We start from the raw sequence: 85,315 nt of genomic DNA, 5'->3' as shown, positions 1-85,315 counted from the left end.
AGGGAGCCGAGGATGCCCCCCGCGCCGCTGATGACCTGGGACGTGCGTCAGCTCGTCACCGAGTTCGAGACCCCGACCGGTGTGCCCTGGTCCGAGCAGATCGGCGATCTGTGGCGGGACCGGTCCAGCCGTAAGCGGGTCGGGGCGCTGGTCAACGACATCGCGCACCGCGGCCACCTGGTCATCCCCGTCCATGCCCGCTGGGAGGACGGGGGCCGCGTATGGCGGATCACCGACGGGGTGCACCGCATCGCAGCGGCGTGGGCGCTCATGCAGTTCGTGCCGGTCAAGTTCATCGAAGGAGAGTCGTGAGCAATTCTGTCGTGTCGGCCATCAACTGGAACCGGGTGCCCGATCCGGTCGACGACACCGTGTGGCAGCGGGTGACCAGCAATTTCTGGTTGCCGGAGAAGGTGCCGTTGTCGAACGATCTGCCGTCGTGGGCGACGTTGACCGATGACGAGCAGCGGTTGACGATGCGGGTGTTCACCGGCCTGACCCTGCTCGACACCATCCAGGGCACCGTCGGCATCCCGGAGATGCTGGCCGATGCGGTGACCCCGCACGAGGAGGCAGTGCTGACGAACTTCGCGTTCATGGAGTCGGTGCACGCCAAGTCGTACTCCTCGATCTTCTCGACGCTGTGCTCGACGCGGGAGATCGACGAGGCGTTCCGCTGGTCGGAGGAGAACGAGAACCTGCAGCGCAAGGCGCGGATCATCCGGGACTACTACCGGGCCACGCTGACCGTCGCCGACGGCGTGGTGCTCCCGTCGTCGGACAACGCGCTGGTGCGGGCGCTCAAGCGCAAGGGCGCGTCGGGGCTGCTCGAGGCGTTCATGTTCTACAGCGGTTTCTACCTGCCGATGCACTGGTCGTCGAAGGGCAAGCTGACCAACACCGCCGACATCATCCGGTTGATCATCCGGGACGAGGCGGTGCACGCCTACTACATCGGCTACAAGTTCCAGCGTCGGTTCGAGACGGCCCCGGCCGAGGTGCAGGCCGAGGTCAAGGACTGGCTGTTCGAGCTGTTGTACGAGCTGTACGACAACGAGTGCCAGTACGCGGCGGACCTCTACGACCCGGTCGGGCTGACCGAGGATGTGAAGGTCTACATGCGGTACAACGCGAACAAGGCGCTGTCGAATCTGGGGTTCGAGCCGCTGTTCCCGACCGATGAGCAGGTCAATCCGGCGATCATGGCGCAGCTGTCGCCGGATGCGAACGAAACGCACGACTTCTTCTCCGGCTCCGGGTCGTCGTATGTGATCGGTAAGGCGGAGAACACTGCCGATGAGGACTGGGACTTCTGATGGAAGTGCTGCGGGATTCCGTGGTGCTCGCGGGCGCGTCGGCGGCTTCGGCTGTCGGCGCGTTCGCCGTTCTGCCGCCGACGGTGGCCAGTGTGGCTGCGGCGACGTCGGTGGCGCTGGCCGGGTCGTGTGTCGGGATGCGGCAGAACGCGCGTCGGCGGGCACGGGCCGAGCGGTCGGCCGAGCACGCGCTGTTGGCGGCACGGGCTGAGACCGAGCATCACTGGTGGCTGCGGGATGGGGATGCTCCGCGTCGGCACGAGTTCATCACGAGCCTGATCGACGCGCTGTATGCGGCGAAGGACCCGGATCCGCGGTTGGTGGATCGGGTGATGGAGGAGCTGGCCCTCGACGAGCCGTCGATCTGGGAGATGAAGAAGCTGCGGCGAGAGCTGCTCGCCGAACTCGAGCCGGAGGTGTCCGAGGAGCCGACCGAGCCGGTGTCCGAGCCTGTCCAGGAGGTGCCCGAGACCGTTACGGAGGTCGAGACATGGGGTCGGCTCGAGCCGGTGCGCACCGTCCCGGTCGCTCCGCCGATGCGCGTGCCGGGTCTCGCGGCGTGGGCGGCGAAGATCGAGCGGTTGCGGGCCGAGGCGATCCGGGCGACCGGGTTCGAGGGTGATCCGTGGGCGGTGGTGATGGAGCTGTCGCGGTACGCCAAGGACGAGGGGCGTCGTCCGGTGGTGCCGTGGGAGGTGGTGGTGAACCTGCCGGTGGCCCCGGAGTCGTGGGGTGATCGGAGTGTGTGCTGGTGGCTGCCCGGCAATGTCATCGCCGGTCGGCCGCCCGGATCGGGGCTGGTGATGCGGGCGGTGGGTGGGCGTGCGTCTCGGGAGGGGGTGTGGGCCGGTGAGACGTTGTGGGCGCTGACCGAGATCGTGCGGTCGGCGTCGGAGGATGGGTCGGTGCCGTCGGCGCATGAGCAGTTGGCCGAGCTGCGGGGTGAGCTGATCCGTCGGCCGCCGCGAGGTGCGGTGCCGCTGTGAGACCGGCCGTGTGTAGACGCCCCTACCTGCGGTGTCTAATCTCTGTTTAGACATCGGACGTTTCCAGGGAGTACCCGTGACCACCTTCTTCGTCCCCGGACGCCCCACCGCCCAGGGCAGCAAACGGCACGTAGGCGGCGGCCGGATGATCGAAGCCTCCATCTACCTCAAGCCGTGGCGCAAGACGATCGCCGAGGTCGCCACCCACCACCGCGCCCGCGACGCCGCCCTGTTCCCCGACCAGGCCCTCGCCGTCGACCTCGAGTTCGTCGTCAATCGCCCGAAGTACGCCATCGGCAAGCTGCTTCCCGCGATCAAACGCTCCACCGGCGACATCGACAAGCTCACCCGCGCCGTCCTCGACGGCCTGACCGGCATCTGTTACCGCGACGACTCGCAGGTCACCGCCCTGACCGCCCGCAAACGACTCGCCGCCCCCGGCGAGGAAACCGGCGTGTGGATCACCTACCGCCGCGACAACACCCACCTCGAACAGGACACCCCATGCGTGACTCCCCCGAGCGCCGCAACCGCATCGCCGCCACCGTCGCCAACTACTACGCCGGTTCCGTGACCTTGATGGTCTCCGACGCCGGTCGCCGCGGCCTGGCGCATCTGACCATGGACGCCGAATCGGTGCAACGGATCCTCGGCTACCTCATCGCCGCGCTCGGCGGCGAAACAGACCTCTCCACGATCGGCCTTCCGGCCGATTCCACACCCGCCCTTCAAGTCGCCGTCCTCACCCAGGAGTAACCGTGCCCGACAAACCCCTGTTCGGAACCCCGATCCCCGCGAACGCCATGCCCACCACCGGCTCGTACGCCGACATGCTCGACGCCAACCATGCCGTCCTGACCGGCATCGGCGTGCAGCTGGCCAACATCTCCCGGTCTCTCGAGCGCATCGCCGAGACCGTCTCCGGGGACTTCACCATCGTCTCCGAAAAGCGCGTCTGCGACTGCGACTGCGACTGCAGCAGCGCCGACACCCCGACCGAGAGCCCGGACCTGCTCAACCGCATCACCGAGACCGTCCTGACCGGCATCGTCGAGATGATGACCCCCTACCTCATGGGAAAGGGCCGGTCATGAGCCTGTCCGTCGGGGAGATCGCGCACGTGTGCCACGAGGCCAACCGTGCGCTGCAGAAGATCGTCGGCGACGCCTCCCCGTCGCCGCACTGGGAGTACGCGCCGGCCGATCAGCGCCGCTCGTCGCGGCACGGGGTGTCCACGGCCCTGTCCGGGGCCACGCCCGAGCAGCTGCACGCCGAGTGGTGCCGGGTCAAGCACGAGGACGGCTGGACATGGGGACCCGAGAAGAACCCCCTGGACAAGACCCATCCGTGCCTGGTGCCGTACGCCGATCTGCCGCCCGAGCAGCGCCTCAAGGACGCGCTGTTCCACGCGATCGTCGCGACCCTGTCCGAGCGCCCTGCTGCGGACACCGGCGACACTGCCGCCGAGGTAGCCGGGCTGACCGGATTGCTCGAGCAGGCCGCCGATGCCCTCACCGCCGCGCTCGGCGGCGCGCTGGACACCCCGTGGCCGGGACGACCACTCACCGGGCACCTGTCCGCACCGTTGCGCACGGGCCTGGTCGCGGCGATCCAGAAGCTCGCCACCCAGCGCGATCAGGCACGCGAGGAAGCGTCGGTCGCCGACGCCCGCATCGAGCGGCTCACCGAACAGCTCAACGCCGCCCACCGGCGCATCACCGAACTCGAGATCGAACTACAGGAGGCCCGCTCGTGAGTGTTCCCGTCATCATCGCCCGTTCCCGTGAGGACGCGGAGTTCTACGCCGCGCTGATCGACGTCAAGCAATTCCACGCGGTGTCCACCGTCGAACAGCTCGACGGGCTCGACCCGTCCGGCGGGGTGTACTTCACCTCGAAGTTCGAGGAGACCGCCCGCGAGGACACCTCTGCGAAGGTGATGCGCCTGGCCGTCGAACGCTGGCAGGCGCGGACCAAGACCACCCAGGCGCAGATCCCCACCGTCAGCCGCATGGTGCACTACCAGTCGTACGGCACCCCGGGCGGCGAGTACCTGCCCGAACCGCGCGCAGCGATCATCACCGAAGTCCAGGTGGTGGGCGATGTGCAGGCGATCCTCGACCGCGGCTGGGTCCTCGCTGGCACCCACGGCGACGGCGTCCACCTCGCGATGACCCCGGACGGCAAGTACATCCCCCGCGAGGAGACCCCGACGACCTTCCGGGTGTACCTCGCGGTGATCAACCCGACCGGCATCCACTTCAACCAGGGTCCGAAGGGCGAGGGCGTCCCCTACGCCGATGTCCCGACCCCCGGGCACTGGAACTGGCCGCCGCGAGCATGACCACCCTGGGCGCCGGCAATCAGTGGCGGGCTGCCGGCGCCCCTCCCCTATCTTCCCGTTTCCCCTGAACAGACCCCTTTTCGCTCGAACGCAAGGAACGACTCTTGCCCATGGCCGCCACACCGCCATTCGCGACCGACAACGACCATCTGCACGCCGCCTGGCAGCTGTTCGACGCTGCCGTGACCCGCCTGATCGGACCCCGACACGACATCGTCGTCGACGATCTCGGCAACCGGGTCGTCACCACCGCCCCCTCGATGTACGAGGAGATGCGCGCCGAACTCGCCGGACGGCAGGGCACCTCCTTCGGTGGGGTGGCCCGCTCCATGCCCGCCTGCTGGATCGACGGCGTCGACTGGTTTCGCCTCGTCGACGGCACCGTCGCCATCTGGGCGCCCGGCGGGACGGGTGAGACCCCCGAACGCCTCGAGTACCTGCTCGAGTGGGCGTGGCAGCCCGCCGACTATCTGTGGCTGCGCACGGCCGCCGAGGACATCGAGGGATGGGTCCAGGAGGCCGAACAGCTCATCGCCGGTCGCAACCGATTCGAGGTGACCGCGCCGTGTCCGGCCTGCGGGGCGTCGGAGGCCACGCATGTCGATTCGGCCGGTGAGCATGTCCGTTCGGCTGCGTTGCAGGTGTCCATGGCCGGGGTGTCGTGCCTGGCCTGTGGGCACGAGTGGGGGTTGCAGGGGGTGATGGCGTTCGCGAAGTCGCTCGGGTGCACGCCGCTCGACGGCATCGACCCCGGTAACGCCTACGACGTCCGTTAGATGTCTACTGTCGAGGTCAGAGGTAGAATGAACAGGCAATTGAACAGCAAAAGCCCCCGCGGAGGTGCGAACTCCCGGGGGCATGGTCCGACTACATACCGAGAGAAGTCGAACATGAACCATCATAGCGGTGTGCCTACCTTCGATGGTGACACACAGTTCCCGACCATCCGGGACCCGTACGTCTACGACGCGATTGATCTGTCGCTCTGGCAAGGCGAGGGCACGATCGTGAACCCGTGGAACTGCCCTCCGGCGGGCATCCCCGTCGCATACACGCTTCATGTCGAGGGACACCCCATCTACGTCGGTTCGACCGGCGACCTGCATCGACGCCTGAACCAGCACCTCAAAGAGGGTCGCGTCTGGACGGGTTGGATCGCATTGCAGGCCCTACACCGATGGGACGCCTACCAGCAGGAGCGCGCCCTATACGAGGATTACCTCCGCGAACTTGGCAATCCCCCGATGCTGAACCGGGTGCCGCCGATGGTGCCCGCCCAGAGCGAGAAGAACATGCACGTGCCCTACCGGCTCATCCTGAATCACCCCGCCTACCCGCAGGCCGAAGCCGAGACGATCTCCGAGGTTGCCCAGTGAGCCTCGAAGCGATGACCTGGGTCTATACCCGGGCTCCGATCCCGAAGCGCACCGAGAAGGGCGAGCCCTCGCCCGGCGTCCTGGCCGCGGTGCTGCTCTGCCTGGCCGATGGCTACAGCGAGGAGACCGGCCTCGCGTTCCGGGGCATCCCCGGAATCTCCGCACGGACTCGATACGACGAGAAGACCGTCCGGGAGGCGATGCGGGCACTCGAAAAGTACGGCCTGATCCGGCTCGCCGAGGACCAGTCGATCGTCGCGGCAACCATCAAACGGGCCGACCGGCGCCCGAACGGCTACGAGCTTTCGCTGCACCTCGACAACTACGGCGAGCACCTTCCCGAGCATGACCGGGCACACCGCGTTCACGAAATGCCTGGTCAGACGGGCGGGCGAGCGACCCCCCCGTTGCCTCCACGGGCGGGTGAGTCGCCCGCCCGTGAAATCGACGGGGGGGTGAGCGACCCGGAACGGGCGGGTCGCTCACCCGACACGGGCGGGCGAGCGACCCCCCGAACCCAAGAAGAACCCAAGGTGAATCCAAGAGGGGGGTCGCGTGAGGTGAGTACGTCACTTGCCGAGCCGTCCCCGACGGCCCCCTCCCTCGATCCGCCGCCTGCCCCTGCGCCGCCTCCGGCGGACGAGGGACCGTCGCCGTTCTGCGAGCGACACCCCGAGGGCACCGACCAGCGATGCCGGGGTTGCGGTCTGGCCTACCGAGAGCGCCAGAGGTGGGAGTCCGAACGTGACCGTGCCGTCCAGGCTCGCCTGTCCAGCGATGTCAAAGCTCGTGCGGCGGTGAAGCGGCTCGAGATCGAGGCGTGCGATCTGTGCGATGAGGATGGCTATCGGGGCACCCGCATCTGCGATCACCGCCCGGAACTCGACGAGGCTGCTGTGCGCGGGATGGCGCGGGTCCGGGCTGCGCTGGCGAAAGACCCCGCCGGTGTCTAGCCGTCCAGTGTCGGACTAGACAACTGGGGTGGGGGCGGCTATGGTCGTTCCCGACGCCGGAGTTTCGAGTCCGACCCGCCTCGGCTCCGAACTCCGGCGGCCAAAACTTCACACTCGCCCCGGTGCGACAGGTCCCGGTTACTTCTCATTCAAGTGCCCCCGTGACCACCTCTTTTCTCGGCGGCGACACAATTTCACAGCGTTGATGCCCCGAAGTGTCGGTCGGAACTGTCCCAAAGTGCCCACCGTCACGACCGACAGGCCTCCCGTCGATCCCCCCCCCTACAGGCGGGAGGACTCCTGATCCGGCCGGCACTTCGGTGCACCAGCACCGCCCACGTCTCGGTGCGAACGACAACCGTGGTTACTTCATTTGGGATGACGGGGTCGCAGGTTCGATTCCTGCCACTTCCGCGGAAGCGGGGGTGTAGCTCAGTGGCAGAGCACGTAAACGTCACCACACCGTCGGCCTTTTCTCGAGACGTACCTGCACTTTCACACCCTCCCGGTGTGCTGCGGGACCGGTACTTCATTTGGATTGAACTCACCGCCAAAACACATGGGGAGTCGCGGGTTCGAGCCCCGCAGTCACGGTCCACACCCTTTCCTCGGGAGCCCACAAACTTCACAGCGTGAGCATCGGTGCGCAGTTCGGGGAGTTCTTCGACTGTTAATCGAGTGGTTGCGGGTTCGAGTCCCGTCCGACCAGGTAAAACTGGCCGGTAGCTCAATCGGGAGAGCACTAGTAGCGCCCTGGGCGACCTTTTCCTCGATGCTCACGCTGTGAACCCACCGGCTCCCGGTTGTCCAGTGTCGAACAGGAAACCCAATGGCCAAGTTCAACACCGCCACCGCGCGGCCCGCCGGACGCTCCGCCGTCCGCTCCGAGACCACCGCCTCCGGCCGCACCCACCAGGGCGCCCCAGGCTTCTCCCGAGACACCCGCTCCGAGCTGTTCCTGCTCGCGGTCACCAACTTCGTCGGCGAGAACACCTTCCACGAGTCCGCCGCCTCCCGCGACAACCGCTTCGGACAGCTCGTCCGCGCCGTCGCCACCGAACCCGACGGCATCCGCTGGCTCACCGGCTTCGCCCGCTGGCTGCGCACCGACGCTCACATGCGCTCGGCCTCGCTCGTCCTGGCCGCCGAAACCGTCGCCGCCCGCCTCGCCGCCCACATGGCTGGAGGCAACCGCCAGATCATCAACACCGTCCTGCAGCGCGCCGACGAACCCGGCGAGTTCCTGGCCTACTGGACCACCCACCACGGCCGCAACATCCCCAAGCCCGTCAAGCGTGGTGTCGCCGACGCCGCGACCCGCCTCTACACCGAGCGCGCCCTGCTCAAGTACGACACCGACTCCCACGCCTACCGGTTCGGCGACGTCATCCGCCTCACCCACCCGACGCCGCGCGCCGACTGGCAGGACGCCCTGTTCGAGTACGCGATCGGCCGGCGCATCGGCGTCGAGGGCCTGACCCCGAGCGAGTCGCTGCGGATGGTGCACGCCAACGCGATCCTGCGGTCCTTCGACGCCGAGACGATCACCGCCCTGGCCGAATCCGGCACTCTCGCCAGCGAGCTCGCTGCCGCCGGGATGAGCTGGGAGCAGGTGCCGTCGCTGATCAACGGCCCGTGGACCAAGGAGCTGTGGGAAGCGATCATCCCGTCGATGGGCTACATGGCGTTGCTGCGCAACCTGCGCAACTTCGACCAGGCCGGGGTCTCCGACGACATCGCCGCCCTGATCGGTACGCGCCTGGCCGACCCCGAGGAGGTCGCCCGCTCGCGGCAGCTGCCCATGCGGTTCCTCTCGGCGTACAACGCCGCCCCGAACCTGCGCTGGTCGTGGTTCCTGCAGCGCGCCCTCGACGCCTCCCTGGTCAACATCCCGGCCCTGCCCGGCCGCACGCTGATCCTCGTCGACACCAGCAGCTCCATGAACGCCGGTTTCTCCAAGGACGGCTCCCTGCACCGTTGGGACGCCGCGACGATGTTCGGGCTCGCCCTCGCGAACCGGGCCGAGGACGCCGACGTGTTCTCGTACTCCACCCGCGCTGTCGAGTTCCCGATCGTCGCCGGGGAGTCGCTGCTGCGCAGCCTCGAACGCTGGAAGAAGGGCGGCTACTTCCTCGGCGGCGGCACCAACACCGCCGAGGCCACCCACGCCCTGTTCGCCCGTCACGACCGGGTGGTGATCCTCACCGACGAGCAGGCCAGCGGCTACCGCGATCCGGGCTCGATCCTCCCGGCATCCACCCCGCTCTACACCTTCAACCTCGCGGGCTACCGGTACGGGCACGCCGCCTCCGGTGTGGCGAACCGGCACACCTTCGGTGGCTTGACCGACCAGATGTTCGGGCTGATCCCGCTCCTCGAAAGAGGCTCGAACAGCGGCTTCCCCTGGGAGGCCTGACCGTGGGCATGACCACCGCCGCCGACTGGGCGAACAAACCGCGCCACCTCGAGAAGATCGTCCTGACCGAGGTCGAGGTGACCGACAGTGGCCGGGTGAGCTGCCATTCCAGCACCAACGGCATGGGCTTCTCGCTCAAGCTCGACGACTGCGAATCCCTGCCGATCGTCGGCCGCTCCTACGAGGTCGAGACGGTCCTGGGATCCACGGTCACCGGACTGCGCAGCGCGCTCGGCTGGCTGATGCGCAAGACCCACTCGCAGCTCGCCGACGACCACAACCGGATGCTCGAGGACTTCGCACGCCAGAAACGCGAACGGCTCGAGGCCAACCGCGCGCTGTGGACCAATCAGGAGACCACGCTTCCCGAGTGGCTGCGCGAGCGTCTGGCCCGCTTCCACGCCAACGGCGGCGAAGCGTTCGCCCTCGAAGGCTGGGGCTACGAGCTGTTCATCTGTCGCCTCGCCGCGCTGCTCGACGCAGGAGACGAGACCGGCGCCGAGGAGCTGGCACGCACCGGCGGCGCATCGGGCAACCAGTGGGACTGCGCCAAGGTCCTCGTCGACGCCCACCGGAAGGGCCACGATCTCACGCCGTTCCCCGCCGGACTGACCCCGCTCACCGGCAACCCCTACTACCGAGGAGAGGGCGTGACCACGCCATGACCGCATCGACCCAGCCCATCCACGCCGACCCGCACCCGCTCGCCGGACAGACCATCCCGATCGCGATCGCAGGCATCGGCACCGGCGACTTCGTCATCGAGGACTGGTGGGACCGCGTCTCCGGCAGCTCGTGGGCGGCGGCCCCGGGGAATCCTGCGGCCATGAAGTACGCCGCGCGCTCCGGCCCTGCCGACAGCATCCCGTTCGACGACGAGGTCGTCTACGGCAAGTTCGGCGCGTTCGGGCACCTCGTGCACGTCTCCGAGCTACCGGCACCGTTCTAAGGCCCGCGGGCGGGCCCGTACCGACGGCTCGCAACAAGCAACCGGGCCCGCCCGCACCACCCGGAAAGACACCCACATGATCATCGCCCTACTCACCTGCGCCGGCATCGTCGCCGTCGCCACCGGCTACGGCAACGCCGGCCGACCCGCCAACACCCTCACCGACGACGTCATCGCCTACCTCGCGATCGTCCTCGGGGTCGTGGCCATCGCCATCGCCGGAGGGCTCGTCGTCACCGGAGCCGCCTGATGGCCGGACAGATTTACCACACCTCCGACCCGCACCTCGGCCATCCCCGAGCAGCCACCCTGCGCGGCTTCTCCTCCACCGCACTGCACGACGCCGCGGTGCTCGCCGGGATCCGCAACACCCTCGCCAAGGGCGACCAGCTGTGGATCCACGGCGACATCAGCCTCGGCGGCCCCAAACACGAGACGTACGCGCTCGAACGCTTCAACGAGCTCACCACCTGGTGCGACCTGCACCTGGTCGCAGGCAACCACGACTCGGTGCATCCCCTGCACCGCGACGCCCACAAACACCAGCCCGACTGGCTCGAGGTGTTCTCCTCCGTCCAACCGTTCGCCCGACGCCGCATCAACGGCCACACCGTCTGGCTGTCGCACTTCCCCTGGCACGGAGCCGGAGACCGCGACGGCACCGAAGAACGCCACCCCGAGGTGCGCCTGCACGACAACGGCCGCGACTGGCTGCTCCACGGGCACCTGCACTCCCCGACGCCGTTCACGGGCCCGCGATCGTTGGATATAGGACTTGATGCTTGGAACCTGAAGCCCGTGCCGCTGTCGTTGCTCGAGCGTGTCATCCCGAAGAAGAGAACCCCCGATGTCTAGTGTCCAGGCGTATAATAGATATCATGGAACATGCAGGTGGAAGCGGAATTGATGTCGAAGTATGGGTGCCGGTGAAGGGCTACGAGGGGCATTACGAGGTCTCTACCCACGGCCGCGTAAAGTCCCTCACCCGCACCCTCCCGCACGCACACTCCGGGACCAAGACCTACCCCGAGACGATCCTCTCGCCCGCCGTCGCAAAGAAGGGCCATCTGCAGGTCGGCCTCAACCTCGACGGCAAACGCAGGACCGTGCTGGTCCACCACCTCGTCGCCGAAGCCTTCCTCGGCGAACGCCCGGAGGGACTGCAGGTACGCCATCTCGACGGCAACCCCGCGAACAACCACGTCACGAACCTGCTCTGGGGCACCGGCGGCGAGAACAACCGCGACGCCGTCCGCCACGGCACCCACTACGCCGCGAGCAAGACCGAATGCCCGCGCGGACACCTGCTCGTCCCCCCGAACCTCGTTCCTTCCCTCCTCAAGAAGGGAAGGCGCGACTGCCTCGCTTGCAGCCGCGCTCGGCCGAAGGTCCGCAGCAACCCGGACCTCGACCTTCAAACCGTTGCGGACGACTACTACCGCGATCTGATCCCGAGAAAGACCGACCAGTGAGCTATCTCCAGCACGCCGACGTCCTGACCTTCCACGGCGCCTTCGGCCATCCCGTATCCCGCGAACCGATCACCCCGCCGTCCGACCTGCTCGCCGCGCGGCAGGCGTTCGTCGCCGAAGAACACGGCGAGCTGCACGACGCCCTGCTCAAAGGCGACCGCGCCGCCATCGGTGATGCCCTCGTCGACCTCGCCTACTTCGCCCACGGCGCGCTGGTCGCCTTCGGCTGGCGGTACGTGCCGAAGGACCGATTCAAGGACATGACCCTCGACGAGGCCGTGCACAAGTTCCTCGCCTGCATCCCGCGCGAGACCGCCCGCACCCACAACGCCCTGCTCGCGATCACCGCGCGTTGCCGCACCGCCGCCGAGCTGTACCGGCTGCCGTTCGACGCGATGTGGGCCGCCGTGCACTCGGCGAACATGGCCAAGGTGTGGCCGGACGGCACCGTGCACTACGGCGAGCACAACAAGGTGCTCAAGCCTCCGGGCTGGCAGGCCCCCGACATCGCCTCGATCGTCGCCGCCCACGACCTCGCGCACGCCGAGGCCAACCGTAAGGAGGTGACCTGGTGAAGTTCACCCCACCGCCGACCGTGCCCTACTACGTGCGCGACGGCTACCAGAGCCGCACCGGCGACATGGCCACCTACGGGCAGGGCAGCAACGTCGAGCACCGCCCCAACGAGCCCTTCCAGGCCCAGCTGCGCATCATCGGCACCGAACGCGGCCAGTCCGCCGCCCGCTTCGTCGCCGAGAACGTCGACACCGGCGTGCGCTACCCGATCTTCATCACCGACATCCTCGCGATCATCCAAGGCCCCGGCTTCCTGGCCGGCGGCCGGATCGACGCCACCTGGCAGGCCCGCAAACGCGGCCAGAACTTCGGACTCGGGCTGGTGAGCGCATGAACCGCCTGCTGCTCGCCGCGATGACCGCGGTCATGCTCGCCCTCACCGCCTGCTCCGGCCCGGTCACCGGCACCGTCGTCGACAAGCAGTTCTCCCCGAGCCGTTGCACCACCAGCGTCACCACCACCAAGACGACCACCAGCAACGGCGTCAAGACCACCCAGAAGCCGAAGACGACCTGCACCCGCGACGACTACGACCTCAAGGTCCGCGGCGACGACGGCAAGATCCGCAACGTCGACACCGACCGGCTCACCTTCGAGACCACCCGCCTCGGAGACCGCTACCCCCGATGAACGACCTCGACTGCCTGTGCGGGGTGTGTCCACCCTGCCGCCGCTCCCTGCGCGAGCTCGACCGACCGGTGCCCGTCGAGCAGCCCGTGCAGCTGTCCGCCCGTGCCCGCGCCATCCTCGACGGCACCCCCACCGCACCGATCCCCCCGACCCGCCGCACATCGGCCCCGCTCACCGACGCAGCCCGCGAACGCTACAACGCCAGCCGCCGCGTCAGCGGCAACAACGTCCCCACCCCATGCTCGGAGTGCGGGCAGCTGCGCGGGGTCTACGACGGCGGCAACGGCATCAAACTGTCCGGCCGAGGCACGCTCTGCGAGGTCTGCGCCGACCGGCACCGCTTCACCGCCCGCCTGGCCCGCCACGAGAACGGCTACGAGCCACTGCACCCGCAGAACCGGCTGCGCATGATCCGGGCCCTCGACCGGGTCCTCAAGGACGGCCGCGCCTACCACCCCGGCGCCGCACAGCACGGCACCACCAACGCCTACAACGGCTGGAGCTGCCGCTGCAAACCGTGCGTCGACGCCAAGATCGCCGACCGCCGCAACCACCGCACCCGCACGAAGGAGACCACCACACCGTGAGCAAGCACCTGATGGGCGTGGGCGACCAGCCCGCCCCCGTACCCAACGACGCCCCGTCCGCACACGACCTCGTCATCGCCGACGTCGAGCAGCGCAAGCAGTTCGGCCTGGCCAAGTACGGCTCACTCCTGCAGCCCGGCAACACCCGCAAGTCCGTCCAGGACGCCTACGAGGAAATCCTCGACGCCGCCTGCTACCTGCGCACCAAGCTCGAGGAGGACGCCCAGCGCACCGAACGCGCCCAGACGTCATCGGTGTGCCTCGGCCCGCGCGTGACCGTGCTGGCCTTCACCGGCCTCAACCATGAAGCCGTCAAGTACGAGCAGGGAACCAAACGGTCGGTGGCCACTGCCAACGGCGACACGATGGCGTTCGAGTCCGGCGACCCCAACCCCGCCGTGGTCGCCGAGTTCGGCGGCCGCGCCTGCTACCAGTCCTGGGCCAAGCCCAACCCCGACACCCGCAACAACTTCGACTACCTCGGCCACATCCTCGCCGTCGGCCACGAGTCGATCCTCGAGCACGCCACCGTCACCCTCTACATCACCGGTGTCTCCCGCGCGTTCACCCACGAGCTGATCCGCCACCGCCACCTGTCCTTCAGCCAGCTCTCGCAGCGGTTCGTCGACGAGTCCGGCGCCGCCATGGTCGTCCCCCCGGCGCTGGCCGCCGACCAGACCGCGATCGACCTGCTCGCCGAGGCGAACGTCGCCGCCCAGGACGTCTACACCCGGCTCGTCGAGCACCTGCAAGCTCGCGGCCTCGAACGCAAGCAGGCCCGCGAAGCCGCCCGCGCCGTGCTGCCGAACATGACCGAAACGCGCATCACGGTCACCGGCAACCTGCGGGCCTGGCGGGACGTGCTCAACCGGCGCTGCGCCGCCGACGCCGACGCCGAGATGCGGCAGGTCTCGCTGCTCATCCTCTCGCGGCTGCAGCAGCTCGTGCCGGCCGCCTTCCAGGACTTCATCAATGAGACAGTCGACGGGGTGGTCATCGCCCGCAAGGACCCCGATTTCCAGTTTCGACCGCAGAACTAGACAGTCCTGGGAAAACGACGTAATGTGTCGTCTCGCGCCACACGTGTCGAAAAAACCAGACCGGATTCGCGCCCACAATCCACTGCCGAAAGCCCCCACCGCGTGACCACTCTCCACACGGTGGGAGCCCACCACCGGCAGTGCATCGAACAACTACGGCTCAGGCGTTCGATGGACAACTGAATATCGAGACCCGACGGCCCCGCCTGCTTCCCCAAGAAGGCGGGGTCGTCGCGTCTGAACGAAAGGGATGCCCCATGGCGCGTAGGTTCCTCACCGCAGCTCACAAGGCCGCGATCTCCCGTGCCCTCAAGGGCCTCAAACGGGGCGGGCGTGGCAGCAGCGCCGAACCGGCGAAGAAGACCGCCGCCAAGAAGGCTCCCGCCAAGAAGGCTCCCGCCAAGAAGACCAGCGCGAAGAAGGCTCCGGCGAAGGCTCCGGCGAAGAAAACCGCTCCCGCCAAGAAGAGCGCCGCGAAGAAGGCCGCTCCCGCCAAGAAGACCACCGCACCGGCGAAGAAGCCCGCGCCCGCACCCAAGCCCGCGATGACCAAGGACGAGATCAACACCGAGCTCAAGCGCCTGCAAAAAGAGTCGATCGACGTCACGCACGAGTTCAACTACAAACTCGGCGTCTCCTCCACCCGCGGCGTCCGCAGCGAACGCAAGCCGGTCACCGGTGAGCGCAAACGCTCCCTGGAACAGCGCAAACGCGCCGCCCTCGACGCCATCGCGCAGCGCCAGTTCGAGCTGAACCAGCAACTCCGCAATCTCTGACTTCCCCCGGCAGCGCCTCGCTGGCGCCGGTGAGCGCCGCGCCGGGGGACCAGAAGCCCCGGCCGCGCCGTTTCCGCTACCTCGGGAGCGCGGCCGGGGCCTCGACAACCGAACAGGAGCCCCGCATGACCGACCCCAAGACCCAGCCCTCCGGTGTCTCGCTCGACCTCGTCGAGCGCGTCCGCGACGAGGACGCCGTACACCTGCGCCGAATCGGCGTGGTCAAGCCGAACACCATCCGCCTCAACGGCCAGGCCGTGCTCATCCCGCGCGACCAGTCCATCGAGATCACCTCCGACCCGGACTCCGCGGTCATCGCCCGCCTGTCGATGTTCGTCGCCGACCTCAACGTCGGCTTCGAGGCCACCGGCCCCATGACCGACGACGAGCGCACGCTCCGCGCCGACCTGCTACGGCAGGTCACCGAAGGCCGCCAGCTGATCGTGCGCGCCGACGAGCACGTGCGGATGCGCCCGATCTGGGAAGGCCGCGCCTACGACACCGCCGACCTCATGCGCCTGCGCAACGAGATCGACGCGATCCTGACCGAAGGTGGTGACCAGACATGAGACGACGCCTCGCCAACCGGCTGCGCGCCCTCGCACACCGACTGCACCCGCTGCCCGGACCGACCCTGCCCGCGACCGCCTTCACCGGCCAGGTCCCGCGCGTCCCCCAGGTCCAGAACGTGCCCGGACCCCTCCACGTCTCCTCCGACGCCATCGACCAGATGAACAGGTACCTCAGCCGCCGCCACCGCGAGCCGGCACATGGCACGGTCCCCCGCTGACCTCGACCGGTACCTCGCCCACGTCGTCGCCCTGCGACGGCGCGCGCCCGACGACCGGTTCCACCAGATACTCACCCGCCGCATCGACGTGCTGCTCGACGAGCGCCACGCTGCGGCCGGTGCCGAAACGTTCCGCCCCGGCGTCAACGCCCCCGGTCTCTCAGGTCCGGCAGACGAGACACCGGAACCGAAAGCGCACCCATGACGCCTGGATTCCTGTTCAGCAGGCGAGGTGCAGCTGCGCCGGGCCGGAACCCCACCTTCGGAGGTGATCGCATGGACTCCCCCAACCGCGACCCCTTCCGCCACTACTGGACCCGCGGCGAAGGCCTCGCCCGCTGGGCCACCCCGCAGGACGGCGCGTGGACCCGGCTGGTCGCCCTGCTGCGCAAACACATGTCCGAGCGCCGCGCGAAAGGCCTGGCCAGCGTCTACTACAAACGGGTCTTCGGGATCTACGTCGGCGAACGCAAAGGCGCGAACCCGCACGGCCCCGGATAGCAGAAGACCCCGGTCGCGCCGAAGCACGCCGGGGTCTGCCGGTAACCGATCAGCCGGTGATCCGAGCCGAGAACAAGCCACGGTCCTCGTGATAGGTCAGCTTGCAGGCATACGGTGAGCGGAGCATCGCCCCGAACACGTTCTGCCCGTCCAGCTCACCCGAGACCGTCCAGCCGCCGTCGGCATCCGCGACGACCTGCGAGCTGACGAACGTCACCGTCGACGGCGCGACCGCATCGTCGGTCACGACCTTCTGACACAGCGTGACCATCCGCTCGTTGTCGCTGGGCTCACCCTTGCCCAGGCCGGCGACGATCGCGATCCCCGCCACGAGCGCCGACCCCACGAGCCACGGCCACTGCCGGCGCTTCTTCGGGGTGGGGGTCGGGTCGCCCAGTGCGGGGTCGGTCATCTCAGTCCTTCGTCTCGTTCAGTCGCTCGGTGCGCTGTTGCCCGCGGCGCTCGATGGCCGCGGGCTTCTTGCGGTCGGCGCCCGGCTTGATCAGGCCGAGCTTGCGCAGCCGGTTCGCCAGCGGTCCCTGCGACAACGACGACGCCTCGCGCAGTTCCTCCCAGGTCCAGCCTTCGAGGTAGGTCTTGGTGAGGTTCTTGTCGATCGCCGCGTCGAGCTCGGCCAGCTCGGCGACGAGCGTGCGTCGGCGCTCGCCGAGCTCGGTCAAGGCGTTCAGATTTCGTCGTGAGACCATGCCCCGCATGATAGGCGCGGGATGTCGGGCCGACAATGTAGATGTTGCGGTCATACTGTCGAGGGTGCGCGTCATGGCACACCTCCTTCCGTGGTTATGAGGCCAGAACGGAAGGGGTGCTGTCGCGCTCGGCGACCACGTCTCGGATGCCCTCGGCGGCGTCGGCCGACGAGATGAGGATGCGCCCGAGGTCCCGTGCGGCCGCTGGGCTCAGGTCGGCCAGCCCCTCGGCCATGCGGGCGTGGATCGTGACGAACGGGATGTCGTCGATCACCGCGTGGTCGACGGTGATGTTCTCACCGAGATTGGTGGCGACCGAGCGGGTTTCGGGCGTGGAACGCACTGGCGTCTCTCCTGCTGATGGTGGCTGCGGGGAGGCTCGAACGCACAGCTGCGCGTTCCCTCTTTTCTTGTTGTGGCCGATTCAACCATCGAGGCGCGACACCGGGAAGCGGTGGAAATACCGTCTGGATGCTTGCCCGACGGGGGTGTAACGCCCTCCGGGGTAGGAGCGATTGTGGAGACCGACCGGTTCTCTATCGGTGGGTTGAGCTGCGGGTTTTTTCCGTACCGGTCGGTATTCGTAACTGTGGGTTACGTCATAATTTTGTCCGGTTACGCCCGGTTTAACTAGAAGGTAATGTGCGGTAAATCACGTTTAAACGGGAAAGTAACGGACAAGGGACCAACGGTCCACCCGACCGTCCCGAACCCGACAACGCAAACAGGCCCCCACCCGAAGGTGAGGGCCCGCCCGCTACCCGCCGATCGCCGCCTTGGACCCGCTACCGACCCGGGTGTTCCCGATGTCGGCCGCATTGCCCGCAGCCCGACCCGCGCTGTACCCCTCGCCGCCGTACCGCTTGCCCCGAGCCGAAACCAGGTTCGGATACTTCTTCTGCATCGCGCGCCGTGCGCGATCGAAGTCACTGGCAAGCTGCACCGCAGCCCCGGTACCACCCTGCTCGCGGTCGTAATCGCCCGCAGCCCTGCGCTCGGATTCCTTGATCCGCTCGTGCACGGTGTCGGCGAACCCGACCATGTACTCCGCCCGATGGCTCTGCAGGTCACGCTTGGCAGCCTGCAAATCCAGCCGCTCGAACGGATTGGCCGGACGCGCCTTGGAGGCACTGTTGATCATCTGAGGCATGAGCAGGTCGATGAGGAACTTCGCACGCTCCATGTGCCGGGCGAGCCCGAACAGCTGGATGGTGTTCTCGTTCCGCAGCTGCACTGCCGAGCAGTGCAACGCCTGCCCCACCCGATGCACCAACAGCATCTTCTCGTAGCCGTACATATCCTCCGGGTACGAGAACGTCGCCGCGCGCATGGTGTCACCCGGGATTGGGCCGTCGCCCCCGGCCGTGCGCGTCATCGACTCGTCGATGCCGTACTTGGCCAGCAGCTCGAACGCCTTGTCACGGAAAGTATCCGCCTCCGGCGTCCCCTCGACACTGTCCGCCTTCGCGAGCAGCGCCTTGATACGGGCGAGAATCTTGTTGTCGGCCATTGCTTCCACGCTTTCTGCTGGTGTTGGAGAAGTGGACCCCCGCCCGGCATGGGGCCGGGCAGGGGCAGGACGGCTATTCCTCGACGGTTTCCTCGTCGACCAGACCGGTCGCGGGCTCGTCCGCCTCGTCGGGTTCGTGCTGGGTCTTGCCGTCACCGATGGCCTTTTGCTTCGGCTTGCGCGTCGGCTTGGCTTCGATGCCTGCAAAGATCCACTCGGGCGCGTACTTGCCGGCGTAGATGATCAATTGATCCGCCGTCTTGGGTTCGATGACCTCGCCCTTGCCCGTGTGCCGGACTGTGCCGGTCTTGTCACGGTCGCAGAACCACTCGCCGTCCACGTACTCCCAGACAATCTGGATGTCACGGGCTTTCGGGTGCGGCTGGCCGTCGACACCGATAACGCTGCCGGTGACGATGGTCCGCATGACCGATTCGTTGATGCGGGCGTGCTCGATCGAGTATGACCAGCCTGCCTGCATCAGCGCGCCCAGGACGTCCCCGAAGTCGGGGTTGAATGCCAGCTTCTCCGTCGCCAGCATGGGCTCGGCTTCGGCGTTGGACTTCTTCGACATGGATGCTCCCCTTCCAGGGAATTGTGGGTGTCAGACACAGGTGTCGGTGCGTATGCGCCGCACACGCTGACACTTTGTGTCATTGCTGATTCACACTGTGGAGTTCTCAAAGGACATGCGAGGTAGGGAGCCCGTGCCAGTGGCCTTTCACTGGCGCCCCTACCCCTGGGGGTAGATAAGGCAACAGACGATATGTAGATGTTGGGGCAACCATCTGCTGTACTGGGCAGTACAGTGATGTACCCTGCAGGGCCCTGGGCCCTGCTGGCAGTCTCCCCTGTGGGGCCCTGCTGAGAAGTAATCTACAGTATGGACCCATACTGTGCAACCCTGCAGGTAGAGGGCACTTTCTGGGGCCCTGCAGGGCCCCTGTAGGTGGTCCCCTGGGGCCCTATGGGGCCCTGGTCTGCCCTGGTGATCCCCTGGGGCCCTGGGGCCCTCTAGGGGCCCCTGTGGGCCCTGTAGACCTCTAGGGGTACCCCTGGGTACCCCTGGGCCCTGCAGGGCCCCTGTGAAGCTCCTAGGGCCCCATGTGGACATCTCCCCTGCTGGGGGCCCCTGCAGGGCCCAACAGGTTGACTATGGGCCCATACTTGGCAATACTTCCCAGTATGACCAATCAGGGAATCACCAAGGGCAGCAACAGAAGTCCACCATGTGCGGACTTCGACGCTTCACCGGCTGGCACCGGTCCCACACCCCTACACCCACTGGAAGGCACCGCCATGACACTCGGCGACATCCTCACCGACTGCGTCGACCAGGCGCAGCAACGCGACATCCCGATCACGATCCTCACCGTCGCACCGATGTTCGCGAAGCAGGCCCGCTCCCTCGGCCTCGACGCCTCCCCGCGCACCGAGATCCCCACCTGGGCCGAAGACCAGCTCCGCGCCGCCTGGCGCGACCGGCTCGCCCGCTACAGCGCGCGCACCCCGCAGTGACCCCCAGGCCGGCGGCGAACCCCGCCGCCGGCCCGACCTGACCAGGAGGTATCCAGTGATCGAAATCGACGGCATTCCACCCTCGTCGACGATGTTCGAGAACCTCGCTGCCGAAAAACGCCCCGTGATCCTCAACTTCTCGCGCGGCAAGGACTCGATCTGCGTGTGGATCATGTGCGAGCGCTACGGCATCGAGGTCATCCCGATCCACAAATCCGCCGTCCCCGGCCTGAAGTTCATCGAGGACGACCTCAAACGCTACGAGGACTACTTCGGCCAGCACATCATCGACCTGCCCTCGGACGGCTTCTACCGGCGCCTCAACAACTTCGTCTACCAGACCCCCGAACGGCTCGCCGTCATCGAAGCAGCGAACCTTCCGAGCCCCACCCGCGAGGAATGGGACCTGCTCATGCGCATGGCGTTCGCCGAGGAGGACACCTGGATCCTCGACGGCGTGCGCGCCACCGACTCCGCGCAGCGCCGCATGGCGATCAAGGTGCACGGGGCGATCAAGGAACGCACCCGCCGCCAGTCCCCGATCTGGGACTTCGGCATCAGCGACGTGCGCCAGACGATCGAGGACCGCGGCATCACCCTGGGCCCGGACTACGACATGTTCGGCCAGTACCTCGGTGGCAAGCCCAACCCGCGGTTCAAGAAGGGCCTGTACGGAAACGGCCGGTCGATCGACGGCATCCGCTACGACTACCTCAAGCCGATCAAAGACAACTACCCCGAGGACTACGAGCGGATCCTGTTCTGGTTCCCCCTCGCCGAGATGGAAATCCTGCGATACGAGGAGTTCGCCTGATGGCACTGTCGGAAGAAGTCAAGAAGAAGCTGCAGGCCGGGAAGAGCAAGGTCGCGTTCTCCCGCGCCGACGCCATCGCCGCCCTCAAGCGCAAGCCGCACCCCGACCCGCTCGCCGACGTCGAGTACACCGACGACCTCGAAAAGGACGCCAAGGCCGAACTCAACGCGCTCGGCAAGGGCCTGTCCGGCGCGTCGAGCGAATGGTCCAAGCAGTTCAAGGCGATGAACGACACCGAGTTCTGGGTCGCCCTGTGCTTCCCCGACCGCGAGACCAAAGAGAAGTTCCTCAACGCGGCCGGTCTGCTCCCGCTCGGTGACAAGTACCTCGACGGTCCTCGCACCGCGAAGGCTCTCGGCATCGACATCGACGCCGGATAGCCCTCACCCCCATAGACCCGGAGAAACCCCGGCACCCTCGCGGTGACCGGGGTTTTTTCGTACCCCGGTGACGCCGCTGTCGCTTGGGGCCCACCCATACCCGGACCGTCGTGTCCGGGCCGTCCCCCAGAAAGGGAGTGCATCGTGCGCTCTTTGATCAACCGGGCCCGCGCTTCTCGCGTCGGCCGTGCCATCACCACCTTCGGCCGCAACGTGGCGAACCGCTTCCGCCGCAACTCGGCCCCGGCCGAGCAGGCGTCGAGCGGCGATTCCTGATCGCGCGCCCCAGCTGAGCGTCCCGCGCCTCCCCGCCTGATCACCGGGGAGGGCGGGACGCCCTGCACCCACAACTGAACAGCGAACGAAGGGAGGACGCGCTGTGTCGAGCCCTGAACTGTCCGTGGTGTCCCTGCGCCCTACGAGCGCCCCCACGGCCCCGACCACCGACGAGGCCCGGATCGAGCCGCCGGAATGGCTCTCCGAATACGCCAAGGAAGCGTGGGAGCGGCTGGCCCCCTTCTATCAGCTCTCCGCCACCGACGTCGACGAGTTCGCCGCCTACTGCGAAACCCTCGCCGAGTTCCGCGAATCGAGCGAAGTGATCAGCGAGGCCGGCCTGCTCATCATCGACCCGGCCTCCGGGATGCCCGTGCCGAACCCGATCCAGATGGTGCGCAACAACGCCGATCGCAAGATCGCGTTCTGGGCGAACCGGTTCCGCAGGTAGGCGCCCGTGGCGACCCCGACCTCCGCGCGCACTCGCGCGAAGAAAGCACCCAAGGCCCCCGCCCGCCCGAAGCTGACCGACGACGAACTCGAGCAGATCAAGCAGCTGCACTCCGAAGGCAAGGGCCGCAACGAGATCGCCGAGACCCTGGGCCGGGCCGCCGCGACCATCACCTCGGCGTGCAAAAAGCTCGGTCTCGCGTTCGACGAGTCCCAGACCGTCGAGGCCACCGCCGCCCGAGTGGCGCAGATGAAGGCCAAACGCATCGACCTGGCCGAACAGCTGCTCGACGACGCGCTGAAGATCCGCGAGCGGCTGTGGAGCCCGCACCACTACTACGAAAAGGGCCCGGACTCGCTGGTCCCGGTCACCTTGCCGCTGCCCCCGCTGCGCGACACCCGCGACGGCTACGGCGCGCTGCAGATCGCGCTCAAGGGCCACATGGAGCTGGTCTCCGAGTCCACCGACACCGGCATCGAGGGCAAGCGGTCGGTGCTCGCAAACCTCATCAGCGGCATCAAGTCCGCTGTCGCCGAGGACCGCGCCAACGGCGGCGAAGCGCCGGACATGTCGCTCGCCGCCAACGACGGCGACGTCGCCGACCCCATCACCAACGCATCTGCAGGAGAGGAGTCGCCGTCGTGACTTCCGACATCACCGAGCTGCCGCTCTCACGCAAGCAGCTGTACTCGATCGCCGAGGCCGAGGCCCGCTTCAACCTGTGGGAAGGCGCGATCCGCTCGGGGAAGACCTTCGGGTCGATGATGCGGTGGCTGATGTTCCTCGCGGATCCGCCCCCCGGTGGGCAGTTCGTGATGGTCGGCCGCACCCGTGAATCGCTCGCCCGCAACGTCATCGCGCCGATGCAGGACCCCGACATCTTCGGGGAGTTCGCCGACACGGTGAAGTACGTGACCGGTGCGCCGTCGGCGACGATCCTCGGCCGGCGCGTCTACATGCTCGGTGCCTCCGACGCCAAGGCGGAGAAGTCGCTGCGTGGTCTGACCGTGGCCGGGGCGTACGCCGACGAGGTCACCGTCATCCGCGAGGACTTCTTCAACCAGCTGCTCGGCCGCATGTCCGTGACCGGGGCGAAGCTGTTCGGCACCACCAACCCGGACAACCCCGAGCACTGGCTCAAGAAGAAGTACCTCGACCGGCTCGACGAGCTGCCCGACTGGCGCTCGTGGCACTTCACGCTCGACGACAACCCCGCCCTGAGCGAGGACTACAAGAACTCGATCAAGCGTGAGTACACGGGCCTGTGGTACCGGCGGTTCATCCTCGGGCACTGGGTCGCGGCCGACGGCGCGGTCTACGACATGTGGGAGCCCTCCCAGCACGTCGTCAAGTGGGAGAACCTGCCGCCGATGGTCGAGCTGTTCGGCGTCGGAGTCGACTACGGCACCACCAACCCGACCGCCGCGCTGCTGCTCGGCCTCGGCGTCGACAACGTGCTGTACCTGATCGACGAGTGGCGCTACCAGCCGCGCAGCGATGCCACGCGCTGGACCGACGCCCAGCTGTCGAAGGGACTGCGGGACTGGCTCGCCCTCGACCACCTGCCGCCCGACAAACACGGGCGTCCCCAACGTCTCGCACCGCCGCCGGTCATCGTCGACCCGGCGGCGGCGTCGTTTCGGGTGCAGTTGCGCGCCGACGGCCTGAACACCTACGCCGCCGAGAACGACGTGCTCTACGGCATCCGCACCCAGGCGATGCTGCTCTCCGGCGGCAAGTTGAAGGTCTCCGACCGCTGCAAGGGGCTGCTCACCGAGATAGCCGGGTATTCGTGGGATTCGGAGGCGACGGACGCGGGTTACGACCAAGTCCTCAAGACCGCAGATCACAGTCTTGACGCTGCGCGCTATGTCATTACGACGACCGAGCGCCGGTGGCGGCAGTACATCAACATCGGACCGAGCAAAGCGGTATAGCTGGTAAAATCACTGTGTGACAACATCTTTCAAGCCGTGCGCGGTGGAATGGTGCGATCGTAAGGTACTCGCGAAGGGGTTCTGCCGGGCGCACTATCAACGCGCCCGCGACGGTCGGGACATGGATGCCCCGATCCAAACCAAGTCCCCCACGGGCGATCTGTGCTCGACCGATGACTGCGACCGCCCTCGTCGTTACACCGGCCTGTGCCAGTACCACTACGACGCCGCTAATCGAGCTCGCAAGAACGCCGACTCCCGGCAGTGGAAGCTCCGCAATCCCGAGAAGGTCCGGGACCGCGAGGTCCGCCGCTGGCGGGAGAACCGCGAGGTCGAGAGCGCCCGCAGCAAATGCTGGCGCGAGGCCAACCCCGATCAGCACCGCGCCAACGCGGCCCGCTGGCGTGAGGCCAACGCCGAACGGGCGGCAGAGAACTTCCGCCGTTGGGCCAGTAAGAACCCCGCCAAGGCCCGCGAGAACTACCAGCGTCAGCGGCTCAAGCGCCGAGGACGCATCCGTGCCGCCACGGTCGGCAAGGTCGACTTCACCCTCGTCCTCGCCGAGCACGGCATGGTCTGCCACCTGTGCGGTGGCGACATCGACTCGTGGCCTGACCTGCACTTCGACCACGTCGTCCCGCTCGCTCGGGGTGGCGAGCACAGCAACGACAACCTCCGTCCGGCGCACGCCGGTTGCAACCTTCGCAAAGGCTCGTCGATGCCCTCCCTGACAACTTCATAGCGTCGCCCTCCTCTCGGGCCGCTATCCGGCCTGAGAGGAGCGCCCATGCTTCCCGACAAAGGGGCCGAATGGCCCCCTCGCCCGTACGACCGAGCGCAGAAGGAGATGTTCGCGTGGAACGCCTGGCACATCGGTGATGTCGATGCGCTCGCGGCGATCTACGAGGAGCAGAACCGGCCGAAGGTCTCGGTGGTCGGGGCGGTGCGCGCGTTCTGGGACCGCTACTTCTGGGGCCGACCGAACCAGCAGCACTCGCGGCGACTGCACGTGCCCGCGCCGGCCGACGTCGCCCGCACCATGGGCGATCTCGTGTTCGCCCAGCGCCCGATGTTCGTCGTCGGCGAGAACGACGCGATCGGCGACCGGAAGAAGACCCAGGACCGGCTGCAGAAACTCCTCGGTGAGGACGACTCGACGATGAGCCTGACCGAGTCCGCCGAACTCGGGTCGGTGCTCGGCGGCTCGTATCTGCGCTGGTGGTGGGACAAGGACATCGCCGACAAGGTGCGGCTCGGGTCGGTCGCGGCCGACGCGGCGATCCCGACCTTCCGCTACGACACCCTCGTCGCGGTGACCTTCTGGAAGATCGTGCACGACGACGACGGGGTGCTGTACCGGCACCTCGAGCGGCACGAACCCGGCCGCATCATCCACGGCCTCTACCAGGGCGACCGCAGCCGTCTGGGCCGCAAGCTGCCGCTGACCGAGCATCCGTCCACCGAGTGGGCGGCGCCGCTGGTCGACGAGGAAGGCGCGATCCCCACCGGTGTGCGGGGCCTGACCGCGACGTATGTGCCCAACGGGGCGGCGCGGCGCTGGCGCAACGAGCCGGGCCTGTCCCAGCTCGGACGCTCGGACTTCGAGGGTCTCGAGCCGGTGTTCGACGCCCTCGACGAGACCTACAGCGCGTGGATGCGCGACATCGAACTGGGCAAGGCCCGCCTGTTCGTCGCCGAGGACATGCTTCAATCCGGCGGCACCGGCGGTGGGCTGCACTGGGACTCCGAGCAGTCGATCTTCACCGCCATGGCCCCGGGCATGGGCTCGGCCGCCTCCGGTGGTGCCCCGGTGCAGGCCAACCAGTTCGCGATCCGCTATCTCGAGTACGCCCACACCGTCGCCGAACTGCTCAACGTGATCCTGCGCGGCACCGGCCTGTCGTCGTCGAGCTTCGCCGACAACTCGCTGGCTGTCGGTGTGCAGTCGCAGCAGACCGCGACCGAGGTCAACTCCAAGGACCGGCTGTCCGAACGCACCCGCGACCGCAAGATCAACGCCTTCAAGGCCAAGTTGCGGCCGTTCGCCCGCACCGGCTTCGAGCTGGACGCGGCGATCTTCGGCACCGGCCTGGGGCTGCGGGAGATGCCCGAGGTGCGGTTCCCGGTGCGCGCGCACCAGTCTCCGACCGAGATGTCGCAGACGATCTCGACGCTCTACACCTCCGGGGTGCTTTCCCTCGAGCAGGCGGTGCGTCAGCAGAACCCGAACTGGTCGAGCGACGACGTCAACGACGAGCTCGACCGCATCAAGAAGGACGAGGAACGCAAGGCCCAGCTCGGCGTCGTCGAGCAGGCCCCGGACCCGGACGAGGAGAACCACCAGTTCTGATCTGATCGGGGGTGAGATTCGTGCTCACCCCCGAACAGCTCGAACGCATCGTCGCGGCACTGCGGGCCCTGTACGCCGGGGCCGAACGCACCCTTCTGGCGATGGTCGCCGACTGGGTGCGCGCCGAAACCCGCTCCCCGGGATCGGTGCCGGGCAGCTTCGGCCGGCGCGCGCAGATCCGTGCGGTGCTCGACCGGCTGCTGGGCCAGGCTCGCGGTGCGGCGAGGGAGGCGCTGGCACGGGCGGCGATCGAGGGTCGTCGCGCCGCCGAGGCCGATCTGCCCCCGGCGATCCTGCGTTCGGCTGCGCCGCTGTTCCCGCGCACCCCACCGCAGACCCTCGTGCACGCCCCGGCCGGGCTGATGCCGTCGCTGTCGGCGATGTATCCGCAGTTGGTGGCCTCGACCGACGGCATCTACCGGCAGGTGATGCGCGAGGTCGTCTCGCAGCGGCTCGGCGGCACCGCCGGTCGGCTGCGGCTGGCCCAGCAGGTCCTCGACCGGGCCGCCGCCCAGGGCATCACCGGCTACGTCAGCACCAAGTCGAAGCGGCGCTGGAATGTCGTCTCCTACGTCGAGATGTGCACGCGCACCGCCGCGCGGGTCGCCGCCAACGACGCCTACGCGGCGCTGTGCGTCGAGCACGGCTACGACATCGTGCGGGTGACGACGGTGGCGAACTGCTCCGATCTGTGCGCCCCGTTCCAGGGCCGCCTGCTGTCGATCACCGGCCGCCCGACCACCGCACCGGTCGTGGCCACCCTGCCCGAGGCCCGCGCACGCGGCTTCGAGCATCCGAACTGCCGTCACGCACTGCGGCTGTGGACGCCCGGGGACGGGCCGCTGCCCGAGCCGCCGCCGGTCGATCCGGCCGCCTACAAGGCCACCCAGAAACTTCGCGGGCTCGAACGCCGTATCCGCGCCCAGAAACGGGTGCGAGAGGCGGCACTCGACGACACGGCCCGCCGAGCGGCCGATGCCCGTATCCGCGCGCTGCAGAAGCAGGTGCGCGAGCTGGTCGACGAGACCGGCATTCCCCGAATCCGACGCCGCGAGCAGATCGGCGTCCCTCTGTAGAGGAGTGAACGCCCATGCCTCGTGCCCGCTATCGCCGCGTACGGACCCCCGAGGGCGCCGAGCGCTACGGCGTGCCGATCGGCTCGATCATCCGGGTCAACCCGAGCACCGGGGAGCTGCACCGGGGTTCGGGCCGCACCAGTGCGCACGAGCGACGCCGGACGCTCGACACCGACGACCCCAAGGCCCCCGCGGCGCCGAAGGACCACGACGACGAGGACGACGGCACCGACGACGTGGACCCCGAGGACGCGCTCGACGAACTGCTCGACAAGTCCGACGGGGTGATCGCCCCGGAGGCGAGCCCGGCGGCCGAGGTCGGCCCGCCCAAAGGCACGGTGCCCGACCCCGCAGACATCCGTAGCGCCTCCAACGGCGAACGCGGCGACGAGGAGGTCCGGGCGGCGCTGGCCGAGAACATCGCAGGCCGCTACGACACCGGCATCGAGGTCCGCGTCGAGAGTGTGCAGCTCGAGCGCAACGACTTCGACGAGGTCGAGTCGGTCTGGGCCAATCTGCACATGCACGACGACACCGGGCAGAAGGTCGCGCACACGAGCCTGAACTTCCGGGTCGACGACGAGGGGATGGCCCTGACCGGCGGCCCCCAGGGCGGCATGGACAACTACTTCTTCATGAACCTGGAGAACCCGCGCCAGGAGTTCGACGTCCAGGACACCATCGGGCAGATCGTGCAGGCCACCCGCGAGTGGCCCGAACCGGCCCCGGATCGCTCGCCGATCGGGGAGACCGATGTGCCGGACTATCTCGGCTCCCCCAGCGAGGAGTCCGAGCTGTACCGGGAGCGGCGCGCGGCGATCGACGCCGGGGACGCCGACGAGGTCGCCGAGATCGAAGACATCATCAGAGACCTCGACGAGGCGTCCGGTGAGCGGTTCCGCGCCGAGCTGGTCTACGAGAACCAGCGCAGTCTCGAGCGGGCACTCAAGCGCAAGGACATCGACGCCGACGAGGCGATCGAAATGGCCCGCGACGGCCTGGCGCAGTTCCTCGAGGGCCGTCAGGTCGCGGTGAACGTGCCGTCCCGCAACTTCGGGGCGATCCTCGACGCGGGCCGGTTGCTGTCCCAGCGTGACGACGGGGCGCTGACCGGTGTCGGTACGCACGCCCCCGACGACCGGGCCCGGATCGAGACGGCCTGGTTCGGTGAGCACGAGCATCCCCCGATCTACGGCTACATCCGCGACCCCGGTGGGGCCCCGTCCGGTGCCGACACCTACGGCCGGATCGCGCTGATCCTCAACGACGACGTGCGCAACCGCCGTACCAGCGTCAACGTGGGGGACTCGTTGGCCGGCTCGGAGAGCATCTTCCCCGGACCGCTCAACGATCCGGGCGAGTTCTCCGGCAACCCGGCGCTGGCCGCCCGTCTGGGGCATCGCACCCCGGAGGACTATGCCGCGTGGCTGGCCGAGGGCACCGACGACGATGACGACGAGGGCTTCTACCAGCGGGTCTACGTCGAGGCGCAGATCCACTCGGGACTGTCGCTGTCGGAGGTGCAGCAGGTGGTCTTCCGTGACCATGCGGACGCCGACCGATACGGGCCGCGACTGCGGGAGCTGGACATTCCGTTCACGGTGGTCCCGGACCGCGAGTCGCCCGACGCCCCGGCGTTCAGCGAGGACGAGCTCGCGGCGCTGCGTGCGTTCGGGGCGAGTGTCCCGGATGGGATGACCCGCGCCGAGTACGAACGCCTCCGCGCGGAGTCCGAGGCAGAGTGAATGCCGAACACACCCACGAAGGAGACGTGCCTTGATGGAAGTTGAAGCCACCCACATCACCGTCGGGGACACCTATCCCCGGCTGGTGTGCGAGCTGTATCCCGGGGTGTTCGTCGTCGACGGCTACACCGGCTGCTATTCGGTGCTGCGCTTCGCCGACCGGGTCGAGCCGCTCTCGCACGACGGGGACCGGGTGTTCCCGATCAAAGAGCGGTCCGCCGAGGACGCCGCGCAGATGTACGAGGACTTGATGCAGACCTACGCCGAGCGTCGCGAGTTGGCGATGATCTCCGACCCGGAGTACGCCGAGACGCTGGTGTGGCCGCCGAAGGGATGGAAGTCCCGCGTCGGCAAACGGTAGACGTTGCAGGTCGAAGGCCCGCTTCCCCGCTGGGGTGGCGGGCCTTCGGCGTTACTGAGGGTGCGTAGCTCAGTGGCAGAGCGCCGGTTTCATACGCCGGTCGTCGCAGGTTCGAGTCCTGCCGTCCCCACCGTCACCGCCGGTTTCTGACCGGTAGGTGATTCACCCGTACCTGGCGTACGGGCTCCTTCACCCGGCATCGACAGCCCGGCGCTGTCTGGTGTCTACCCCACAACCCACATGGCCGCCAGGCGCGGCAGAAGGGAACCCCCATGCCCAAGGACAGCACCGACGACAAGGTCACCGGCACTTCGACCGAGGTCCAGCCCGGCACCGGCACCGAGCCCGGCACCGGCACCGGCACCGAACCCCAGGTCCAGCCCGGTGCCCCGAGCGGCGAGGCCGACGACAATCAGCCCGTCACCCTCGCCGAGGCCCGCCGACTGCGCCGCGAGAACCAGAACCTCCGCAAGGAGAACAAGGACGCGATCGCCGAGGCCATCGCCGAAGCTGCCGCCGAGGCAGCGCGGCAGGCCCGCGAAGAGGCCCTGAACGAGTTCAAGGCCGAGTTCGGCAAGACCGTCAGTCAGGCATTCGGCATCAACCTCCCCCAGGAGGAAGAGCCGGACCCGGTTCAGCTCGTCGAGCAGGCCACCTCCAAGGCGAGCGAGGCCGAAAAACGAGCACAGGCCGCCGAGCAGCGCGCGCTCGAACGCGACCGTGAACTGGCGATCTTCCGCCTGGCCGGTGAGGCCGATCCGCGCGAACTTCTCGACTCGCGCTCGTTCCTGAACTCGATCCGCGACATCGACCCGAACGCGGCCGACGCGGACGAGCTGATCGGCGCGGCCATCGACCGTGCTGTCGAGGCAAATCCCCGCCTGCGCAAGGCCACTGCCGCGCCCCCGCGCAGCAGCGGTGACGGCGCCGGCGGCAACGGAGACCCGAACGCCGGAGGCCCCGAGGCCTCCGACATCGACGCGCTCCGCAAGCTCCGCTCCGAGCGGCGCAGCCGCAACCGCTGACCCCATCCGGGGTGAGTTCTGTTCTCCCCCAACCGTTTACAACTAAATAAGGAGCCCTCGTGCCCAACGCATTCCTCACCCCCGATGTCATCGCCCGCCAGGCACTGGCCACGCTGTACGAGACCACGGTGATGCTGCCGCTGGTCTACCGCGACATCTCCAACGATTTCCAGGCGGACACCGTCGGTGACACCATCAACATCCGCAAGCCCGCGACGTTCGAGGGCAAGGTCTTCAACCCGGCCACGGGTATCGATATCCAGACGGCGAACGAGGGCAGCATCCCGGTCGTGCTCGACACGATCGGCGACGTCTCGTTCGAGGTCACCAGCAAGGAGCTGACCCTCGACATCGCGGACTTCGACGAGCAGCTGCTCACCCCCGCCCTCGAAGGCCTCTCGCAGCTCATCGACCGCACCATCTTGTCGCTGCGCAACGACGTGACCCAGGAGGCCGGTCTGTCGACTCAGACCGGTTTCGAGTGGAAGCGCCCCGAGTCGCTGATCGAGGCCGGTCGCCTGCTCGACATCAAGAACGTCCCCGAGAGCCAGCGTCGCGCGGTCATCGGCCCCACCTTCAAGGCGCACTGGCTCAACTCGGACGTCGTCAAGTACGCCGACAAGTCCGGCAGCACCGAGGCGCTGCGTCGCGGCTCGGTCGGCAACGACCTGTTCGGCTTCGACGTCTACCGCACACAGAACGTCGGCCAGCCCGCCGCCACCCCGGCCGCCGGCCAGCCCACGACCGAGGTCGGCGTGGCGTTCCACCCGAACGCCTTCTGCTTCGCCTCCGCCGCCCTCGCGGTGCCCCCGGGCGCGAACGCGCAGGTCGTGTCCTACAAGGGCCTGTCGATCCGCATCGCCATGGACTACGACATCAAGTTCAAGAAGGCGATCGTCTCGCTCGACACCCTCTTCGGTGTCAAGACGATCGACCCGAACCGCGCGGTCCTGCTCAAGGGCGACGACGCAGCCTGATGCCCACCTTCCGTAACCGGAACAGCGGCCAGACCGTGACACTGCACGACGATCCGTCGTACCTGTCCGGTCTGGCCCGCTGGGAACGCATCGAGGAGGGGTCGAGCACCCCCGACGAGGCCAAGACCGCGGTCTCCGCCGCCACTGAGGCCGCGAAGGCCGCCCAGGCCGAGCTCGAGGCCGCCAATGACGAGGCTGCCGTCTCCCTGGTCGCTCTCACCGCGCAGCTCGAGATGCCCGCCGCCGACGCCGACCGCGACGAATGGGTCGCCTACGCCAAGGCCCAGGGCAAGACCGACGCCCAGCTCAAGGGCAAGAAGATCGACACGATCCGCGGCTGGTTCGTCGCCGACGAGTAACCGGAAAGGCAGGTCAGCGCATGGACATCCCCATCTACGCCGAACCCGCCGATCTGGTCCCGTGGCTCGGGAGCATTCCCGACGACGCGCACATGCAACTGCTGCAGGCGAGCCTGATCGTCAACAAGGAAACCCGGTTCGACCGGTACGAAGCGGACGCCAATCGGCTCCCTACCGCAGTGACAGTGCGCAACGCTTTCCGGGACGCGACCTGCCAGCAGGTCGCGTTCTGGAAGGCCGCGAAGATCAATCCGCTCGGCGGCAACCTCGGCCAGGCCCCGCAGGTGTCCTCCCAGTCCGTCGACGGCGGCTCGGTGTCCTACACCAACCTGCCCACCGCCGAGGACATCAAGAAGGCGACCGGTGAGCTGTGCGAGCCCGCTCGCACGATCCTCAAGCTCAACGGCCTCGGCTCCCGCACCCCGGGGCTGACATGAGCGAAGGCCTGCACTTTCCCGCCGGGTCGATGCTGTGGGTGTTCCGGGCGGTCGAGTTCGACCAGCACGGCGACCCGGTCCTGCCCGACCCGCTCCGGCCGAACGTCGACATCGTCGACGGGTACCTGCGCTCGCACCAGATCGGGCCCTGCGCAATCGGCAAGAGCTGGGCCGGACGCAACGTCGAGGACGGCGAACGCCGCACCAACCGCGTGTCGGTGACCAGCACCAACACCGACGACGACGTGCGTGGACGTGACCGGATCGAGCTGCCCAACGGCCGGATCGTCAACATCAGCGGCGACCCGATGGTGCCACGCAATCCGTTCACCGGCTGGACCCCCGGACTGCGCTTCACCCTCGAGGAAGTGGTCTGACCGTGGAGTACGACGCCGCGGGCAACGACCTCGACCGGCTGATGAGCGACGGCGAGGACCTACGCGAGGCGCTGCAGGGCAAAGCGACCCAGCTCGCGAACTACTGGACCGCGAACTCCCGCAAACGCACCGGCTTCAACTCGCGCTCGGTCGTGGCCTACACCGGCCACGACGAGGACGGAAACCTCGTGTCGGTCACCTACGCCTTCGGGCATTACGCCCGGTTCCGCGAGCACGGAACCCGCTACAACGCCGCCGAGCGCGTCATGCGCGACGGCGCCGAGATGTTGGAGGCGATGTGAGCTACGGCGACCTCGAATGGCCCGACGCCGAGCAGGTCATGTGCGATCTGCTCGCCGATCTGGGCCATACCTGCACCTCCGTGCCGGTCGGCGAGGACGGCAAGTTCGACCTGTCCAAGCTGCCGATCCTGCTGATCAACCGGGTCGGTGGCGGCAACGACGGGTTCAACGACCGCCCCGTGATCGACGTCGAGGTGTTCTCCCACACCCGCCGCGAGTCCATGCAGATCTCCGGCCAGGTGCGCAGGCGGGTGCTCAATTCGGCCGGCACCGCCCCCGGCGGGGTGCTGATCGACCACGCCCGCGAGGTCACCGGCATCAAACGGGTGCCCGACATCGACCCGCAGAACCGGGCGGTGCTCGCCTCCTACGGCCTGACCTTCCGGCCCCTCTGAACAGCCCCGCCACCGTCCCCCCAAACGGCTCTCCCACCAGGGAGGGCCGTTTTCCGTTTCCAAGGAGTGCCCATGGCGTCGATCGCCACCATCCAGGACTTCAAGGCCAACCTGGTTCGCAAGGCCACCCGCGGCGCGGTGCTCGTTGCACCGATGTCCGCGTCCATCCCGGTCTCGTTCACTACCGGCGCGGCCGCCGACCTCGTCGCCTTCACCGGCTTCGAGTCGGTGGGCCTGATCAGCAAGGACGCACCCCCGACGTTCACCCCCGAGACCCAGTCCAACGCGGTCGAGGCCTGGGGCGTGCTCGAGGAGGTCCGCGAGGACATCATCAAGCGGACGCTGTCGGTCGGCTTCACGCCGATCCAGTCGTCCAAGAAGGTCCTCGAGATGTACCACAACGTCGACCTGTCGGCGATCACCGCCGATCCGGTGACGAAGGAAGTGCAGTTCTCCGAGCCGACCGACCCGTCGACGACCTACTACCGCACGATCTTCCTCGCCGTGGACGGCAAGCCCGGCGAAGAAATCTACTTCGGCCGCGTCCTGCCGCGCGCCTCGATCGCCGAGGTCGCCGCCCAGGACTGGAACCCCGAGTCCGCCATCGCCTACCCGATGACGGTCAAGGCGAAGGTCGACGACGTCCTCGGCTACAGCTCGCGGCTGTTCTTCGGCGGCCCCGGCTGGGCCCAGCTCGTCGAAGAGGCCGGATTCACCATCGGCACCCCGTAAGGGCGCCACGGCCAGGTGCGCGCCGCTGATCCCCGCGCGGCGCGCACCCGGGCCGACCACTCCTTTCGCGGGGTGCCCCAGGAGAACCCGATGGCTTCCGAACTCACCTTTCCGCGTCCGCTCAAGCACGTGAGCACCGGCCGGATCGTCACCGCGCAGAGCGCGCGGGACTACCACAACCTGCGCGGCTCCGGCTACGCCGAGCTCCCCGCGCCCGCCGCCAAGGCGACCCCCGTCCGGGCCGAGACCAAGCCCGCCGACGACGCCAAGTCCGGCAAGTAACCCCCGATCCGTACGAACAGACCCCAGGGAGAGAACCCGTGTCGAAGAACAACCCGCTGATCAAGCCCACCATCGACGCCGAGGCCGAGAAGGTCGTCGACACCGAGGAGCTGGGCCATTTCGCGCAGCTCGAACGTGAGGCGATGGAGGGCTACGTGCCCGCCGAGCCGTACGTCCTCAAGGAGTTCGACCCGCCGATCGTCATCACCGAGCCCGTCGAGTCGGGCCGCATCGTGGCCATCGCCGAGCTGTACGCCTCCGGCGGCCGCCTGACCCCGCAGCGATTCCTGCCGGTGCTCAAGGCGATCTGCGGTGATGCCTTCGAGCGGGTGTGGACCGAGCTGCTGTGCAACAAGCACATGAACGTCGCACACCGCTTCATGCAGGACGTGCAGGCCCACTTCAACCCCAAGCCCGCCGCGGGCTCGAACGGGGCCGCTGATGTCCCGGGGGGATCCACGGTCTCGTAGCCCTGATCGACCGGTTCGGTTACGAGATCGAATACGACCTCCAAGAGCGACTGGGCGTCGATCTTCTCGACTACTTCCGTGGCCGCCGACCCTGGCCTCAGCTGATCCGGTTCGTCAATCGTCTCCCGCCCGAGTCGCACTATGCGGCGGCTCGGGCGATGGACGTCGAGCTGGCCAAGGCCAGACTCCCGGAAATCGGGTCCGAAGAGGACCAGGCCGAGCCGCTACCGCCGACACCGCTCGGTTACTCCCAGTCGGTCTACCTGCAGATGGCCACGCTCGAGGCGATCCGCAGCCTCGACGTCACTCTGCGCCGTGTCAACGGCAACAACACCCCTCCGCCGCGGCCTCTGCCGCGTCCGGTCACTGCACTGCAGCAACTCGAACGGGAACGGGACCAGGCCTACGTCAACAACATCCTTGCCCGATTGGGCGTGAAGGGGGGCTGAGGACCGATGTCCGACTCCTACAACGCCGGTTCTGCTCGGCTCACCATCTCGCCGCACTGGGGCACGTTCTTCCAGCAAGTCGAGGCCCGCCTCGAGGCGTTCAACAAGCCGCTGCAGATCCCGATCGAACCGGAGAACATCCACCGGTTCCGGTCCCGGCTCGAAACGCAGATGCGCACCATGCGTCTGCCCCCGATCAAAATCGAGGCCCAGCTCGACACTGATCTGCTGCGCTCGCAGCTGACCACCCAGATCGAAAGCCTCGATCGCACCATCAAGCTCGGCACCCGGCTCGACACCAGCGCCGCGACCGCCCAGCTGACCGCCTTCCGGCAGCTCGCCGACCGGCCCCTGGAGATCAAACTCGATCTCGACCTCGGGGGCGCGGCCGGTGACCTCGCCTCCCTGAACTCGCTGCTGGGCACCTCGGACAAGACGATCACCGCCACGGTCGACGTCGACACCACCGTCGCCGAGGCCACGCTCGACGAGTTCGTCCGCGATCGCACGATCGACATGGACCTGAGCCTGGACACCACCGACGCGGTCGTCCAGCTCGCCTCGCTGCGCCAGTTCGCCGGCCGAACCCTCGACATGCGACTGAACCTCGACGTCGGGGGTGCGGCCGGGGAGCTGTCCTCGCTCAACGGGCTGCTCGGCATGGCCGAACGCACCATCGACGTCAAACTGCGGGTCGACACCTCCCAGGCCATGGCCGAGGTGCAGATGTTCCGCATGTGGGCCGAGCATCCGATCCGGGTCAATTTCAACCTCGACACCGGTGCGGCGATGGCCTCGCTGGCGGCGATGCAGGCCATGCTCGCCATGATCGCGGCGCAGATCGCGGCCATGCCCAGCTTCCCGAACATCAACCCCCTGAACCTGCTCATCGGCCTGTTCGGGCAGTTCGGGTCGGTGATCGGGCTGGCCAAGACCGCCCTGATGGGGCTGGCCGCGGTCTCGCTCGTGCCCCTGATCGGGCAGGTGGTCCAGGCTGCCGGGGTCATCTCTCTGCTCCCGGCGATGGCTACCGCCGCAGCGACGACGATCGGCACCATCGCCATCGGCATGTCCGGGGTGACCGACGCCTTCACCAAGGGCGCGGAGGCCGCGAAGAACGCCGAGAAGGAGCAGAAGGCCACCGCCGAGGCGGTCGAGAACGCGCAGCAGTCCGTTGCCGACGCCTACGAGAACGCCTCACGCACCGCCGAGCAGGGCGCCGAGTCGATCGAGCAGGCCGAGAAGAACGTCCAGAACGCGCAGAAGGCGTCGAAGCAGGCCCAGGAGGATCTGACCCGGGCCCGTGAGGACGCCGTCGAGCGGATCGAAGACCTCAACCTCGCGCTCAAGGGCTCCGCGATCGACGAGGAATCGGCGATGCTCGCCGTCGACCGGGCCCGCCGCCGACTGCAGCGCAACGACTTCAAGGGCCCGGACGCCGATCTGGACCGGCGCGCGGCCAAGATCGACTACGACCAGGCCGTCCAGCGGCTCGCCGAGGTGCGCGAACGCAACGGTGATCTGCGCAAGGAAACCGAGGAGGCCAACCGGCTCGGGGTCGAAGGCTCGGAGCAGGTCGTCGCCGCCAAGGACCGGATCGTCGAGGCCGACGAGCGAGTCATCGAGGCCGAGAAGAACCTCGACCGCACCCACCGGGACGTCGCCCGCGCCAACGAGCAGGCCGCCCGCCAGATCGCCGACGCCTACGACGCGCTGGCCAAGGCCCAGTCCGAGACGGCGTCGTCACTCGACGAGTACCAGCAGGCTCTCGAGAACCTGTCGCCGAACGCCCGCCAGTTCGTGGAGATGACCCGCGAACTCGGGGACGAGTGGAAGACCCTGCGCCTGGCGGTGCAGGACTCGCTGTTCGAGAATCTCGGGCCGCAGCTGCAGAGCCTCGCGCAGACCTACCTGCCGATGATGACGACCAGCCTCACGGGGCTGGCCGACGTGCTCAACACCAAGCTGCAGTCGGCGATGGAATGGCTGATGCTGCCCGAGCAGCAGGCCGGGATCACCACGATCTTCGACAACGTCACCACCGCCCTCGGTCCCCTGCTCGACGGCTTCGGCAACATCGCCAAGGCCATGTACGACCTGACCCTGGTCGGCTCCGATTTCCTGCCCGGAATCACCGCGGAGTTCGAGGAAGGGACCGGCAACTTCGCCGACACCATCCACCGGATGGCCACCACCATCAACGAGACGACGGGCCAGTCGCAGCTGCACGACTTCATGCAGAACGCGATCGACACCTTCGTCCAGCTGTGGAACATCGTCAGGAACATCTCGTCGATGGCCATGAGCCTGTTCGACGGCAGCGACGACGTCGGCGACTCCTGGCTCGACAGCATCGAGAAGGCCACCGACCACTGGGCCGAGGTGTTCGGCTCACCCGAGGGCCAGGCCCAGATCAAGGCGTTCTTCTCCGACGTCAAGACCATCGTCGAGGCGATCGTCAAGAGCATCGAGATCGCCGCCGACCTCGCCAAACCGTTCCTACCCGATCCGCAGCCCGCGCCGGCCACCGAAACGGTGGACGTGCCGATCATCGACGAGAACGGCAACCCCGTCCTCGACGAGAACGGCAAGCCGGTCACCGCCAAGCGCGAGCAGGTCAAGGTCAACGACGACGGCACGTTCGAGCAGACCGAGCCGAGCCCGTCCGGGTGGGAGACGGCGCTCGGGCCGATCACCGGTGACATGCCGAAGACCGACGATCCGTTCCAGCTGCCGCCGACGATCAACACCCCGCAGGGCGATGCGCGCGGCACGCTGCGCAAGCGTGAGGGCACCGCGGTCTACGACGGTGAGGACGGCCGGATCTACAACCGGCACGGCGAATTGCTCGACCATTCGAGCTGGGGCACTCCCGTGGTGGAGGGCTCGTTGCAGGACCGCATCGCCGACGTCTTCGTCGGTTCCGGGAACCATCCCGGGCGCGGTGCGGACAACAACAAGCAGGACCTCACCGGCGTCGACGACTTCGAGGGCGGCGGCTGGCTCGGCTCCTGGAAGCGGGCATGGGGTTCGGGCTTCGGCTTCAACCGCGATGCCTGGAACTGGCAGGAGGAGAACCGGCGGCGTCTCGAGGACGGTCGGCCGCTGATCAACAGGGACGGCACCGAACGTCCCGGCACGGCCAACCTCAAGTACCCCGAACGCAACGTCATCGCGCAGGAGCTGACCGACGAGCAGTTCAACGCGCTGTCCCCGGCCGAGCAGACCGCGTATCTCGAGGCCCGTGGTGCCGGTGGCCGGGGCCGCTCGCGTGGCGGCGCCGGGATGCTCGGACCCGGCGAGATTCCGGGCGATCCGGGACTGTTCTCCGGCGGTCCGGGGCCGGTCTCCGGCGGCCTGGAAGGGCAGCTGGAAAGCCAGCTCAACACCGGCACGAACCTCGAGCACAACGGCCTGAGCTGGGACGGGCTGGTCCAGACGTGGGACACGACGCTGTTCCCCGCTCTCGACACCGCCAAGGACAAGGTCGTCGAACTCGGAGGCGCGTTCACCGATTACATCGGCGACAAGGCCTCCACCGCGTGGACCGGGCTGCGCGACGGGGTCGTCTCGGGCTGGAACGAGCACATCATGCCCGCCTGGAACACCCTGCGCACCGAAGGACTGGGCGGCCTGGCCGACGACTTCCTCGCCAAGATCACCAACGGCGCGGTCACCTCCTGGGGTGAGCTGCCGTCGAAGATCGGCGAAGGCGTCGGGAGGATCGTCGAGGAGCAGTTCCCCGGATTGTCGTCCGGGCTCGACACCCTCCACGAGAAGTTCGGCACCATTGTCGGCAAGATCGGCGAGGTCTGGGAAGGCCTCAAGGACAAGCTCGGCTCCGTCGTCGACTGGGTGATCGACACCGTCTACAACAACGGGATCGTCTCGTTCTGGAACGCGATCGCCAGCAAGATCGGGCTCGAGACGCTCGAACCCATCGCCGGGATCGGCTCTTCCGCCGCCAAGGGCAGCGGTGGCCGCAAGGTCAAGGCGTACGCCGACGGTGGTGTCCACGGCGTGATGTCCGGCTACAGCCCGGGCATCGACGACCGGTTCATCGCGGTCGGTGGTGGCGAGGCGATCATGCGTCCCGAGTGGACGCGGGCGGTCGGCCCCGACTATGTGGACGCCGCGAACCAGGCGGCCCGCTCCGGTGGCGTCGACGGGGTGCGCAAGTTCCTCGGTGCGTACGCCGACGGTGGCATCGTCATGGACGGCGTGCAGATCACCACGGTGGTCCAGCAGTCGATGTGGGACAAGATCCGCGAAGCATTCCCGGATGTCTTCCTGACCTCGGCGACCCGCACCCAGGACGTCGGCTCCGGCTTCGACTTCCACATGGGCGGAAAGGCCATCGACCTCGACGGCCCGAACAAGCAGGGATACGCGGACTGGATCGCGACAGCCTTCCCGGACTCGCTCGAACTGTTCTGGGATCCGGGGCCGAACATCGACGAGGGACGCCCGACCAGTGCGATCGGAGGCCACTCCGATCACGTGCACTGGGCAATGGACGCCCCGGTCGGTGACGTCGATCCTTCGCTGCTCGACAAGCTCGGATCGGTGATCTCGGGGGCGGCACGGTCGGCGCGCAACCTGCTGGGTAGCGCCGTGGCGTCGCTGTTCGAGAGGCCGATGCGGGCACTGGGCAACACCATCCCGGACCCGTTCCCCGGGGTCGGTGAGTTCGGCCGGATCCCGCGGGCAGCGTTCGACACGCTGCTCGACAAGTCGCTCGAGATGATGCGGGGCCGTGCCAGTGAACGCGACGCCGCGTCGGCGGGAACGTTCGAGGTCGGCGCCGGAGCGGAGCAGTGGCGCTCGGTGGTGCTCGAGGCGCTCGAACGCACCGGGCACGATCCGTCGGATGCCGACATCGTGCTCAAGCAGATCGAGATCGAGTCCTCCGGCGACCCTCGGGCGATCAACCTGTGGGACTCGAACGCGCAGGCCGGCACGCCGTCGAAGGGTCTGATCCAGACGATCGACCCGACGTTCCAGGCGCACCGGGACCCCGCGTTGCCGGACGACCCGTACGACCCGCTCGCCAACATCGTCGCCGGTATCCGGTATGCGGACGCCGAATACGGCCACATCCGCAATATCTGGCCGAAGACGATGGGGTACGACGCCGGTGGTGTGCTGCCGGACGACGCGATGGCACTGAACACCACTGGCCAGCCCGAGTACGTGCTGACCAGCGATGAGTGGAAGCTGATCGAGGAGTTCGTCGCGCTGATCGGGCGACCGGACTTCATCTCGAAGCTGGCCGGATCGTTCCTGGGTCCGAAGGAGCCGGGGTTGTTCGCGCCGCAGGACCTCGCGGGGGCGTACGAGTTCCCGCAGGACTCCGGTACTCGGTACGAATCCCCGGTGCTCACCGGCGGATCCGGCGCAGCCGGGGCTGCTGGCGCGAGCAGCGTCGACGGCATCCGGCAGTTCCAGCACCAGCCGGATGGGACGACGTCCGAGGAGGACATGCTCGCGAATATGGCTCCCGAGGCTCGGGAGACCTTCGAGCAGTACGGCCAGGGTGCCGGTTCCGAGGAGTCCGAGTTCGAGAAGGGCCTGCGCGAGATCACCGGCATCACCTTCGACAAGCGGCCGCAGGAAGAGCGCATGGCCGAGTGGTCGAAGACCTACGGCGAGCGGTGGGCGAGCTGGGGTCGTGAGTCGCTGGCCGAGGTCATCGACGAGTCGCTGTCTCCCTTTGGGCTGCAGGGCATCTCGATCGGAACGATGGTCACCCAGGACGTCCCCGAGGCGATGACCCGTCTCACGCGGTTGGCCGAGTTGGCTTCCCGTGGATACATGAGACCGATGGGGAGGTGAAATGTTAACTCCCGGAACGTTTTTCGTGTATCGAGATTGGACCGGTTACAACTGGCGGCTCGCGGGCTGGGGGGCCGGGACCGAAGGCGTACGCCTCTCGCCCGGCCCCAAGGGCCTGCTCGGCGCTCCCCGCGAGCTGATCTTCACCGAGGGGGCCCGCCAGGAAGGGGCGACCTACACCGGCAACACGGTCGGCAAACGCACCGTCGACTTCGAGGTCGACGTGCACGCCGACAGCGTCCACCAGTTCCGCCGCATCAACGAACGGTGGCTGCGCGCCCACCGCGCCGACAAGCCCGGACACCTGCTGTCCTGGTCACCGGGCGGCCCGTGGCTGGCGCTGCGGGTCCGGCGCGGCGACGTGCCGATGCCGAAGTGGAACAAGGACCCCACGCTGCTGCGCTCCCAGCAGTACGCGATGCAGTGGGTCGCCGAACGGCCCTTCTTCGAGGCGCCGGTCGAAGACGCCCTGTGGACCGACAAGGGTGGGGCCAGCACGGGCAAGTTGATCCTGCCCAACCGTGGCGACGTCGAAGCGTGGCCCCGGTTCGTCATCACCGGCCCCGGCACCCCGCTGATCCAGGACGGGCCCGGCGGCCCGATGATGCCGCTGCCGAAGCTCGAGCGCGGCGAAATCTGGCGCATCGACACCTACAACCGCAAGCCGACCATCGTGTCGAACCTGCGGACCAACCCGTGGGCGTACATGCGCGGCCGCCGCTTCCGCAATCCCATCCCTGCCGGTGAGACGGCCTCACTGGCCGTCTCCATGACCGGCGGCGACCGAACCAACAGCATCCTCGCGGTCCTGACCCCGCGTTACGACTGGTTCCGGTAGCCGCTCTTTCACGTACGGAACGACCCCCGCCTCTCTCCCTGGGCGGGGGTCGTTCCGTATTTCCAGCAAGGAGCACCCCTCGTGCAGACCACCGCACTCCCCCAAACCGAAGCGTGGATGCGCGCCGCCGCGGCCTACATGGACGACCTCGTCGCCGCCGACGAGCGCACCGTCGAAGAACCCGTCTTCGACATCCGCGTCTGGGACCTGAACTACGACCTGCAGGGATTCTGCGGCGACTACATCACCGCCACCATCGAGTTCGCCCGCAACCGCGTCGGCACCGGCGAGATCGTCCTGCCGGGCGATTCGGAGTTCGGGCCGCTGATGATGCGGTGCAAGGACGAAGTCGTCCCGATCACCGTCGACTACAACGATCGCCGCTGGTCCGGGCGGGTCGACACCTGCCAGCGCATCTGGGACACCAACGGGCTGCGCTACGTCGCCACCCTCGTCGACGAATGGGCGTGGATCCAGTCGATCCTGTGCTGGCCCTCGCCGTTCGCGCCCCTGCAGGCCCAGATACCGAAGTCGATGATCACGGTCGGCCCGGCGATCACCTGCATCAAGAGCTACCTGGTGGCGAACCTGCTCCGCCTGCAGATCCCCCTGTGGTCGATCCTGAACAACATCTCGATCGGCGGGCTCGTCTCGAGCATCGGCGCCGGGTTCACCCCTGGCTATTACGCCGGCACCGACCCGGAGAAGCCGAACAACCCCGTCCAGTGGAACGACCCGCTGATCAACCGCGCCCAGTGGCCGGTCGCGGTCAAGCCCGCCAATCCCCTGACCGACACCAGCAAGTGGACGGCGATGACCGCCCGCATGGTCGACGCGGAGACCTTGTTCCAGGACGTCCTCAAGGACGAGGGCCTGATGCTCACCGCGAAGCTGTTCATCCCGGGCGAGGACGAGCCGATCGAAGGTCTCGATCTGACCCGCCCGACCATCGTCCTCGACGTGGTCGACCTGTCCGGCTACGTCGGCGAGACCGGCACCGCGGCCGACGGGCTCAAGCGCAGCATCGTCGAGTTCGGGCAGAACGGCACCAAAATCATCCGCCCGTACAACGGACCGGACTCCGATGCCTACAGAAAGCCCGGGTTCTTCGGCCAGCACTACAAAGAGCCGTGGGTGACCTTCTGGGAAGGCCAGCACTCCGGCATCCGAAAATCCGTGGTCACCGCCCACCACCCGATCGCCAAGTACGTCATCGTCGGCGGCCGAAGTCCGGGCTGGCTGAACAAGGGCATCAACCTGCTGATCGAGTCGGCGCTCTCGGCGATCCTCGCGTTCGTCGGCCTGTCCGGTATCGCCCCGACCATCCTCAACGGGATATTGGACGACGTTTTCCTGGCATTCGACCGCTATTACGACGCGCAGCGGGTCCAGAAACTCGGACCGTACGGATTCTACGAGTATTACGCCCCCGGCGGGGCCGTCGCATATTCCCTGTCCGGCATTATCAACGGCCTTTCCGGCATCCACGACACACGTGGTTACGAAAGCTACGAATTCGAGATCGACGACCGGGCACCGTACCAATTCGGGCTGCATATGGACATCGGCCAGCCCATCGCTGTCGAGTCCGGCGGACTGCTCTACCTGCAGTATCTCGAAGCTGCGCGGGTGACCGACTCCCGCACCGAGCGGGTCGACACGAAATTGTCGATCGGTGATCCGTCCGCCGAAGAAGACCCCACCGCACGCATGGCCCGGAAACTCAAGCGAATCGGTGCGCTCGTCAACGCGGTATTCCTCAATCAGTAGGGCGGAATGGCCATTTGTTGGTTTTCCGCTTATTGCAGGGAGGGCAAATGGGGCGAAGGTTGGCGAGCATTTCCGGTCCGCCTTTCGAGACCGGCTTCACGTGGTCGACCTCGACGCCCACGGACCGGCAGACCCAGCACAGACCCCCGTAGTAGTCGAGGCGCTGGCGAAGCTGCTCGAGGGTGTACGGGATGTGCGGGTTCGCCGCCTTCCACGCACGCCGACGGGCGTTGCCGCGGGTGTAGCGCAGCTTCTCCCGTTCGGGATTGGCTGCGCGCCACCGGCGGGCGTTCTCGGCGTGGCGTTCCCGGTTGTTCTCGTAGTAGGCCATGGTCCGGGCGCGGATGACGTCGCGGTTCTCGCGGTACTTCTCCTTGTACCGAGCGAGGAGCTGGGTGCGGTTCTTGCGGTAGTAGGCGCTCCGGTACGCCGCAAGCTGCTCGCGTTTCTCCTGGCCGTACCGCTTCTGGTACTCGCGCACCGTCTCGCGGTTGCGGTCCACGGACGCCTTCGCGGTGGAGATTGCGCAGGGCTTGCATCTGTTCTGCCTGCCGTCCTTCGACTTGGACCTCCGGTGGAAGTCGGTCAAAGGCTTCACCTCGCCGCACATCCGGCAGGACTTCTCAGGGATCAGCTCAGCGTCGAGACACGTAACATCGGGCATTGTCGGACCTCTCATCCAGGTTCGGCCATGCCCCCGGACGGTTGCACCCGTCGCGGGGGTCCTCTCGTTTCGAGACCCCTGCATTCTACCAAATCCACTCTCTTGCAGGAGGTTTCGACTGATGCCGCCCCGTTTTACCCCGCAATTCGACGAGGACACCGAAGCCGAACTCGAACAGGCCACTCGCGATATTGCCGTGGTCATCTCGCATCTGGGTTTCTACACCAAGGACGACCAGCGCATCGAGCTGGACATGCCGGTGCCGCTGCCGGTGGCTCGGCACTGGGCCGAACGCGGAATGCGGATGCACCCGGACAAGGCGGTGATCAAACCGGCCAAGTCCGAGCAAGGCGAGGACATCTGGGTGCCGGTCACCGACGAGGACCCGAACACGCAGATCACCGACCTCGGCGACGTCGATCCCGACCAGCTCGCCGAACTCAAGGGCCTGGTCGACGTGCTGCAACAGCGCATCGCTCAGGCCGAGGCCCTGCTCAACTCCGAAGGAGGTGCGCAGTGACCATCCTGCGCGCGAACGTCGACTACGCCTGGAACATCGTCCGGGCCCGCGACCGCAAACCGTACGGCTACGGCGGCACCTGGTCGAAAACCGACGTCAACCGCACCACCGACTGCTCCGGCATCGTCACGCACGTCCTCGACGCGCTGCTCAACGGCCCGAACATGAAGTGGTCGCGGCACGGCCTGTCCACCGAGGCCTACCGGTATGTCGGCGGCGCCGGGGCGATCGGCCCGTTCGGCACGATCCGCTGCACCTCGCCCGACCAGGTGCCGGCCGACGCGGTGCTCAAGATCGGGCTGATGCACGGCCCCGGCGGCGGGGCGAACAGTCACATGTCCTGCACCCTCGAGGGCGTCGCGATCGAGTCGCGCGGCATGGCCTTCGGCGAGGGCGGGCAGATCGTCGGCCGCACCGCCCGGCACTGGAACAACGCACTGTTCCACGACTGGTTCTACCTGCCCGGCAAGGTCGTCGGCGAGGTCGATCCGAACGTCTTCCCGATGCCTGCCGACTACTTCTACGGCTGGTACGAGGGCCCCGAGCAGTCGATCTCCGGTCGCGCCGGGGAGCCGAAGTCCTGGATCGACGGGCTGGCCCGGATGCAGGAACGCCTCGGGGTGCCGGTCAGCCGCGTCTACGACGCCGCCACACACAACGCCGTCAAACAGGTCCAGGCCGCCACCCCCGGCCTGCTGCCGGACGGATTCATCGGCCCCCGTACCTGGGCCGCAATCCTCGAGAAGGGAACCGAGGTGGCTTTCACCGACGAGGACCGCCGGATGCTGCGCGAGGTCCACCGCGAACTCACCCAGCGTCACCCGTCGCGGTCGAAGTACCGCGACAGCGGCGACAAGCCCATCGACACCATGGCCGGTTTCGCGATCAACGCCGATGCGCGCGCCCACGAGGCGCTGACCGAGGTCCGCAACCTCGCCAAACGCTTCGAGCTGGCCACCGCCAAGCCCAAGCCCACTGCGCAGGTCTCCGAATGACCCACCGACTGGAAGGCCCCACCATGACCGTTCTCGACAAGATCCGCGACGCCATCTCCCCCGATCTGCGCGGCTACCTGCACGGCATCACCCCGGTGCTGATGACCGCGCTGGTGGCCTTCGGTGCCACCACCGACACCGTCGCCGCGCTGATCGCCGGTGCCGCGATCGCCTGCATCGACCTGCTGTTCGCCCTGATCCACTCCACCAACGCCTGGCGCAGCGCCCTCTACGGCTTCGGCGCGGCCATGCAGCCGATCGGCATCGCGATCGGCTGGGGCACCGACACCCAGTGGGTCGCGGCGCTGGCGGTCGCATCGGCGCTGCTCGGCAGCGGTATCGCTGCGGGCAAGACCCCCGCTTTCAAGGTCTGATCGCCGTGCTGCAGTGGCTCACCCCCGAGGTGATCCAGCAGCTCGGCGTCGCGGTGGCCGCCATCATCGGGGCGGCCACCGCGTGGCAGGCCAAGATCGTCTCTCGCCTGCGTTCGGAGGTCTCAGAGCTGCGCGGCGAGGTGAGCACGCTCAAGGCCGAAGCCGAGAAGGAACGCGGTCGCTTCCGTGACGCGATCCGTCTGATCCGCGGCCTGCTCCGACACATCGACGAGCTGGTCCTGGCGCTGCGCGAGCACGCCCCTCACCACCAGCCTCCTCCGGTTCCCCCCACCCCGACTTCCCTCGAGGAGGAGATTTGACCACCGTCAACACCCTCGGCCAGTTCCTCGGCTACGACGTCGTCGGCACCTTCCGGCCCACGGTCAAATTCGTTCGTATCCCCACCGAGAACGACGGCGTGCCGGTCGAACAGGCCTTCTTCGTCATGTCCCCCACCGAAGGCGCCATGGCGATCCCCTCCGGCCCGCCCGGCGATCCCGGCCCCAAGGGTGATCCGGCGATGCCCTGGCAGCTGCAGAACGACACCTACCCCGACGCGGCGAGCCTGCAGGAGATGTACCAGCACCTCGGCGACGCCGACGAAGGCAAGGCCTGGTTCGTCGGCGACGGCGAGGCCCGCGCGCTGTACCGGTGGAACGGCTACGACTGGGAGGTCTACGAAGACCTCGTCATCCGTGGCCCGGTCGGTCCGCCGGTGACCATCACCGGCGGCACCGTGACCATCCTCGATCACGACGCCGAAGCGGTCTTCCAGGTCAACGGCGACCAGGCAACCGGTGAGGTGTCCATCCACATCGGTATCCCGCAGCCGCGCGGCGAGAAGGGCGACCCGGGCGATACGACCATCAACCTGTCGTCCTACTCCGAGCTTCCGGTCGATGGCGACATGCTCACCGCCGACCCGTCCAGCGGCAAGCTCAAGCCCCTGCGCGTGCAGCGCATCCGTGGCCCCTACACGCTGAACCCGAACGCCTTCGGCGAGGTCAACGTGCCGGCCAACGACGGCACGCTCCGCGGCCAGGTCGCCTCGCTGACGATCCCGCCGCAGGACTACCCGCACCGGCTGATGATCCAGGGCAACGTGCAGTGCACCTCGGGCGCAGCGACCCGCGTGTCGATCGAAGGCCGCCTGGGCGATCCGGTCACCGGCACGCTCGTCGCCTACGGCGAGGGCCGCCTCGGCATGGTGCGCGATGCGGTGCGCTTCGAGACCACCTTCGAGCAGTCCATCGACGCCGACAACACCGGCGACACGCACGCGGTGATCCCGGCGAACGCCACCGAACAGCAGCGGACGGTCTACCTGTCCGCCGTGAAGGTCGAAGGCATGAACCAGCCGTGGTCGGCGCGCGCCGACCGCGCGCAGCTCGTCGTGTGGGTGGTGCCGGTATGAGCAACCCCACCCACAACCTCGACCAGCTCCGCGATCGCCCCCTGATGGGATTCGGCCAGCACCTCTCGGGGCTGCCTCGGGATACGAAGGCCGACCGCATCGCGCAGCTCAAGCAGACGATCTTCGACGCCGGTCGGGAACTCGAACAGCTCCTCGCTGAGGAGGGCTGACGATGATCGCCGACCGCATCTTGGACGGCTTCGGCAAGTTCATCACCACCGCGAACTTCGAGGACACCCTCGGCGCCGAAGTCGACGCTCGCATGGAACGGGCGCTGGCGCCGTTCGGCGAGATGATCGCCGAGCTCGAGAAGCGCAGCGGCTATGTCGACCTCGAGAACGCCGAGATCGTCACCCTGATCGCCGATCAGCGCTGGGAAAAGCCCGTCGGATTCAACCGGTTCCACGTCATCTGCATTGGCGCCGGTGCCGGTGGCGCGACCGGCCACTTCGATGCCCTGTGGGGCGCGCACTACGGCCGCGGCGGTGGTGGTGGCGGTGGCTGCGACGAGAAGACGTTCACCGACCTCGAGATGCCCGACTTCGTCGACTGCACCATCGGTGTCGGCGGTGCCGGCGCCGTCAACGGCGGCAACGGCTCACGCCTCGGCGCCTCCGGCACCCAAAGCGCCTTCGGTGACCTGCTCGTCGGCGGTGGCGGCAAGGGGGACGGCACCGGCGGATCCGGCAACTCCCCCGGCGGCAGCGGTGGCGGCCCGGGACGAGCCGGTAGCCCCGGAACACAGGGCAACGTCGGCGGGTCCGCCGGTGGCGGTGGCGGTGGGCAGAACGCTTTCTCGAACAAGGCATCGAACAAGGCCGGTGAGGGTGGCCGCTCGGGCACCCTGCCCGGCGGTCCGGCGGGCGCCTGGGTGACGTCGAACTCGTCGGCGGCACGCCCCGCTCCCGGTCGCGATGCCGGAGAAGGCCAGTTCTACGGCGGTTCCGGTGGCGGTGGCGGTGGCGGTCGCGGTCCCGGTGGTCATGGCGGTATGCCCGGCGGCGGCGGCGGTGCCGGTGGTATCGACGGCACCGGCGGCAAGGGCGCTGACGGCTGCATTCACATCATCTGCTTCTACGAATAAGGAGGTGCCGTGACGGCGCCCAATCTCGGCTCGACCCGTTTCGGGAAGGTCATCTTCCGCGTGGTCGCGGGCATCGCAGACGGTCCCGATGCCAACGTTCTCCCCGACGCCCTGCCGGTGACCGGCTTCGGTGTCCTGACCCCGCGCATTGAACGCATCATCGACCATGGCGACGGAACGAGCCCCGCCCAGCTGGTGTTGCCGCGCCCGGTGCGGGTGTCGATGGTCAACGGCAATCTCACCTATCGGGGTGACCCGTGGGTGTGGCTGATCGCCTCCGAACCCGGCGTGTGGCGCTGGCACGCCCAGTTCACCTACAAGGTCGGCACGGAAACCCTCACCGACGAGTTCTCGTTCGATCTGCCCGACGGCGACCCCGAGGATCCCGACTACGAGCCGACGAACCTGGCGACGGCGCGGGTGCTCACCGATCCGTCGACGGGTGTGCCGACCGTCGTCGGTCCTCCCGGCCGCTCGGTCGTCGATGTGCAGCTGCTGCCCAACGGTCTGCTGTTCGTCATGTCCCGCGAAGGCGACATCGAGGTCGAGATTCCCTCGCTCGGCGATCTCGCCCAGGCGGCGGTCGACGCAGCAGCGTCGGCGACGGCGGCGGCGAACTCGGCGCAGGAGTCGTCGTCGGCTGCGTCGGCGGCAGCATCGTCGGCGGCCGGCGCGGCCGCGTCGGCGACGACCGCAGCGACCATGGCCGCCGATGCGGCGGATGCGGCGACGACCGCGACGACGAAGGCGAGCGAGGCCGCCGCAGCGGCGTCGACGGCCGACACCCGCGCGACGGCAGCGTCGAACTCGGCGACCGCCGCAGCGGGCTCCGCGTCGACGGCGTCGACGAAGGCCGCAGAGGCGGCGGACTCGGCAGCGGCCGCTGCAGGCTCGGCGTCGACGGCGGCGACGGCAGCGTCGACGGCGACGACGAAAGCCAGCGACGCGGCGTCGTCGGCCTCCTCAGCTGCAGGTTCGGCGTCGACGGCGTCGACGAAGGCCGACGAAGCAGCAGCGTCGGCGGCGACAGCCGACGCTCGGGCGACGACCGCGTCGACTGCTGCATCGACGGCGACGACGAAGGCCGACGAGGCGTCGACGGCCGCGTCGACGGCCACGACGAAGGCTGCAGACGCCGCCTCGGCCGCGACGACCGCCACGACGAAGGCGGGCGACGCGGCGGCAGCGGCGACGGCAGCCGAGGGCGCGTCGACCGCCGCTGCAGGCTCCGCGTCGGCGGCCGCGACCCGCGCCGGAGAGGCAGCGTCGTCGGCGACCACCGCAGCCGGGTCGGCGACGACGGCGACGACGAAGGCGTCGGAGGCAGCCGCGTCGGCGGCAGCGGCGGCGCAGTCGGCGATCGACGCGGCGTCGGTGGTCACCGACGGCATCCCCAATGCGTCGCCGACGGTCAAGGGCGGCATCAAGCTCGCCGGGGATCTCGGCGGCACCTCCGATGCCCCCACTGTGCCGGATCTGGCGAACCGCGCCGAGCTCTCGCGCGGCGCGATTTGGAACGCCTTCCTGCACATGTCGTCGGAGTCGAGCCGGGCCGTGACGATTCCGTACTTCATGAACGACATCGCCTACAACAACCTGCGTGGTGGCGCGACCAGGCTGTACGCGGACGGGGTTCTGTCGGCGACGAGCCTGGACATCTGCTTCGAGCCGACCTCCACGGCCCGCAGCCTGCCGATCACCACCACCGAGTACGTCGTCGAGATCGACACCTACAAGGTCTTCACCTACGGCACCAAGGTCGGTGTCGCGATGATGGAGTCCTGGCGGTCGAGGTATCTCAAGATCGAGGCCCGCAACGCGGTGACCGGCCAATGGTTCGTGTGCTGGGAAACCGCCAACAACGTCCAGGGCGACATGCTCGTGCCGGTCCCGGGCAACTCCAACCAGGGCATCAACGGCTTGCGGTACACCTTCCGGGACTTCGCGGGTAGTTCGTTCCGCATCGGTCAGCTCATGCTGATCAACTACGCCTCGGAGATGGGGTCGGGCCCGTTCCTTCCCCGCGGCGGTGGCCAGATTTACGGGCCCATCAGCTCCCCGGCGCCGACCGCCGCCGCTCACCTGGCCCACAAGGACTATGTGGACACCAAGGTCGCGGAGATCGTCGGGTCCGCCCCGGACACGCTCGACACGCTCAACGAGCTGGCAACCGCGCTCGGCAACGATCCGAACTTCGCCACCACCGTCTCCACGCAGATCGGCGGCAAGGCCGACAAGGTGCACTCGCACACGATCGGGGAGGTCACCGGTCTGCAGACCGCCCTGGATGACAAGTCTGGGCTCTCCCACACGCACACGCTCGATCAGGTCGCCGATCTGCAAACCGCGCTCGATGCAGCCCCTCGGAAGGCTCTGGGGGATGTGGTGGCGGTGTACGAGACCGGGGACTTCACCACCCTCGACTTCTCGGTGCCCGGCAACTACAGGGTGCGCACGGGGACCGGCTACGTCACCGGTGGCCCGTCGACCTCGGCGCTGTGGTGGAACGTGTTCGTGGTCAACTCCCCCACTGCGGGGCAGGCGGCGACGACCCTGTTCTTCGCTACGACGACCTCCACGGCGTCGATCTACGGGCGGGTCAAGTACAACACCACCTGGGGCGGCTGGGTCACCCTCAACGCGCCGTATTCGGCGATGTCCCTGGCTGAAGGCATCTCCGGGACCGGCACGTCTTCGCGGGCGATGCGCCCGGACTACCTCAAGCAGATCATCAACCACTGGATCACCGGCGATCAGAACGCGGTGACCTCGGAGATCGGCAAGGCCCTGGCGCTCGCCGCCGATCCTGCCGCCGCACGGGAGGTGATCGAGGCGGCCGAGGCGTCGCACACGCACACCGCGGTGAACATCTCGGACTCCTCACCGATCGGCCGGAGCGTGCTGACCGCCGCCACTGAGGCCGAAGCGCGTACGGCGATCGGCGCGGTCACCGTCGAACTGGTCTCCTCGCTGCCCGCAACGGGCGTCGAGGGTGTCCTCTACGTGACGGAGGGCTGATGCTGCAGTTCGGATCCACCAAGGTCGGCCGTATGCAGCTGGGGTCCGTTCCCCTCGGCAACGGATGGATCTGGGACGACGGCCGGTGGAAACAGGTGTTCTCGTCCCGGCGTGACTACCGGGACGACTTCAACCGCACCGCACTCGGGGCATTGTGGTTCGATCGCCTGTGGACAGGCACGGCTCCGGCGACGATCGCCGCTAACGCGGTGCGCGCCGGCACTCCGACGGCAACGTCCGGCATCAATGCGCAGTGCCAGCACTCGCTCATCTATACCGAGCCGGTCGCGACGAACGACATGGCAGTAGAGGCCGTCGTGGTCACCACCCCCGCGTCGGGTTACTACGTGGGTGTCGTGGCGCGTAGCGATCTGGCGGCAGACAATTTTGTCGTCTTGAACGCGGCGGGAACTGCGGCGACTGCGGGCATCTATTCGGTCGTGAACGGCGCCTTCACGCGCCAGGTTGCCGTGCCGACAAACGCGTATGTCGCGGGCGACACGATGATCCTGGAGGCTGTCGGCAACGAGTACACGGCGAAACGTCGCCGTGCGGGTGTCGAGTCCGTTGTCGCCTCATGGACGGACACCGCCGGTGTTACGAAAGTTGGCCCGGACTATCGGCATGGTGGCGTCTATCTCGTGTCGGTGCGGAACTTCCTTGGCACGACCTATGGGCCGAGCCTGGACAACTTCGCCGTCTACGACAAGTACGTCGCACCGATGGTCCTGCGCGCATCGGACGGTTTCGACGGCGATGGTCCGCTCGACTCCAACTGGATCACCACCGGTGGCGGCACGCTCGTTCGGGCAAACGGCCGCCTCGACGGGACCAACACCCCGTCGGTGCCGCTGTCGTATGCGTGGTGGCACGAGCCGATGCCGCACGACACGCAGCAGGTCGAGGGCGTTGTCCGGTGGGACGGGCGCGACCCAGAACACTCGGCGTGCGGACTCGTCGTCCGGGCTGATCCGTTCCAGGATCCGGTCACCAATCCGGGCGCGCAGTTCGGTGTCCAGTTCTCGTGGACGAAGTCGATCATGGCGCTGTACTACGAGGACTACGACGCCCCCAACGGGTTCGTCCCGGTGACCGGTGTCGCGCAGTACGTCAACACCACCAAGTTCCCAGAGGGCGCGGTCGTCACGCTGCGCGCCGAAGGCAACCTCTACACCGCTCGGGTCAACGGCGCGGTCGTGCTGCAGGGCACGGTCGCCGATTCGGTGATCCCGTTCTCGCGGCGGTGGGTGGGCGCGACGATCCAGAACGACGAGCTCGTCTCCGGTGGCGGTGGCCCTCCCGGACGTATCGACGACTTCAAGGCGTTCACGCCCTGATCCTCGGCCGGACAAATGGTGCGGGCCGGTACTTCCCACCGGCCCGCGTCCACTAGCGTAACGAAAGTCGCCCCCGTCTGCGTCCCCCGCCGCAGACGGGGGCGGCTTTTCGCGTGTCCGGGGTCAGGCCGCGACCGTCAGACGCGGCGGAATGCCTGCCGCGTCGCGCCACCGCCGGATCGTGCCCTCACTGCGATTGACACCCTGAGCGATCTCCACATAGTTCATCGTGCCCAGGCGCATCTGCTCGAGCGCCCACTCCCGAGCACCCTCCGGGTCGTCATCGGCGTCGATCACCACACCCACCGGCCCCTGCTCGACCTCGGACACCTCGCCGACCTGCGGATCGACGACGGGCAGCTGCACGGTCATGTCCTCGGACACCGGGCGCTGGACACCCTGGGCATCGAGCCATTCATCCGGGATACGCAGGTCGTTGTCGGTGACCAACGGGGCAGACTCGGCGACCGGCTCGGGCTCGCGCATCGGCGGCTGCGGCATCGGCGCGGCCTGCTGCGGCCGGTTCTCGTGAGCGAGCACCACGGTCAGATGGATCGCGGCGAGGGTGACCAACGGCGGGATGACCGCGATGCCCACACCGATCGGATTCTCGGTGATCAGCCAGGCATGGATACCGTTACCGGCGACCGAGAGCAGGGTGCCGACGATCAGCAGCATCCACGAGTACCAGCGCCAACCGCGCAGCATCACGGCCGCGACCGTCGCGACGATCACCAGCCCGTCGATGCCGATGGGCAGCGTCCACGCCTGATCGGCGGGCACCTCGAACATCATCGCCAGGTCGGACAAGGCGGTGAACGACCGCAGGAACGACGCGGCGGCCACGGCGAGAGCGGCCCCGGCGGCGAGTTTCACCGGCATCGGGTAGCGCGGCTTCGGCGGTGTCTGCGGGTCACGGTGGTTGCGACGCATGTGGGTGTCCTGACTGTGTGGGTGTCGGGCAGGTCCGGTCGGCTGTTCGGTCAGCCTCGCGGACAGGGCAAAGCGTAGATGATCATGCCCGGTCAAGTCCGCATGACACGCGAGGACGCTCCGGTAGACATTTCGCATGTCTAACCTTGACGAGAGGACGATCTACCACTGCTACGCGACCAACTCGGTCGACTACAGCGGGGCCCTGCCCGGCATAGACGTCACCGACGAGTACGGAGAACCGGTGTGCAGCACACACCGACCGCCAGGCTGGGCCGGAGGAGGCGGATTCGACCCACCCTTGCTCGACGCCGAACTCGAACTTCTCGGGTTCCGGCGCCTCGGGCCCTGGGAGGTCGGCATAGCGCACGCACACACCCTCGCCAAAGCAGCCACAGACCTCTGAGACCGACGAATCAGGCGTCACCCCTCCCCTCCCCCACCGACTCGAGATTGATTCGTCTGGGGCGTCGAGGAGTCTCCCCGCCCCGCACGTAACCGGGTCACCTCACGTACCCCCTCGGTTCATTCATTGGATGGTTAGTAATGGGTGGTTAATTGGGTGGTTAAGAGGGGTCCGGCTCTCGGACGGGGTAGTCCAGCTCCCGGACCCCTAAAGGGGGTCCAGCTCCCGGACTACCCCGGGGTCCAGCTGCCGGACTACCCCTCACTCCTCCGCTTCTTCTGGGCAGCGATCGCACGTTTCGTGGCCTGGTCGAGTTCGGCGATCCGGTTGGGGTCGTCGTCCTCGTCCAGTTCGCCCGTCAGGTGCGGGGCTTCGGGATGGTTGAGGTAGTAGCGGTTTGTCGAGTGACTGCCGTTCGGTCGCACTCGAGTGGCCCGGAACAGCAGGTCATTGGCCTCGAGTGCGTTGAGCGCGTCGATAACCGTCGAACGACCCAGGCACGTCTCCTTGGAGATCAGTTTCAGCCCGGGGAAGCAGGAGTAGGCCTGGTCGACGCGGCACGCCAGGGACAGGAGCACGAGCTTCTGAGTGGGCGTGACCTCGGACAAGCCCCACACCCATTCGAGGGCCTTGTAGCTCGACCCGTTGCCGGCCATTAGAGACGGTCCTGCTCGGCCGGTTCGAGGTAGCCCGCGTTGTCGAGTTCGATCAGGAGCTCCTGGGCGCGGTCCTCGGTGAGACCGACCGGGAGGTGAGAAAGCCCCACCGAGTCGATAGCGTGCATGTACGCGAGCAGGCCCTTGGCCTCGAAACTGATGTTCGGGTCGAGCGCGGCAGCTCTCGGGTACAGAAACACCGGCTTGTCGCTGTGGAAGATCAACTTCCGTCCTCTCGTGTCGCGAGGAGGGAAGCAACCCGACACACCTCAGATGCGGTGCGCCCGAACACCGTTGCCCATGTAGCATGGGCAACGAACCTCGTTGTGTTCGGTTGGGGTCGCTTCCCAACCTCGAAACCTCGGACCCTGCCAGGTCCGGGGTTTCTCTTTTTCCGGGGCCGGTCGGCCTCGGAGTGTGTGCCATCTTGCCTCGAGAACCACTCAGATCACAGGACCATCGCGGACATCGGCGCGTCGTCCACCCTACCCCTGATCTCGAACTGCCATCTGGATACTAGACACCTGGAAAGACCCAGCTAGACACCGAAATCAGGGGATGGGTGACCGCGAGCTGACCGTGATCATGACCGGTGTCCGCGGGCGTGTCCGCCCGGTGTCCGGTCGGGTGTTCGGGGTGTTCGGGGTGTTCGTCAGTCTCGGCTGTTGGAGCCGAAGTAGTAGCCGACTGTGGTGCCGGTGAGGCCGACGAAGGCTGTCAGGACGTTGCCGATCGGCCAGGACGCGCGTTCCCAGAGGTACTCGGATGCGGCGAGTGCGGTCCAGACGTAGGCGATGGAGACGACGATGAGGGCACCGAGGATGGCCCAGGACAGTTTGGTGCGCTGACCTTCGCGGACTTCGCCCGCATGGAAGGTGTCCTCGGTGCCCTCGTCGTTGACGTCGACAGTTTTGACCTTGCCCGGCGTGGAGCCGTCGGTCACTGGAAGACGACCTTGGTCTCGATGCCGTCCTTGTTGCGGATGATGACCTCGCCGCCTTCGGCGGAGGCCCGGTCGATGTAGTCGGCGGTGCGGATGGCACGGATCAGGGCGTTGGTGCGATTGACGTCGTGCCGCTCGGCGATGCCTTCGATGCGGTCGACGTCGATGCTGGGCAGGTTGACGGTGACTTTCTTCTGGGTGATGCTCTTGCGGGCCATCGTGGGACCTCTCGTGGTTTGTCGTGTCGGTGAAGCCCCACCATTATCCCAAAACGTACGGCTAATAGCCATACAAGAGATAGCTACTGTGGCCCGAACGTCCGCTTGAACCAGCCCGCCGGCCGCTCCTCGACCACCACCGGGATCTGCCGCTGCACCGGCTCGGGCTCGACCTCCTGCTTCGGCTCCGGCTTGGCCTGCTCGAGCATCCGCAGCATCGCCGCCTGCGTGGAGATGACCTTGTCCTTCTCGGCCGAGACCTTCGATGCGATCTCCTCGGCGGCCTCGCGCCGGACACGCTCGATCTCCACCTGGGCACGGGTCTGAGCCAGCTCGATTTCGAGATCGACCAGGCGTTTCAGGTGCTCGGGCAGGTCCACTTCCCCTGACCGGTCATCGTCGCGGTCATCCTCGTCCTCGTCCGGCTTCGCTGGCCGATCGGGCTTGAACCCCGCCGCGAGCAGATCCTCGAGAGGGATCTCCCAGCCGTTCTCGCCCTTGACCGCGTTCGGGAACCGCTTGGCGTCCAGGGCCCGCTGGATGGTGGCGCGACCGACGCCGCAGCGCCGCGCCGACTCGGCGGCCGACCAGCGGGGCCGCTCCCTGATGTGTTCTTCGACGGCCTCGACGGGGGTGCCGTTGATCTGTTCAGGAGTGTGGGTGTCCATGCCCTCGATCATGACCGGCCCGCGCCCGGATAGGGGACCGGACACGCCCAACAGGGCCGATGTCACCTATGTGGGGTGTCCGGGTCAGCGTCCGGGGCGTGTGCGGTCACGCTGGGTGCGCTCCCACCGGCGGATCGGGGCCAGGGTGTTGCCGCGGGCCCGCGGGGAGCCGTTGGCGTGGGCGATGGCCACGGTGGTCTCGCCGTCGGGGGACCGCAGGATTAGGTGGGACTTGGCCGAGATGCGGCCGGTCCAGCCCTTGGAGAAGCAGTCGCGAGCGACGCCCTTGGCGAACTTGTCGAAGCCACGCAGGCTCGGGGCATCTGTGTACTGGGGTGTCTTAGCCATACAGCAGATTATACCTAGGTACTACTGTTAGAGCAGTTCACAGGCCTAAACTGTGAGGTTCCCGTCCTCATCGAAGATGGCATCGGCGATAGCGACCGCCCGGGGGTGGTCGAGTGCTCGCCGCACCTGCTGGGGATGCCAGACCGCACTGCCGCCACCGGTGGGAATCCCGTCGCCCATCAGCCCGCTCGCGATCTGCCGCAGGCTGCGCCCCTCGTACGTCTCGAGGACGATGCGCGTCATCACCTCGTCGGGGACCTGGGACGGCTTGCCCAGCTGCACGCCCTGCCGCTTCTTCTCGGCCAGCGCGGCCCGGGTGCGTTCGGCGATCATGTTCCGCTCGAACTCGGCGAACATCGCGAACAGGTGCAGGATCATCCGGCCTTGAGGGGTCGTGGTGTCCATGTCCAGGTCGCACAGGACGATGTGCCAGCCCTCCTTCTCGGCCCGGTCGGCGAGATTGAGGAAGTCCTTGATCGACCGGCTGACACGGTCGAGCTTGGCGGCGATGATCCGCTCGGCGCGGTGCTCGCGCACCTCGGCCAGGGCGGCGGACATTCCCGCCCGCTTGTCCGGGGCCACCGTGCCCGAGACCGCCTCGTCGGCGAACCAGCCCACGATCTCCACGCCGGAGGTCGCGGCCTTGGCCGTGATGATCGCCCGCTGGGCGTCGAGGCCGAGCTTGCGTTCCTTCTGGTCCTCGGTGGAGACGCGGACGTAGCCGACCGCCGTTCCCGGCGGGGCGACCGCGCGGGCTCGCATCCGTCGGCCGGGGATCGGATTCGGGGTTCGAGGCTCGGTCACCGTGGCCATCCTTAACACTGTCGGGCGTCAATGTGACAGCTCGGGGCGAGAAAAACACCCCGAATCGGGGTGTCTATCCCTTCCAGAGGTTAGAGACCCGCCTGCCGGCGGGGGAGCGAGCTACTTGTGGGAGAACAGTTGGGCCTGCCGACCGCCCGTCGAGGCCTCCTCGGCCTCCTGGGGGGTCAACCCAGTCTTCTGCCGGGCCAGCGAACGTATGAGGTTGTCGACGAGCTCCCGCTCGCTGGCGTCGAGTAGGTCGGCTTCCTTGGGCGGGGTGTAGGGCCGGTTCTCCACCCAATTGATGCCCACCCATGCGGCGACCACCCGCACGGGCTTGCGGAGGGCACGGGCCAGTTTGGTGACCGTGTCGAGGTCGGGGGCCTGGGTCTTGCCCTGCACCAGGTTCGATACGGTCGTCGTGTGGACGCCAGCTCGTTGCCCGAGCGCGTTCAATGACGGTAAGCCCGTCTGCGGGCTGACAGCGCCGACGGCTTCCATCGCGCTCGCCCAGGGCTCGGGAACGTTGCTTCTTGCCATGGGCGCAATTGTTGACCACCCGGTGTCGGTTTCGCTACCCGATCAGTGGACACCTGAGCGGCTGTCTAATATAGCATCAACCTCTAGACCACCGTGTTTGTCCTGTTTATCCCGGGTATGAAGGGGTTGTCCAGTGGACACCTCTGTCCCAGATTGCTATTGTCTAGGACAACAGCAGACATGCTGTGAGACACCCACTTTCCCCATTCACCCAGTTCCCGGAGAGACCGAACGATGCCCCAATCGGATACCAGACTGGACATGAGGCTGGCCCCGGAAGGCGGCCGCGAGATGTTCGTCTACCTCATGCGCACCTACCGCTACAGCTGCCGATCCCTCGCCGAGGCCGTCACCGCAGAACTCGACCGCCGGCACCGCGACTTCGGAGCTCCGAAGCTCACCTGCAGCAAGTCCCACATCGGCAACCTGCGCTCCGGCGCGGCCCGCGTGTGCTCCCGAGAGATCGCTTCGGCCATCGAGCAGATCCTCCAGGTCCAGCCCGGCGTGCTGTTCGTCCCCAAACTCCACACCGTCCAGGCCCCGACCGCAGCTTGACATCGTCGCCGTGCGCCGGTGTCTACAGATCGGTCCCAGGTGTCTAGTCTCGAGTAGCCGAGTAGAAACTAGGGGAGCGGCTGCACCACCTGCACAAACGGAAAAGGCCCCCGCCTCTGGCAAGGCGAGGGCCGCGACACCCACTGTCGCATCCGCAATGAACCGGCATCACCTACCGAAAGGACGACCGATCCATGCCCAACCAGCATAACCAGGCAGTGCAACAACCCCCGGACCCGACGTTCACCGCAGGCCTCTACGTGGGCATGAGCGAAGAGAGCTACCACCGCGATCCGGTCCCCGGCAGCTCCCTGTCCTCGACCGGAGCCCGCAAGATCATCCAGGACTGCCCCGCGAAGTTCCAGCACGAACGCCTGCACGGCCGCCCCGCCAAGCGCGAGTTCGACTTCGGGCACGCCGCCCACCAGCTCGTCCTCGGCGAAGGCCCGGAGCTGCGCCGCATCCCCGAGGAAATCCTCGCCACCAACGGCGCGATCTCCACCACCGAGGCCAAGGACTTCGTCAACCGGGCCCGCGAGGAATGCGCCGTTCCGCTCAAGCCCGCCGACTACGACCAGGTCCAGGCCATGGCCCAGCGCATCCGCGAGCATCCGATCGCCGGTCCGCTGCTCATGCCCGACGCCGGTATCGCTGAACAGTCCGCCTTCTGGCGCGACCCGATCACCGGAATCTGGCGCCGCGCCCGCTTCGACTGGACCCGCCGGACCAGCAACCGGCTCTACCTCGTCGACTACAAGACCAGCCGCGACGCCAACCCGGAGAAGTTCAAGAAGACCGCCGTCGACTTCGGCTATCACCAGCAGGACGCCTGGTACTGCGACGCGGTGATCGACCTCGGGATCGACAAGGACCCGGCGTTCCTGTTCGTCGTGCAGGAAAAGACCGCCCCCTACGTGGTGTCGGTGGTTCAGCTCGACAACAACGCTCGCCGGATCGGCCGGATCCTCAACCGCCAGGCGATCGACATCTACGCCCAGTGCACCGAATCGGGCATCTGGCCCGGCTACCACGACCACGAGGTCGCCCTGGTGGCCCTTCCCTACTGGTACGAACGCGAATTTGAGGAGAACTAGCCCATGAGCAGCAACAACGGCACCCTGGTCCACCGCCAGACCATCGCCCCCGCCGCCAACGATCCGGTCACCCAGATCAGCCAGGCCACCGAGGTCGAACGCTCCCGCGCCGTCGCCGAAGTGCAGGCCGCGGTGCTCGTCGCCCAGCAGGTCCCCCGCGACATCGGCCGCGCGATCGCCGACATGAAGGACTCCTGTGGACGCATGGCCCTGGCCAACCGAGCGTTCTACTCGGTGCCCAACCGGGGCAACGGCCCGTCGGTGCACCTGGCCCGCGAACTGGCCCGCATCTGGGGAAACGTGCAGTACGGAGTTAACGAACTGCGCCGCGACGACGACGCCGGAATCTCCGAGGTGCAGGCCTTCGCCTGGGACGTGCAGACCAACGTCCGCTCGGTGCGCACCTTCATCGCCCCGCACGTGCGCATGGTCCGCGGTGAACGCAAGGCGCTGACCGACATCGGCGACATCTACCTGTCCAACCAGAACGTCGGTGCCCGCGCGGTGCGCGAGTGCCTGTTCACGGTGCTGCCCACCTGGTTCACCGAGGAAGCCCAGGACATCTGCCGCCGCACCCTCGAGGACGGCGAGGGCGTGCCGCTGCCCGATCGGATCAACGCCATGGTCGCCGCGTTCGGTAACCAGGGCATCACCGTCAAGCAGCTCGAGCACAAGATCGGCCGCTCCCGGGGTTCGTGGACGCCGTTCGATCTGGCGCAGATGTCCATCGTCTACACCTCGATCACCCGAGGCGAACTCGACAAGGACGAGGAGTTCCCCCAGCAGGTGGTCACCGCCGCCGACCTGACCGGCCCCGTCGCCACCCCGGCACCCGCTGCCCAGCCCCAGCCTCAGCAGGCCCAGGAACAGGCACCGGCCGAGCAGCCCGCCCCGGAACCGGCCAAGCAGGACAAGCCCCAGGCCAAGGCCCGCACCACCAGCAAGAAGGGCGACCCCGCCGACCGCTCCGACGAGCACGCCGAGCTGTTCGGCACCGAAGGGAACTGACCATGCAGCTGACCGAAATCCCGGAGGGCCCCACCAATGTGCGGGTCCTCCGGGACGGCCGGGAACTGCCGGTCGACATCGTCTACAGCGGCCGGCGCGGCGACGGCACCGCTGTATTTACCGTGGTAAACGCCGCATTCCTGCCCGGTGACCGACTCCTGTTCGGCACCCTGCCCCCGATGACCGCAGTGGTCGTCGCCAGCCCGAAGAGGCCGCGATGATCTGGTCCGATCTGCCCCTGGCCTACTTCGACCTCGAGACCACCGGTGTCGACCCGAAGACCTGCCGGATCGTCACCGCCTGCGTCGGCCGCGTCGACGGCTCGACCACCACCTCCACGAAGTGGCTCGCCGATCCCGGCGTGGAGATCCCCGAGTCCGCCGCCAAGATCCACGGCATCACCACCGAGCACGCCCGCACTCATGGCCGCCCGCACGTCGAGGTCGTCCACGAAGTGGTCGCCGAGCTGCGCGAATGCTGGAAGGAAGGCCGCGCGATCGCGATCTACAACGCCGCCTACGACCTGACCGTCCTGCACACCCAGACCGGCGGCAAGTTCACCGTCGACGGCCCCGTCGTCGACCCGTTCGTGCTGATCACCGAGTTCGACAAACGCACCGGAAACCGCCGCCTGGCCACGGTGTGCGAACGCTACGGCATCACCCTCGGCGACGCCCACAATGCCGAAGCCGACGCCCTCGCCGCTGCCCGCCTGGCCTGGAAGATCCCCCGCGTCTTCCCGATCCTCGCGCTCGTCGGCACCGACGAACTCATGCGCCAGCAAGCCGCCCTGTACCGCCGCCACCAGCAGCAGGCCCAAGCCCGACAGCAGCCCTACCGCTCCGGCGGCTCCCTCAACACCTCCTGGCCCATCGCGGCCTGAACAGGAAGAACACATGACCATCGACTTCGACACCGCCACCGCTGGTGCCTTCATCGACCAGCCCACCGCCCAGCATGTGCTCTGGCACTTCGGGCACGGTGGCTACGAGCCCGGATCGTTCACCAAGAACCTGATGCTCGCGATCTCCACCGCCGACCCCGGCAACCAGACCCGCCTGTCGCTCGGCTTCCCCGGCTACGTCGCCGCGATGCAGCTCGCCCAGACCTCCGAGACCGGCATCGCCACCCTGCAGACCATCGCCCAGGGCGCCGCCCGATGAGCAACTACGCCTATCGCATCACCGTCGACAAGTACCCCACCGACGACGGCAAGCCGTTCGACCAGCAGCATCCGCAGCTCTGGATGGACATCGTCGACGCCCACGCCAACAACGGCGACACCCCCGACTGGGTGCCGGCCGACCTCGAAGAGTGGATGTACCTCTGGAGTGGCGATCCCTACGCGAGCGCCGATGAAGGCCCGCGTATCGGCAAGACCGTCTACGACAACGACAACGTGCCGATACTGAAGATCCCGGTACTCCGCCGCCGTCACTGGATGTCCCGCGCTACCGCAGTCGGCATCGTCGAAGGCCTCCGCGAGTGGGGCTGCGAAGTCCGCCTCGAACGCTGCCCTCTCGAAGCATGGGAGGCGGTCGCATGAGCGCCCTGTTCAAGGCTCTCGCAGAGGTCGTCGATTGGGACCGCGCCGCCGCAGCCTCCAACTACTTCAATCAGCCCGACTACCTGCGTGAATCGGTCGCCGACATCGCCACCCAGCTCGAGGAGAAGGGCCTGCGCCTGGTCGAGACGTCTCCCGTGAGCGAGCCGGTGTCCGATCAGCCGCCCGGCATCGACGAGGACGCCGCCGAGTATCAGAGCCCGGACCCGGTCGAGGCCGCACAGCGCATCCTCGAGTTCGTCGGATGGTTCGGCGACGGCGAAATCTTCGGCAGTTCGGACTTCCCGCTCTTCTCCCGCGACCTCGACTCCGTCGCCCGCGCGCTCGGCACCGCCCGCGTCGAATGGGGTGTACGCAAGCCCACACGGCACTTCGGCATCAAGGTCGACAAGTCCAGCGACGAGGCATCCGCCCGCCGCAGCGTCGAGATGCTGCACGACACCGAACGCTGCCTCAACGCCAACCCCAAGGCGGAAGTCGTCCGCCGCACTGTCATCGAAACCGAGTGGACCTCCGCACCCCACCCCCGCAACGGGAGCTGACGCCGGAGCTGCTGCTGCAGCTCGCCGCCGAATGCGACCGCGCCCACCGGCCCATCGCCGCACGCAACCGCCGCCGCTGGGCCCGAAACCTCACTGAACAGGAACAACAGGCATGACCCGCTACTACCACGGAGGCGCACCCGGCTTGCGCGTCGGTGATCTCATCGAACCCGGCCACGACCGCGCCACCCACGACGGCTGCCCCTGGTGCGAAGCCCGCGCCAAGGGCGAAGCCCACCAGGGACTCGACGGCCCCTCCCAGCACACCGACCGCGTCTACGCCACCACCGACCGGCTCTACGCAAAGCACTACGCCAGCCTCTACGGCCGCGGCGACCTCTACCGCGTCGAACCCGTCGGCGACGAGGCCACCTCCACCGAGGACACCATCGCATCGGTGCACGCACCCGCCTTTCGAGTCGTCGCCGTCCTCGACCGCGCCGTGCAGCTGACCATGGGCGAACGCCGCCGCCTCTACCGCCAGTGGAGCGCAGCCGACCAGCTGGCAGGTGTCCGATGACCATCTTCGTCGACGTCTACACCCCGCCGAAGGGCCCGCACGGCGAGTGCACCTGCGCAGGATCCACTCCCGGCTTCCCGCAGCACGAGTCGTGGTGCGGTCTGCCGGAGCCGGTCGAGTCCGGGTCGCACTGCTGCGGCTGGAAGGACGGCATCTGCGAGGACTGCCCGATCGCAACGGCGGTGCAGCGATGAGCGCCGAACGCGACAAGCTCGAAAGCACCCTGCTCACGTATCTGACCGGATACCTCGAGGGCGCAGAATCCGATCTCCCGGCGGACGTCCTCGCCGAATCGCTGGCGGACTTCCTCACTGAGGAGGGCTACCGCCAACAGCCCCTCCCCAAAGACGCGGAAACCGAGTACTGGACTGCCGGCCGCGACTCCCACGGCAACATCCGCCTCAGCAACGGCAAGGGCAGGCTCGTCGCTCACGCCGCCTCGACCCGCGACGAAGTGCAGCTCTGGCACGAACACGCCGCCAACGGCCTGCGCCGAGCCCGTTACGCCGCCGCCCTCGAACTGTTCGACCGCGAAGCCGCAGGCGGACAACGGTGACCGCCCCCGCAGGCGACATCGTCGCCACCTTCGAGCGGATCGGCCGCAACCACAACCTGCCCGAGCTGCGCATCCCGTTCGCCGAGGTCGCCCTCCCCGAAGCAGACGACTTCGACGCCCTCTGGCCCACCGACCGCACCAACTGGCAGGTCGTCTGCGAACGCATCTACGACTACGTCCGCCCGCACCTGCGCTCAAGTGACGTCCACCTCCACGTGACCGGCGACAAGACCGCACTGCGCGGCTTCGTCACCGTCGGCCTCGTCCGCAACGGCGGCTCCTTCACCCTCACCCACCCTGACCAGGAGAAACCATGACCACCGTCCCACCGGAAAGCCAAGCCGTCTCCACGCTCGCCAACCATGCCCGGGCAGTGTTCGCCGACGGCTCGGCCCGCGCGGTCTACGCCTGGATCCTCGAGCACGGCGAGACGCTGCTCGCCGCCGCCGACCGGCTCACCGAAGTCACCAGCGAAGTCGAGTCGTTCGTCAACGCCCGCGTCGAGTACGTCAACGCCCTGCGCAACTCGAGTGGCGACAGCGCTGACTACCACCGCTGGACCGGCGGGGCCGAAGCCCGCCGCGAACTCGCCGAACGTCTCGGCTGGACCGTCCCCTACGAGTACACCGACCGCACCGCACCGAAGGACAAGTCATGACCATCCGCCACCTGACCACCAGCGAGCTCGAGAGCGTCTACCTCGACGGATTCTGCTCCGGCATCGCCACCAGCGCCGTCAACTCCGGCTGCGACCAGGAGCAGGCCGACGCAATCGCCGACTACATCGCCTCGTCGATCCGCGACGACGAGAACGCCATGTCCGTCATCCGCCAGCAGATCGTCGAACGTCTGACCGGAGTCGACAACGGCGCAGTCAACGTCGAGATCAAGACCGACAAGGAGACCGCCGGTGAGGGATGACGCCTGCCTCGACCTGGCGCTGGACCTGCAGGACACTCTCCTCCAGAACAAGCACTACGACCTGCGCATCATCGCCGAGCAACTCATCCTCGCGAAGGGCTGGCGCAAGCTCCCCCGCCTCGACGAGATGACCGAGCTGCCCAACGTCCGCGAGAAGTGGATGGCCTCTCTCGGCATGGCCCTCGGCGACCTGCGCACCCTCGAGGTCGGCCGGCGCGGCGCCGGGGAACTGCTCGCCCTATTCCACGACGAGGAGCAGACCCGCGCCCTGCTCATCCGCGACCTCAACAGCGAGACCGAACGCGCCAACCGCGCCGAAGCTCTCGCCGAGCAGTACCGGCGCGACTCCATCGACTACCACGACAACTGGCGCAGCATCTCGGCTGAAAACGGGAGTCTGCAGGCCAATCTCGCGCTCAAGCAGGAGCAGGTGCAGCGCCAGCAAGCTCGCGCCGACAGCGCAACAGCCGCCCTCGCCGAGATGGAGACGCACTACCGCGAAGAGATCGAAGTCTGCAACCACTGGCGACACACCGCCGACCGAGTGCGCGAACTCGCAGACGAACTCCTTCTTGAGTTCACCGCCAACATCCCGCTCAGCGCTCCCGACCCAGAGTGGGATCCCAACGACGAGTTCAAACGCTGCGCGATCGACCGCCGCGACCGCGTGAAGCGGTGGCGCGACCAGCTTCTCGCCGCACTCGAGGGTGCCAGCGATGGCTGATACGTCGACACCCAACAACCCGTTCAAGCCCGGTGACCACGTCCTTGACCCGAACCTGCAGGAGTTCGGTATCCGTTCCGTTCTGACCGTGGTGCGCGCCCATAAGAACGGGAACATCGTCGCCCGCAAGCCCGGGATCGAAATGGTCGGGCACCACAGCACCTTCACCCCAGCAGAGGAGTCCCCCGATGCCAGCTGACATCCATGCCCTGTGCGGCCAGCCCGTCACCCTCATCCGTGACGACGCCGCGCTCTACTACGTCCACACCGCCACCGGCACCGAGGACTGCCCCGCCGCGCCCGGCGTCCACCTTCAGCTGACCACCCCGGACATCGGGATCAGCACCGAGTACTCCGCGGCCCTCGACAAGATCACCGACGTCCTGCGCGACAACCTCGACGAAAACGACGAAGTCGAGCCGATCGAACTGGCAGCCCTCGTCGCCGAAACGGTCGGCCTCGAACAGCTCATCGACACCCTCGACCGTGTGCGGACCGCACTCGACAGGCATCCCGCCTGCGACATCCATCCCGACGACGACCCGGTCACCTGCGGATGGAAACGAGCCGTGGCGGACGCCCGTCGCGCACTGAACGGTGAGTCGTGACCGGTATTTCCCTGTGGTGGTCGTTCACCCTGATGCTCATCGGGGTGACCGGACAGGTGCTCGTCTACCGCTCCCAGTCCCGCGTCGGCCCGATCGTCGGCATCGCCGCCCAAGGCCTGTGGATCACATACGGCCTGGTCACCGCCCAATGGTGGTTCATCATCTCCGCCTTCGCCTACGGCGGCACGAACATCTACGGCCTGCTCAAGCGCCGCACCCAGAAGGAGCCCGCCCGTGGCTAAGCGCACCTATCCGGCCCGCAAGTCCCACATCGCCAAGGGCTTCGACTTCCGCGGTTGCGACAGCCGCGACCCCAACACCTGCTCCTGCGAAACCTGGACTCCCGTGACCTGCCCCGAATGCGGAGAGGACATCGAGGACGGCCAGCGCATCGTCGACACCACACGGTGGGACCAGCAGACCGAGGATCTGGTCGGCGAAATCCGGCACGCTGCCTGCGCGAGCGAGAACCACGGATGAGCCGCGACCGCGACATCGTCGACGCCATCGACGCCCTCGTCGACGAACAGCTCGAACGCTACGACACCCGTAGCGGTTACGACTACAACGTCGGCGTCGACAAGTGCTGGCACTGCGGCGAGGACTGGCACGGCCTGCCGATCACCGAACACATGCGGAAGATGCGCCGCAACGGCTACCTCGAGCCCGGCTACCGCTACGACGAGGACACCACCCGCGTTCTGTGCCCCGGCTCGAACGTCCACACCGCCGGCCGACCCCCCGCCGGTTGGACCATCAAGGACTGCATCCTTGCCCGCCCCTTCGTCGGGAACATCCCTGTCGCTGACCTGGCCGGATTCGAGCCGATCGGATACCTCGAGCGGCCGGTCCGCTTCTCCGACCCGGACGACGACCCGGACGACGACACCTCCGACCTCACGTTCAGAGAACTCTCTCTACAGGACCTCAACCGCCAGGACTTCGAGCGCACCCGCCGCCGCCGGTTGGGGCGCGGCACGCTGAGCGGCCGCCGCTCGCATTGGGCCAACGAGTACGGCCGACTCACCGTCACCGGCCCGTACGGCGACTTCATCGGACAGATCGTCCACATCGACCACCAGCGGCGGCGATACCGGATGCAGTTCGGGGTCGTCGGCTTCTACTTCGACATGCGGACGTTCCAGGACCCCCGCTCGATCGACGGGGCCTACCACCAGGTGTTCACGGAACTGCGCCGTGCCCGCGACGAATACGCCTTCAACCAGCAGGTCCGCTACCGAATCGAAGGCGACGGCCGCGTGACCCCCGTCGTCCCCGCCCCCGAGCCGCCTCCTCCGGCCTACGCGCAGTTCCCTCACCAGTCCCCCGAAGAGTTCCGCCGCGAACGCCTCGGCGAGTGGCCCGCACCCGAACCCCGCCCCACACCTCCCCGTCCCCGCCTCCGCTTCAACTGAACAGGAGAAACACATGCAAGAACGTCAGCCCGTCGCCTACAGCGACACCCGCCGCCAGCTCATCGCCGAACAGCACACGATCCTGCGCGGCCAGGTCGGCTCCGGCCTGCACGGCGTCACCGTCAGCAGCCAGGACGACCGCGACGAAATGGGCGTGTGCATCGAGCCACCCCAGTACCTCATCGGCACCCGCGACCTGCTCGGCAGCGAACACTCCTTCGAGATGTACCAGTACCGCACCCAACCCGAAGGCGTCCGCTCCGGCCCAGGCGACCTCGACCTGACCGTCTACAGCCTGCGCAAATGGGCCGACCTCGCCGCCAAAGGCAACCCCACCGTGCTCCTGCTGCTGTTCATCCCCAAAAAGGAGCTCGTCACCATCACCGAGCCCGGCCTGGACCTGCAGCGCAACGCCGGAATGTTCATCTCCCGCCGAGCCGCCCACCGGTTCATCGGCTTCCTCGATTCCCAGCGCGAGAAACTGCTCGGCAACAAGGGCTACACCCCCAACCGGCCCGAACTGATCGACAAGTACGGCTTCGACACCAAGTTCGCCTACCACGCGATCCGCCTCGGCATCCAGGGCACGCAGCTGCTCACCGAAGGCACCATCACCCTGCCGATGCCGCAGCCGCACCGCACCTGGCTCACCGACCTGCGCAAAGGCAAGTACACCCTCGCCGAAGCCCTCGACGCCATCGCCGACTACCGCGACCGCCTCGAACGCCTCGCTGCCACCGCGAACTGGCCCGAGCACGCCGACCGCAGACGCATCGACAACTGGCTGGTCGACACCTACGAACAGTGGTGGGACGGGCACAAGCAGTCCCGCCCGGCACTGCGCACCACCCTGATCGAGTCGATCGTCCACACCAAACTGCCCTGCCCCGCCGTCCCCGGCGTCCAGCACGGCCCCAACCTCGTCGACGCCGGAAAGCTCGCCGACCACATCATCCGCAACCTCACCGCACGCCGCTGACCAGGAGACACACACCCATGACCGTCACCGCACTGCCCTTCGACACCACCCCCACCCCGGCACCCACCCCCGCGCCGGCCATCGTCACCGGACTCGGAGCGCGCATCCGCTCGGCCCGCACCGCCGCCGGATACGTCAAGCAGGTCGATCTGCTCGCCGCCTTGCAGGCCTTCGGACTCGACATCACCCAATCCACCCTCTCGGCGTGGGAGTGCGACAAGGTCTGCCCCCGCCTGCAGGACATCGTCCTGATCGCCGACCTGTGCAACGTCAGCCTCGACTACCTCGCCGGTCTCATCGACCAGCCCACTCTCGAACGCGGAGTGTTCGTCAGCGAAGCCGACGCCGCCCTGCTCGATGCACTGCGCGCGCACTTCACCCCGACGCTCACCGAAGAACAGATCGCAGCCCTCGACTTGGTCGAGAAGATCAAGTCCGCGAACTGACCACCAGAAAGGCATCACAGCCCGTGTCCACGCTCTCCCTCAGCCACACCGAACGCTGCAGCTGGTCCGACCTGATCGAGTCGGCCTGCGCCCACTGCCGCGGACTGACCCTCGATCTGCCCACCCCCCGGCCGATCGTCGCCAAGCACCCCGGCCTGTGCGCGACCTGCGAAATCCCCTTCGACGTCGGCGACTCGGTGGTCTACCAGAAGGGCGGCTACCTGTGCCCCGAGTGCGCGCTGTTGTAAACCCGTAGGTGTCTACTGTCTAGCTGGACCTCCGAATACGATGACGGAGGTCCAGCTAGAACCACCCACACGCAGCCACACCGGAGTCCCAGCACCTTGATCATCCGCGGAAACACAGTCCCCCTCGCACGACCAGTCCACACCCCCTGGGGCATCTACCAGCCCGGACACATCGCCACCGTCCTATCCGCCATACGCGGCCAGATCACCGTCTGCCTCGACATGGACGGCCACGGCGACACCGGCTTCTGCCACAGCGCCACCGTGCCCCCCGACGTCCTGTTCAGCTGGCCCGACGACGTCGAACACGGCACCCCACGCGGCTACCGCCTGCACATCTCCAACATGCAATCGCCCTGCCAGGCCTGCCGCGACGCCTACAACCAGAAGACCCACGCCGACCGCGTCCGAGGCAAACAGCCCACCCTCGCCGTCCCCAAGACCTTCCTCGCCCGCCTCCTCGACAACGCACCCCTGGACCTGCTCGAAGAAGCCGACCAGCTCTGGGGATCCACCGTTGTCGACGCCATCCGCGACGCATGACCGCACCCACCACCGCACGGCCCGGGACACCCACCGTCCCGGGCCACGCCATTTGCCCCGTCTGCCACCGATCCGTGCCCTGCGCACCCGGCGGCTACGTCAACGTCCACCGCGACACAGCCGGCAACCGCTGCCCCATGAGCCGACACAGCATCCCCCGCTGAACCGCACCACCCCACAACTCCAAAGGCACTCGGACCATGACCGACTCCACCCGCTACGTCTGGCGCCGCCTCGTCGTCCGAGACCCCGAGCTGTCCGACTCCACCCGCCGCGTCCTGCTCGAACTCGAGTCCTACACCGAACCCGACGGCACCAACGCCCACCCCGGCATCCACCGACTCACCGCGGCCCTGCACACCAAGAACGGCCCCCTCAATGAACGCACCATCCGCCGCGCCCTCGACACCGGCCTGCGACGCGGATACATCGAATGCACCCGCAAAGGCCACATCGGCCGACGCCGCAACAGCGCCGACACCTACCGGCTCACATTCCCACCCGAGACCTGGACCTGACACGCGACCAGTGGACATTTCGGCACCGACCAGTGGACATCCAGATGTCCACCTACCAGTCCCTACCACCAGATCCGTAGCTACTCACTAAAGAGGGGGAGTTACGTTTCGTACCGCGCGCACACGCACGCACACGCGCAACCACCCCCAGACCGAGACCTCCCCACACCGGGCAGACCCCCGACCCGTCCCCCCCTCGGCAGCAGCACGGCCACCCACCGCACACCCCACCACCCGCACCCGGCCCACCACCCCTCACACCCCGCAGCAGCAGCAGCCACACACCGGCAGAGCAGGAAGCGCCGACCGGTCGACCGCTCTCCCGCGCGTAGGCGTGCGCGCGTGACGCCGGGCAACCTCACCCCTGCGGAGGGCACCGATCGGGCGTCTGCGTCGCGTACAGCCCTCTTTTCCGGGCGCCTCTTGTCGCGGGGGCGTGCTTGAATCAGTTATGGACGATCTGCGGTTCCCTTCGTGGTCGACGGAGGACCTGGCGTGGCTGCTCGACGAGCTGGTGATCGAGCGTGCAGATTCGATGTCTGCGGAGCATCAGGAGCGGCTTGTTGCGGCTGCTCGTGCGGAGCTGGAGCGGCGGCGGTCGGGTCCCCAGGCATGACAAAAGCCCCCGCCTGCCCGGTGAGGGGCTGACGGGGGCTGCGCGACGGTGTCAGAGGTCGAGGCTGCTGGGGCTGACGTACGTGAGGCTGTCGATGCGGTGGTAGGACTGCCACTCCTTGGCCTTCTCGCCGGGGAGCATTCCGGGGAACGATTCGCCGAGGGTGAGCACTCCGGCTTCGACGGCGACGATCTTGCCGTGGGTGTACCGACCCTGCTCGAGGCCGTTGTGGATGGTGACGTTGCGGCCGATGTTCTCGGTGAGCACGCGGGTGAACACGTCGGCGGGAGTCTGCGGCGCGGCGGTGTCGGTCATGGTGTTCCTATTCCGGTGAAGCGGATGCGGATGTTGGCGGGGTTCTCGCCGTTGGCGATGGCGGCTTCGGCTGCGTCCGAGGCGGCGCGGACGGCGGCCGCGAGCTTGCGGGCGTCGTCGATCGTGTAGTCGCGGTAGCTGCCGTTGTCGAGGCTGAAACGGACACGGGGCCCATCCTCGGTGTCGACGAGCTGCAGTGCGCCGAGGCCCTTGGTGTGCTCGAACAGCTGCGGTTCGCGGGAGTCGTCCATGGTCAGAGAGTGTGGACGGTGACGGGGACCTCTGCGGGGTTCGGGGCGATGTTGGTGATGTGTGCGAGCGGCACGAACCACACCTCGTCGCCCTCGGTGAGGGTTACGAGCCCTCCCTCGCCGCCGTGGACCTGGACGGGCGTTCCGATGCTGGTGATGCGGTCGGTGGTGGTGATGGTCAGGCGCAGCTTGGCGTCGCGGGCCGTGGCGAGAAGCCCTGCGAGGCCGTAGGGCGAGTCGGTGAGGTCGAGGGTGTCGGTCACGGTGTTCTCCTGTTCGTAGCGGGCGACGGTGGCCCAGTATGCCCGGGGTGGTGCCGGCCGAGCGGGTGGCTCGGCCGGCACCCGGTCGCGGATGCGTTGCACGGCTACTTCACGCCGGTGAGGAACTGCGGACAATAGGCCGACACCGCAGCGTGCATGAGGTTGATGCCGTTCTCGCTGCCCGCGATCTCGATCATGTCGCGCAGGATGTCGAGCTTGTCGTCGCCGCGGTTGAAGCGCAGGCACACGCTCTCTCCGCCTTCGATGGCGGTGGCGTTGTCGGCGGTGCGCCACCAGTCGTTGAGGTTGGCGAGGAACGCCCGGTCCTGGGGGCGCAGCTCTCCGGGCTTGTAGACCGCGGCGGTGGTGGTGGGTGCGGCCGCGCGCACTGCGGTCGGCACGCTCGTCGACGTCGGTGTCTCGACGGTGGTCGGGGCGGGGGCCGTGGCGGTCGCGGTGCAGCCGGTCACGGCCAGCGTGGTCGCGGCGAGCACGGCGAGGATGGTCTTGCGCATGAGGTGTCTTCCTCTCGGGTCAGGCGAGCTGATTGACGACCGGCACGCCTTCGAGGTGCCGGTTGAGGTGGGGTACGAGCGCGTCCTTGAGGTCCTGTTCGGATGCGAACGGCATGATCTGCTCGGGGTGTCCGGGCCAGTGGTGGGCGCGGACCATGGCGATGACGCCTTCGACGCGGACTTGCGCGGCCTCGATGATCTTCCAGGTCTCGAGGCGCGGGTTGAGGTCGATCGGGGCGGTGGAGCCGATGGGGCACCACTTGCGGGCGATTCCGTCTCGGGTGATGTTGGTGATCACTCCGACCTGCACGTCCCCGGTGGTGCGGCGGGTCACGGCGATCAGGTCACCGCGCAACGCTTTGGCCATCAGGCCGTGACCTCGTCGTACGGGTAGGCGAGGCCTTCCTCGCGGCACCACTGCTGGAGGTTCCACTTGTACTTCGGCTCGGGTGCGCCCTTGAGCGCGGCCTCGAACTCGGCCTTGGCCTCGTCCCAGACCTTCTGCTGGTAGCCGAGCAGTTCGACGAGTCGTTCCTCGCTCGGGGGGTTGTGGATCCGGCCGGCGTCGACGCTGTACCCGGCGGCTTTTGCTGCGGCCATCAGCTGGCCCCAGGCGACGATCATGTCGGGTTCGTCCTGGAACTCGAGCAGCTCCACGTTGACGGCCAGTGGCCCCTGGCGCAGGTTCTTGGGCAGGTCGGCGACCGTTTCGGGTCGTGCCATGGTGGGTGTCCTTTCGGGTTGGGATGCTCCGTTGGTGGGAGTGCGCGCGCCCCCGAGGTCGGGGTCTCGGGGACGACGCACCCTCACCAGCTCGCAGGCTGGTGGAAGACGTTGTCGTCGTTGACGGCGATGTCGAGCTGTCCGACGTGCTCGTCGTGTGCGATGTCGACGAGCACTGCCCCGGAGTCGGGGGCGATGGACACGACGAGGTCGACGTGCCCGCCGTTGGGCAGGGCCAGTTCCACGCGGTGCCCGGTCCCGCCGTCCTCCGGCCCGCAGGCCAGAGGACGGTTGGTGACGACGGTGCCGGTCGCGTTCGGGTGGATGTTCACTGCTGCTCGTCTTCGGCGAGCGACGGCCAGCGGCGCTGCGCCCAGTTCAGCAGGGCCATGGTCCGCATTTCGAGGCGGAAGCGGGCCTTGCGCTTGGCCTTGCGGTAGTGCCAGGCCGTGAGGTCGCGGTAGTAGGTCAGGGTGTCCATCAGTGGGTTTCCTTCTTGGCGACCTCGTAGCCGAGGGCTTCGGCGAGCATCCGCATCAGGCCCTCTCCGTCGGGCAGGTCCACGCTTTCGGCGCGGTGGCGGGCGGTGGCGCAGTCCTGCCGCTGGTCGCACGGGCATTCGCTGTTGCGGGGGTGGTCGAGTACGGAGTCGAGGCTGTAGCCGTCGATGCTCGCGCCGTCGACGACCCAGCGGGTGCCGTCGGCGGACAGGCGCAGGTAGACCTGCACGGTCTCTTCGATGTAGTGGCCGCGTTCGGGCTCCCACTTGGCGAGGGTGTTGTAGGCGATTGGCTCGCCGTGTGGGCCGATCACCGACTGTTCGGTGTCCGGCTGGATGGTAGACGTCTCGGTCATGTGTCCGGTCCTTTCCTGTTGCTGGGGCTCACTGTTTTGTATGCACCCATATTATCAACCATGGGGGAATACACAAGTTAATGCAGGTCAAACCTCGTATTGCAAACACTCCCCGGATAGGAAGCGCGCGGACCACCAGGCGCCCGAAAGCGACTGGTGATCACACGCAACCAACCCGGACTCACACCCTCGATCGACGCTTGTAGATGCAGTCATCCGGCACATAGCCACGGGCGTACGAGAACGCACCCTGCGACCGACAGTCCGCACACTCGCACTCGCGGCGCTGGAACTCCTCCGAACCGTAGTCCGAATAGTCCACCCGCAACTCCTCGAGCCAGCTCATCGGGCCGGAGCCTCCTGCCACCGCTTCGAGATCGCCAGCAACCGCTCACGATCCTCCTCGGGAAGGTCGATTGTGTCGCCCTCGTCGTTCGACGCGGCGAACACCACCGTCCCGAAGTACGGCTGCCAGTCGAACCCGTGCTGCCGAGCGATCCCGGTGGCCACGACGTTGAGCACTGGCTCCGCGAGCACCGCGCCCTCGTCGTCGATCCACATATCGAACCCCTTGGCTGGGTCGAGTCGCACGACGTCGACCCACTGGCACCCGATGTGCTCGTAGAAGCCCTTGAGCGTGTTCTCGCCCAGGTCCACGACCGTCGCGACGCCCTCGGTGTCGATCTTCACTGCCTGCACACCCATCGGTGCGCTCCTCTCCTCGAGTGGACCCCACGACCGTCGCGGCCGCGGGGTGGCTGTGCGTAGCGCAAGTGAGTACCGATCAGGCCCGCCGCGATGGTGGTGGTCTAGCGCAGCGGCTCGGCGATGCGCTCAATGTTGGGTCGGAACACCAGACCGTCACGCTGGACGAACTGGTCGGCCACCTCGATCGAATCCGCGTAGTCCGACCAGGCCGGCCCCACTGCCAGATGGAAGCAGCGGCCGGCCGTCTCGGTCAGCGCGTACACGATGTTGTCCCGCACGACCCCGACGGCCTGCTCCCCGGTGGCGTACACGACGTCGCCGTCGTGCAGGATCCCGGACAGCGCGGCGGCCAGAGCCGATTGCGTGGTCACGAACTGGAACATCTGCGGTGCGTGAATTGGCATGATGCCTCCCGATTGGGTTGGGCGGCGGGCCAGAACGGCACTCACTCGCGCTGTGAACAGCCATCAGGGGCCACCGGGGCCGGGATGGTGGGTCTAGTCCTCGTACTCGGGGAACGTGGGGCCTGTGTAGGTGTCCTCGTTCGGGTCGGGCTTGGAGTAGTACTCCTCGCACGCTTCGCACGTACCGTCGGCGCTGACGTCCTCGACCTCGCGGTCGCAGACGTTGCACACTGGGTCGACGTCGACGTAATCGGCTGGATCGGGGTAGACCTCGTCTGCTGCGTAGATCATGGCCATGGGGAACCTCCTTGGAAGTGCCCGGTGGCCCCAGAAGGCCGTTCACAACACGCGCTTGTGTGCCCTACAGGGGCCACCCCTGGGATGTGATGTGTGGGTGTCTAGCTAGAGGTTAGAGATCGAAGCCGACGAGCGTGGCCTTGAAGTTCCAGTCGTCGATGTGCTCGACCTCGTACTTCGCCGCGTTGGAGACGCGGCGCCGAGTGGCGAACCAGAGGTCGGAGACCTCGTCGTTGTGCTCGTCCATGATGAGCTCCCGAATGGGTTCGGGCAGCTCGGCGATTGTTGGCTCGGTGTCGTTGAGCATGGCGAGCACGCACTGCGCCTCGAACAGACGCGCGAGCATCGACATGGTGAAGACGGCCTGGGCAACAGCGAACATGGGGTACCTCCGAAATGGTCGGGGGTGGCCCCAGTAGGGCACACAAGCAAGCACACTGTGGAGTTCTCAAGGATCGCGCGGGGAAGGACCTGCCGCGCGCCGCGCGGGGGTTTCCAGCCCCTCTCTGTGAAGCTCTCACCTTCACTGATGAGTAATCTACAGTATGGGGGCATACAGTGCAACCCTGCAGGTAGGGCCCTGTTTCTGGGGCCCCACAGGGGCCCCTAGAGGGCCCTACTGGGGCCCTGCAGACACCCCAGGGCCCAGGGCCCTACTGGGCCCCCAGGGGCCCTGTGACCTGCACTGTTGCCAGTATGGACCCATAAGGTAATGTATGGGGCATGAGATACCCCAGGACATCCCAGAGCAGGGCCCCACCAGGGCCCAGCAGCCCGGCAGGCTGCACCACCCGCGACACCCACCCCCAGCCCCGAAGGAGGCACCGTGGCAGCGACCTTCCGCTACTACAACCGCCGGCGCGACACCGTCGCCGGCGAAATCTGGTCCCCAGGACCCCGCCACAAGACCCTGTGGGTCCTCGGCCCCGACGGCCCAACCGTGGTCGACCTCGACACCCGCACCGAGGTGCCGTACGACTGGCCGCACTTCCACTTCGACGAGCGCGGCATCGGCGGCTGGAGCTACAACGAGCACTTCGCCCCCGCGAGCAACATGGGGCCGCTGCGCTCGGAGAAGCTGCGCTACGGCCGCGCCCCGGTCCCCGCCAAGCAATGGGCGGCGCTGATCGACGGCGCCTTCGAGGTCCACCCCGAGTCGATCGCGGGCACCGACCTGATCCCGAGCTGGGAACTGCCCCTCGAGCTGCCGAGCGCGGCCTGATCATGCCCCGGGTGTCTACCGCCTGGACTGGCGATAGACACCCGGGGTAATGTCCACATGCCCCCTGGCAGGGGCCCAAAACAGAAAGACACCCACATGACCATCACCGAAACGCGGGTAGACACCCGCCACCACGACGAAGAGGTCCAAGCCCTCCGCAAACTCGGCATCGACATCGACAGCCGCGACCTCGGCATCACCGTCACCTGGACCGAGAACTGGCGCGGAGCGCGCACCGACGACGGACGGCCGCTGGCCTGGCTCCTCGAATGGTGCAGCGAGACCGCCAAGGCCCCCCGCGTCGGCCGCCACGCCCTCGAGCACGGACCCGACGACGACATCGAGCACGCCTGCCACCAGGACGGCGGCACCCTCGACGAACTGTGCGACTTCCTCGCCCGACTCGCCCACCGCGACGACGTCCTGCGCGACCAGGGCCTCGACCTCGAGGTGTCCGGCTGGGCCCTGATGTACGGGGGTCTGCTGTGAGCGCGCTGCGCGACATCACCCGTGCCCTGGCCCTCACACTGCCCCCGTTCGCGGGGGTGGTGTGGGGCCTGCTCCCCATCGTCGAAGCGGTGGTGATCCCGTGAGCGCCCCCACCCGCCAGCGCTTCGAGCGCGCCGCCCTGACCCCCACCGAGATCGTCGACGAGTACAAGTGGCTCGCCTCCTTCGGCACCCCCCACGGACGCATCGCCGCTCGGCTCGGCTACACCGTCGCCGCCCTCGACACGGTCCTGCGCCGCGCCGGGTACACCCCGCCCCCGACCGGCCCCGACGCCGTCGCCGCCGCGGTCCTCGAGGAGCTGATCGCCTCGGGCCGCGAGTTCACCTGCACGGCGATCCCGGACGGGTCCACCGAGCGGTCGGTGACCGTGATGCTGCAGGTCGCGAACAAGCGCGGCCGGATCCGCAGCGTCGGCAAGGACACCTTCGGCAACACGGTGTGGCAGGCGGTGTCCGCATGAGCCCGCTGCTGACCGTGCTGCTCGCCGCGCTGCTCCACCATGCGCCGGCCGACCACCCCGCCCCGATCGCCTATGTCGCACCGATCCTGACCTGGGAGATGACCCGATGACCGAGACCGATTCCGAGCTGGCGAGCCTCGACGCCCAGATCGAAGCACTGCAGGTCCTCGTTCTGCACAATTCGCCGTTCCCCGGCACCGAGCACGAGGAGCCCTACCGCACCTTCCGTGAGCAGCGCGACGCGTTGACCGCCAAGCGCAACAAGCTCTCGGCCGACCATCACCTGGGCTACCTCTCCGAGGAGGCCTGGCCGGTGGACTGGCAGGAGCGGTTTCCCTCGCACGCGGTGGCCACCCGCGCGGCGGGGAAGAACCTGCGCGAGGCCCTGCTCGAAGCGGGCTGGGCCGACCCTGCCTCGCACAATGCGGTGCTCGCCGAGCGGCGGGAGTGGTTCGAGAAGGCCGAGAAGCTGGTCGAGTCCACCGGCCGGATCGCGAACCTGCTCGGCCTGCCGGTCACGGCGTCCGGTGACCAGATCGTCCAGGCGATCGCGAAGATGCGCACTGAGCTGCGCGAGGCCCGCAACCCGGGTTCGGTGACCTCGTGAGCGCGCCTGCGGCCGCGCCGTTGCGCACCGTCGCTGTGGCGCGGCTGCGGGCCGTGCTCGACGCATGGCACGCCCAGCAGCCCCATATCTTCGACGGCCCCGACCGCTATACCGGCTCGCCGCGCACCCCGGTCGCCTACTGGCTCAAGGCCGCGCTCGACGCCGGTGACCTCGACCAGGCCCGCACGGTGCTGCTCACCGCCGACGCCAACCCTGTCTGGGGCAAGTGCGCGCGCCGCCACATGCTCATCGCCGCCGCCCAGGGCGGGGTGTGGAAGTACGGCGATCCCGCGCCGGTAACCGATTGGAGCAACCCGTGACCCTGTCCGCCCCCGTCCTCGAGAACGGCCCCGAGGACCCACCTTCGGAGCACCCCATCGAACGGATCGCCCAGCTGATCGAGCACTGGCGCTCGCAGGGCGATGTCTGCGCGCAGGCCGGTCGGATCACCGCCGCGACCCAGTACCGCAACTTCGCCGACGCCCTGGAGAACACCCTCGGCCGGCGCGAGGACGAGCTGGTGTCGGTGGTGGTCACGGTGACCGACGGCGAGCCGAAGATGGCCGTCTCGGCCACCGCTGCTCGGGGTGGGTTGAAGGACTGGATGATCGAGGAGATCCTGCAGGACGCCGTCCGTGCAGTACAGACCCGCAAGAGCGTCGAATCCACCGTCACCATGCTCGGTCACGCGCTCGTCTGATTCACCCCACTATCTCGAAGGAGAACCTGCCCGTTATGGCTGGTGAGACCGTTATTACCGTCATCGGCAATCTGACTGCCGATCCCGAACTGCGCTTCACCCCGGCCGGGGCTGCGGTCGCGAACTTCACCGTCGCCTCGACCCCGCGCGTGTTCGACCGCCAGTCCAACGAGTGGAAGGACGGCGACGCGCTGTTCCTGCGCTGCAACATCTGGCGCGAGGCTGCCGAGCATGTCGCCGAGTCGCTGCACCGCGGCGATCGAGTCATCGTGCAGGGCCGTCTCAAGCAGCGCAGCTACGAGACCCGCGAGGGCGAGAAGCGCACCGTCATCGAACTCGAGGTCGAGGAGATCGGCCCGTCGCTGCGCTACGCGACCGCGAAGGTCACCAAGTCGAACGGCGGTGGCAGCGGCGCGACCGGCTTCGGCGGCGGCGGCCGATCGTCCGGCCGCAGCGGCGGCGGTGCCGGTGCCACCGACGACCCGTGGGGCGACAACACCCCCGGCCACGGCGGCGGTGGTGGCGGCTTCGGCGACGACGAGCCCCCCTTCTGACCCTCCCCCAGCTTTTCGATCGACACCCACTGAACAGGAGAAACACCATGAGCGAGACCGACAAGAACGAACCGATCGTCCGCCCCTTCGCCGCTGTGCTGCAGGAACTCGACAAAGGCCGCGTACACACCGAGCTGTCGGAGAAGCTGCACGAGCTGATCGCTGCGGCGCAGGGCACCGGCAAGGGCGGGCAGATCGTGTTCACCGTCGCGGTCACCCCCGATCCGAAGACCGACATGCTGCGGTTCGCCACCAAGGTCGCGGCGAAGATGCCTGCGGCCCAGCGCGCCGAGTCGCTGTTCTTCGTCGACCGTGACGGCAACCCGACCCGGCAGGATCCGCACCAGCTGGCGCTGATGGAGGAGAACGCCGGGCGACTGTCGGCGGTGCCGCAGACCGGCACCGGTCACTGACCCTCTCCCCCGATTTTTCCGAGAACAGGAGCAATCTAGATGTCTACTGTCCAGAACAACACCGAAGATCACGTGTCGGCCATCGCCGAGCTGGCCCTCGACACCACCGAGCGGTTCGTGCCACTGTCCCCCGCCCCCGGCGTCGTACATACCGCGGTGGTGCGCGACGGCAGTGGCTCCGAGCGCGTGGCCACGACGACCCTCGAAAAGCACCTCCCGACTCCGGCGCGGCCGCGCGGCAACACCACCGTCTCCACGGTCGAGTCCTTCCTCGCGCTGCTGGCCCGCACGGTGACCAAGCACGGCATCCTCGACGAGGACGTGACCGTCTTCGGTGACGTCAACGCCCAGGCCCTCGTCGCGGTCCTCAACCACGACGGCTGGGGCGATCACCGCATCACCCTCAAGCTGGTGTTCTCCGACCTGTTCGCGCACTGGCACGGCCTCGACAACAAGCTCGTCGACCAGACCCGCTTCGCCGAGCACCTGTCCGACGGGCGCGCGGCGATCGTCACCCCGGCCGCGGCCGACCTGATGGAGATCGCGCGCACCTTCAAGGCCAAGCGCAACGTCACCTACGAGTCCGGGGTGCACCTGCAGTCCGGCGACGTCTCCTTCACCTTCCACGAGGAGACCAAGGCCGGCGCCGGGGCCAAGGGCAACGTGGAGATCCCCGAACGGTTCGAGCTGATCCTGCCGGTGTTCCAGGGCGGGCAGATGATCCCGTTCTTCGCCGATCTGAAGTACCGCGCCGACCAGGGCGGCCTGTCGCTCGGCTACCGGATCGACAATCCGCGGCAGATGGTGCGCCTGGCGTTCGAGCAGGTCCTCGAGGAAGTGAAGGCCGGATCGAACGACGCCGGTTACCTGCTGCTGCTCGGGTCGGCTCCGGCTCCGACCGATCCCTGGAACTGATCTCGTCCTGACCCCCGGGGGCGGGTGTAGCGCACCGATCGCACCCGCCCCTGGGGCTCCACCCTGCTAGGAGTCTCGTTGTTCAACATCACCCTCGACAAGTTCGCCTATCACCGGCGGATTCTCTCGGCGTTGCAGCGCCCGAAGATGCACGTCTACGGCGGCACGGTCCCCGAGGAGGTCGTGGCCGCGCGCCGTGCCCGCAACAAGCGCGCCCGCGTCGCGCGTCGCATCAATCGGAAGAAGGCCTGATATGTGGAATCCGTTCCGTCGCAAGAAGTCTCGTCCGAGTGTCGAGCCTCGCCGGTTGACCAGTGAGGAGGTGTTCGGCGCCGACGCCGCCCGGCTCGAGGAGCGCCGCCTCGAACGCGAACGCCAGCGCAGCGAGGAGCGCACCGCCGAGCAGCTGCGGGCCGGTTCCCAGCGCGCCGCCGGGTACCAGCGTCCCAGCCGCGCCGAGTCGTACCGGCCGATCCCACCCCGCCCGAGGCCCACCCCGGCACCGACCATCCCGACGCCGTCGTCGGCGGCAGCATCGGTGATCGCCACGTCCGCCGCCTTCACGTCGACGTACAGCGACGGCGGATCCGCCACGTCCTCACCGCCGCCCTCGCCCTCGCCCTCGCCATCACCCTCGCCGAGCGACAGCTCGTCGTTCGGTGGTGGCGGCGACTGCGGCGGCTTCTGACCACCCCACCCTTCCCCCGATCTCAGACAGGACCCCCACACCGTGAACCGTAAGCTCACCGCCGCCCTCATCGGCCTGCCCGTCGTCGCCGTGCTCACCGGCTGCTCCCTGTCCCCCGCCCCCGACCAGGCCGGACTGATCTACGACGCCGGTCCGCTGTCGACCACCTCGTTCCAGGAATGCGTCGCCCCCGGCTCCCGCGCGTTCTACGGCCCCTCGGACCGCGAATACACCTACCCCGCCGGCCAACGCACCTACGTCTTCGGTGGCGGCGAGGAATCCGACATCGACTACATCCGGGTCGCCGACAAGGACGGCATCGACCTCGGGGTCGCCGGGCAGCTGCGTTTCACTCTCAACACCGACTGCGACACCCTCGTGCAGTTCCACGAGAAGATCGGCCTCAAATACGACGGCGGCAAGGACTGGTCCGGCATCCTCGCCGTCTACCTGCAGCAACCGCTGCGCAAGGCGATCACCGAGGCCACCCAGGGCCAGACCTGGCGCGAGCTGTACCAGGATCCGAAGAAGAAGTCGGACTGGGAGAACGCGGTCAAGGCGGCACTACCCGCGGCGATCGAGCAGGCCACCGGCGGCGCGTACTTCATCAACATCGACCTGTCGCTGCAGAAGCCGGTGCTACCGCAGCAGCTCACCGACCAGTTGCTCGCCACGCAGCGCGCATCCGAGGCGGCCATCGCGCAGGCCGAGGAGAACCGTCGTCTCGAGCTCAAGGCGCAGGGCGAGAAGGCGCTGATCGACCTGTACGGGGCGGACAACTACGTGCTACTCAAGGCGATCGAGGACGGCAAGATCCAGATCCTCCCCGTCCCGCAGGGCGCGATCATCAACCTCCCGGCAGGGCGGTGACGATGGTCGTCGTCATGACGCTGATCGCGGTCCTGACTCTGGTCGGGGCCGCGTTCGGCCTGTTCTGGTGGCTGAACCTGTCGCCGCAGCGCCGCGCGGAGCTGCCCGCGCTGCATCCGATGGTCAAGGCCGGGCTGCTGATGGTGTTCTGGCTGGTCGTCGTCTGCGCGGCTCTGGCCGTGGTCGTCGCGCTGGACTCGTTCATGGGACTGACCTCATGAGCACGCTCTCGCCGTACAAGATCGCGCGGGCGGCGGTGTTCGGGCTGCTCGACGTCTCGATGCGTCTGTCCCCCGGGCTGATGAGCGCCGAACTGGGGGTCGAACGCGACCGCCGGGCCCGCCTGGGCACGATGCGCCACGGTGAGCACGCCTTCGTGCTCACCTCCTCGGCTCCGCGCGGCATCGCGATCCGACTCGACCGGTGCCTGGACGTCTCGTTCCCCGTGGAAGGCCCGGACCTCGCGATGCAGGCCTGGGAGTTCAGCCAGGAACACCTGCGTCCGGCGGTGACGGTGCTGTCCCGGCAGCTCGACGCGGCGGTGAAAGAGGTCATCGCCGCCGAGCACGCGGCCGGGGAGGTGCTGCGCGATCCGCGCATCGCGTTCGCTTCCGCGCCGCTGCCGACGTCCCCGAAGCACAGTGCCGTGGCCACCCGGGGCGGGGTGTCGGTGCGCGCGACCTTGGGCTACGACATGATCTGGCGGCGCGCGGTGCTCACCCTCGACATGCTGTACGGGCTGCGTCCGGTACGGGAGGTGGCCAGGTGAGCCGCGAGCACCTGAGCCCGCTGCAGGTGGCCGATGCGGCGCTGTCCGAGCTGCACGACCTGCTGCCCAGGATCGGCGGCGGCGCTCTCGGCATCGGCTACCACCGGGTGGAACTCGACACCACGGTCGACCCCTCGCCCCGCCACCTCGGCGACACGGTGCTCGCCCGCACCCGCTCGGCCCTGCACGGCGTGCCCGTGGTGCTGGACAAGGTCGCGGACATGTCAGTGGCCGTGGAGGGCCCGGACTGGATGCTGCCGATCGAGGACTTCACCCCGATCTATCTGCGTCCGGCCGCTGCGGTGCTGGCCCACCGGATCGTGGACGCCCTACGGGACGAGATGCACAAGACCAGAGGAATGCGCCACCGAGCGTTCGTGGTGGCGACTGCTCCGATGGCCGCGCCGCACCCGGAGGTCCTGACGGTGGCCTACGGCGACGGGCTGTCGCTGCGGGCGGCGCACAACTTCGACATCGGCCTGGCCAGCATGGTCCTCGGTTTGGACGTGCTGTTCGGGCTTCGCACCCTCGGGGAGGAGAAAGCCCTGTGAGCCGCTATTTCTACGACTGCGAGTTCATCGACGACGGGTTCACGATCGAGCTGATCTCGATCGGCATCGTCTGCGACGACGGCCGCGAGTATTACGCGGTCAACGCCGACGTCTCCGACGATGCGATCCTGCACAACACGTGGCTGCGGGAGAACGTGTGGCCGACGCTGCCGACCCGGCCGCTGACCGAGACCGAGCTGTCGTTCGCGGCGGCGGCGTCGAAGTCGAAGTCGCCCATGATGTCGGTGCGCCGTCAGATGTCCGCACAGCTGGGCACCCTCGACCGGACCCACCTGGACGTCAAGCCGAAGGCGATCATCGCCACCGAGGTCCGCGAGTTCCTGCTCGGCGGGTCGGGGCCGGTGGAGCTGTGGGCCTACTACGGGGCCTACGACCACGTGGCGCTCGCGCAGCTGTTCGGCAAGATGATCGACCTGCCCACCGGCCTGCCGATGTTCACGCACGACATCATGCAGGCCGCCGGGGGCCTGTCCGAGATGCTGCCCGCGCAGGAGTCCGGGCAGCACAACGCGCTGGACGACGCCCGGCACGTGAAGGTCATGTGGACGGCGTTGCTGCTGCTCGGGTACATGGGCGCGAAGGCCGGGATGCCTGTCCCCAGGGCTGTCCGCCCGCGTGCCCGGACACCGTACCGGTCCTTGTCGCGGCTGCGTCTGCGTCGGCCGCTGTCGAGGACCGAGCGGATCCGCGCCGAGCTCGCGGAGAAGAAAGCCAACTACGGCGTGCGCCGGCCGATTCAGGTGCTCGACTATCCGAGCGATCCGGCGGCGCTCGAGCACTACGGCCGTGGCGGTGTGGTGCGGGTGGCGCGCCCGATCCTGCGTCCCGGGTGGCGCTGATG

At 67.7% G+C, this 85,315-nt stretch carries 132 protein-coding genes and 2 tRNA genes; 106 read left to right on the top strand and 28 right to left on the bottom strand.

The features are described 5' to 3' along the window. Positions 1 to 12: 12 nt before the first annotated feature. From C6Y44_RS28035 to C6Y44_RS27900, 28 genes are all read left to right on the top strand, one after another. On the top strand, positions 13 to 312 hold the full coding sequence (locus C6Y44_RS28035) for a hypothetical protein (protein ID WP_192379353.1): 300 nt from the start codon (positions 13 to 15) through the stop codon (positions 310 to 312). Continuing rightward, positions 309 to 1,316, top strand: a complete 1,008-nt coding sequence (nrdF, locus tag C6Y44_RS28030) for a class 1b ribonucleoside-diphosphate reductase subunit beta (protein ID WP_225623923.1) — start codon at positions 309 to 311, stop codon at positions 1,314 to 1,316. The genes C6Y44_RS28035 and nrdF overlap by 4 nt, the downstream gene beginning before the upstream one ends. Further along, positions 1,316 to 2,302, top strand: a complete 987-nt coding sequence (locus tag C6Y44_RS28025; protein ID WP_192379349.1) for a hypothetical protein — start codon at positions 1,316 to 1,318, stop codon at positions 2,300 to 2,302. The genes nrdF and C6Y44_RS28025 overlap by 1 nt, the downstream gene beginning before the upstream one ends. A gap of 76 nt (positions 2,303 to 2,378) precedes the next feature. Further along, positions 2,379 to 2,876 (top strand): RusA family crossover junction endodeoxyribonuclease, encoded by a 498-nt coding sequence (locus tag C6Y44_RS28020; RefSeq protein WP_192379347.1) that lies wholly within the window; start codon positions 2,379 to 2,381, stop codon positions 2,874 to 2,876. Continuing rightward, positions 2,807 to 3,058, top strand: a complete 252-nt coding sequence (locus C6Y44_RS28015; protein ID WP_192379346.1) for a hypothetical protein — start codon at positions 2,807 to 2,809, stop codon at positions 3,056 to 3,058. The genes C6Y44_RS28020 and C6Y44_RS28015 overlap by 70 nt, the downstream gene beginning before the upstream one ends. Before the next feature lie 2 nt (positions 3,059 to 3,060). Then, complete coding sequence (locus C6Y44_RS28010) at positions 3,061 to 3,396, top strand: hypothetical protein (RefSeq protein WP_192379344.1); 336 nt, start codon at positions 3,061 to 3,063, stop codon at positions 3,394 to 3,396. Then, positions 3,393 to 4,058, top strand: a complete 666-nt coding sequence (locus C6Y44_RS28005) for a RyR domain-containing protein (protein ID WP_225623922.1) — start codon at positions 3,393 to 3,395, stop codon at positions 4,056 to 4,058. Before C6Y44_RS28010 ends, C6Y44_RS28005 begins: the two co-directional genes overlap by 4 nt. After that, the gene (locus C6Y44_RS28000) at positions 4,055 to 4,645 is read left to right on the top strand and encodes a hypothetical protein (RefSeq protein WP_192379553.1); all 591 of its coding nucleotides are present in this window, start codon (positions 4,055 to 4,057) and stop codon (positions 4,643 to 4,645) included. Before C6Y44_RS28005 ends, C6Y44_RS28000 begins: the two co-directional genes overlap by 4 nt. Positions 4,646 to 4,755: 110 nt before the next feature. After that, positions 4,756 to 5,421, top strand: a complete 666-nt coding sequence (locus C6Y44_RS27995; RefSeq protein WP_192379342.1) for a DUF7341 domain-containing protein — start codon at positions 4,756 to 4,758, stop codon at positions 5,419 to 5,421. 132 nt (positions 5,422 to 5,553) lie between these two features. Further along, on the top strand, positions 5,554 to 6,021 hold the full coding sequence (locus C6Y44_RS27990; protein WP_192379340.1) for a GIY-YIG nuclease family protein: 468 nt from the start codon (positions 5,554 to 5,556) through the stop codon (positions 6,019 to 6,021). Then, the gene (locus tag C6Y44_RS27985; protein WP_192379332.1) at positions 6,018 to 6,974 is read left to right on the top strand and encodes a hypothetical protein; all 957 of its coding nucleotides are present in this window, start codon (positions 6,018 to 6,020) and stop codon (positions 6,972 to 6,974) included. The genes C6Y44_RS27990 and C6Y44_RS27985 overlap by 4 nt, the downstream gene beginning before the upstream one ends. 640 nt (positions 6,975 to 7,614) lie before the next feature. Next, positions 7,615 to 7,682, top strand: a tRNA-Asn gene (locus C6Y44_RS27980). Positions 7,683 to 7,803: 121 nt separating this feature from the next. After that, positions 7,804 to 9,390, top strand: coding sequence for a TROVE domain-containing protein (locus C6Y44_RS27975; RefSeq protein ID WP_192379330.1), 1,587 nt, complete (start codon positions 7,804 to 7,806; stop codon positions 9,388 to 9,390). Positions 9,391 to 9,398: 8 nt separating this feature from the next. Continuing rightward, positions 9,399 to 10,055 (top strand): hypothetical protein, encoded by a 657-nt coding sequence (locus C6Y44_RS27970; protein WP_192379328.1) that lies wholly within the window; start codon positions 9,399 to 9,401, stop codon positions 10,053 to 10,055. Beyond that, positions 10,052 to 10,339: a hypothetical protein gene (locus C6Y44_RS27965; RefSeq protein ID WP_192379326.1), complete on the top strand. Its 288-nt coding sequence runs from the start codon at positions 10,052 to 10,054 to the stop codon at positions 10,337 to 10,339. The genes C6Y44_RS27970 and C6Y44_RS27965 overlap by 4 nt, the downstream gene beginning before the upstream one ends. A 76-nt stretch (positions 10,340 to 10,415) precedes the next feature. Next, complete coding sequence (locus tag C6Y44_RS27960; RefSeq protein ID WP_192379324.1) at positions 10,416 to 10,589, top strand: hypothetical protein; 174 nt, start codon at positions 10,416 to 10,418, stop codon at positions 10,587 to 10,589. Next, positions 10,589 to 11,194: a metallophosphoesterase family protein gene (locus C6Y44_RS27955; protein ID WP_192379322.1), complete on the top strand. Its 606-nt coding sequence runs from the start codon at positions 10,589 to 10,591 to the stop codon at positions 11,192 to 11,194. The genes C6Y44_RS27960 and C6Y44_RS27955 overlap by 1 nt, the downstream gene beginning before the upstream one ends. A 23-nt stretch (positions 11,195 to 11,217) precedes the next feature. Then, positions 11,218 to 11,811: an NUMOD4 motif-containing HNH endonuclease gene (locus tag C6Y44_RS27950; RefSeq protein WP_225623921.1), complete on the top strand. Its 594-nt coding sequence runs from the start codon at positions 11,218 to 11,220 to the stop codon at positions 11,809 to 11,811. Then, positions 11,808 to 12,386, top strand: coding sequence for a pyrophosphohydrolase domain-containing protein (locus C6Y44_RS27945; protein ID WP_192379320.1), 579 nt, complete (start codon positions 11,808 to 11,810; stop codon positions 12,384 to 12,386). The genes C6Y44_RS27950 and C6Y44_RS27945 overlap by 4 nt, the downstream gene beginning before the upstream one ends. Next, positions 12,383 to 12,721, top strand: a complete 339-nt coding sequence (locus C6Y44_RS27940) for a hypothetical protein (RefSeq protein WP_192379318.1) — start codon at positions 12,383 to 12,385, stop codon at positions 12,719 to 12,721. Before C6Y44_RS27945 ends, C6Y44_RS27940 begins: the two co-directional genes overlap by 4 nt. Further along, on the top strand, positions 12,718 to 13,017 hold the full coding sequence (locus tag C6Y44_RS27935; RefSeq protein WP_192379317.1) for a hypothetical protein: 300 nt from the start codon (positions 12,718 to 12,720) through the stop codon (positions 13,015 to 13,017). Before C6Y44_RS27940 ends, C6Y44_RS27935 begins: the two co-directional genes overlap by 4 nt. Then, positions 13,014 to 13,604, top strand: coding sequence for a hypothetical protein (locus C6Y44_RS27930; protein WP_192379315.1), 591 nt, complete (start codon positions 13,014 to 13,016; stop codon positions 13,602 to 13,604). Before C6Y44_RS27935 ends, C6Y44_RS27930 begins: the two co-directional genes overlap by 4 nt. Beyond that, positions 13,601 to 14,644 carry an FAD-dependent thymidylate synthase gene (thyX, locus tag C6Y44_RS27925; protein ID WP_192379313.1) on the top strand — a complete coding sequence of 348 codons (1,044 nt, stop codon included), beginning with the start codon at positions 13,601 to 13,603 and terminating at the stop codon, positions 14,642 to 14,644. Before C6Y44_RS27930 ends, thyX begins: the two co-directional genes overlap by 4 nt. 257 nt (positions 14,645 to 14,901) lie before the next feature. Beyond that, complete coding sequence (locus C6Y44_RS27920) at positions 14,902 to 15,420, top strand: hypothetical protein (protein WP_192379311.1); 519 nt, start codon at positions 14,902 to 14,904, stop codon at positions 15,418 to 15,420. Between the two features lie 125 nt (positions 15,421 to 15,545). Further along, positions 15,546 to 15,989: a hypothetical protein gene (locus C6Y44_RS27915; RefSeq protein ID WP_192379309.1), complete on the top strand. Its 444-nt coding sequence runs from the start codon at positions 15,546 to 15,548 to the stop codon at positions 15,987 to 15,989. Continuing rightward, positions 15,986 to 16,210: a hypothetical protein gene (locus tag C6Y44_RS27910; RefSeq protein WP_192379307.1), complete on the top strand. Its 225-nt coding sequence runs from the start codon at positions 15,986 to 15,988 to the stop codon at positions 16,208 to 16,210. The genes C6Y44_RS27915 and C6Y44_RS27910 overlap by 4 nt, the downstream gene beginning before the upstream one ends. Further along, positions 16,191 to 16,415 (top strand): hypothetical protein, encoded by a 225-nt coding sequence (locus C6Y44_RS27905; RefSeq protein ID WP_192379305.1) that lies wholly within the window; start codon positions 16,191 to 16,193, stop codon positions 16,413 to 16,415. The genes C6Y44_RS27910 and C6Y44_RS27905 overlap by 20 nt, the downstream gene beginning before the upstream one ends. Positions 16,416 to 16,486: 71 nt before the next feature. Next, a complete protein-coding gene (locus C6Y44_RS27900; protein WP_192379303.1) occupies positions 16,487 to 16,711 on the top strand; it encodes a hypothetical protein in 225 nt (74 codons plus the stop codon). Positions 16,712 to 16,760: 49 nt separating this feature from the next. On the opposite strand, the gene C6Y44_RS27895 is transcribed toward C6Y44_RS27900, so the two are convergent. The 5 genes from C6Y44_RS27895 to C6Y44_RS27875 form a co-directional block, all read right to left on the bottom strand. After that, complete coding sequence (locus tag C6Y44_RS27895) at positions 16,761 to 17,123, bottom strand: hypothetical protein (RefSeq protein ID WP_192379285.1); 363 nt, start codon at positions 17,121 to 17,123, stop codon at positions 16,761 to 16,763. 1 nt (position 17,124) lies between these two features. Beyond that, positions 17,125 to 17,418, bottom strand: coding sequence for a hypothetical protein (locus tag C6Y44_RS27890; RefSeq protein ID WP_192379284.1), 294 nt, complete (start codon positions 17,416 to 17,418; stop codon positions 17,125 to 17,127). Between the two features lie 94 nt (positions 17,419 to 17,512). Then, the gene (locus tag C6Y44_RS27885; protein WP_192379282.1) at positions 17,513 to 17,761 is read right to left on the bottom strand and encodes a hypothetical protein; all 249 of its coding nucleotides are present in this window, start codon (positions 17,759 to 17,761) and stop codon (positions 17,513 to 17,515) included. A gap of 414 nt (positions 17,762 to 18,175) precedes the next feature. Beyond that, positions 18,176 to 18,928 (bottom strand): DUF2786 domain-containing protein, encoded by a 753-nt coding sequence (locus C6Y44_RS27880; RefSeq protein WP_192379280.1) that lies wholly within the window; start codon positions 18,926 to 18,928, stop codon positions 18,176 to 18,178. Between the two features lie 73 nt (positions 18,929 to 19,001). Then, entirely contained in the window at positions 19,002 to 19,502 is a 501-nt protein-coding gene (locus tag C6Y44_RS27875; protein WP_192379278.1) for a hypothetical protein, read from the bottom strand. A 725-nt stretch (positions 19,503 to 20,227) separates the two neighbouring features. Here C6Y44_RS27875 and C6Y44_RS27870 point away from each other — a divergent pair. From C6Y44_RS27870 to C6Y44_RS27745, 27 genes are all read left to right on the top strand, one after another. Next, positions 20,228 to 20,446 carry a hypothetical protein gene (locus C6Y44_RS27870; protein WP_192379276.1) on the top strand — a complete coding sequence of 73 codons (219 nt, stop codon included), beginning with the start codon at positions 20,228 to 20,230 and terminating at the stop codon, positions 20,444 to 20,446. Between the two features lie 55 nt (positions 20,447 to 20,501). Continuing rightward, positions 20,502 to 21,260 carry an adenine nucleotide alpha hydrolase family protein gene (locus C6Y44_RS27865; protein ID WP_192379275.1) on the top strand — a complete coding sequence of 253 codons (759 nt, stop codon included), beginning with the start codon at positions 20,502 to 20,504 and terminating at the stop codon, positions 21,258 to 21,260. After that, complete coding sequence (locus C6Y44_RS27860; RefSeq protein ID WP_192379273.1) at positions 21,260 to 21,640, top strand: hypothetical protein; 381 nt, start codon at positions 21,260 to 21,262, stop codon at positions 21,638 to 21,640. Before C6Y44_RS27865 ends, C6Y44_RS27860 begins: the two co-directional genes overlap by 1 nt. Before the next feature lie 144 nt (positions 21,641 to 21,784). Next, on the top strand, positions 21,785 to 21,916 hold the full coding sequence (locus C6Y44_RS28380) for a hypothetical protein (protein ID WP_263869931.1): 132 nt from the start codon (positions 21,785 to 21,787) through the stop codon (positions 21,914 to 21,916). Between the two features lie 103 nt (positions 21,917 to 22,019). Beyond that, positions 22,020 to 22,367: a P27 family phage terminase small subunit gene (locus C6Y44_RS27855; protein ID WP_192379271.1), complete on the top strand. Its 348-nt coding sequence runs from the start codon at positions 22,020 to 22,022 to the stop codon at positions 22,365 to 22,367. Between the two features lie 6 nt (positions 22,368 to 22,373). Next, positions 22,374 to 23,012 (top strand): helix-turn-helix domain-containing protein, encoded by a 639-nt coding sequence (locus C6Y44_RS27850; protein ID WP_192379270.1) that lies wholly within the window; start codon positions 22,374 to 22,376, stop codon positions 23,010 to 23,012. After that, entirely contained in the window at positions 23,009 to 24,304 is a 1,296-nt protein-coding gene (locus C6Y44_RS27845; protein WP_192379268.1) for a PBSX family phage terminase large subunit, read from the top strand. Before C6Y44_RS27850 ends, C6Y44_RS27845 begins: the two co-directional genes overlap by 4 nt. Before the next feature lie 121 nt (positions 24,305 to 24,425). Continuing rightward, positions 24,426 to 25,046: an HNH endonuclease gene (locus C6Y44_RS28315; protein ID WP_225623920.1), complete on the top strand. Its 621-nt coding sequence runs from the start codon at positions 24,426 to 24,428 to the stop codon at positions 25,044 to 25,046. A gap of 45 nt (positions 25,047 to 25,091) precedes the next feature. Beyond that, positions 25,092 to 26,654, top strand: a complete 1,563-nt coding sequence (locus tag C6Y44_RS27835) for a phage portal protein (protein ID WP_192379266.1) — start codon at positions 25,092 to 25,094, stop codon at positions 26,652 to 26,654. 20 nt (positions 26,655 to 26,674) lie between these two features. Then, positions 26,675 to 27,730 carry a phage minor capsid protein gene (locus tag C6Y44_RS27830; RefSeq protein WP_192379264.1) on the top strand — a complete coding sequence of 352 codons (1,056 nt, stop codon included), beginning with the start codon at positions 26,675 to 26,677 and terminating at the stop codon, positions 27,728 to 27,730. Positions 27,731 to 27,744: 14 nt separating this feature from the next. Further along, positions 27,745 to 29,475, top strand: a complete 1,731-nt coding sequence (locus C6Y44_RS27825; RefSeq protein ID WP_192379262.1) for a hypothetical protein — start codon at positions 27,745 to 27,747, stop codon at positions 29,473 to 29,475. Positions 29,476 to 29,509: 34 nt separating this feature from the next. Next, complete coding sequence (locus C6Y44_RS27820; RefSeq protein ID WP_192379260.1) at positions 29,510 to 29,836, top strand: hypothetical protein; 327 nt, start codon at positions 29,510 to 29,512, stop codon at positions 29,834 to 29,836. A gap of 58 nt (positions 29,837 to 29,894) precedes the next feature. Next, positions 29,895 to 29,966 (top strand) — tRNA-Met (locus tag C6Y44_RS27815). A gap of 142 nt (positions 29,967 to 30,108) precedes the next feature. Then, on the top strand, positions 30,109 to 30,861 hold the full coding sequence (locus tag C6Y44_RS27810) for a hypothetical protein (RefSeq protein WP_192379258.1): 753 nt from the start codon (positions 30,109 to 30,111) through the stop codon (positions 30,859 to 30,861). A 59-nt stretch (positions 30,862 to 30,920) separates the two neighbouring features. Continuing rightward, entirely contained in the window at positions 30,921 to 31,838 is a 918-nt protein-coding gene (locus C6Y44_RS27805; protein WP_192379257.1) for a P22 phage major capsid protein family protein, read from the top strand. Then, positions 31,838 to 32,197, top strand: coding sequence for a hypothetical protein (locus C6Y44_RS27800; RefSeq protein ID WP_192379255.1), 360 nt, complete (start codon positions 31,838 to 31,840; stop codon positions 32,195 to 32,197). Before C6Y44_RS27805 ends, C6Y44_RS27800 begins: the two co-directional genes overlap by 1 nt. 20 nt (positions 32,198 to 32,217) lie before the next feature. Continuing rightward, positions 32,218 to 32,634: a head-tail connector protein gene (locus C6Y44_RS27795; RefSeq protein ID WP_192379253.1), complete on the top strand. Its 417-nt coding sequence runs from the start codon at positions 32,218 to 32,220 to the stop codon at positions 32,632 to 32,634. After that, the gene (locus C6Y44_RS27790) at positions 32,631 to 33,011 is read left to right on the top strand and encodes a hypothetical protein (protein WP_192379251.1); all 381 of its coding nucleotides are present in this window, start codon (positions 32,631 to 32,633) and stop codon (positions 33,009 to 33,011) included. The genes C6Y44_RS27795 and C6Y44_RS27790 overlap by 4 nt, the downstream gene beginning before the upstream one ends. Positions 33,012 to 33,013: 2 nt before the next feature. After that, positions 33,014 to 33,313, top strand: coding sequence for a hypothetical protein (locus C6Y44_RS27785; RefSeq protein WP_192379249.1), 300 nt, complete (start codon positions 33,014 to 33,016; stop codon positions 33,311 to 33,313). After that, positions 33,310 to 33,708, top strand: coding sequence for a phage tail termination protein (locus C6Y44_RS27780; RefSeq protein ID WP_192379248.1), 399 nt, complete (start codon positions 33,310 to 33,312; stop codon positions 33,706 to 33,708). Before C6Y44_RS27785 ends, C6Y44_RS27780 begins: the two co-directional genes overlap by 4 nt. Before the next feature lie 72 nt (positions 33,709 to 33,780). Continuing rightward, on the top strand, positions 33,781 to 34,440 hold the full coding sequence (locus C6Y44_RS27775; protein WP_192379246.1) for a phage tail tube protein: 660 nt from the start codon (positions 33,781 to 33,783) through the stop codon (positions 34,438 to 34,440). A 90-nt stretch (positions 34,441 to 34,530) separates the two neighbouring features. Beyond that, on the top strand, positions 34,531 to 34,722 hold the full coding sequence (locus C6Y44_RS27770) for a hypothetical protein (RefSeq protein ID WP_192379244.1): 192 nt from the start codon (positions 34,531 to 34,533) through the stop codon (positions 34,720 to 34,722). A 38-nt stretch (positions 34,723 to 34,760) separates the two neighbouring features. Further along, positions 34,761 to 35,192, top strand: coding sequence for a hypothetical protein (locus C6Y44_RS27765; protein ID WP_192379242.1), 432 nt, complete (start codon positions 34,761 to 34,763; stop codon positions 35,190 to 35,192). Positions 35,193 to 35,350: 158 nt separating this feature from the next. Next, positions 35,351 to 35,641 (top strand): hypothetical protein, encoded by a 291-nt coding sequence (locus tag C6Y44_RS27760; protein WP_192379240.1) that lies wholly within the window; start codon positions 35,351 to 35,353, stop codon positions 35,639 to 35,641. A gap of 6 nt (positions 35,642 to 35,647) precedes the next feature. Next, the gene (locus tag C6Y44_RS27755; protein WP_192379239.1) at positions 35,648 to 41,476 is read left to right on the top strand and encodes a transglycosylase SLT domain-containing protein; all 5,829 of its coding nucleotides are present in this window, start codon (positions 35,648 to 35,650) and stop codon (positions 41,474 to 41,476) included. A 25-nt stretch (positions 41,477 to 41,501) separates the two neighbouring features. After that, positions 41,502 to 42,314, top strand: coding sequence for a phage tail family protein (locus C6Y44_RS27750; RefSeq protein WP_192379237.1), 813 nt, complete (start codon positions 41,502 to 41,504; stop codon positions 42,312 to 42,314). A gap of 81 nt (positions 42,315 to 42,395) precedes the next feature. Next, positions 42,396 to 44,084, top strand: a complete 1,689-nt coding sequence (locus tag C6Y44_RS27745) for a Gp37-like protein (RefSeq protein ID WP_192379540.1) — start codon at positions 42,396 to 42,398, stop codon at positions 44,082 to 44,084. Here C6Y44_RS27745 and C6Y44_RS27740 read toward each other — a convergent pair. Next, a complete protein-coding gene (locus tag C6Y44_RS27740; RefSeq protein ID WP_192379537.1) occupies positions 44,074 to 44,673 on the bottom strand; it encodes an HNH endonuclease signature motif containing protein in 600 nt (199 codons plus the stop codon). The two genes, C6Y44_RS27745 and C6Y44_RS27740, sit on opposite strands and share 11 nt — an antisense overlap. 196 nt (positions 44,674 to 44,869) lie before the next feature. Here C6Y44_RS27740 and C6Y44_RS27735 point away from each other — a divergent pair, with 196 nt between their 5' ends. The 9 genes from C6Y44_RS27735 to C6Y44_RS27695 are packed head-to-tail and all read left to right on the top strand — an operon-like array spanning position 44,870 to position 53,490. After that, positions 44,870 to 45,268 carry a hypothetical protein gene (locus tag C6Y44_RS27735; RefSeq protein WP_192379529.1) on the top strand — a complete coding sequence of 133 codons (399 nt, stop codon included), beginning with the start codon at positions 44,870 to 44,872 and terminating at the stop codon, positions 45,266 to 45,268. Further along, on the top strand, positions 45,265 to 46,263 hold the full coding sequence (locus C6Y44_RS27730) for a peptidoglycan-binding domain-containing protein (RefSeq protein ID WP_192379527.1): 999 nt from the start codon (positions 45,265 to 45,267) through the stop codon (positions 46,261 to 46,263). The genes C6Y44_RS27735 and C6Y44_RS27730 overlap by 4 nt, the downstream gene beginning before the upstream one ends. Further along, positions 46,260 to 46,637, top strand: coding sequence for a phage holin (locus C6Y44_RS27725; protein WP_192379524.1), 378 nt, complete (start codon positions 46,260 to 46,262; stop codon positions 46,635 to 46,637). Before C6Y44_RS27730 ends, C6Y44_RS27725 begins: the two co-directional genes overlap by 4 nt. Before the next feature lie 5 nt (positions 46,638 to 46,642). Then, on the top strand, positions 46,643 to 46,957 hold the full coding sequence (locus tag C6Y44_RS27720) for a hypothetical protein (protein ID WP_192379522.1): 315 nt from the start codon (positions 46,643 to 46,645) through the stop codon (positions 46,955 to 46,957). Continuing rightward, the gene (locus tag C6Y44_RS27715) at positions 46,954 to 48,051 is read left to right on the top strand and encodes a hypothetical protein (protein WP_192379519.1); all 1,098 of its coding nucleotides are present in this window, start codon (positions 46,954 to 46,956) and stop codon (positions 48,049 to 48,051) included. The genes C6Y44_RS27720 and C6Y44_RS27715 overlap by 4 nt, the downstream gene beginning before the upstream one ends. Continuing rightward, on the top strand, positions 48,048 to 48,221 hold the full coding sequence (locus tag C6Y44_RS27710) for a hypothetical protein (RefSeq protein ID WP_192379516.1): 174 nt from the start codon (positions 48,048 to 48,050) through the stop codon (positions 48,219 to 48,221). Before C6Y44_RS27715 ends, C6Y44_RS27710 begins: the two co-directional genes overlap by 4 nt. A gap of 2 nt (positions 48,222 to 48,223) precedes the next feature. Continuing rightward, entirely contained in the window at positions 48,224 to 49,135 is a 912-nt protein-coding gene (locus C6Y44_RS27705) for a glycine-rich domain-containing protein (protein WP_192379513.1), read from the top strand. A gap of 9 nt (positions 49,136 to 49,144) precedes the next feature. Further along, a complete protein-coding gene (locus C6Y44_RS27700; RefSeq protein ID WP_192379512.1) occupies positions 49,145 to 52,153 on the top strand; it encodes a hypothetical protein in 3,009 nt (1,002 codons plus the stop codon). After that, positions 52,153 to 53,490 carry a hypothetical protein gene (locus tag C6Y44_RS27695; RefSeq protein ID WP_192379509.1) on the top strand — a complete coding sequence of 446 codons (1,338 nt, stop codon included), beginning with the start codon at positions 52,153 to 52,155 and terminating at the stop codon, positions 53,488 to 53,490. The genes C6Y44_RS27700 and C6Y44_RS27695 overlap by 1 nt, the downstream gene beginning before the upstream one ends. Positions 53,491 to 53,613: 123 nt before the next feature. Here C6Y44_RS27695 and C6Y44_RS27690 read toward each other — a convergent pair whose 3' ends face one another. Then, the gene (locus C6Y44_RS27690) at positions 53,614 to 54,423 is read right to left on the bottom strand and encodes a DUF2637 domain-containing protein (RefSeq protein WP_192379507.1); all 810 of its coding nucleotides are present in this window, start codon (positions 54,421 to 54,423) and stop codon (positions 53,614 to 53,616) included. A 136-nt stretch (positions 54,424 to 54,559) separates the two neighbouring features. Here C6Y44_RS27690 and C6Y44_RS27685 point away from each other — a divergent pair, with 136 nt between their 5' ends. Continuing rightward, a complete protein-coding gene (locus tag C6Y44_RS27685; RefSeq protein WP_192379504.1) occupies positions 54,560 to 54,829 on the top strand; it encodes a hypothetical protein in 270 nt (89 codons plus the stop codon). Positions 54,830 to 55,083: 254 nt separating this feature from the next. Here C6Y44_RS27685 and C6Y44_RS27680 read toward each other — a convergent pair whose 3' ends face one another. From C6Y44_RS27680 to C6Y44_RS27645, 8 genes are all read right to left on the bottom strand, one after another. Further along, entirely contained in the window at positions 55,084 to 55,485 is a 402-nt protein-coding gene (locus tag C6Y44_RS27680; protein ID WP_192379501.1) for a helix-turn-helix domain-containing protein, read from the bottom strand. Further along, a complete protein-coding gene (locus C6Y44_RS27675) occupies positions 55,485 to 55,709 on the bottom strand; it encodes a hypothetical protein (protein WP_192379498.1) in 225 nt (74 codons plus the stop codon). Before C6Y44_RS27675 ends, C6Y44_RS27680 begins: the two co-directional genes overlap by 1 nt. Before the next feature lie 428 nt (positions 55,710 to 56,137). Beyond that, positions 56,138 to 56,428: a hypothetical protein gene (locus C6Y44_RS27670; protein WP_192379496.1), complete on the bottom strand. Its 291-nt coding sequence runs from the start codon at positions 56,426 to 56,428 to the stop codon at positions 56,138 to 56,140. Further along, positions 56,425 to 56,646, bottom strand: a complete 222-nt coding sequence (locus C6Y44_RS27665) for a hypothetical protein (protein ID WP_192379493.1) — start codon at positions 56,644 to 56,646, stop codon at positions 56,425 to 56,427. Before C6Y44_RS27665 ends, C6Y44_RS27670 begins: the two co-directional genes overlap by 4 nt. Positions 56,647 to 56,729: 83 nt before the next feature. Beyond that, positions 56,730 to 57,314: a hypothetical protein gene (locus C6Y44_RS27660; protein ID WP_192379491.1), complete on the bottom strand. Its 585-nt coding sequence runs from the start codon at positions 57,312 to 57,314 to the stop codon at positions 56,730 to 56,732. A gap of 84 nt (positions 57,315 to 57,398) precedes the next feature. Next, complete coding sequence (locus C6Y44_RS27655) at positions 57,399 to 57,662, bottom strand: hypothetical protein (RefSeq protein ID WP_192379488.1); 264 nt, start codon at positions 57,660 to 57,662, stop codon at positions 57,399 to 57,401. Between the two features lie 45 nt (positions 57,663 to 57,707). After that, entirely contained in the window at positions 57,708 to 58,466 is a 759-nt protein-coding gene (locus tag C6Y44_RS27650) for a recombinase family protein (RefSeq protein WP_192379485.1), read from the bottom strand. Between the two features lie 120 nt (positions 58,467 to 58,586). Beyond that, complete coding sequence (locus C6Y44_RS27645; protein WP_192379482.1) at positions 58,587 to 59,006, bottom strand: helix-turn-helix domain-containing protein; 420 nt, start codon at positions 59,004 to 59,006, stop codon at positions 58,587 to 58,589. A 261-nt stretch (positions 59,007 to 59,267) separates the two neighbouring features. Between C6Y44_RS27645 and C6Y44_RS27640 the strand changes: the two genes are divergently transcribed. The 25 genes from C6Y44_RS27640 (at position 59,268) to C6Y44_RS27520 (ending at position 71,247) form a co-directional block, all read left to right on the top strand. Then, positions 59,268 to 59,561: a hypothetical protein gene (locus C6Y44_RS27640; RefSeq protein ID WP_192379479.1), complete on the top strand. Its 294-nt coding sequence runs from the start codon at positions 59,268 to 59,270 to the stop codon at positions 59,559 to 59,561. Positions 59,562 to 59,755: 194 nt separating this feature from the next. Then, on the top strand, positions 59,756 to 60,655 hold the full coding sequence (locus C6Y44_RS27635; RefSeq protein WP_192379476.1) for a PD-(D/E)XK nuclease-like domain-containing protein: 900 nt from the start codon (positions 59,756 to 59,758) through the stop codon (positions 60,653 to 60,655). A 3-nt stretch (positions 60,656 to 60,658) separates the two neighbouring features. Then, positions 60,659 to 61,663 carry a hypothetical protein gene (locus C6Y44_RS27630; RefSeq protein WP_192379474.1) on the top strand — a complete coding sequence of 335 codons (1,005 nt, stop codon included), beginning with the start codon at positions 60,659 to 60,661 and terminating at the stop codon, positions 61,661 to 61,663. A 2-nt stretch (positions 61,664 to 61,665) separates the two neighbouring features. Then, a complete protein-coding gene (locus C6Y44_RS27625) occupies positions 61,666 to 61,884 on the top strand; it encodes a hypothetical protein (protein ID WP_192379471.1) in 219 nt (72 codons plus the stop codon). Then, the gene (locus tag C6Y44_RS27620) at positions 61,881 to 62,546 is read left to right on the top strand and encodes an exonuclease domain-containing protein (protein WP_225623926.1); all 666 of its coding nucleotides are present in this window, start codon (positions 61,881 to 61,883) and stop codon (positions 62,544 to 62,546) included. The genes C6Y44_RS27625 and C6Y44_RS27620 overlap by 4 nt, the downstream gene beginning before the upstream one ends. Before the next feature lie 13 nt (positions 62,547 to 62,559). Then, a complete protein-coding gene (locus C6Y44_RS27615) occupies positions 62,560 to 62,826 on the top strand; it encodes a hypothetical protein (RefSeq protein WP_192379469.1) in 267 nt (88 codons plus the stop codon). Next, positions 62,823 to 63,209 carry a hypothetical protein gene (locus tag C6Y44_RS27610; RefSeq protein ID WP_192379466.1) on the top strand — a complete coding sequence of 129 codons (387 nt, stop codon included), beginning with the start codon at positions 62,823 to 62,825 and terminating at the stop codon, positions 63,207 to 63,209. The genes C6Y44_RS27615 and C6Y44_RS27610 overlap by 4 nt, the downstream gene beginning before the upstream one ends. Next, entirely contained in the window at positions 63,206 to 63,769 is a 564-nt protein-coding gene (locus tag C6Y44_RS27605; RefSeq protein ID WP_192379463.1) for a hypothetical protein, read from the top strand. Before C6Y44_RS27610 ends, C6Y44_RS27605 begins: the two co-directional genes overlap by 4 nt. Before the next feature lie 112 nt (positions 63,770 to 63,881). Continuing rightward, positions 63,882 to 64,289 carry a hypothetical protein gene (locus C6Y44_RS27600; protein WP_192379461.1) on the top strand — a complete coding sequence of 136 codons (408 nt, stop codon included), beginning with the start codon at positions 63,882 to 63,884 and terminating at the stop codon, positions 64,287 to 64,289. Then, the gene (locus tag C6Y44_RS27595) at positions 64,286 to 64,483 is read left to right on the top strand and encodes a hypothetical protein (RefSeq protein ID WP_192379459.1); all 198 of its coding nucleotides are present in this window, start codon (positions 64,286 to 64,288) and stop codon (positions 64,481 to 64,483) included. Before C6Y44_RS27600 ends, C6Y44_RS27595 begins: the two co-directional genes overlap by 4 nt. Further along, the gene (locus tag C6Y44_RS27590; protein ID WP_192379456.1) at positions 64,480 to 64,845 is read left to right on the top strand and encodes a hypothetical protein; all 366 of its coding nucleotides are present in this window, start codon (positions 64,480 to 64,482) and stop codon (positions 64,843 to 64,845) included. Before C6Y44_RS27595 ends, C6Y44_RS27590 begins: the two co-directional genes overlap by 4 nt. Continuing rightward, positions 64,842 to 65,162, top strand: a complete 321-nt coding sequence (locus C6Y44_RS27585; protein WP_192379453.1) for a hypothetical protein — start codon at positions 64,842 to 64,844, stop codon at positions 65,160 to 65,162. Before C6Y44_RS27590 ends, C6Y44_RS27585 begins: the two co-directional genes overlap by 4 nt. Further along, positions 65,159 to 65,503, top strand: a complete 345-nt coding sequence (locus C6Y44_RS27580; RefSeq protein WP_192379450.1) for a hypothetical protein — start codon at positions 65,159 to 65,161, stop codon at positions 65,501 to 65,503. Before C6Y44_RS27585 ends, C6Y44_RS27580 begins: the two co-directional genes overlap by 4 nt. Further along, positions 65,500 to 65,766 (top strand): hypothetical protein, encoded by a 267-nt coding sequence (locus tag C6Y44_RS27575; protein WP_192379448.1) that lies wholly within the window; start codon positions 65,500 to 65,502, stop codon positions 65,764 to 65,766. The genes C6Y44_RS27580 and C6Y44_RS27575 overlap by 4 nt, the downstream gene beginning before the upstream one ends. After that, a complete protein-coding gene (locus C6Y44_RS27570) occupies positions 65,756 to 66,490 on the top strand; it encodes a hypothetical protein (RefSeq protein WP_192379445.1) in 735 nt (244 codons plus the stop codon). Before C6Y44_RS27575 ends, C6Y44_RS27570 begins: the two co-directional genes overlap by 11 nt. Continuing rightward, positions 66,483 to 66,689: a hypothetical protein gene (locus tag C6Y44_RS27565; RefSeq protein WP_192379443.1), complete on the top strand. Its 207-nt coding sequence runs from the start codon at positions 66,483 to 66,485 to the stop codon at positions 66,687 to 66,689. The genes C6Y44_RS27570 and C6Y44_RS27565 overlap by 8 nt, the downstream gene beginning before the upstream one ends. Then, complete coding sequence (locus C6Y44_RS27560; RefSeq protein WP_192379441.1) at positions 66,679 to 67,098, top strand: hypothetical protein; 420 nt, start codon at positions 66,679 to 66,681, stop codon at positions 67,096 to 67,098. Before C6Y44_RS27565 ends, C6Y44_RS27560 begins: the two co-directional genes overlap by 11 nt. Beyond that, entirely contained in the window at positions 67,095 to 67,340 is a 246-nt protein-coding gene (locus C6Y44_RS27555; RefSeq protein ID WP_225623925.1) for a hypothetical protein, read from the top strand. Before C6Y44_RS27560 ends, C6Y44_RS27555 begins: the two co-directional genes overlap by 4 nt. Further along, positions 67,333 to 67,578: a hypothetical protein gene (locus C6Y44_RS27550; RefSeq protein ID WP_192379438.1), complete on the top strand. Its 246-nt coding sequence runs from the start codon at positions 67,333 to 67,335 to the stop codon at positions 67,576 to 67,578. The genes C6Y44_RS27555 and C6Y44_RS27550 overlap by 8 nt, the downstream gene beginning before the upstream one ends. Beyond that, the gene (locus tag C6Y44_RS27545) at positions 67,575 to 68,513 is read left to right on the top strand and encodes a hypothetical protein (protein ID WP_192379436.1); all 939 of its coding nucleotides are present in this window, start codon (positions 67,575 to 67,577) and stop codon (positions 68,511 to 68,513) included. The genes C6Y44_RS27550 and C6Y44_RS27545 overlap by 4 nt, the downstream gene beginning before the upstream one ends. Positions 68,514 to 68,526: 13 nt before the next feature. Beyond that, positions 68,527 to 69,492 (top strand): nucleotidyltransferase domain-containing protein, encoded by a 966-nt coding sequence (locus C6Y44_RS27540; protein WP_192379433.1) that lies wholly within the window; start codon positions 68,527 to 68,529, stop codon positions 69,490 to 69,492. Positions 69,493 to 69,509: 17 nt separating this feature from the next. After that, the gene (locus C6Y44_RS27535; protein WP_192379430.1) at positions 69,510 to 69,938 is read left to right on the top strand and encodes a helix-turn-helix domain-containing protein; all 429 of its coding nucleotides are present in this window, start codon (positions 69,510 to 69,512) and stop codon (positions 69,936 to 69,938) included. A 23-nt stretch (positions 69,939 to 69,961) separates the two neighbouring features. Beyond that, positions 69,962 to 70,186 carry a hypothetical protein gene (locus tag C6Y44_RS27530; RefSeq protein WP_192379428.1) on the top strand — a complete coding sequence of 75 codons (225 nt, stop codon included), beginning with the start codon at positions 69,962 to 69,964 and terminating at the stop codon, positions 70,184 to 70,186. Positions 70,187 to 70,408: 222 nt separating this feature from the next. Continuing rightward, entirely contained in the window at positions 70,409 to 70,729 is a 321-nt protein-coding gene (locus C6Y44_RS27525) for a hypothetical protein (protein ID WP_192379426.1), read from the top strand. A 200-nt stretch (positions 70,730 to 70,929) separates the two neighbouring features. After that, on the top strand, positions 70,930 to 71,247 hold the full coding sequence (locus tag C6Y44_RS27520; protein WP_192379423.1) for a helix-turn-helix domain-containing protein: 318 nt from the start codon (positions 70,930 to 70,932) through the stop codon (positions 71,245 to 71,247). A 667-nt stretch (positions 71,248 to 71,914) separates the two neighbouring features. Here the strand turns inward: C6Y44_RS27520 and C6Y44_RS27515 are convergent. The 13 genes from C6Y44_RS27515 to C6Y44_RS27455 form a co-directional block, all read right to left on the bottom strand. Further along, on the bottom strand, positions 71,915 to 72,178 hold the full coding sequence (locus C6Y44_RS27515) for a hypothetical protein (RefSeq protein WP_192379421.1): 264 nt from the start codon (positions 72,176 to 72,178) through the stop codon (positions 71,915 to 71,917). Next, complete coding sequence (locus tag C6Y44_RS27510; RefSeq protein ID WP_192379418.1) at positions 72,175 to 72,429, bottom strand: hypothetical protein; 255 nt, start codon at positions 72,427 to 72,429, stop codon at positions 72,175 to 72,177. Before C6Y44_RS27510 ends, C6Y44_RS27515 begins: the two co-directional genes overlap by 4 nt. A 2-nt stretch (positions 72,430 to 72,431) precedes the next feature. Then, complete coding sequence (locus C6Y44_RS27505) at positions 72,432 to 72,794, bottom strand: hypothetical protein (protein ID WP_225623924.1); 363 nt, start codon at positions 72,792 to 72,794, stop codon at positions 72,432 to 72,434. 2 nt (positions 72,795 to 72,796) lie between these two features. After that, positions 72,797 to 73,207, bottom strand: a complete 411-nt coding sequence (locus tag C6Y44_RS27500; protein WP_192379413.1) for a DUF732 domain-containing protein — start codon at positions 73,205 to 73,207, stop codon at positions 72,797 to 72,799. A gap of 19 nt (positions 73,208 to 73,226) precedes the next feature. Continuing rightward, entirely contained in the window at positions 73,227 to 73,574 is a 348-nt protein-coding gene (locus tag C6Y44_RS27495; RefSeq protein ID WP_192379410.1) for a hypothetical protein, read from the bottom strand. Then, positions 73,574 to 73,930: a DUF7432 family protein gene (locus C6Y44_RS27490; protein WP_192379408.1), complete on the bottom strand. Its 357-nt coding sequence runs from the start codon at positions 73,928 to 73,930 to the stop codon at positions 73,574 to 73,576. The genes C6Y44_RS27495 and C6Y44_RS27490 overlap by 1 nt, the downstream gene beginning before the upstream one ends. A gap of 83 nt (positions 73,931 to 74,013) precedes the next feature. Then, positions 74,014 to 74,262 carry a hypothetical protein gene (locus C6Y44_RS27485; protein ID WP_192379405.1) on the bottom strand — a complete coding sequence of 83 codons (249 nt, stop codon included), beginning with the start codon at positions 74,260 to 74,262 and terminating at the stop codon, positions 74,014 to 74,016. Next, positions 74,259 to 74,411, bottom strand: coding sequence for a hypothetical protein (locus C6Y44_RS27480; RefSeq protein ID WP_192379404.1), 153 nt, complete (start codon positions 74,409 to 74,411; stop codon positions 74,259 to 74,261). The genes C6Y44_RS27485 and C6Y44_RS27480 overlap by 4 nt, the downstream gene beginning before the upstream one ends. Beyond that, positions 74,411 to 74,785, bottom strand: coding sequence for a hypothetical protein (locus tag C6Y44_RS27475; RefSeq protein ID WP_192379401.1), 375 nt, complete (start codon positions 74,783 to 74,785; stop codon positions 74,411 to 74,413). The genes C6Y44_RS27480 and C6Y44_RS27475 overlap by 1 nt, the downstream gene beginning before the upstream one ends. A gap of 342 nt (positions 74,786 to 75,127) precedes the next feature. Next, entirely contained in the window at positions 75,128 to 75,490 is a 363-nt protein-coding gene (locus C6Y44_RS27470; RefSeq protein WP_192379399.1) for a DUF3846 domain-containing protein, read from the bottom strand. 104 nt (positions 75,491 to 75,594) lie between these two features. Continuing rightward, positions 75,595 to 75,897, bottom strand: a complete 303-nt coding sequence (locus tag C6Y44_RS27465; RefSeq protein ID WP_192379397.1) for a hypothetical protein — start codon at positions 75,895 to 75,897, stop codon at positions 75,595 to 75,597. Between the two features lie 93 nt (positions 75,898 to 75,990). Then, the gene (locus tag C6Y44_RS27460) at positions 75,991 to 76,194 is read right to left on the bottom strand and encodes a hypothetical protein (RefSeq protein WP_192379395.1); all 204 of its coding nucleotides are present in this window, start codon (positions 76,192 to 76,194) and stop codon (positions 75,991 to 75,993) included. Between the two features lie 112 nt (positions 76,195 to 76,306). After that, a complete protein-coding gene (locus C6Y44_RS27455; RefSeq protein WP_192379392.1) occupies positions 76,307 to 76,576 on the bottom strand; it encodes a hypothetical protein in 270 nt (89 codons plus the stop codon). Positions 76,577 to 77,020: 444 nt separating this feature from the next. Here C6Y44_RS27455 and C6Y44_RS27450 point away from each other — a divergent pair, with 444 nt between their 5' ends. From C6Y44_RS27450 to C6Y44_RS28375, 16 genes are all read left to right on the top strand, one after another. Beyond that, complete coding sequence (locus tag C6Y44_RS27450; protein WP_192379390.1) at positions 77,021 to 77,416, top strand: hypothetical protein; 396 nt, start codon at positions 77,021 to 77,023, stop codon at positions 77,414 to 77,416. Positions 77,417 to 77,512: 96 nt separating this feature from the next. Beyond that, positions 77,513 to 77,905 (top strand): hypothetical protein, encoded by a 393-nt coding sequence (locus C6Y44_RS27445; RefSeq protein ID WP_192379387.1) that lies wholly within the window; start codon positions 77,513 to 77,515, stop codon positions 77,903 to 77,905. 100 nt (positions 77,906 to 78,005) lie between these two features. Next, positions 78,006 to 78,386, top strand: a complete 381-nt coding sequence (locus tag C6Y44_RS27440) for a hypothetical protein (protein WP_192379384.1) — start codon at positions 78,006 to 78,008, stop codon at positions 78,384 to 78,386. Positions 78,387 to 78,492: 106 nt separating this feature from the next. Beyond that, on the top strand, positions 78,493 to 78,993 hold the full coding sequence (locus C6Y44_RS27435) for a hypothetical protein (RefSeq protein ID WP_192379381.1): 501 nt from the start codon (positions 78,493 to 78,495) through the stop codon (positions 78,991 to 78,993). After that, entirely contained in the window at positions 78,990 to 79,313 is a 324-nt protein-coding gene (locus C6Y44_RS27430) for a hypothetical protein (RefSeq protein WP_192379378.1), read from the top strand. Before C6Y44_RS27435 ends, C6Y44_RS27430 begins: the two co-directional genes overlap by 4 nt. After that, positions 79,310 to 79,693, top strand: coding sequence for a hypothetical protein (locus tag C6Y44_RS27425; protein WP_192379376.1), 384 nt, complete (start codon positions 79,310 to 79,312; stop codon positions 79,691 to 79,693). The genes C6Y44_RS27430 and C6Y44_RS27425 overlap by 4 nt, the downstream gene beginning before the upstream one ends. 35 nt (positions 79,694 to 79,728) lie before the next feature. Next, positions 79,729 to 80,247: a single-stranded DNA-binding protein gene (locus C6Y44_RS27420; RefSeq protein ID WP_192379374.1), complete on the top strand. Its 519-nt coding sequence runs from the start codon at positions 79,729 to 79,731 to the stop codon at positions 80,245 to 80,247. 47 nt (positions 80,248 to 80,294) lie between these two features. Then, entirely contained in the window at positions 80,295 to 80,660 is a 366-nt protein-coding gene (locus C6Y44_RS27415) for a hypothetical protein (protein ID WP_192379371.1), read from the top strand. Between the two features lie 39 nt (positions 80,661 to 80,699). Then, positions 80,700 to 81,575 carry a DUF2303 family protein gene (locus C6Y44_RS27410; protein ID WP_192379369.1) on the top strand — a complete coding sequence of 292 codons (876 nt, stop codon included), beginning with the start codon at positions 80,700 to 80,702 and terminating at the stop codon, positions 81,573 to 81,575. 78 nt (positions 81,576 to 81,653) lie between these two features. Next, the gene (locus tag C6Y44_RS27405; RefSeq protein ID WP_192379555.1) at positions 81,654 to 81,827 is read left to right on the top strand and encodes a hypothetical protein; all 174 of its coding nucleotides are present in this window, start codon (positions 81,654 to 81,656) and stop codon (positions 81,825 to 81,827) included. Between the two features lie 55 nt (positions 81,828 to 81,882). After that, positions 81,883 to 82,263: a hypothetical protein gene (locus C6Y44_RS27400; protein ID WP_192379366.1), complete on the top strand. Its 381-nt coding sequence runs from the start codon at positions 81,883 to 81,885 to the stop codon at positions 82,261 to 82,263. Between the two features lie 42 nt (positions 82,264 to 82,305). Next, positions 82,306 to 83,133, top strand: coding sequence for an SPFH domain-containing protein (locus C6Y44_RS27395; RefSeq protein ID WP_192379364.1), 828 nt, complete (start codon positions 82,306 to 82,308; stop codon positions 83,131 to 83,133). A 14-nt stretch (positions 83,134 to 83,147) separates the two neighbouring features. Next, positions 83,148 to 83,354 carry a hypothetical protein gene (locus tag C6Y44_RS27390; protein WP_192379362.1) on the top strand — a complete coding sequence of 69 codons (207 nt, stop codon included), beginning with the start codon at positions 83,148 to 83,150 and terminating at the stop codon, positions 83,352 to 83,354. Then, positions 83,351 to 83,902 (top strand): hypothetical protein, encoded by a 552-nt coding sequence (locus C6Y44_RS27385; RefSeq protein ID WP_192379359.1) that lies wholly within the window; start codon positions 83,351 to 83,353, stop codon positions 83,900 to 83,902. Before C6Y44_RS27390 ends, C6Y44_RS27385 begins: the two co-directional genes overlap by 4 nt. Continuing rightward, positions 83,899 to 84,453 carry a hypothetical protein gene (locus C6Y44_RS27380; protein ID WP_192379357.1) on the top strand — a complete coding sequence of 185 codons (555 nt, stop codon included), beginning with the start codon at positions 83,899 to 83,901 and terminating at the stop codon, positions 84,451 to 84,453. The genes C6Y44_RS27385 and C6Y44_RS27380 overlap by 4 nt, the downstream gene beginning before the upstream one ends. Next, positions 84,450 to 85,313, top strand: a complete 864-nt coding sequence (locus tag C6Y44_RS28375; RefSeq protein WP_192379355.1) for a 3'-5' exoribonuclease domain-containing protein — start codon at positions 84,450 to 84,452, stop codon at positions 85,311 to 85,313. The genes C6Y44_RS27380 and C6Y44_RS28375 overlap by 4 nt, the downstream gene beginning before the upstream one ends. Positions 85,314 to 85,315 lie beyond the last annotated feature (2 nt).

This window comes from Rhodococcus rhodochrous, assembly GCF_014854695.1.
GTDB lineage: Bacteria > Actinomycetota > Actinomycetes > Mycobacteriales > Mycobacteriaceae > Rhodococcus.
This window is presented reverse-complemented; position numbering and strand designations above follow the sequence as displayed.

Excerpts from the sequence above, each read along its gene's own strand:
- C6Y44_RS27625 (WP_192379471.1), top strand. The coding sequence starts at position 61,666 with ATGCAGCTGACCGAAATCCCGGAGGGCCCCACCAATGTGCGGGTCCTC.
- C6Y44_RS27960 (WP_192379324.1), top strand. The coding sequence starts at position 10,416 with ATGATCATCGCCCTACTCACCTGCGCCGGCATCGTCGCCGTCGCCACC.
- C6Y44_RS27615 (WP_192379469.1), top strand. The coding sequence starts at position 62,560 with ATGACCATCGACTTCGACACCGCCACCGCTGGTGCCTTCATCGACCAG.
- C6Y44_RS27900 (WP_192379303.1), top strand. The coding sequence starts at position 16,487 with ATGGACTCCCCCAACCGCGACCCCTTCCGCCACTACTGGACCCGCGGC.
- C6Y44_RS27600 (WP_192379461.1), top strand. The coding sequence starts at position 63,882 with ATGACCCGCTACTACCACGGAGGCGCACCCGGCTTGCGCGTCGGTGAT.
- C6Y44_RS27875 (WP_192379278.1), bottom strand. The coding sequence starts at position 19,502 with ATGTCGAAGAAGTCCAACGCCGAAGCCGAGCCCATGCTGGCGACGGAG.
- C6Y44_RS27800 (WP_192379255.1), top strand. The coding sequence starts at position 31,838 with ATGCCCACCTTCCGTAACCGGAACAGCGGCCAGACCGTGACACTGCAC.
- C6Y44_RS28035 (WP_192379353.1), top strand. The coding sequence starts at position 13 with ATGCCCCCCGCGCCGCTGATGACCTGGGACGTGCGTCAGCTCGTCACC.
- C6Y44_RS27575 (WP_192379448.1), top strand. The coding sequence starts at position 65,500 with ATGACCATCCGCCACCTGACCACCAGCGAGCTCGAGAGCGTCTACCTC.
- C6Y44_RS27515 (WP_192379421.1), bottom strand. The coding sequence starts at position 72,178 with ATGACCGACACCGCCGCGCCGCAGACTCCCGCCGACGTGTTCACCCGC.
- C6Y44_RS27835 (WP_192379266.1), top strand. The coding sequence starts at position 25,092 with ATGCTTCCCGACAAAGGGGCCGAATGGCCCCCTCGCCCGTACGACCGA.
- C6Y44_RS27725 (WP_192379524.1), top strand. The coding sequence starts at position 46,260 with ATGACCCACCGACTGGAAGGCCCCACCATGACCGTTCTCGACAAGATC.
- C6Y44_RS27955 (WP_192379322.1), top strand. The coding sequence starts at position 10,589 with ATGGCCGGACAGATTTACCACACCTCCGACCCGCACCTCGGCCATCCC.
- C6Y44_RS27490 (WP_192379408.1), bottom strand. The coding sequence starts at position 73,930 with ATGGCACGACCCGAAACGGTCGCCGACCTGCCCAAGAACCTGCGCCAG.
- C6Y44_RS27705 (WP_192379513.1), top strand. The coding sequence starts at position 48,224 with ATGATCGCCGACCGCATCTTGGACGGCTTCGGCAAGTTCATCACCACC.
- C6Y44_RS27435 (WP_192379381.1), top strand. The coding sequence starts at position 78,493 with ATGACCGAGACCGATTCCGAGCTGGCGAGCCTCGACGCCCAGATCGAA.
- C6Y44_RS27880 (WP_192379280.1), bottom strand. The coding sequence starts at position 18,928 with ATGGCCGACAACAAGATTCTCGCCCGTATCAAGGCGCTGCTCGCGAAG.
- C6Y44_RS27655 (WP_192379488.1), bottom strand. The coding sequence starts at position 57,662 with ATGGCTAAGACACCCCAGTACACAGATGCCCCGAGCCTGCGTGGCTTC.
- C6Y44_RS27890 (WP_192379284.1), bottom strand. The coding sequence starts at position 17,418 with ATGGTCTCACGACGAAATCTGAACGCCTTGACCGAGCTCGGCGAGCGC.
- C6Y44_RS27825 (WP_192379262.1), top strand. The coding sequence starts at position 27,745 with ATGCCTCGTGCCCGCTATCGCCGCGTACGGACCCCCGAGGGCGCCGAG.
- C6Y44_RS27665 (WP_192379493.1), bottom strand. The coding sequence starts at position 56,646 with ATGGCCCGCAAGAGCATCACCCAGAAGAAAGTCACCGTCAACCTGCCC.
- C6Y44_RS28315 (WP_225623920.1), top strand. The coding sequence starts at position 24,426 with ATGGATGCCCCGATCCAAACCAAGTCCCCCACGGGCGATCTGTGCTCG.
- C6Y44_RS27525 (WP_192379426.1), top strand. The coding sequence starts at position 70,409 with ATGGACGGCCACGGCGACACCGGCTTCTGCCACAGCGCCACCGTGCCC.
- C6Y44_RS27470 (WP_192379399.1), bottom strand. The coding sequence starts at position 75,490 with ATGGGTGTGCAGGCAGTGAAGATCGACACCGAGGGCGTCGCGACGGTC.
- C6Y44_RS27445 (WP_192379387.1), top strand. The coding sequence starts at position 77,513 with ATGACCATCACCGAAACGCGGGTAGACACCCGCCACCACGACGAAGAG.
- C6Y44_RS27610 (WP_192379466.1), top strand. The coding sequence starts at position 62,823 with ATGAGCAACTACGCCTATCGCATCACCGTCGACAAGTACCCCACCGAC.
- C6Y44_RS27680 (WP_192379501.1), bottom strand. The coding sequence starts at position 55,485 with ATGGCCGGCAACGGGTCGAGCTACAAGGCCCTCGAATGGGTGTGGGGC.
- C6Y44_RS27465 (WP_192379397.1), bottom strand. The coding sequence starts at position 75,897 with ATGCCAATTCACGCACCGCAGATGTTCCAGTTCGTGACCACGCAATCG.
- C6Y44_RS27560 (WP_192379441.1), top strand. The coding sequence starts at position 66,679 with ATGCCAGCTGACATCCATGCCCTGTGCGGCCAGCCCGTCACCCTCATC.
- C6Y44_RS27895 (WP_192379285.1), bottom strand. The coding sequence starts at position 17,123 with ATGACCGACCCCGCACTGGGCGACCCGACCCCCACCCCGAAGAAGCGC.
- C6Y44_RS27520 (WP_192379423.1), top strand. The coding sequence starts at position 70,930 with ATGACCGACTCCACCCGCTACGTCTGGCGCCGCCTCGTCGTCCGAGAC.
- C6Y44_RS27640 (WP_192379479.1), top strand. The coding sequence starts at position 59,268 with ATGAGGCTGGCCCCGGAAGGCGGCCGCGAGATGTTCGTCTACCTCATG.
- C6Y44_RS27860 (WP_192379273.1), top strand. The coding sequence starts at position 21,260 with ATGGCACTGTCGGAAGAAGTCAAGAAGAAGCTGCAGGCCGGGAAGAGC.
- C6Y44_RS27930 (WP_192379315.1), top strand. The coding sequence starts at position 13,014 with ATGAACGACCTCGACTGCCTGTGCGGGGTGTGTCCACCCTGCCGCCGC.
- C6Y44_RS28005 (WP_225623922.1), top strand. The coding sequence starts at position 3,393 with ATGAGCCTGTCCGTCGGGGAGATCGCGCACGTGTGCCACGAGGCCAAC.
- C6Y44_RS27415 (WP_192379371.1), top strand. The coding sequence starts at position 80,295 with ATGAGCGAGACCGACAAGAACGAACCGATCGTCCGCCCCTTCGCCGCT.
- C6Y44_RS27475 (WP_192379401.1), bottom strand. The coding sequence starts at position 74,785 with ATGACCGAGACGTCTACCATCCAGCCGGACACCGAACAGTCGGTGATC.
- C6Y44_RS27480 (WP_192379404.1), bottom strand. The coding sequence starts at position 74,411 with ATGGACACCCTGACCTACTACCGCGACCTCACGGCCTGGCACTACCGC.
- C6Y44_RS27635 (WP_192379476.1), top strand. The coding sequence starts at position 59,756 with ATGCCCAACCAGCATAACCAGGCAGTGCAACAACCCCCGGACCCGACG.
- C6Y44_RS27965 (WP_192379326.1), top strand. The coding sequence starts at position 10,052 with ATGACCGCATCGACCCAGCCCATCCACGCCGACCCGCACCCGCTCGCC.
- C6Y44_RS27455 (WP_192379392.1), bottom strand. The coding sequence starts at position 76,576 with ATGTTCGCTGTTGCCCAGGCCGTCTTCACCATGTCGATGCTCGCGCGT.
- C6Y44_RS27645 (WP_192379482.1), bottom strand. The coding sequence starts at position 59,006 with ATGGCAAGAAGCAACGTTCCCGAGCCCTGGGCGAGCGCGATGGAAGCC.
- C6Y44_RS27685 (WP_192379504.1), top strand. The coding sequence starts at position 54,560 with ATGTCTAACCTTGACGAGAGGACGATCTACCACTGCTACGCGACCAAC.
- C6Y44_RS27810 (WP_192379258.1), top strand. The coding sequence starts at position 30,109 with ATGCCCAAGGACAGCACCGACGACAAGGTCACCGGCACTTCGACCGAG.
- C6Y44_RS27975 (WP_192379330.1), top strand. The coding sequence starts at position 7,804 with ATGGCCAAGTTCAACACCGCCACCGCGCGGCCCGCCGGACGCTCCGCC.
- C6Y44_RS27710 (WP_192379516.1), top strand. The coding sequence starts at position 48,048 with ATGAGCAACCCCACCCACAACCTCGACCAGCTCCGCGATCGCCCCCTG.
- C6Y44_RS27660 (WP_192379491.1), bottom strand. The coding sequence starts at position 57,314 with ATGGACACCCACACTCCTGAACAGATCAACGGCACCCCCGTCGAGGCC.
- C6Y44_RS27630 (WP_192379474.1), top strand. The coding sequence starts at position 60,659 with ATGAGCAGCAACAACGGCACCCTGGTCCACCGCCAGACCATCGCCCCC.
- C6Y44_RS27605 (WP_192379463.1), top strand. The coding sequence starts at position 63,206 with ATGAGCGCCCTGTTCAAGGCTCTCGCAGAGGTCGTCGATTGGGACCGC.
- C6Y44_RS27510 (WP_192379418.1), bottom strand. The coding sequence starts at position 72,429 with ATGGACGACTCCCGCGAACCGCAGCTGTTCGAGCACACCAAGGGCCTC.
- C6Y44_RS27580 (WP_192379450.1), top strand. The coding sequence starts at position 65,159 with ATGACCACCGTCCCACCGGAAAGCCAAGCCGTCTCCACGCTCGCCAAC.
- C6Y44_RS27545 (WP_192379436.1), top strand. The coding sequence starts at position 67,575 with ATGAGCCGCGACCGCGACATCGTCGACGCCATCGACGCCCTCGTCGAC.
- C6Y44_RS27995 (WP_192379342.1), top strand. The coding sequence starts at position 4,756 with ATGGCCGCCACACCGCCATTCGCGACCGACAACGACCATCTGCACGCC.
- C6Y44_RS27565 (WP_192379443.1), top strand. The coding sequence starts at position 66,483 with ATGGCTGATACGTCGACACCCAACAACCCGTTCAAGCCCGGTGACCAC.
- C6Y44_RS27920 (WP_192379311.1), top strand. The coding sequence starts at position 14,902 with ATGGCGCGTAGGTTCCTCACCGCAGCTCACAAGGCCGCGATCTCCCGT.
- C6Y44_RS27420 (WP_192379374.1), top strand. The coding sequence starts at position 79,729 with ATGGCTGGTGAGACCGTTATTACCGTCATCGGCAATCTGACTGCCGAT.
- C6Y44_RS27770 (WP_192379244.1), top strand. The coding sequence starts at position 34,531 with ATGGCTTCCGAACTCACCTTTCCGCGTCCGCTCAAGCACGTGAGCACC.
- C6Y44_RS27795 (WP_192379253.1), top strand. The coding sequence starts at position 32,218 with ATGGACATCCCCATCTACGCCGAACCCGCCGATCTGGTCCCGTGGCTC.
- C6Y44_RS27690 (WP_192379507.1), bottom strand. The coding sequence starts at position 54,423 with ATGCGTCGCAACCACCGTGACCCGCAGACACCGCCGAAGCCGCGCTAC.
- C6Y44_RS27755 (WP_192379239.1), top strand. The coding sequence starts at position 35,648 with ATGTCCGACTCCTACAACGCCGGTTCTGCTCGGCTCACCATCTCGCCG.
- C6Y44_RS27595 (WP_192379459.1), top strand. The coding sequence starts at position 64,286 with ATGACCATCTTCGTCGACGTCTACACCCCGCCGAAGGGCCCGCACGGC.
- C6Y44_RS27620 (WP_225623926.1), top strand. The coding sequence starts at position 61,881 with ATGATCTGGTCCGATCTGCCCCTGGCCTACTTCGACCTCGAGACCACC.
- C6Y44_RS27385 (WP_192379359.1), top strand. The coding sequence starts at position 83,351 with ATGAGCACGCTCTCGCCGTACAAGATCGCGCGGGCGGCGGTGTTCGGG.
- C6Y44_RS27590 (WP_192379456.1), top strand. The coding sequence starts at position 64,480 with ATGAGCGCCGAACGCGACAAGCTCGAAAGCACCCTGCTCACGTATCTG.
- C6Y44_RS27820 (WP_192379260.1), top strand. The coding sequence starts at position 29,510 with ATGGAAGTTGAAGCCACCCACATCACCGTCGGGGACACCTATCCCCGG.
- C6Y44_RS28015 (WP_192379346.1), top strand. The coding sequence starts at position 2,807 with ATGCGTGACTCCCCCGAGCGCCGCAACCGCATCGCCGCCACCGTCGCC.
- C6Y44_RS27410 (WP_192379369.1), top strand. The coding sequence starts at position 80,700 with ATGTCTACTGTCCAGAACAACACCGAAGATCACGTGTCGGCCATCGCC.
- C6Y44_RS27950 (WP_225623921.1), top strand. The coding sequence starts at position 11,218 with ATGGAACATGCAGGTGGAAGCGGAATTGATGTCGAAGTATGGGTGCCG.
- C6Y44_RS27935 (WP_192379317.1), top strand. The coding sequence starts at position 12,718 with ATGAACCGCCTGCTGCTCGCCGCGATGACCGCGGTCATGCTCGCCCTC.
- C6Y44_RS27790 (WP_192379251.1), top strand. The coding sequence starts at position 32,631 with ATGAGCGAAGGCCTGCACTTTCCCGCCGGGTCGATGCTGTGGGTGTTC.
- C6Y44_RS28025 (WP_192379349.1), top strand. The coding sequence starts at position 1,316 with ATGGAAGTGCTGCGGGATTCCGTGGTGCTCGCGGGCGCGTCGGCGGCT.
- C6Y44_RS27970 (WP_192379328.1), top strand. The coding sequence starts at position 9,399 with ATGACCACCGCCGCCGACTGGGCGAACAAACCGCGCCACCTCGAGAAG.
- C6Y44_RS27500 (WP_192379413.1), bottom strand. The coding sequence starts at position 73,207 with ATGCGCAAGACCATCCTCGCCGTGCTCGCCGCGACCACGCTGGCCGTG.
- C6Y44_RS27460 (WP_192379395.1), bottom strand. The coding sequence starts at position 76,194 with ATGGCCATGATCTACGCAGCAGACGAGGTCTACCCCGATCCAGCCGAT.
- C6Y44_RS27905 (WP_192379305.1), top strand. The coding sequence starts at position 16,191 with ATGGCACGGTCCCCCGCTGACCTCGACCGGTACCTCGCCCACGTCGTC.
- C6Y44_RS27870 (WP_192379276.1), top strand. The coding sequence starts at position 20,228 with ATGACACTCGGCGACATCCTCACCGACTGCGTCGACCAGGCGCAGCAA.
- C6Y44_RS27760 (WP_192379240.1), top strand. The coding sequence starts at position 35,351 with ATGGACGTCGAGCTGGCCAAGGCCAGACTCCCGGAAATCGGGTCCGAA.
- C6Y44_RS27390 (WP_192379362.1), top strand. The coding sequence starts at position 83,148 with ATGACGCTGATCGCGGTCCTGACTCTGGTCGGGGCCGCGTTCGGCCTG.
- C6Y44_RS27775 (WP_192379246.1), top strand. The coding sequence starts at position 33,781 with ATGGCGTCGATCGCCACCATCCAGGACTTCAAGGCCAACCTGGTTCGC.
- C6Y44_RS27735 (WP_192379529.1), top strand. The coding sequence starts at position 44,870 with ATGCCGCCCCGTTTTACCCCGCAATTCGACGAGGACACCGAAGCCGAA.
- C6Y44_RS27535 (WP_192379430.1), top strand. The coding sequence starts at position 69,510 with ATGACCGTCACCGCACTGCCCTTCGACACCACCCCCACCCCGGCACCC.
- C6Y44_RS27695 (WP_192379509.1), top strand. The coding sequence starts at position 52,153 with ATGCTGCAGTTCGGATCCACCAAGGTCGGCCGTATGCAGCTGGGGTCC.
- C6Y44_RS27915 (WP_192379309.1), top strand. The coding sequence starts at position 15,546 with ATGACCGACCCCAAGACCCAGCCCTCCGGTGTCTCGCTCGACCTCGTC.
- C6Y44_RS27540 (WP_192379433.1), top strand. The coding sequence starts at position 68,527 with ATGCAAGAACGTCAGCCCGTCGCCTACAGCGACACCCGCCGCCAGCTC.
- C6Y44_RS27910 (WP_192379307.1), top strand. The coding sequence starts at position 15,986 with ATGAGACGACGCCTCGCCAACCGGCTGCGCGCCCTCGCACACCGACTG.
- C6Y44_RS27495 (WP_192379410.1), bottom strand. The coding sequence starts at position 73,574 with ATGGCCAAAGCGTTGCGCGGTGACCTGATCGCCGTGACCCGCCGCACC.